At 64.7% G+C, this 114196-nt stretch carries 106 protein-coding genes and 3 tRNA genes (2 of these 109 only partly in view); 43 read left to right on the forward strand and 66 right to left on the reverse strand.

Annotated features, from left to right (window positions below; translation table 11 throughout):
* Window positions 1-577: the final stretch of a pyridoxal phosphate-dependent aminotransferase gene (locus ABCW42_RS15750; RefSeq protein ID WP_423182070.1), read on the forward strand. Its footprint begins 653 nt before the window's first position; only the last 577 of its 1230 coding nucleotides appear in the window; its start codon lies off the left edge, out of view; its stop codon occupies window positions 575-577.
* Between the two features lie 148 nt (window positions 578-725).
* On the opposite strand, the gene ABCW42_RS15755 is transcribed toward ABCW42_RS15750, so the two are convergent.
* Both ABCW42_RS15755 and ABCW42_RS15760 read right to left on the reverse strand, forming a co-directional pair.
* On the reverse strand, window positions 726-1391 hold the full coding sequence (locus ABCW42_RS15755) for a LuxR C-terminal-related transcriptional regulator (RefSeq protein WP_423182071.1): 666 nt from the start codon (window positions 1389-1391) through the stop codon (window positions 726-728).
* Window positions 1388-2842 (reverse strand): PspC domain-containing protein, encoded by a 1455-nt coding sequence (locus ABCW42_RS15760; RefSeq protein ID WP_423182072.1) that lies wholly within the window; start codon window positions 2840-2842, stop codon window positions 1388-1390. The genes ABCW42_RS15755 and ABCW42_RS15760 overlap by 4 nt, the downstream gene beginning before the upstream one ends.
* 125 nt (window positions 2843-2967) lie before the next feature.
* Between ABCW42_RS15760 and ABCW42_RS15765 the strand changes: the two genes are divergently transcribed.
* The 5 genes from ABCW42_RS15765 to ABCW42_RS15785 all read left to right on the forward strand — a co-directional run bounded on the left by ABCW42_RS15765 (window position 2968) and on the right by ABCW42_RS15785 (window position 7210).
* On the forward strand, window positions 2968-4485 hold the full coding sequence (locus ABCW42_RS15765; protein ID WP_423182073.1) for a PspC domain-containing protein: 1518 nt from the start codon (window positions 2968-2970) through the stop codon (window positions 4483-4485).
* A gap of 1 nt (window position 4486) precedes the next feature.
* Window positions 4487-4783: a hypothetical protein gene (locus tag ABCW42_RS15770; RefSeq protein ID WP_423182074.1), complete on the forward strand. Its 297-nt coding sequence runs from the start codon at window positions 4487-4489 to the stop codon at window positions 4781-4783.
* 48 nt (window positions 4784-4831) lie between these two features.
* Window positions 4832-5086, forward strand: coding sequence for a PspC domain-containing protein (locus ABCW42_RS15775; RefSeq protein ID WP_423182075.1), 255 nt, complete (start codon window positions 4832-4834; stop codon window positions 5084-5086).
* A 249-nt stretch (window positions 5087-5335) separates the two neighbouring features.
* Entirely contained in the window at window positions 5336-6361 is a 1026-nt protein-coding gene (locus tag ABCW42_RS15780; RefSeq protein ID WP_133202399.1) for a 6-phosphofructokinase, read from the forward strand.
* Window positions 6362-6478: 117 nt separating this feature from the next.
* Complete coding sequence (locus tag ABCW42_RS15785) at window positions 6479-7210, forward strand: GNAT family N-acetyltransferase (RefSeq protein ID WP_423182076.1); 732 nt, start codon at window positions 6479-6481, stop codon at window positions 7208-7210.
* A gap of 64 nt (window positions 7211-7274) precedes the next feature.
* On the opposite strand, the gene ABCW42_RS15790 is transcribed toward ABCW42_RS15785, so the two are convergent.
* The 7 genes from ABCW42_RS15790 to ABCW42_RS15820 form a co-directional block, all read right to left on the reverse strand.
* Window positions 7275-8831, reverse strand: coding sequence for a DHA2 family efflux MFS transporter permease subunit (locus ABCW42_RS15790; protein ID WP_423182077.1), 1557 nt, complete (start codon window positions 8829-8831; stop codon window positions 7275-7277).
* A 48-nt stretch (window positions 8832-8879) separates the two neighbouring features.
* Window positions 8880-9440, reverse strand: coding sequence for a PadR family transcriptional regulator (locus ABCW42_RS15795; RefSeq protein ID WP_423182078.1), 561 nt, complete (start codon window positions 9438-9440; stop codon window positions 8880-8882).
* A gap of 144 nt (window positions 9441-9584) precedes the next feature.
* A complete protein-coding gene (locus ABCW42_RS15800) occupies window positions 9585-9998 on the reverse strand; it encodes an ankyrin repeat domain-containing protein (protein ID WP_423182079.1) in 414 nt (137 codons plus the stop codon).
* Window positions 9995-11080, reverse strand: a complete 1086-nt coding sequence (locus tag ABCW42_RS15805) for a YgfZ/GcvT domain-containing protein (protein ID WP_423182080.1) — start codon at window positions 11078-11080, stop codon at window positions 9995-9997. The genes ABCW42_RS15800 and ABCW42_RS15805 overlap by 4 nt, the downstream gene beginning before the upstream one ends.
* A 22-nt stretch (window positions 11081-11102) precedes the next feature.
* The gene (locus ABCW42_RS15810) at window positions 11103-11825 is read right to left on the reverse strand and encodes a flavodoxin family protein (RefSeq protein ID WP_423182081.1); all 723 of its coding nucleotides are present in this window, start codon (window positions 11823-11825) and stop codon (window positions 11103-11105) included.
* A 55-nt stretch (window positions 11826-11880) separates the two neighbouring features.
* Window positions 11881-12480: an FABP family protein gene (locus ABCW42_RS15815; RefSeq protein ID WP_423182082.1), complete on the reverse strand. Its 600-nt coding sequence runs from the start codon at window positions 12478-12480 to the stop codon at window positions 11881-11883.
* Window positions 12481-12664: 184 nt separating this feature from the next.
* Window positions 12665-13399 (reverse strand): permease, encoded by a 735-nt coding sequence (locus ABCW42_RS15820; protein WP_423184917.1) that lies wholly within the window; start codon window positions 13397-13399, stop codon window positions 12665-12667.
* A gap of 267 nt (window positions 13400-13666) precedes the next feature.
* Between ABCW42_RS15820 and ABCW42_RS15825 the strand changes: the two genes are divergently transcribed.
* The 8 genes from ABCW42_RS15825 (at window position 13667) to asd (ending at window position 21810) form a co-directional block, all read left to right on the forward strand.
* Window positions 13667-14365 (forward strand): winged helix-turn-helix transcriptional regulator, encoded by a 699-nt coding sequence (locus ABCW42_RS15825; protein ID WP_423182083.1) that lies wholly within the window; start codon window positions 13667-13669, stop codon window positions 14363-14365.
* A 254-nt stretch (window positions 14366-14619) separates the two neighbouring features.
* Window positions 14620-15591, forward strand: coding sequence for a mycothiol synthase (mshD, locus tag ABCW42_RS15830; RefSeq protein ID WP_423182084.1), 972 nt, complete (start codon window positions 14620-14622; stop codon window positions 15589-15591).
* Window positions 15592-15693: 102 nt separating this feature from the next.
* Complete coding sequence (locus ABCW42_RS15835; RefSeq protein ID WP_423182085.1) at window positions 15694-17943, forward strand: RNA degradosome polyphosphate kinase; 2250 nt, start codon at window positions 15694-15696, stop codon at window positions 17941-17943.
* 12 nt (window positions 17944-17955) lie between these two features.
* Window positions 17956-18924 carry an NUDIX hydrolase gene (locus ABCW42_RS15840; RefSeq protein ID WP_423182086.1) on the forward strand — a complete coding sequence of 323 codons (969 nt, stop codon included), beginning with the start codon at window positions 17956-17958 and terminating at the stop codon, window positions 18922-18924.
* 36 nt (window positions 18925-18960) lie between these two features.
* Window positions 18961-19764 carry a thymidylate synthase gene (locus ABCW42_RS15845; RefSeq protein WP_423182087.1) on the forward strand — a complete coding sequence of 268 codons (804 nt, stop codon included), beginning with the start codon at window positions 18961-18963 and terminating at the stop codon, window positions 19762-19764.
* Entirely contained in the window at window positions 19761-20345 is a 585-nt protein-coding gene (locus ABCW42_RS15850; protein ID WP_423182088.1) for a dihydrofolate reductase, read from the forward strand. Before ABCW42_RS15845 ends, ABCW42_RS15850 begins: the two co-directional genes overlap by 4 nt.
* A gap of 2 nt (window positions 20346-20347) precedes the next feature.
* Window positions 20348-20569, forward strand: coding sequence for an NF038396 family protein (locus ABCW42_RS15855; RefSeq protein ID WP_423184918.1), 222 nt, complete (start codon window positions 20348-20350; stop codon window positions 20567-20569).
* A gap of 86 nt (window positions 20570-20655) precedes the next feature.
* Window positions 20656-21810: an aspartate-semialdehyde dehydrogenase gene (gene asd / locus ABCW42_RS15860; RefSeq protein ID WP_423182089.1), complete on the forward strand. Its 1155-nt coding sequence runs from the start codon at window positions 20656-20658 to the stop codon at window positions 21808-21810.
* 100 nt (window positions 21811-21910) lie between these two features.
* On the opposite strand, the gene ABCW42_RS15865 is transcribed toward asd, so the two are convergent.
* Window positions 21911-23029 carry a winged helix DNA-binding domain-containing protein gene (locus ABCW42_RS15865; protein WP_423182090.1) on the reverse strand — a complete coding sequence of 373 codons (1119 nt, stop codon included), beginning with the start codon at window positions 23027-23029 and terminating at the stop codon, window positions 21911-21913.
* 110 nt (window positions 23030-23139) lie between these two features.
* Between ABCW42_RS15865 and ABCW42_RS15870 the strand changes: the two genes are divergently transcribed.
* Complete coding sequence (locus ABCW42_RS15870) at window positions 23140-23610, forward strand: hypothetical protein (RefSeq protein ID WP_423182091.1); 471 nt, start codon at window positions 23140-23142, stop codon at window positions 23608-23610.
* 33 nt (window positions 23611-23643) lie between these two features.
* Here ABCW42_RS15870 and ABCW42_RS15875 read toward each other — a convergent pair whose 3' ends face one another.
* The 7 genes from ABCW42_RS15875 to ABCW42_RS15905 all read right to left on the reverse strand — a co-directional run bounded on the left by ABCW42_RS15875 (window position 23644) and on the right by ABCW42_RS15905 (window position 29635).
* Window positions 23644-24711: a UDP-N-acetylmuramate dehydrogenase gene (locus ABCW42_RS15875; protein WP_423182092.1), complete on the reverse strand. Its 1068-nt coding sequence runs from the start codon at window positions 24709-24711 to the stop codon at window positions 23644-23646.
* 101 nt (window positions 24712-24812) lie between these two features.
* On the reverse strand, window positions 24813-25250 hold the full coding sequence (locus ABCW42_RS15880) for a MaoC family dehydratase (RefSeq protein ID WP_423182093.1): 438 nt from the start codon (window positions 25248-25250) through the stop codon (window positions 24813-24815).
* Window positions 25251-25252: 2 nt separating this feature from the next.
* Window positions 25253-25702 carry an FAS1-like dehydratase domain-containing protein gene (locus ABCW42_RS15885; RefSeq protein ID WP_423182094.1) on the reverse strand — a complete coding sequence of 150 codons (450 nt, stop codon included), beginning with the start codon at window positions 25700-25702 and terminating at the stop codon, window positions 25253-25255.
* An 89-nt stretch (window positions 25703-25791) separates the two neighbouring features.
* Window positions 25792-27300, reverse strand: coding sequence for an FAD-dependent monooxygenase (locus ABCW42_RS15890; RefSeq protein ID WP_423182095.1), 1509 nt, complete (start codon window positions 27298-27300; stop codon window positions 25792-25794).
* 11 nt (window positions 27301-27311) lie between these two features.
* The gene (locus ABCW42_RS15895) at window positions 27312-27536 is read right to left on the reverse strand and encodes a DUF3188 domain-containing protein (RefSeq protein ID WP_423182096.1); all 225 of its coding nucleotides are present in this window, start codon (window positions 27534-27536) and stop codon (window positions 27312-27314) included.
* 88 nt (window positions 27537-27624) lie between these two features.
* Window positions 27625-28488, reverse strand: coding sequence for an HpcH/HpaI aldolase/citrate lyase family protein (locus tag ABCW42_RS15900; protein WP_423182097.1), 864 nt, complete (start codon window positions 28486-28488; stop codon window positions 27625-27627).
* A 109-nt stretch (window positions 28489-28597) separates the two neighbouring features.
* Entirely contained in the window at window positions 28598-29635 is a 1038-nt protein-coding gene (locus ABCW42_RS15905; RefSeq protein WP_423182098.1) for a LacI family DNA-binding transcriptional regulator, read from the reverse strand.
* A 169-nt stretch (window positions 29636-29804) separates the two neighbouring features.
* On the opposite strand from ABCW42_RS15905, the gene ABCW42_RS15910 reads away from it, so the two are divergent.
* The 6 genes from ABCW42_RS15910 (at window position 29805) to ABCW42_RS15935 (ending at window position 36139) form a co-directional block, all read left to right on the forward strand.
* Window positions 29805-30986 carry a Gfo/Idh/MocA family protein gene (locus tag ABCW42_RS15910; RefSeq protein ID WP_423182099.1) on the forward strand — a complete coding sequence of 394 codons (1182 nt, stop codon included), beginning with the start codon at window positions 29805-29807 and terminating at the stop codon, window positions 30984-30986.
* Window positions 30987-30988: 2 nt separating this feature from the next.
* Window positions 30989-31984 carry a Gfo/Idh/MocA family oxidoreductase gene (locus tag ABCW42_RS15915; RefSeq protein WP_423182100.1) on the forward strand — a complete coding sequence of 332 codons (996 nt, stop codon included), beginning with the start codon at window positions 30989-30991 and terminating at the stop codon, window positions 31982-31984.
* 287 nt (window positions 31985-32271) lie between these two features.
* On the forward strand, window positions 32272-33345 hold the full coding sequence (locus ABCW42_RS15920) for an ABC transporter substrate-binding protein (RefSeq protein WP_423182101.1): 1074 nt from the start codon (window positions 32272-32274) through the stop codon (window positions 33343-33345).
* Window positions 33345-34268, forward strand: coding sequence for an ABC transporter ATP-binding protein (locus tag ABCW42_RS15925; RefSeq protein WP_423182102.1), 924 nt, complete (start codon window positions 33345-33347; stop codon window positions 34266-34268). Before ABCW42_RS15920 ends, ABCW42_RS15925 begins: the two co-directional genes overlap by 1 nt.
* Complete coding sequence (locus tag ABCW42_RS15930; RefSeq protein ID WP_423182103.1) at window positions 34268-35179, forward strand: ABC transporter permease; 912 nt, start codon at window positions 34268-34270, stop codon at window positions 35177-35179. Before ABCW42_RS15925 ends, ABCW42_RS15930 begins: the two co-directional genes overlap by 1 nt.
* Window positions 35180-35218: 39 nt before the next feature.
* Window positions 35219-36139 carry a TauD/TfdA dioxygenase family protein gene (locus ABCW42_RS15935; RefSeq protein ID WP_423182104.1) on the forward strand — a complete coding sequence of 307 codons (921 nt, stop codon included), beginning with the start codon at window positions 35219-35221 and terminating at the stop codon, window positions 36137-36139.
* Between the two features lie 93 nt (window positions 36140-36232).
* On the opposite strand, the gene ABCW42_RS15940 is transcribed toward ABCW42_RS15935, so the two are convergent.
* Window positions 36233-37180, reverse strand: coding sequence for an aldo/keto reductase (locus ABCW42_RS15940; protein WP_423182105.1), 948 nt, complete (start codon window positions 37178-37180; stop codon window positions 36233-36235).
* Window positions 37181-37219: 39 nt separating this feature from the next.
* A complete protein-coding gene (locus tag ABCW42_RS15945; protein ID WP_423182106.1) occupies window positions 37220-38923 on the reverse strand; it encodes a glycoside hydrolase family 13 protein in 1704 nt (567 codons plus the stop codon).
* Between the two features lie 125 nt (window positions 38924-39048).
* Between ABCW42_RS15945 and ABCW42_RS15950 the strand changes: the two genes are divergently transcribed.
* Window positions 39049-40254: an ROK family transcriptional regulator gene (locus ABCW42_RS15950; RefSeq protein ID WP_423182107.1), complete on the forward strand. Its 1206-nt coding sequence runs from the start codon at window positions 39049-39051 to the stop codon at window positions 40252-40254.
* 45 nt (window positions 40255-40299) lie between these two features.
* Here ABCW42_RS15950 and ABCW42_RS15955 read toward each other — a convergent pair whose 3' ends face one another.
* Window positions 40300-41871 (reverse strand): Na+/H+ antiporter, encoded by a 1572-nt coding sequence (locus tag ABCW42_RS15955; protein ID WP_423182108.1) that lies wholly within the window; start codon window positions 41869-41871, stop codon window positions 40300-40302.
* Between the two features lie 128 nt (window positions 41872-41999).
* The gene (locus ABCW42_RS15960) at window positions 42000-42656 is read right to left on the reverse strand and encodes an NAD(P)-binding oxidoreductase (RefSeq protein ID WP_423182109.1); all 657 of its coding nucleotides are present in this window, start codon (window positions 42654-42656) and stop codon (window positions 42000-42002) included.
* A 531-nt stretch (window positions 42657-43187) separates the two neighbouring features.
* Between ABCW42_RS15960 and ABCW42_RS15965 the strand changes: the two genes are divergently transcribed.
* Window positions 43188-44153, forward strand: a complete 966-nt coding sequence (locus tag ABCW42_RS15965) for a LysM peptidoglycan-binding domain-containing protein (protein WP_423182110.1) — start codon at window positions 43188-43190, stop codon at window positions 44151-44153.
* A gap of 117 nt (window positions 44154-44270) precedes the next feature.
* On the opposite strand, the gene ABCW42_RS15970 is transcribed toward ABCW42_RS15965, so the two are convergent.
* The 6 genes from ABCW42_RS15970 to ABCW42_RS15995 form a co-directional block, all read right to left on the reverse strand.
* Window positions 44271-44347 (reverse strand) — tRNA-Met (locus ABCW42_RS15970).
* A gap of 60 nt (window positions 44348-44407) precedes the next feature.
* Window positions 44408-44479, reverse strand: a tRNA-Thr gene (locus tag ABCW42_RS15975).
* 209 nt (window positions 44480-44688) lie between these two features.
* On the reverse strand, window positions 44689-46812 hold the full coding sequence (locus ABCW42_RS15980) for a DEAD/DEAH box helicase (protein WP_423182111.1): 2124 nt from the start codon (window positions 46810-46812) through the stop codon (window positions 44689-44691).
* 428 nt (window positions 46813-47240) lie between these two features.
* Entirely contained in the window at window positions 47241-47903 is a 663-nt protein-coding gene (locus tag ABCW42_RS15985; RefSeq protein WP_423182112.1) for an MOSC domain-containing protein, read from the reverse strand.
* Between the two features lie 21 nt (window positions 47904-47924).
* Window positions 47925-48599, reverse strand: coding sequence for a response regulator (locus ABCW42_RS15990; RefSeq protein ID WP_133202434.1), 675 nt, complete (start codon window positions 48597-48599; stop codon window positions 47925-47927).
* Window positions 48596-50077, reverse strand: a complete 1482-nt coding sequence (locus ABCW42_RS15995; RefSeq protein WP_423182113.1) for a sensor histidine kinase — start codon at window positions 50075-50077, stop codon at window positions 48596-48598. Before ABCW42_RS15995 ends, ABCW42_RS15990 begins: the two co-directional genes overlap by 4 nt.
* A gap of 138 nt (window positions 50078-50215) precedes the next feature.
* On the opposite strand from ABCW42_RS15995, the gene ABCW42_RS16000 reads away from it, so the two are divergent.
* Window positions 50216-51403: an acyl-CoA dehydrogenase family protein gene (locus ABCW42_RS16000; protein WP_423182114.1), complete on the forward strand. Its 1188-nt coding sequence runs from the start codon at window positions 50216-50218 to the stop codon at window positions 51401-51403.
* 85 nt (window positions 51404-51488) lie between these two features.
* Here the strand turns inward: ABCW42_RS16000 and ABCW42_RS16005 are convergent, their stop codons facing one another.
* The 4 genes from ABCW42_RS16005 to ABCW42_RS16020 form a co-directional block, all read right to left on the reverse strand.
* Entirely contained in the window at window positions 51489-52844 is a 1356-nt protein-coding gene (locus tag ABCW42_RS16005; protein WP_423182115.1) for an MFS transporter, read from the reverse strand.
* Entirely contained in the window at window positions 52841-53371 is a 531-nt protein-coding gene (locus ABCW42_RS16010; protein WP_423182116.1) for a winged helix-turn-helix transcriptional regulator, read from the reverse strand. Before ABCW42_RS16010 ends, ABCW42_RS16005 begins: the two co-directional genes overlap by 4 nt.
* A 77-nt stretch (window positions 53372-53448) precedes the next feature.
* Window positions 53449-54612: a cystathionine gamma-synthase gene (locus ABCW42_RS16015; RefSeq protein ID WP_423182117.1), complete on the reverse strand. Its 1164-nt coding sequence runs from the start codon at window positions 54610-54612 to the stop codon at window positions 53449-53451.
* A gap of 48 nt (window positions 54613-54660) precedes the next feature.
* On the reverse strand, window positions 54661-56046 hold the full coding sequence (locus tag ABCW42_RS16020; protein ID WP_423182118.1) for a cystathionine beta-synthase: 1386 nt from the start codon (window positions 56044-56046) through the stop codon (window positions 54661-54663).
* A 149-nt stretch (window positions 56047-56195) separates the two neighbouring features.
* On the opposite strand from ABCW42_RS16020, the gene ABCW42_RS16025 reads away from it, so the two are divergent.
* Complete coding sequence (locus ABCW42_RS16025) at window positions 56196-56627, forward strand: VOC family protein (RefSeq protein ID WP_423182119.1); 432 nt, start codon at window positions 56196-56198, stop codon at window positions 56625-56627.
* A gap of 92 nt (window positions 56628-56719) precedes the next feature.
* Here ABCW42_RS16025 and ABCW42_RS16030 read toward each other — a convergent pair whose 3' ends face one another.
* A complete protein-coding gene (locus tag ABCW42_RS16030) occupies window positions 56720-57127 on the reverse strand; it encodes a VOC family protein (RefSeq protein ID WP_423182120.1) in 408 nt (135 codons plus the stop codon).
* A 139-nt stretch (window positions 57128-57266) separates the two neighbouring features.
* Here ABCW42_RS16030 and ABCW42_RS16035 point away from each other — a divergent pair, with 139 nt between their 5' ends.
* Window positions 57267-58247 carry a DNA-3-methyladenine glycosylase family protein gene (locus ABCW42_RS16035; protein WP_423182121.1) on the forward strand — a complete coding sequence of 327 codons (981 nt, stop codon included), beginning with the start codon at window positions 57267-57269 and terminating at the stop codon, window positions 58245-58247.
* A 72-nt stretch (window positions 58248-58319) separates the two neighbouring features.
* Here the strand turns inward: ABCW42_RS16035 and ABCW42_RS16040 are convergent, their stop codons facing one another.
* From ABCW42_RS16040 to ABCW42_RS16050, 3 genes are all read right to left on the reverse strand, one after another.
* Window positions 58320-59519, reverse strand: coding sequence for an IS30 family transposase (locus ABCW42_RS16040; protein WP_423181917.1), 1200 nt, complete (start codon window positions 59517-59519; stop codon window positions 58320-58322).
* Window positions 59479-60108 carry a transposase gene (locus tag ABCW42_RS16045; protein WP_423182122.1) on the reverse strand — a complete coding sequence of 210 codons (630 nt, stop codon included), beginning with the start codon at window positions 60106-60108 and terminating at the stop codon, window positions 59479-59481. The genes ABCW42_RS16040 and ABCW42_RS16045 overlap by 41 nt, the downstream gene beginning before the upstream one ends.
* Before the next feature lie 70 nt (window positions 60109-60178).
* Entirely contained in the window at window positions 60179-61852 is a 1674-nt protein-coding gene (locus ABCW42_RS16050; protein WP_423182123.1) for an AMP-binding protein, read from the reverse strand.
* 102 nt (window positions 61853-61954) lie between these two features.
* Here ABCW42_RS16050 and ABCW42_RS16055 point away from each other — a divergent pair, with 102 nt between their 5' ends.
* Window positions 61955-62233: a putative quinol monooxygenase gene (locus ABCW42_RS16055; protein ID WP_423182124.1), complete on the forward strand. Its 279-nt coding sequence runs from the start codon at window positions 61955-61957 to the stop codon at window positions 62231-62233.
* A gap of 71 nt (window positions 62234-62304) precedes the next feature.
* On the opposite strand, the gene ABCW42_RS16060 is transcribed toward ABCW42_RS16055, so the two are convergent.
* Window positions 62305-62676, reverse strand: a complete 372-nt coding sequence (locus ABCW42_RS16060) for a thioredoxin family protein (protein WP_133202446.1) — start codon at window positions 62674-62676, stop codon at window positions 62305-62307.
* Window positions 62677-62775: 99 nt separating this feature from the next.
* The gene (locus ABCW42_RS16065; protein WP_423182125.1) at window positions 62776-63321 is read right to left on the reverse strand and encodes an acyl-CoA thioesterase; all 546 of its coding nucleotides are present in this window, start codon (window positions 63319-63321) and stop codon (window positions 62776-62778) included.
* Window positions 63322-63461: 140 nt separating this feature from the next.
* Here ABCW42_RS16065 and ABCW42_RS16070 point away from each other — a divergent pair, with 140 nt between their 5' ends.
* A complete protein-coding gene (locus ABCW42_RS16070) occupies window positions 63462-63674 on the forward strand; it encodes a hypothetical protein (protein WP_423182126.1) in 213 nt (70 codons plus the stop codon).
* Window positions 63675-63857: 183 nt separating this feature from the next.
* On the opposite strand, the gene ABCW42_RS16075 is transcribed toward ABCW42_RS16070, so the two are convergent.
* Window positions 63858-63939: transfer RNA gene (locus tag ABCW42_RS16075), tRNA-Tyr, on the reverse strand.
* A gap of 130 nt (window positions 63940-64069) precedes the next feature.
* Window positions 64070-64336, reverse strand: a complete 267-nt coding sequence (locus ABCW42_RS16080) for a hypothetical protein (protein WP_423182127.1) — start codon at window positions 64334-64336, stop codon at window positions 64070-64072.
* A gap of 185 nt (window positions 64337-64521) precedes the next feature.
* Between ABCW42_RS16080 and ABCW42_RS16085 the strand changes: the two genes are divergently transcribed.
* The 4 genes from ABCW42_RS16085 to efeB all read left to right on the forward strand — a co-directional run bounded on the left by ABCW42_RS16085 (window position 64522) and on the right by efeB (window position 68981).
* Complete coding sequence (locus ABCW42_RS16085; RefSeq protein ID WP_133202449.1) at window positions 64522-65013, forward strand: YajQ family cyclic di-GMP-binding protein; 492 nt, start codon at window positions 64522-64524, stop codon at window positions 65011-65013.
* Between the two features lie 332 nt (window positions 65014-65345).
* The gene (efeU, locus tag ABCW42_RS16090; RefSeq protein ID WP_423182128.1) at window positions 65346-66227 is read left to right on the forward strand and encodes an iron uptake transporter permease EfeU; all 882 of its coding nucleotides are present in this window, start codon (window positions 65346-65348) and stop codon (window positions 66225-66227) included.
* 40 nt (window positions 66228-66267) lie between these two features.
* Complete coding sequence (gene efeO / locus ABCW42_RS16095) at window positions 66268-67476, forward strand: iron uptake system protein EfeO (protein WP_423182129.1); 1209 nt, start codon at window positions 66268-66270, stop codon at window positions 67474-67476.
* A 254-nt stretch (window positions 67477-67730) separates the two neighbouring features.
* Window positions 67731-68981, forward strand: a complete 1251-nt coding sequence (efeB, locus tag ABCW42_RS16100; protein WP_423184919.1) for an iron uptake transporter deferrochelatase/peroxidase subunit — start codon at window positions 67731-67733, stop codon at window positions 68979-68981.
* A gap of 130 nt (window positions 68982-69111) precedes the next feature.
* On the opposite strand, the gene htpX is transcribed toward efeB, so the two are convergent.
* Window positions 69112-69981: a zinc metalloprotease HtpX gene (htpX, locus tag ABCW42_RS16105; protein ID WP_423182130.1), complete on the reverse strand. Its 870-nt coding sequence runs from the start codon at window positions 69979-69981 to the stop codon at window positions 69112-69114.
* A gap of 110 nt (window positions 69982-70091) precedes the next feature.
* Window positions 70092-71363 (reverse strand): MFS transporter, encoded by a 1272-nt coding sequence (locus tag ABCW42_RS16110; protein ID WP_423182131.1) that lies wholly within the window; start codon window positions 71361-71363, stop codon window positions 70092-70094.
* A gap of 228 nt (window positions 71364-71591) precedes the next feature.
* Between ABCW42_RS16110 and ABCW42_RS16115 the strand changes: the two genes are divergently transcribed.
* From ABCW42_RS16115 to ABCW42_RS16125, 3 genes are all read left to right on the forward strand, one after another.
* On the forward strand, window positions 71592-72083 hold the full coding sequence (locus ABCW42_RS16115) for a Fur family transcriptional regulator (RefSeq protein WP_423182132.1): 492 nt from the start codon (window positions 71592-71594) through the stop codon (window positions 72081-72083).
* A complete protein-coding gene (locus ABCW42_RS16120) occupies window positions 72080-73561 on the forward strand; it encodes a catalase (RefSeq protein WP_423182133.1) in 1482 nt (493 codons plus the stop codon). Before ABCW42_RS16115 ends, ABCW42_RS16120 begins: the two co-directional genes overlap by 4 nt.
* Before the next feature lie 468 nt (window positions 73562-74029).
* Window positions 74030-74665, forward strand: coding sequence for a DUF2461 domain-containing protein (locus ABCW42_RS16125; protein WP_423182134.1), 636 nt, complete (start codon window positions 74030-74032; stop codon window positions 74663-74665).
* Window positions 74666-74811: 146 nt separating this feature from the next.
* On the opposite strand, the gene ABCW42_RS16130 is transcribed toward ABCW42_RS16125, so the two are convergent.
* The 8 genes from ABCW42_RS16130 to ABCW42_RS16165 all read right to left on the reverse strand — a co-directional run bounded on the left by ABCW42_RS16130 (window position 74812) and on the right by ABCW42_RS16165 (window position 84819).
* Window positions 74812-76344, reverse strand: coding sequence for an amino acid permease (locus ABCW42_RS16130; protein WP_423184920.1), 1533 nt, complete (start codon window positions 76342-76344; stop codon window positions 74812-74814).
* Between the two features lie 117 nt (window positions 76345-76461).
* Entirely contained in the window at window positions 76462-76878 is a 417-nt protein-coding gene (locus tag ABCW42_RS16135) for a DUF779 domain-containing protein (protein WP_423182135.1), read from the reverse strand.
* Window positions 76878-77888 carry an alcohol dehydrogenase AdhP gene (gene adhP, locus ABCW42_RS16140; protein WP_423184921.1) on the reverse strand — a complete coding sequence of 337 codons (1011 nt, stop codon included), beginning with the start codon at window positions 77886-77888 and terminating at the stop codon, window positions 76878-76880. The genes ABCW42_RS16135 and adhP overlap by 1 nt, the downstream gene beginning before the upstream one ends.
* A gap of 111 nt (window positions 77889-77999) precedes the next feature.
* Window positions 78000-79523 carry an aldehyde dehydrogenase family protein gene (locus ABCW42_RS16145; protein WP_423182136.1) on the reverse strand — a complete coding sequence of 508 codons (1524 nt, stop codon included), beginning with the start codon at window positions 79521-79523 and terminating at the stop codon, window positions 78000-78002.
* Between the two features lie 126 nt (window positions 79524-79649).
* Window positions 79650-80273, reverse strand: coding sequence for a hypothetical protein (locus ABCW42_RS16150; RefSeq protein ID WP_423182137.1), 624 nt, complete (start codon window positions 80271-80273; stop codon window positions 79650-79652).
* Window positions 80274-80358: 85 nt separating this feature from the next.
* A complete protein-coding gene (locus ABCW42_RS16155) occupies window positions 80359-81720 on the reverse strand; it encodes a GAF domain-containing protein (RefSeq protein ID WP_423182138.1) in 1362 nt (453 codons plus the stop codon).
* Between the two features lie 114 nt (window positions 81721-81834).
* A complete protein-coding gene (locus tag ABCW42_RS16160) occupies window positions 81835-83292 on the reverse strand; it encodes an amidase (RefSeq protein WP_423182139.1) in 1458 nt (485 codons plus the stop codon).
* A 93-nt stretch (window positions 83293-83385) separates the two neighbouring features.
* A complete protein-coding gene (locus ABCW42_RS16165; RefSeq protein WP_423182140.1) occupies window positions 83386-84819 on the reverse strand; it encodes an FAD-dependent oxidoreductase in 1434 nt (477 codons plus the stop codon).
* 197 nt (window positions 84820-85016) lie between these two features.
* Between ABCW42_RS16165 and rarD the strand changes: the two genes are divergently transcribed.
* Window positions 85017-86027: an EamA family transporter RarD gene (rarD, locus tag ABCW42_RS16170; protein ID WP_423182141.1), complete on the forward strand. Its 1011-nt coding sequence runs from the start codon at window positions 85017-85019 to the stop codon at window positions 86025-86027.
* 237 nt (window positions 86028-86264) lie between these two features.
* Here the strand turns inward: rarD and gabT are convergent, their stop codons facing one another.
* Both gabT and ABCW42_RS16180 read right to left on the reverse strand, forming a co-directional pair.
* A complete protein-coding gene (gene gabT, locus ABCW42_RS16175; RefSeq protein ID WP_423182142.1) occupies window positions 86265-87620 on the reverse strand; it encodes a 4-aminobutyrate--2-oxoglutarate transaminase in 1356 nt (451 codons plus the stop codon).
* Window positions 87621-87676: 56 nt separating this feature from the next.
* A complete protein-coding gene (locus ABCW42_RS16180; RefSeq protein ID WP_423182143.1) occupies window positions 87677-89107 on the reverse strand; it encodes an aminobutyraldehyde dehydrogenase in 1431 nt (476 codons plus the stop codon).
* Between the two features lie 144 nt (window positions 89108-89251).
* On the opposite strand from ABCW42_RS16180, the gene ABCW42_RS16185 reads away from it, so the two are divergent.
* The 3 genes from ABCW42_RS16185 to ABCW42_RS16195 all read left to right on the forward strand — a co-directional run bounded on the left by ABCW42_RS16185 (window position 89252) and on the right by ABCW42_RS16195 (window position 92729).
* Window positions 89252-90694, forward strand: a complete 1443-nt coding sequence (locus ABCW42_RS16185; RefSeq protein ID WP_423182144.1) for a PucR family transcriptional regulator — start codon at window positions 89252-89254, stop codon at window positions 90692-90694.
* Window positions 90695-90789: 95 nt separating this feature from the next.
* Entirely contained in the window at window positions 90790-92052 is a 1263-nt protein-coding gene (locus ABCW42_RS16190) for an MFS transporter (RefSeq protein WP_423184922.1), read from the forward strand.
* Window positions 92049-92729, forward strand: coding sequence for a FadR/GntR family transcriptional regulator (locus ABCW42_RS16195; RefSeq protein ID WP_423182145.1), 681 nt, complete (start codon window positions 92049-92051; stop codon window positions 92727-92729). Before ABCW42_RS16190 ends, ABCW42_RS16195 begins: the two co-directional genes overlap by 4 nt.
* 133 nt (window positions 92730-92862) lie before the next feature.
* On the opposite strand, the gene ABCW42_RS16200 is transcribed toward ABCW42_RS16195, so the two are convergent.
* The 12 genes from ABCW42_RS16200 to ABCW42_RS16255 all read right to left on the reverse strand — a co-directional run bounded on the left by ABCW42_RS16200 (window position 92863) and on the right by ABCW42_RS16255 (window position 107221).
* Window positions 92863-94239, reverse strand: coding sequence for an MBL fold metallo-hydrolase (locus ABCW42_RS16200; RefSeq protein WP_423182146.1), 1377 nt, complete (start codon window positions 94237-94239; stop codon window positions 92863-92865).
* A 108-nt stretch (window positions 94240-94347) separates the two neighbouring features.
* Window positions 94348-95814: an FAD-dependent oxidoreductase gene (locus ABCW42_RS16205; protein WP_423182147.1), complete on the reverse strand. Its 1467-nt coding sequence runs from the start codon at window positions 95812-95814 to the stop codon at window positions 94348-94350.
* Between the two features lie 23 nt (window positions 95815-95837).
* Window positions 95838-97094: a uroporphyrinogen-III C-methyltransferase gene (gene cobA / locus ABCW42_RS16210; RefSeq protein ID WP_423182148.1), complete on the reverse strand. Its 1257-nt coding sequence runs from the start codon at window positions 97092-97094 to the stop codon at window positions 95838-95840.
* A gap of 79 nt (window positions 97095-97173) precedes the next feature.
* Window positions 97174-98211: an LLM class flavin-dependent oxidoreductase gene (locus ABCW42_RS16215; RefSeq protein ID WP_423182149.1), complete on the reverse strand. Its 1038-nt coding sequence runs from the start codon at window positions 98209-98211 to the stop codon at window positions 97174-97176.
* A gap of 109 nt (window positions 98212-98320) precedes the next feature.
* A complete protein-coding gene (locus ABCW42_RS16220) occupies window positions 98321-99271 on the reverse strand; it encodes an ABC transporter permease (RefSeq protein WP_423182150.1) in 951 nt (316 codons plus the stop codon).
* The gene (locus ABCW42_RS16225; RefSeq protein ID WP_423182151.1) at window positions 99261-99998 is read right to left on the reverse strand and encodes an ABC transporter ATP-binding protein; all 738 of its coding nucleotides are present in this window, start codon (window positions 99996-99998) and stop codon (window positions 99261-99263) included. Before ABCW42_RS16225 ends, ABCW42_RS16220 begins: the two co-directional genes overlap by 11 nt.
* Window positions 99999-100045: 47 nt before the next feature.
* The gene (locus ABCW42_RS16230) at window positions 100046-101209 is read right to left on the reverse strand and encodes an ABC transporter substrate-binding protein (RefSeq protein ID WP_423182152.1); all 1164 of its coding nucleotides are present in this window, start codon (window positions 101207-101209) and stop codon (window positions 100046-100048) included.
* 280 nt (window positions 101210-101489) lie between these two features.
* Window positions 101490-102899: a sulfate adenylyltransferase subunit 1 gene (locus tag ABCW42_RS16235; RefSeq protein WP_423182153.1), complete on the reverse strand. Its 1410-nt coding sequence runs from the start codon at window positions 102897-102899 to the stop codon at window positions 101490-101492.
* Window positions 102899-103885 carry a sulfate adenylyltransferase subunit CysD gene (cysD, locus tag ABCW42_RS16240; protein ID WP_423182154.1) on the reverse strand — a complete coding sequence of 329 codons (987 nt, stop codon included), beginning with the start codon at window positions 103883-103885 and terminating at the stop codon, window positions 102899-102901. The genes ABCW42_RS16235 and cysD overlap by 1 nt, the downstream gene beginning before the upstream one ends.
* Entirely contained in the window at window positions 103882-104604 is a 723-nt protein-coding gene (locus ABCW42_RS16245; RefSeq protein WP_423182155.1) for a phosphoadenylyl-sulfate reductase, read from the reverse strand. The genes cysD and ABCW42_RS16245 overlap by 4 nt, the downstream gene beginning before the upstream one ends.
* On the reverse strand, window positions 104601-106346 hold the full coding sequence (locus ABCW42_RS16250) for a nitrite/sulfite reductase (RefSeq protein ID WP_423182156.1): 1746 nt from the start codon (window positions 106344-106346) through the stop codon (window positions 104601-104603). The genes ABCW42_RS16245 and ABCW42_RS16250 overlap by 4 nt, the downstream gene beginning before the upstream one ends.
* 146 nt (window positions 106347-106492) lie before the next feature.
* Window positions 106493-107221, reverse strand: coding sequence for a sirohydrochlorin chelatase (locus ABCW42_RS16255; RefSeq protein WP_423182157.1), 729 nt, complete (start codon window positions 107219-107221; stop codon window positions 106493-106495).
* A gap of 63 nt (window positions 107222-107284) precedes the next feature.
* Between ABCW42_RS16255 and ABCW42_RS16260 the strand changes: the two genes are divergently transcribed.
* On the forward strand, window positions 107285-107956 hold the full coding sequence (locus ABCW42_RS16260) for a trimeric intracellular cation channel family protein (RefSeq protein ID WP_423182158.1): 672 nt from the start codon (window positions 107285-107287) through the stop codon (window positions 107954-107956).
* A gap of 13 nt (window positions 107957-107969) precedes the next feature.
* On the forward strand, window positions 107970-108392 hold the full coding sequence (locus ABCW42_RS16265; protein WP_423182159.1) for a hypothetical protein: 423 nt from the start codon (window positions 107970-107972) through the stop codon (window positions 108390-108392).
* A gap of 510 nt (window positions 108393-108902) precedes the next feature.
* Here the strand turns inward: ABCW42_RS16265 and ABCW42_RS16270 are convergent.
* From ABCW42_RS16270 to ABCW42_RS16280, 3 genes are read right to left on the reverse strand one after another with little or no spacing between them, the layout of a single operon-like run.
* Entirely contained in the window at window positions 108903-110006 is a 1104-nt protein-coding gene (locus ABCW42_RS16270) for a polyprenyl synthetase family protein (protein WP_423182160.1), read from the reverse strand.
* A 9-nt stretch (window positions 110007-110015) separates the two neighbouring features.
* Window positions 110016-111359, reverse strand: coding sequence for a geranylgeranyl reductase family protein (locus ABCW42_RS16275; protein ID WP_423182161.1), 1344 nt, complete (start codon window positions 111357-111359; stop codon window positions 110016-110018).
* A 23-nt stretch (window positions 111360-111382) separates the two neighbouring features.
* Complete coding sequence (locus ABCW42_RS16280; RefSeq protein ID WP_423182162.1) at window positions 111383-112159, reverse strand: demethylmenaquinone methyltransferase; 777 nt, start codon at window positions 112157-112159, stop codon at window positions 111383-111385.
* An 82-nt stretch (window positions 112160-112241) separates the two neighbouring features.
* On the opposite strand from ABCW42_RS16280, the gene ABCW42_RS16285 reads away from it, so the two are divergent.
* Window positions 112242-113579, forward strand: coding sequence for an isochorismate synthase (locus ABCW42_RS16285; RefSeq protein ID WP_423182163.1), 1338 nt, complete (start codon window positions 112242-112244; stop codon window positions 113577-113579).
* 202 nt (window positions 113580-113781) lie between these two features.
* Window positions 113782-114196 carry the 5' end (the start) of an ABC transporter substrate-binding protein gene (locus ABCW42_RS16290; protein ID WP_423182164.1) on the forward strand. 539 nt of this gene lie beyond the right edge of the window, so only the first 415 of its 954 coding nucleotides appear in the window; its start codon is at window positions 113782-113784; its stop codon lies off the right edge, out of view.

The following is a 114196-nucleotide window of genomic DNA, read 5'->3' on the forward strand; positions in this document are numbered from 1 at the left end:
CGATGGCGTGCCCTTCACCTCGATCGCCACTGCCGCTCCGGAACTCGGCGACAAGGTGGTCATCCTGAACGGCGTGGCAAAGACCTACGCCATGACCGGATGGCGCGTCGGCTGGATGATCGGCCCGGCAGACGTCATCAAGGCTGCGACCAACCTCCAGTCCCACGCGACGTCAAACGTCTCCAACATCATGCAGATCGGTGCCCTTGCCGCCGTCTCCGGTCCGCTGACCGCCGTCGATGAGATGAAGGTAGCCTTCGACCGCCGCCGCAAGGCGATCGTCGCCGGGCTGAACGCCATCGAAGGCGTGGAATGCCCGACGCCGACCGGCGCCTTCTACGTGTACGCCGACGTCCGTGGGCTGCTGGGCAAGGAATTCCCGACCGCGAACGGTCCGATCCGTCCGTCTACCTCGGCAGAACTTGCCTCGCTGATCCTGGACGAGGTTGAAGTGGCCATCGTTCCCGGCGAAGCATTCGGCCCCTCGGGCTACGTGCGGCTGTCCTACGCTTTGGGCGACGAAGACCTCGCCGAAGGCGTCCGACGCCTCCAGGATTTCCTGGGCCAGGCCAAGTAGGCTCCCGGATCCAAAACGCCCGCGCACTGTCGATGGACGGTGCGCGGGCGTTTTGCCTTAAGGCACCAAAAGGTGAGCGAGCGTCTTGCCTTAAGGCACCAAAAGGTGAGCGGGCGTCGGGGAATTGAGATATATATCTGAGCGGGGGCTAGAGGAGGCGGCGTTCGGCGGCCCATTTCGTCAACTCGTGCCGGCTGGAAAGCTGCAGCTTACGGAGCACGGCGGAGACGTGGGTTTCAACGGTCTTGATGGAAATGAACAGTTCCTTGGCCACTTCCTTGTAGCTGTAGCCGCGGGCGATGAGGCGCATGACCTCGAGTTCCCTGGCGGAGAGGCGGTCCAGCTCGTCGTCGGCAATTTCCGCCGGTGCCGTTCCGAAGGCATCGAGCACAAATCCGGCTAAGCGGGGTGAGAAAACGGCGTCTCCGTCGGCGACGCGGACGACGGCGTCGGAGATCTCGGGGCCGGAAATCGTCTTGGTGACGTACCCGCGCGCACCCGCCCTAATGACGGCCACGACGTCTTCGGCGGCGTCGGACACGCTCAACGCAAGGAAGCGCGTGCTTGCCAACAACGGAGCCGAGGCGTTGATTACTTCGCGCCCGCCACCGCCCAGGCCGCCCGGCAAGTGCACGTCGAGGAGCACTACTTCCGGCCTGACGTCGGAAATGACGGCGATCGCTTGTTCCACCGTTCCGGCCTCGCCTGCGACGTCGATCCGGGAATCGAGGTCCGCCTTAAGTCCGGAACGGAAAATGGCGTGATCGTCGACGATCACAACGCGGACCGTTCGGGGTTCTTGCCCTGTGCTCATGCCTTGCCTTCTTCGTTTCGGTTTTCGGCTTTGTCGCCGTTCTCGGCGGGCAGCCGCAGCCGGACTTCGGTGCCATCGGAACTGCTGCTGATGGTTGCCGAGCCGCCGTGCCGCTTCATCCTGCCGATGATTGATTCCTTCACTCCAAGCCGGTCGTCCGGAACCGCTGCCATATCGAAGCCGGGGCCGCGGTCCCGCACGAAGACCTCGCTGCCGGCATCGGAACTCTCAAGGTAGACGGATACGGCTCCCCCGCCGTGCCTCGAGGCGTTGTGCATCGCTTCGCGAGCCGCCTGGACGAGGGCTTCGTGCCGGTCCGTCATCACCGCGTCACCGACGCTCACCACGTCGACCGCGTGCCCATGGGCGTCCTCCACTTCGGCCGCCGCCGCCGCGATTCGCTCGGCGAGCAGCCCGGAATCCTTTGCGTCATCGCGATACAGCCAAGTGCGAAGTTCCCGCTCCTGGGCCCGGGCAAGCCGCACCACATCCTGCTCGGAGCCGGCCCGTCGCTGAATGAGGGCGAGGGTCTGCAAGACGGAATCGTGCAAGTGGGCGGCGATCTCGGCACGTTCTGTCTCCCGGACCCGTGCCGAGCGCTCCGTTTCGAGGTCCTTCCAGAACTTGAGGCCCCAAGGCAGTAACACCAGCGCCACACCGCCAAGCACGGCGACCGACGCCAAAAGGGCGAGCCACATCTGTTCCCATGAACCGGATCCGGACACCATCACCAGCACTCCGGCGACCACGAGCGCGAGGCCGGCAGCCAGGCGGACCCACCCGCCGGCCTGGTCAGCCTTAGTCTTGTCCACGAGCCCGGCCCGGCGTGTCTCGTCAAGCTGCATCCACGCGATCGCCGCTCCCCCGAGGATTGCGGCCGCCGGGATCAGCGTACCCAGCGGAACATTGACGCCGAGCTGCCGGGCGATGAGGATGGCTGCCACAACGAGCAGAGCAGCGCCAAGCAGGATCTCCTTGCCGTACGGGATGCGCCGGAGGCTGAACCACGAAGGGATGACGGGGACCTGCTGGGCCGGCGCCAAAGGCGGCGCACCGGCGTCGGGAGCCACCGGGTGGGAAGCCACCGGGTGGGGAAAGGCCGCCGCGTACGGCGGGACGGCATTCGTTGTTCCGGCGGGGGTCGTCGCCCCCGAAACCGACGCGCCCGGAACCGATGCGCCCGGAACCGATGCGCCCAGGCTCACCGCGGGAGCAATGGGCGACGCCGGCCGGCGGGCGTTGCGGCGGGCGCTTTCGTCCGCGGTAGGCACCATCACCCACAACCATGCATAGAACGCCAACCCTGCGCCGCCAGCGAACGACGCGAGAACCATGCCGAGCCGGACATACTTCACCGGCACGCCCAAGTGTTCGGCCAGTCCGCTGCATACGCCCGCGATCATGCGGTCGCTGCTGCGGACCAGCGGCGGGCGTTGCGGAACTGTTGTCATGAATCCATCCAAACACGGATCAGGGGCTGCGGCGCCGGCAAGGGCGGCATCTCAGGGGGCCACTCAGGGAACGTTCAGGGTATCCCCCAATAGAGCCGATCCTCCGCGGACGGCAAGATCGAAGCATGAACTCGCACAGCATGAATCCAGAGGACCCGGAACGGCCTGCGGACCTTCCGCAGCAACCACATCCTGAAGATTCCAGCAACCAGGCCGACGCCGGCTCGACGGAAGAACCCGCGCAGCCCGGCACCGGCGCAGGAAGCCACACCGGCACAGGCGCACCAAGCTACGCAGCTCCCACCACATCGCAGAACTTCTTCGACTGGATCAGGAGCCAAGGCATCAGGCGCGGGCCGGACCGCTGGGTCGGCGGCGTTGCCAGCGGCATCGCACACCGGTTCGGCATCGATCCCCTCATTGTCCGCGGCATCTTCATTGTCCTGGCTCTCTTTGCCGGCATCGGGATCCTGCTCTACGGCCTTGCCTGGGCGTTCCTGCCCGAACCCGACGGCCGGATCCACGCCCAGGAAGCCTGGGCGGGCCGCTGGTCCGCAGGTATGACCGGCGCGCTGATCAGCACCATCATCGGACTGCCAGGCCTAGGCCACGGCTTCTGGGGATGGGGTTGGAACGGCCTTCCCGGGCTCTTCTGGACGCTGTTCTGGGTGGGTGGCGCCGCTTACCTGATCTACTTCCTCGTCCAGCGCAATAAGACCGGCCGTCGAGGCCGGAACGGAAGGCAAGCCATGGGAACACCGGATTATGCAACGGCCGCAGGTGCCGCCGGCACTGCAACGGGCACTACTCCAAGCAGCCCGTACGACGGCGCGGCGCAAAGTTTCGGTGCGGTACCGCCGTCGGGCACTGGCTACTCAAGCGCCTACAGCGCGAACCCCTATGGGTCGGGAGCCTATGGGACTGACGGCCCCTCGACGCCTTCGGGTCCCTTCAACCCGACGGGCTTCCACCCGGCAGGTGGCCAGCCCGCCCAGCCCCCACGACCGATGCGGCAGGGCCCCGGGGCGGCGATCGTCGCCGTCTCGCTAGGTGCGGCTTTGCTGGCCGGCGGCACGGTCAAGCTGCTCGACGCCGGCAATACCGTCCACCTCGGAGGCGCCACTGACGCTGTGGCCTGGGCTGTCGGCGCCGGAGTCCTCGGCCTTGGCATCCTGGTTGCCGGGCTTCGCGGCCGGACCTCGGGCCTTCTCGGTTTCCTGGCCGTCGTGGCCTTGGTGATCGGGGCAGTGTTCAACGTCGCTTCCAACGCAGGGCAGCACTTCCAGTTGCGGAATGCCCAATGGAGCCCCGTCAGCATCGACGACGCCAGCAAGGGATACAACATCACGGCGGGTGACGGGACTGTTGACCTGACGAAGCTGAACCTGTCCGCGCCGCTGGCCTCCGACGTCGTGGTTCCGATGGACGTGACCGCCAGCAACATCAAGCTCGTCATCCCGGCGAACGTGCCTGTGGAGCTGCAGGCCGACATGACTTTCGCGAACCTCAAGCAGGACGGCGGAGCCATCACCCAAAGCAGCGGCGGGACGCGCAACAGCTTCAACACGGACAAGCCCGGAGCGAAGCTGGTCATCAAACTCGACGGCACCTTCAGCAACGTCACTGTCCAGGAAGGAAACTGACATGAGCACGCACGAATCCACCTCGTCGTTCGACGCAGGACATGTGTCGTCGTTCGAGACAGGGCATGTACCGGCGGCATCGCGGGTGCGGGTAGGGACTGTGGTCTGGGGGCTGATCATCGTAGCCCTCGCGATCCTGAACATCATTTCCAACCTGGGGCTGGTGATCCTTGACGGAAACTACGTCCTGATCGGACTCATGATCGGAGCCGGCGCCGCGCTTGTCATCGGGGGCTTGATCTCCGCGCGTTCCCGGAAGTCCGGGGCGGGCTCGTCGTCCGGTGATTCAGCCCACTGACATCGCACCGCACGTGACAAAGCATCCACAACAGGGAAGGCTCTAGCCATGAACAAGTTCTTCAGCATCGTACGGAGCATAGGCCTGACGCGCGGTCCGCAGCGTTGGCTTGGAGGCGTCTGCGGAGGCATTGCCGCCAAATTCAACATTGACGTGGCGTACGTCCGGATCGGCTACCTCATCTTCTGCCTCTTGCCGGGACCAGCCATTGGGATTTACGTGGTTGCCTGGCTGCTGCTACCCAACCAGAACGGCACCATCGCCTTGGAATCGTTCCTGAACCAGCGTTCGCAGGGCACATAGCGCTCGACCAAACGACATCATCCAGCAGGCCGTGAAGGCCCACCGGCGCCCCACTTACTTGGTGGGGCGCCGGTTTTTTGCCGCGCGCAGGGCGGGGTCCGGGACCCGGTGATATTTCAATTGCGTTTCCGGACTCTCATCGCCGGAGGCAGTCATGGTTTGTGTCCTACCCCACATTGCCGCCTACAATCGTTGTGAGCTCAGCGTGGCGCTCCGCACGTATACCTCCTAGCCAGGATTTGAGCCCTCATGAAAATTGGAATCCTTACCAGCGGTGGCGACTGCCCCGGACTGAACGCCGTCATCCGCGGTGCCGTACTCAAAGGCATCGCGATCCACGGCCAGGAATTCGTCGGTTTCCGCGACGGATGGCGCGGAGTAGTGCAGGGCGACGTCATTCCCATCCCCCGGACCATGGTCCGCGGCATCGCCAAGCAGGGCGGCACCATCCTGGGTACCTCCCGCACCAACCCGTTCGAAAACGGCGGCGGCCCGGACGTCATCAAGGCCCACATGGAACGGCTCGGCATCGACGCCATTATCGCGATCGGCGGCGAAGGGACCCTCGCCGCGGCGAAGCGGCTCACCGACGCCGGACTGAAGATCGTCGGCGTGCCCAAGACCGTGGACAACGACCTCGACGCCACCGACTACACCTTCGGGTTCGACACCGCAGTACAGATCGCCACCGAGGCCATCGACCGGCTCCGCACCACGGGCGAATCGCACCACCGCTGCATGATCGCCGAAGTCATGGGCCGCCACGTCGGCTGGATCGCCCTGCACGCCGGCATGGCCTCCGGCGCCCACGCGATCCTCATCCCGGAACAAAAGGTCAGCATCGAACAAATCTCCAAATGGGTCCAGGAAGCCCACGACCGCGGCCGCGCACCCCTCGTGGTCGTAGCCGAAGGCTTCGTGCCGGACCACATGGAGGCGCCTCATTCCGAACGCGGCCTGGACACCTTCGGCCGCCCGCGCCTCGGCGGCATCGCCGACCAGTTGGCTCCGGAGATCGAGGCCCGCACCGGCATCGAAACCCGTGCCACGATCCTGGGACACATCCAACGCGGCGGCGTCCCCTCGGCCTTCGACCGGGTCCTCGCCACCCGCCTCGGCATGGCCGCCATCGATTCCGTGGTCGAAGGCCGGTGGGGAACCATGGTGGCCCTCAAAGGAACCGACATCGAGCACGTCGAATTCGACGCCGCCCTCGGCAAGCTCAAGACCGTCCCCCAGCACCGCTACGACGAAGCCGCCGTCCTGTTCGGCTAAGGCGGCGCCGCTCGCCTGGGCCGGCTTTACTGCCGTTTCAAACGCACCCCAAGGAGCAAGCAAGCACGCGATGTGCCTGCTTGCTCCTTCTTTTGCCGCACTGAATAGACTCGATGCATGGAACTTGAAGCGGGATCAGCCGAAATTGTGCTGTTGGCCTGGGCCCGTCATCTTGGATTCGACGACGAGGCCTTCAGTTTCGTCAGCGGATCGCTCGCCGCGCGCACCGGAGAGCGGCTGGTACGGGAGGACGACGAAGCCGAGTCCATCACGTTCGTCCGGCTCTTCGGCCGCTCCGCATTGGTGGCGCCGGCGTGGGCGGTGGCGGCCGCCGTCGACCTCCCGGACGATGAGCTGAGTGAACACTCAGCGCTCCTGAGGCTCAGCCGGGACCACGGCGGCCACGGCCTCGGGACGTCCGCGCTGCTCTTTGCCGACGACCTGCCGCTCTTCCAGCCCGGAGGAGAAGTCACGGTTTCCCACGGTCATCCCGAAGCGCTGGAACTCGAAGGCAAGTGCCCTCCGGACGATGTCAACGAAGTCCACCTCACACGGATGGACCACCATTTCACCGTGATGGACGGCAACGATTCGGAAAGCCAGCCGGTGGCATGCGCGGCGTACGCCGAATGGGAAGGGATCCTCGCGGACATGGGCGTCCTGGTGCCGCCGGAACTCCGCCGACAAGGATTGGGAACACTGGCCGCCTCGATTGCGGCCCACGAAGCGCTGGCCTCCGGGCTCACCCTTCAATGGCGGACGGCGTTGGACAACCGTGGATCGCTCGCGCTCGCCCGCCGCCTCGGATTCGTCGACGGCGGCATCCAGACTTCCGTCCTGCTCCGCTAAAGCGTGCAGGACGCAAAAGGCCGGCAGGCACCCCTTTAGGGTGGCTGCCGGCACTTCGCGCAAATCAGCGGTTCCGCTGGCCGCCGTCGCGCGATACGGCCTCGGGCTGGCCATCACCCGTACGCGCCTCTTCCTTGGAAGGCGCGGCACCCCAGCCCTGAACCACCTTCGGCTTGGCGTAGAACAGCGCCACGGCCGCACCCACCAGGATCGCGAAGGCGGGCAGCAAGACCGACTGGCTCATCGCCGTCGAGAAGCCCTCGTGCAGGAACGGAGGCAAGGCACCGGTGAAGCCGCTCTCGCCGGCCGGAGACGCACCGGGAGGCGCCGCGGGCAGCTCCACCGCGAGCCGGGCCTGGATCAGCGCGGCAATCGCGGCCGATCCCAGTACGGCACCGATCTGGCGCGTCGTATTGAAGACGCCGGAACCCGCGCCCGCTTGGCGCGGCGGGAGGTTGCGCGTGGTGGCGTTGGAGACCGGACCCCAGATGAAGCCGTTCGCCACGCCCTGGAGGGCGCTAGGCAACAAGAACATCCAGATGGCAGTATCCGGCTTCAGGAGGGACCCCGTCCAGAACAGCGCGCCGGACAAGCAGACAAGCCCGAAGGCGGCAAACCAGCGCGGATTGATCCGGTCGATCAAGCGTCCGACGACGGGTGCCAAGCCGCCGGAAATCACGGCCATCGGAATCATGAGCAATGCCGACTGCGTGGGCGTCAGGCCCCGGACTACTTGGTAGTAGAAAATGGTGGGCAAGGGGAAAGCGGTGATTGTGAAGCCTACCGACATGATGGTGGCGTTGCCCAGCGAGAAGTTGCGGTCCTTGAACAAACCCAAAGGCAGCAAGGGCTCGCCGCCCCGGCGTTCCAGCACCCATTGCCACACGACAAATACCGCAAGGACAACGAGGCCCGCGATGATCAAGCCCCACACGGAGATGGGTCCGGCCACGGTTCCCCACTTGTAGCTTTGCCCCTCTTGGATGCCGAACACCAGCAGGAACATCCCGGCGGCCGACAACAGCACGCCCAGGACGTCGAACTTGTGGCTGTGCGTGGTCAGCTTCGGCACGAGCCGGGTCACCAGGATGAATCCGACGATGCCGATCGGTACGTTGATGAAGAAGATCCACTGCCAGCCGAAGCCGTCAACCAGGACACCGCCAAGGATCGGTCCCACCAGGATCGCCATGCCCGCGGTGGCTCCCCAGAGGCCCATGGCAGCGCCACGACGGTCCGGCGGGAAGATACGAGTGATGACGGCCATTGTCTGCGGCGTCATCATGGCTGCGCCGATGCCCTGGATCACACGGGCGGTGATCAACGTGCCGATGTCGCCCGAGAGCCCGCACCACAATGACGCGAGCGTGAAGACAACCAGGCCGATCAGGTAAAGGTTTTTCGGTCCGAAACGGTCGCCAAGCCGCCCGGTGATCAGCAGCGGCACTGCATAGGCGAGGAGGTAGGCGCTCGTCACCCAAATGACGGCGTTGATGTCAGTGTGCAGGCCCTCCATGATCCGCGGGTTGGCCACGGAGACGATGGTGGTGTCGATCAGGATCATGAAGAACCCGACCACGAGGGACCATAGTGCGGGCCACGGTTTAGTGACGTTTTCCATGGGATTCCTTTGACTGTTTTCTTGCGGGATGGGGAGCCGGATGGCTGGTTACCATGGGAGCTGCCCGCTGCGGAGCTCGTCCTGGAAGCCGCGGATCCAATCAATTTCGGTCCGCAGCATGGATTGCTGGTACTTGACGTCGAGCCAGAACCTGCGTTCAATGCCCCGCTCGACGACCGACTCCTCACCGCGGTGCAGGAAGTCGAGTTGCTGCTCGAGGCTCGCCACGCGCTGGTCGAGGAGTTCAACCACGACGCCGGATGGCAGGTTGTGTGCCTCGGCGATCGCGTGCGGGAAGCTGGGGTATTCGTTCACGGGTTCGGCGAGCATGCTCCGGAGGCGCTCGGTCAAGGCCTCCCGGCCAGTCCCCGTGATCCGGTAGGTAGTGCGCTCGGGCCGGTTGCCTGCCCTGTCGATTCCCGCGGCTTCCACCAAGCCAGCCTCTTCAAGCCTTCCCACTGCGTGGTACAGCGTTCCCGGCCGGACTTTGACCAATCGGTCTTCCTGCCGTGCCATCAGGAGCTGGTACATCTCGTAAGGATGCATTGGCGCTTCGACGAGGAGGGCGAGCGCGGCGACACCGAGTGGGGTCAACGAAACTTTCGCCATCACTCCTCCATCCGAATTATTCCATCTCAACTATTCCACATGGAATAATCGGCGACAAGTTTGCCCGGTTCCGACGATTCCCTGCACATTCGACGCTTACGAACACCTAGCGCGCCGGGAACCGTCGAAACGGAGCCCGGAAGCCTACCCGAGCAATTCGAGAATGTCCGTGCGGGCAAACATCCGGGCGGCCTCGCGCGCTGTGGGGCTGCCGGCGTCGGGATCCGCCCCGGCGTCGATCAGGACGCGGGCCACCTCGCTGTAGCCCTTGAAGACGGCTCCGGCCAACGGCGTCTGGCCCCGATCGTTGGCCGCGTTCGTATCGGCACCGTGGTGGAGCAGCAGCTGAACGGTTTCCGCGTGGCCGTGATAAGCGGCCAGCATGAGGAGCGAATCCCCGGCGGCATTGGTCATTCGGGCAGGCGCGCCGGCATTGAGGTAGCTGCGAAGCAGTTCGGAATTACCTTCCCGGGCGGCGTCGAACAGGGTGTGCGCCAGGGCAATGGCTTCGTCATCCTCGCTCATGGTCTCGGCATCGGCGCCGTTGGTCTCGCTCATCGGTGGGGTCCCTTCAGGAATCCGGTCTGGCGCCCCACGACCTGTCCGGCGTCGGGCGCAACGATTACTTCCTGGGCAGCGGGGTAAGGTTCATCGCCATCCAGGACGGTCAGCACTTCACCGGGGTCGACAGACCGCTTGATGAGCGCCAATCCTACCGGCCCCATTTCGAAGTGCTGGGCCACAGATGTCAGGGTACCCACCTTGCGTTCCCCGGCAAATACGGAGCTTCCGGCCGCAGGAAGCGTGTGCTGCGATCCGTCCAGTTGGAGGAAGACGAGCCGGCGGGGCGGGTGTCCTAAGTTGTGGACGCGGGCGATGGTTTCCTGGCCTTTGTAGCAGCCTTTGGCGAGATGCACCGAGGTCCGCAGGAGATCGAGCTCGTGCGGGATGGTCTTCTCGTCCGTTTCCGCCCCGAAGCGCGGCCGCCACGCCGCAATGCGGAGCGCGTCGGCGGCCATCGATCCTGCAAGGGCCATCCCCTCTACGGCGGACTCAAGCTCGGCGGCCGGAATGAGGTACTCGAACCACGGCCGCTCCAGGCCCGGGTGCGAGTCTTCGCTGACCAGGCTGTAGGAGTATCCCCCGGCCCCGATATGCGGCCAGGGGTCCTCCCACACGAGGCGCCCGGACCACGCGTCAACCGCCTTGGTGGAGCCGACGACCGCCCAATCCGCCGAGACATCCGCCACTTCGACCCGCAGCATGAACTTCATCTTGGTAAGCCACTCGGCCAGCGGCGCCGCCTCGGCCGCCTCCACGAGCAACCACGTCGTCTCGCCGTCGTCCACAACACGGGCGTCGAATTCGATGCGCCCTTGGATGGTGAGGAGCAACAGTTCACTCGAGGTGCCCGGCTGGAGGTTGGTGACCTGCTGTGAAGACAGTGTGTTGAGCCAACTGAGGCGGTCCGGTCCGGCAACCGTCACCACACCCCGGTAGGAAAGGTCGACGACGGCGGTACCAGCGGCGAGTGCGCGCTGCTCACGGAGGGGCTCCCCGTAGTGGGCCGCGACGCCGGAATCCTCGCCGCCGCCTTCGACGGCTCCAGGGCGCGACAATAGTGGGCTCTTGTAAGTCATATGTAGTAGAAGTCCTTGGGGCTCAGCGGTATTCCGGGTTTTCGAAATCGAAGCGGGTACCGGCTTTCCATTCATCCGGGAGGTTGCCGTAAGCGGGAATGCCTCCGGCGTCCTTGAGCATCCGGGCGAAGTGCAGCAGGTTCCAGGTCATGAAGGTGGCATTCCGGTTGGTGAAGTCGCTCTCCGGGCCGCCGGATCCTTCATCGAGGTAGCTCGGGCCGGGGCCGACCGGTCCGATCCAGCCCGCATCGGCCTGGGGCGGGATGGTGAAGCCCACATGCTGCAAGCTGTACAGGACGTTCATGGCGCAATGCTTGATTCCGTCTTCGTTACCGGTGATCAGGCAGCCGCCGACCTTCGGGTAGAAAGCCCACTGGCCCTTGCTGTTGAGTTGCCCGGAGTGGGCGTAGAGCCGCTCAATGAGTTTCTTGGTCTGGGAAGAATTGTCACCCAGCCAGATGGGCCCGGCCACCACCACGATGTCGGCTTCCTGGACCGCCGGATACAGTTCCGGCCACTCGTCCGAGGCCCAGCCATGTTCGCGCATGTCCGGATACACCCCGGCCGCAATATCGTGGTCCACGGTCCGGATGAGGCGCGTGCTGACGCCTTGTTTTTCCATGATCCGCCGGCTGATGGCGATGACGCCGTCCGTATTGCTCACTTGCGGGGACGGCTTGAGCGTGCCGTTGAAGAAAACGGCTTTGAGGTCGTCGTAGCTGGCAGGTTTTGCTGCTTCGTTCACTTGCTGCTCCTCGGTTCGAGCTGCGGAACCGGGCGATCAGCGAGGTTGCGTACCCCTACGAGACCCTGTTCAGAAAAGCCGAAGCATGGGCCTCGAGCGACTTACCCGGTGTGGACACATCCCAGCGCCACAATAGATTGCCGTCTACGAGGCCGAAGATGCGTGTGGCGGCAGTGTATTCCTTGGAGTGGCCACCGCGCATCACCATGTCGGTGCTCATCTGGATTTGCGGGCCCTTGATCTGCCCGTAATACAGCTCGCTGATCCCACCGGGATGCGCGATGGACACCGAGATATCGAATCCGCCTTCCGCATTGCGGAGGGCTTCGACGTCGTCGGCGGTCTTCATCACGGGGACGATCTCTGCCGGCGTGAGGCCGGGACCGCCGTCGGCGTCGAGCATTTTGCGCTCCAAGGCCCAAAAGCCGGTTTCCACCGTCAAGGGCCGCAGCTTGGTGCCGTGCTCGTCGCTGAGCCAGCTTTCCGCGCGGTACTCCAGGTATGGCAGGCCGTGGTGGGTAAAGGAGACGTGCTGGATGAAATGCTCCGAGTCTTCCTCGCCGGTCCCAAGCCGTCCCCGGCCTTCCCACTCACCAATGAGCCAGGAAAGCGGTACCAGTTCGGGGGTCAGGTCGGTGGGAATTTCGATGGGCACGGCATTTACCTCAGTGGAACAAGGGGCGGGACGGGAACGAAGAGTGCCTCGGCGCTACTTCTGGCCCCGGAAGAGACGGTAGACAACAAAGCCGGCGAACCACGCCATCGAGAGGCCGGCGATGGTCAGGAGGACAAGGAAGAAGATTTCATATGCAAGAACGGACATGATGCCATCCTAACCGTTAGTAGATGAGTAGTTTGTCGATGAAGTAGGACAAGGCGCCCACCGCCCACACGGGAGCGACGCCCATGCCCAGGACCGCGGCGAAATTCAGCCGGCCGAGCCGCAGCGTGACCATCCGCCGGAAACTGACCAGGACGGAACCGACCACCACGCCGAAGACGATGGCCGGCACGATGGAAATGTCGGAAAAGACAAGTCCCGCGAGTGGCGCCACCAATCCTGCCGCGACGATGCCCAAGGGCGCCACCACCCGGTCCGGCCAGCGGAGCAGTCCCGCGAGCAAGGCGACAGCGGCACTGAGGCCCGCCACCAGCACCATTTCCTTGATGCCGTTGAACCGCGCCCCGGCAATCCAGCCCGCGCCGAGGCAGCTCAAGAGCACGCCGGCGCAGCTTCCAAGGGTCGACTCGAGCCTTTGGGCCTGGCCCGTACCCCGGATCAACTGGACCACGAAGACAGCCACGACCCCTGCGCCGATGAAGGCCGGAGTCGCGTCAAGGAATCCGGGCGGCGGGACGAAGGCGGAAGCGACGGCGGAGCCCGCCCCGCTCAAGCCGATGACCGTGGCGAGCGTCTTCTTCGCGGGGACGGCCAGGAAGTGGGGCCATCCCACCCCGACGGCGGCAGCGGCGAGGACCCCGATGGCCACCATTACTGCAGGCGGACCGTAGGTACCGGCCACGATGACCGCGAGCGCCACGAGGCCGACGACCCCGATGCTCCAAGACTTCACAGTGTCCCTGACTTTTCGTTCCAACATCAACATGCCTTTGGCCTCTTGCCAATCCTGCCCTATGTGGCTCAAATATGTCGCAAAAGGGAACCGAAGGTGTCACTAATCCCTGACGTGGAAAGGGCTGTTAGGTATACTCGGTTGTCAACAGCGCTTCTAAAAGCACGGTTTCCGTTACAACGGGACCACGCCGGATACGAGGAGCTACCGGCCGGTGGAAACCCGGTTCAGACGCCCGATGATGCGCCGACCGCCCTTGGAGGAAATATGTCGCACATCCTGCTCCTGACGAACAGCACCGGCTCGTCGGTAGACATCCTGCCTGCGCTTGAACTCTTGAACCATCGCGTTCACATCCTTCCGGCGGAGCCCACGGCTTTGCTGGAAACGGATCCCACCGACGTCGTCTTCCTCGATGCGCGCAAGGACCTGGTGGGCGCGCGTTCGCTCACCCAGCTCCTGAAAGCCACGGGCCTGAGCGCCCCGATCATCCTGATCCTGACCGAAGGCGGCATGGCCGCCGTTTCCTCGGCATGGTCGGTGGATGACATCGTCCTCGATTCCGCGGGACCGGCTGAAGTGGAAGCCCGCATCCGGCTGGCCATGGCCCGCGCCGTCCCCGGCGAAGAGGAGCCGCAGAGCGAAATCCGGGCGGCCGGCGTCGTGATCGACGAGACAAGCTATACGGCGCGGGTCAACGGGCAGGCACTGAACCTGACCTTCAAGGAGTTCGAGCTCCTGAAGTACCTCGCCCAGCATCCGGGGAGGGTCTTCACCCGCCAACAGCTCCTGACCGAAGTGTGGGGGTACGACTACTACGGCGGCACCCGCACGGTGGACGTACACGTCCGGAGGCTTCGCGCCAAGCTTGGCCCTGACCACGAAAACCTCATCAGCACGGTCCGCAACGTGGGTTACCGGCTGACGCTCGTCCGGCTGCCGGAGGATGAACTCTCGGAGGCGTAACGCGCCGCGAAACCGACAATCACAAAGCAGGCCCGGACTCATGAAGTCCGGGCCTGCTTTCATGTTTTATTGCCGGCAGCTTCCTGCCGGGCAAAGTGGAGGACATACGGGTCGAACGTATCGAGGCCACCCCACTGGTGGATCCCCCTCGCATCCCGCTTTGCAAGCCGGACGAGTTATAGACCTTACACGGCCCGGGCGTCGCCCGCAAAATCCATCCCGCCAAACCGGCGCCGGACGTATAGCCTTGCAGCATGAGCCCTGCACACCCGGAGAACTGGCCCGTCCTCATTGTCAAAGGCGCCCCGGACGGCGAACTGCTGAGGGACATCAAAACCCTCGCGGCCGCTGCGGAAGAGTCGGACGGCAACCCGCCGCTGTCCGAACAAACCCTCGTCATGTTGCGCGGGGCTGACGCCGGCGACCACTCGCTGACGTCTCTTGCGCTCTACGCGCCGGACGAGCAGTCCGATCCGGTGAGCGGACAGGACCTGGCCGGGATCGCCGTCGTCGTTGAAGCTGAAGACGGAACCGGGGTGGTGGAAATGGCGGTCCACCCGACATACCGGAACCAGGGCGTCTCCGGGAGGCTGCTGAACTCGCTTCGTGACGAGCGCGGCTTCGAGGGGCTCACCGCGTGGTCGCACGGCAACCATGAGGCCGCTGCCGATCTCGCCGACCGTTACGGCTACGGTCCGGTGCGCGAGTTGTGGAAGATGCGCCTCATGTCCTCAACCGCGGAACTGCCCGACGTCGGGCTGCCGGACGGAGTCTCCCTGCGCGCCTTCGTGCCGGGACAGGACGAGGCCGCCTGGCTCGCGGCGAACAAGGCCGCCTTCTCGCACCACCCGGAGCAAGGTTCGCTCACGCGCGCGGACCTGGACGCGCGGATGGACGAGGATTGGTTCGATCCCGCGGGTTTCCTGCTGGCTGTGAACCGTGAGGGTGAGTTGCTCGGCTTCCATTGGACGAAGGTGCATCCGAGGCAAGGTCCGCATCCGGCCATCGGCGAGGTCTACGTGGTCGGCGTGACTCCCGCAGCCCAGGGCATGGGGCTCGGCAAGGCACTCACTGTCGCGGGAATCAGGTACTTGCAAGGCCATGACCTGCATTCGGTGATGCTGTACGTGGACGCCGACAACACGGCCGCGGTTGCCCTCTACCAGAAGCTGGGATTCGTACGCTGGGACGTGGACGTCATGTACGGGCCGTTAACCCAAATGTAACCGCAGGCATCGGCGAACCTGAAAGCTTGCGACATCTGGGTTTCCGGCACGTGGAATCCTTGTAGGGTTGAAGAACACCTGCTCTGAACGAAGGAGAGCCCGATGAATCCGGACCCGGTCGGAACCGCCAAAACCGAGGTCAAGGGCGCAACCTTGCCTCCCCGCTTCGGGTCATCCGAAGTCCCGGCTGCGCGGGCTACGCAGGACCGCATCGACATTCCGGAATTTGCGCCGTCTTTGGTCCCGGAAGGCGATATCAGTCCGGACCGTTTCCTGGACCGCGAACTGAGCTGGCTCGCCTTCAACGCACGCGTCCTTGAGCTCGCCGAGGATCCGGACCTCTTCCTGCTGGAACGGGTCAACTTCCTGTCGATTTTCGCCTCGAACCTGGATGAGTTCTTCATGGTGCGCGTCGCGGGCTTGAAGCGCCGCATCGCCACCGGGCTCGCGGTGCCCTCCCCCGCCGGCCTGAGCCCGGTCGAAGTCCTGGAACAGATCGGTGAGGCCGCCCAGAAGCTGCAGGAGCGCCACGCCCGCGTTTTCGCCGAGCAGATCCGCCCGGCCCTGGCTTACGAGCACATCCACCTGATGCGTTGGGACGAGCTCGACGACGAAGCGCAGCACCGCTTGAGCATCATGTTCGGCGAGAAGGTCTTCCCGATCCTCACCCCGCTCGCGGTTGATCCGGCCCACCCGTTCCCCTACATTTCCGGCCTTTCCCTGAACTTGGCCGTCATCGTCCGGAACCCTGTGAGCGACAAGGAACTGTTCGCCCGCGTCAAGGTTCCGGACCAGCTGCCCCGGCTCATCTCCATCGACGGACCGCGCGCCGGTGCCGTCCCTGGCCGCGTGGCCCGTTTCATCGCCCTTGAAGAGGTCATCGCCGTCCACTTGGACAAGCTGTTCCCGGGCATGGAAGTCATGGAGCACCACACCTTCCGGGTTACCCGCAACGAAGACGTCGAGGTTGAAGAGGACGACGCCGAGAACCTCCTGCAGGCGCTCGAGAAGGAACTGCTGCGCCGGCGTTTCGGCCCGCCCGTCCGCCTCGAGGTCACCACGGACATCAACCCGAACATCCGGGCCCTCCTGGTCCGGGAACTCGGCGTCGAGGAGTCCGAGGTCTATTCGGTTCCGGCCCCTCTGGACCTCCGTGGGTTGTCGGTCATCGGTGGGATCGACCGTGCGGACCTGCATTACCCTAAGCACGTTCCGCACACCTCCCGGTACTTGAACGAATCCGAGACCTCCAAGGCGGCCAACGTCTTCGCGGCCATGCGTCGCCGGGACATCCTGCTGCACCACCCGTACGACTCCTTCTCGACGTCGGTCCAGGCCTTCCTGGAGCAAGCGGCCTCCGACCCCAAGGTCCAGGCGATCAAGCAGACCCTGTACCGCACGTCCGGCGATTCCCCGATCGTGGACGCCCTGATCGACGCCGCCGAGGCCGGCAAGCAAGTCCTGGCGCTTGTGGAAATCAAGGCCCGCTTCGATGAGCAGGCCAACATTTCCTGGGCCCGCAAGCTCGAGCAGGCCGGCGTCCACGTGGTCTACGGCATCGTGGGACTCAAGACCCACTGCAAGCTTTCCCTTGTGGTCCGCCAGGAAGTCGATGGCCTCCGCCGCTATTGCCACATCGGTACGGGCAACTACCACCCTCGCACGGCTCGGTACTACGAGGACCTTGGGCTGCTGACCTCGAACGAGCAAGTGGGCGAGGACCTGTCCAAGCTCTTCAACCAGCTTTCCGGCTACGCGCCCAAGTCCACGTTCAAGCGGCTCCTCGTTGCCCCGCGTTCAGTGCGCTCCGGGCTCATCGAGAGGATTGAAACCGAGATCCGCAATGCCCGGGCCGGTATCCCGGCCAGGGTCCAGATCAAGGTCAATTCCATGGTGGACGAGGCCATCATCGATGCCCTCTACCGGGCTTCCCAGGCGGGCGTGAAGGTCGATGTGATTGTCCGCGGCATCTGCTCCCTCCGCCCCGGGGTGCCGGGACTGAGCGAGAACATCACTGTCCGCTCCATCCTCGGCCGTTTCCTCGAGCACTCGCGCGTCTTCGCGTTTGCCAACGGCAGCGAACCCGTGGTCTACATCGGTTCCGCGGACATGATGCACCGAAACCTCGACCGCAGGGTGGAAGCCTTGGTCCAGCTCGCAAGCCGCGAAGACACCGCGGAGGTCCTGGAGCTGTTGGACCGCTACCTGGACCCCGCTACGGCGAGCTGGCACTTGGACAACGAGGGCAATTGGACCCGTTTCCACCTGGACGGCGACGGCGAACCACTGCTGGACATCCAGTCCTGGCTGCTTGCATCCAGGTCCCGCCAACGCGCAGTTGCCCGGCGGTAGGCAGCGACGAAGTTGAACAGCGATACGCCTGTTGCCGACCAAACGGACCATCCGGGGGAACCAATCGCCGTCACGGCGGCCGGCGCCCTTCCTTGGCGCGTCACGAGGGGCTCCCTTGAGGTCCTGCTGATCCATCGGCCCAAATACGACGATTGGTCCTGGCCCAAGGGCAAGCTCGATGTGGGAGAGACGATTCCGGAGTGCGCCTCCCGGGAGATCAGGGAGGAGATCGGCCTCGAGGCGCCCTTGGGGATCCCTTTGCCCCCAACCCATTACCATGTGGCGGCGGGTTTGAAAGTAGTCCATTACTGGGCCATGCGGGTCAACGGTTCCACCATCAAGCCCGACGGCGATGAAGTGGACGCCTACTTGTGGGCCGCGCCGGACAAGGCAGCGCGGTTCCTGAGCAACCCCACGGACCTCGCACCCCTCCAAGCGCTGGAAAAGGCGCATCTGAACGGGGAGCTGGAAACCTGGCCCTTGATCCTCGTTCGGCACGCCAAAGCCAAGCCCCGGTCCTCGTGGACGAAGGCGGAAGGCAGCCGTCCGTTGGCAGTGACCGGACTGCGCCAGGCCGTCGCGGTGGAGCGGCTCCTCGGAGTGTGGCGTCCTGGCCGTGTCATCAGCAGCCCATGGACCCGCTGCGTATCGACCATCGCCCCCTATGCGAGGTCCTTCGGCGCCAAGGTCAAACTCGTGGACGCCCTCACCGAGCACAGCCACCAGCGCAGCCCCAAGAAGGCCGCCGCCGTCGTCGAGGGCTTGTTCGATAAGCAGCGCCCAGCAGTCGTGTGCACCCACAGGCCCGTCCTTCCCACGATGTTGAAGGCACTCGCCGAGCACATGGGACCGGAACTCGCGGGCGCATTGCCCACGCAGGATCCGTACTTGGCCCCGGGCGAGATGATCGTGTGCCACGTGGCCCAGGCCAACAGCCAACGCGTGGTGGCCGTGGAGCAAATCAAAGCTTTCGACGACTGAAGCGCGCTCCCGCAACAGCTCAAGTAAGCTTGTTGCGTGAGCATCCCAACCCCCTATGAAGACCTCCTGCGCGACGTCATGGACGGCGGAACGCACAAGTCGGACCGCACTGGCACGGGCACGAGAAGCGTCTTCGGCCGCCAGATCCGCTTCGATCTTGGCCAGGGATTCCCGCTGGTCACCACCAAGCGGGTTCATTTCAAGTCGATCGCGCTGGAGCTCTTGTGGTTCCTCCGGGGCGAGTCGAACGTGAAGTGGCTCCAGGAGCAGGGCGTCACCATTTGGGACGAATGGGCAGATACCGACGGCGAACTCGGCCCGGTCTACGGCGTCCAGTGGCGTAGCTGGCCGACTCCCGACGGCGGCCACATCGACCAGATTTCCGAGCTCATGAAGGGGCTTGCGGCCAACCCGGACTCCCGGCGCCACATCGTCTCGGCCTGGAACGTGTCCGGGATCAAGGACATGGCACTGCCGCCGTGCCACGCGTTCTTCCAGTTCTACGTGGCGGACGGCAAGCTGTCCTGCCAGTTGTACCAGCGCTCGGCGGACATGTTCCTCGGCGTCCCCTTCAACATCGCCTCCTACGCGCTCCTGACGTGCATGGTGGCCCAACAACTCGGGCTCGAACCCGGGGACTTTGTCTGGACCGGCGGCGACGTCCATGTGTATGACAACCACGTGGAGCAGGTCACGGAGCAGCTCTCCCGCGAGCCGTACGAGTATCCGCAGCTTCGCTTCACCCGCAAGCCGGACTCGATCTTCGACTACACCTTCGAGGACTTCGAAGTGGTCGGCTACCGGCACCACCCCTCGATCAAGGCACCCGTGGCAGTATGAGCACCCAGGAAAACTTCCCCCAGGGCCCTCCCTCCGAAGGATCCACTGAACCCGCGGCCGGCATCGGCTTGGTGTGGGCGCAAACGGCCCGTGGAGTGATCGGCAAGGACGGCACCATGCCGTGGCACGTCCCCGAAGACTTGAAGCACTTCAGCTCCCTGACAAAGGGCCACCCCGTCATCATGGGCCGCAAGACGTGGGAGTCGTTCCCGGAAAAGTTCCGCCCATTGCCCGGCCGGACCAACATCGTGGTGACCCGGCAGGAGAACTGGGCGGACTCGCCCGAGGCAAGTGGCGCCGTCGTGGTTTCTTCCCTTGATGCCGCCCTTTTGGAGTCCCAATTCGCGCCCGGCAACGGAAACGTCTGGATCATCGGCGGCGGCGAGATCTACCGGCAGTCGATGGACATCGCAGATGTCGCCGTGGTTACGGTGATCGATTCGGATACCGACGGCGACACTTTCGCCCCGGACTTCGGCGCGGCCTGGAGCCTGGAGGCGACCCAACCCGCCGAGGGCTGGCTGACGTCCAGCAACGGCACCAACTACCGGATCGCCACGTGGCGCCGGACGGAAGACTGATGATGCTGAAGAAACCCGAGACGCTGTTCGTGCTGGGCTACATGCTGCTGCCGCTTTTCGCTTTGTTGTCCGCGATCATCGGCCTGACCATGATCCTCGGCGGCAACAAGATCCTGGGGCTCATCGTGCTGGTGGTGGTCACCCAGGTCTTCACGTTCGGGGCGTTTTACGCCTTGCGGGCCCGCAAAGCGGCGATGCTGGAAGAGCCCGACGCCGGAAAGTAGTACCGCTGCTCCGCTACGCGGGTGCCGCCCCGGGTTGGTGACGTAACCGACAGCGGTCCGGCGTCCCGAAAGTTTAGACTGTTCAAATGACTACAGCAGCTAATCCGTCCGTCGGACTGGTCGGTTGGCGTGGCATGGTCGGTTCCGTCCTGATGCACCGCATGCAGGAAGAGGGAGACTTCGCCACCATCAACCCGGTATTTTTCTCCACCTCGAACGCGGGAGGTGCCGCGCCCACCCTCGCTGGTACAGCAGAGGGCAGCACAGGCAAGCTCGAGAATGCGTTCGATATTGAGACGCTTGCCAAGCTGCCGATTATTGTCACCGCCCAAGGCGGCGACTACACCAAGCAGGTGCACGGAGAACTCCGCGGCCGAGGCTGGGACGGCCTGTGGATCGACGCCGCGTCCACCCTGCGCATGAACGACGATTCCATCATCGTCCTGGATCCCATCAACCGCGATGTCATCGACGAAGGCCTGTCCTCCGGAGTAAAGGACTACATCGGCGGCAACTGCACGGTCTCGTGCATGCTGATGGGTCTCGGCGGCCTCTTCAAGAACAACCTGGTGGAGTGGGGCACTTCCATGACCTACCAGGCCGCGTCCGGCGGCGGCGCCCGCCACATGCGGGAGCTGCTCAACCAGTTCGGGACCCTCAACCGCGAGGTCAGCAGCGAACTGGAAGATCCCGCTTCAGCCATCCTGGAAATCGACCGCAAGGTCCTGGCAACCCAGCGCACCGGCGTGGACGCCACCCAGTTCGGCGTACCCCTCGCAGGATCCCTGATCCCCTGGATCGACGCCGACCTCGGCAACGGCCAGTCCAAGGAAGAATGGAAGGCCGGGGTGGAAACCAACAAGATCCTCGGCACCGGCAAGGGCACCGAAGGCAAGGACCACATCGCCATGGACGGCCTCTGCGTCCGCATCGGCGCCATGCGTTCCCACTCCCAGGCCCTGACGCTCAAGCTGCGCGAAGACTTGTCCGTGGCAGATATCGAGAAGCTCCTGGACACGGACAACGAATGGGCCAAGGTGGTTCCCAACACCAAGGAAGCGTCCATGGCGGACCTCACCCCCGTCGCCGCATCCGGAACCTTGGACATCCCGGTCGGCCGCATCCGCAAGCTTGAAATGGGTCCTGAGTACATCAGCGCCTTCACGGTGGGCGACCAGCTCCTCTGGGGTGCGGCCGAGCCGCTGCGCCGCATGCTGAAGATCGCCACCGGCACGCTCTAGCCGGTATCGCACCTACATCGGCCCGCTGCCTCCAACGAGGCGGCGGGCCGATGGCGTTTAAGGCTTGCGGCCCGGCTGGCGGTTTCATTGACCGTTCCCGTCACCGTTCCATGAACCGCCGGTACTTCGCTGCCTGGATTTCGAAGGAACGCCGCGCTGCCGGGCTTAATCCGTCCGCCACGAAAGGCTCAGCTTCAACGGCGGCGCTGCGGCCGTTTCCGGTCCGCGCCCAGGTACCGACTATTTCCCCGCCGGACACGATCATCCGTTTGAAAACGCCGTTGCCACCCGGGACCACCTTCTCGAAATGTACGGGCGGCAGGACGAGGCTCCGGTCCGTGTACCCGAGCAGGAATTCATCGAATCCCGGCAAGGCGAGCACGGTGCGCGCGCCGGGAACGCCGTCGTCGAGCAGCGCGGCCGTTTCGTGCGTGAGCCAATAGGACACGTCGCCGACGGCGAGCTCGACAAGTTCGGACCGGATCGCCTCGTGCGCGGCCTTGACCTCGGCCTTGGGGATCCGGGTCCACCAGGCGAAGTCGGAAAGCGTAGCCGGACCGTGGCTGCGCAGGTACGTGAGCAGGAACTCGGCGATCCCCTCCTCGCGGTCCACCGCCCGGGATCCCGGAATCCACTCATCGAAGGCCACGAACAGCTGCTGCCCAAGCGCCTTGCCGCCCATACCCGCGGGCGGTCCCTGCACCAACCACGCGTTCTGGCAAAGAATCCACAGCAAGTGGATGCCGCGCTGGGCAGCGGTTGGCTGGCCCGCGGATTCGAAAATCTTGAAAAGTTCCTCACGAGTGGCACCGGGGCTGCCGGAGACGCGTTCCAAGGCGAGGTCCCGGCACACCCCGATGTCGGCTTCCGTGATGCCGAGTTCCCGGTGGCGCGTCGCGGCCGAGCGCATGATGCGATCGGTGGTGATCGCGAGGATCCAGCGGAGGTTCCGGGGCGGAACAAGGTGCAATGTTCCACGCATGGGCCAGGAGCGAACTACCGTGCCGTTTTCCAGTGACTCGAGGACGTTCGAAAGCCCTGAACGCGGAACCCGCTGCCCCACAGCCCAAAATGCCGAGGCGAGGTCCTGCGCCTGCATGGCGCCCATCCCGGACACGCAGTCTTCCACGCTTGAGAATCCGCCGAGCAGCCGTTGGCTCGCGAGACGGAGCCTGCCGACGACCTTCGGGGTGACATGGACCTTCGCCAAAGCTGCCATGCGCTCATCATAGGCTGGCTGGCGGACAGCTTCAGTCCTCGATTCAGGTACCTGAGCAACTCCCATGGCACTCCCAGCGGCCTTCCAGCGGGCCCTTTTAGGCTGAGGGCATGCTGTTCGGTGAGTTGGGTCCGTTACTCCGGCCGCTCAGCCGTCGGCTAGCGGCCGCCGGCTGGTGCGCTGCCGCCGTCGGGCTTGTCTGCGGCTTGGCCATAGCCGTTGGTGCGGGAGTGCGGTTGTCGCCCTCCATGGAAACCGTGCAGCAAATCGGTCTCATCGCAACTGGTGCCGCGGCTGTCTTCCTCGGTCTGGCAGCCGCGTGCCAGCCTTCAGGCGATCGGGAAGTCGACAACCCGGAATCGGGTTTCCAAGCCAGCGCGGCCGACCAGGTGCGCAGCTTCCTGCTCGCCGCCGTCGTGATGCTCCTCGGCGTGGTCGGCTTCGCGACCGCCGGTTGGATGTCCCCCGGCGGACCCTCCCCGCAGAGCGTCGCGTTCAGCCAGATCTTCCTCCTGGGGGCGTCCAGTTGCGGGCTGACTTTCCTGCTCCTCAACAAAGTCCTGCACATCGGAAAACGCTGAGCGGTTCCTGAGGGGCGCTTTTTGTCGCGCGACTTACAGCGCCACGCCGATCAGCAGCGGCTCGGGGTGCAGTTCGATGCCAAAGCGCTCGACGACGCCGCGGCGCACCTCGCGTGCGATCGCCACCATGTCCGAAGCCGAGGCCCCGCCCCTGTTGGTGATAGCCAAGGTGTGCTTGGTGGACAGCGACGCCCGGCCGCCCGAAACGCTCGCGGGATCCAGGCCGAAGCCTTTCCCAAAACCGGCCTGGTCGATCAACCACGCCGCCGAAAGCTTCACCAGGCCATCGGCGCCGGCCGGATAACGCGGGGCGGAGCCGGGAAGCGATTCCGAAGCCGAAGCCGGAACGATCGGATTGGTGAAGAAGGAACCGGTGGAATAGGTATCGCGGTCCGCGGGATCCAGCACCATTCCCTTTGAGGCGCGCAGGCGGAGCACCTCGCGGCGCACGTCGTTTGAATAGGCACGTTTGCCGGCTTCGACTCCCAGGACCTTCGCAAGCTCCGCATAGCGGATGGGGGCGCTCATCCGTCCGAGGGGCAGTTGGAATTCAACCGTCAACACAACGTAGCGGGGTGAACCGTCCACCGTGGTCTGCTTGAGGATTGAGTCCCGGTAGCCGAACTTGAGCTCGGAGTTCGTGAACGTCTGGACCGCGTTCCGCTCGCGGTCCCATGTGCGCACGGCTGCGATGGTCTGTGAAACATCGGCGCCGTACGCCCCCACATTCTGTACCGGGGTGGCACCTGTGGCGCCCGGGATGCCGGAAAGGGCCTCCAGCCCGGACCAGGCGTGCAGTACGGAATGCTCCACGAGCGAGTCCCAGTTGTGCCCGGCCTGGACCACCACGGAGACGCCGCCGCAGCTGTCCTCGGAATTCACTTCGAACCCCTCGGAAGCGATCTTGAGCACCGTGCCCGAGTACCCGTCGTCGGAAACCAGGAGGTTGGATCCCCCGCCGACGATGAGCAGGCGCTCCCCTGCCGCGTCTGCCGAACGGACGGCGTCGATGATTTCCGCTTCGCTGCGCGCCTCCACGAAAGCGCCGGCAGGGCCGCCGACTGCGGAGGTGGTCAGGTCGGAAAGCATCGTTTGGATCACCCAACCAGCCTAGCGGGGATCCACCGCCCCCACCGACCGCATCACGGGCCACCGCGCCAAATCCGTCGCGGTGGCGCCAGATGCCGGTTCTTTCAGCGCGCTCAAGCGAGCTTCACAACGGCCTGGGACTTCATCAGGACTTTCTGGCCGCCGAACGTGACCGTCAGGTCAATGCGCGCGGTGCGGGCATCGCCGTCGAGCGCGCCCACCACTCCGGCCACTTCAATCACGGCGCCCGGCTCGCTCGTTCCGGTGGTGTCGGTGACCAGCACCGGTTTGGTGAACCGCGTCTGGTAGTCGACGACGGCGGCAGGGTCGCCGGCCCAGTCGCTCACCAACTGCACAGCGGAACCCATCGTGAACATGCCGTGGGCGATGACTCCCGGGAGCTCCACCGACGCGGCGAAGGATTCGTTCCAGTGGATCGGGTTGAAGTCGCCGGAGGCACCTGCGTACTTGACGAGGTCCTGGCGGGTGACGTCGATGCTCCTGCTGCCGATATCCTGGCCGACCGCGAGTTCTTCAAATTTCAAAGCCATGGTTACTGCCCCTCTCCGCGGACCAGGATGGACGAGATGGTAGTGGCGACCGGACCGCCGTCGGCGTCGGTGATTTCCGAACGCGTGGTGATCATCGCCCCGCCGCCCATCGCGCGGACGCCGTCGACGTGCAGTTCTGCCCGCAGTTGGTCGCCCGCGACGATCGCGCGGTGATGGGTGAAGCGCTGGTCGGCGTGGACCACGCGGCTGAAATCGATTCCGGAGTCGGGGTCTTCGATCAGCCGGGCATCGGCACGCTGGGCGACGATGATGGCGAAGGTCGGCGGAGCGACGAGGTCGCTGTGGCCGAGGGCCTGGGCGGCCTCGACGTCGAAATGGGCAGGGTGCGTGGCCTTCACGGCCCGGGCGAATTCCCGGATCTTCTCGCGGCCGACGTCATACACCTCTGCGGCAGGGTAGCTGCGGCCCTGCAAATCCGGGTTAATTGTCATGCTTCAACCCTATCGGGCCGGGACAGGCCGGTTGCCGCGTTACGGCCCGGTTGGCCCACGCCGCGGGCGGACTCACCCTGCGGGCGGGCTTACCGCGCGGGCGGACCGAACCAAGTGGCCAGTGCCTCGGCGAGGCCCTCGCTGGTGCCGTTCCCGACCCAGGCGACGTATCCGTCCGGCCGGATCAACACTGCATCCGGGGCGCCTACGTCCCCAATCACCGGGAGCTCCCATGCTCCAGCGAACTCGGCGTCGACAAGCTCCACGCGATCCGCCCACGCGGCGGCGTCACCGCCGTCGAGCTTGAACCGGGGCTCGCCCAGGTTGAGCAGCACGGGCCGGGCCCGGTGCAGGAGGGTGAAAACCCGGACGGGCCCTTCGGCAGTGGTGACCTCAAGATCCGGCATGCGCCGGCCGAGCAAGGGATGCCCCTCCTCCGGGCCGTAGTGGACATCGAGTCCGGACATCATGGCGGCGAACTTCTTGCGTGGCTCTTCCATGCCGAGGAGCTCCGCGATGACGTCGCCCACGGCTTTGATGCGGTCGTCGGGGCGGCGGAGCGCTACTTGCGCCATGGTGTTTCGCAGGACGCGGGCAGCAATGGGATGGCGCTCGGCATGGTAGCTGTCCAAAAGGGCATCATCCGAGCTGCCCTTCACCACCTGGGCGAGCTTCCATCCCAGGTTCATGGCGTCCTGTACACCGATGTTGAGGCCCTGCCCGCCGTCGGGAGCATGGACGTGCGCCGCATCGCCGGCGAGAAGGACGCGGCCGTTCCTGTACGTCTCAGCTTGCCGGGTGGTGTCCGTGAACCTCGAGATATAAGTGGGATTGTGGGCGCCGTAGTCGGTCCCGCAGGCCGCTATGAGTGCGTTGCTGAGGTCGCCCAGGGTGGGTTCGTTCGTGTGGTGGGCATGTTCCTCGGTGACCATGACGCCCACGGGTCCGCCGTCGGCGTATTCCACTTCGCCGTCGCGGATCCGGTACTCGGACTTGCCGAAGGAATAGATGCCAAAGGGCCCGCGGTGGACGCCGAACTCCGGATCCTCCGTCATTTCGACGTCGGCGATCAGGCTGCTGGTGGTTGGATCCCAGCCGGGAAACCCGATTCCCGCCGCTTTGCGCACCAGGCTCCGACCGCCGTCGCACCCCACAAGGTATTGCGCACGCACGGACTGCCCAGTGGAAAGTTCGACGTCGACTCCGGACTTGTCCTGGCTGAAGCCGAGCACTTCCACCCCGTAATGGACCTTGACTCCCAACTCACGGGTCCATTCGGCCAGGATGCGCTCAATGTGTTTCTGCCACAACCCGAGCCCGTAGTTGTGCCGGGTGGGAAATTCGCTGATGTCCAGCTTGACGCCGGCGAAGCCGGCCACTTGGGCGGTTTGTCCCTCGGCAAGGAAGCGATCGGCAATTCCGCGCTGGTCGAAGGCTTCGATGGTGCGCGAATGCAGGCCACCGGCCCGTGAACCGGCAAGATCCTGGTTGGGACGCCGCTCGACAACGAAGGCATCAACACCTGCCAGGGCCAGTTCGCCCGCGAGCGTGAGGCCAACGGGACCGGCCCCGGCAATCACCACCGCATGTCCGGCCACCGCCACCTCCGCTACTTTTTCAGGCCCTTGCGGATTTGTTGCCCGCGAACCACCATGCCCACCACGTGGAGTACCAGCCCAAGCCCGATGACCGCGAGCGACGCGTCAGCGAGCCCCTGGTTGTGCGAGGTGTTACCGATGATCGTCAGGATAATCCCGACGGCGATAAGCCCCATCGCGCTGAAAACCAGCGTCTTGTAGGTGGTGGAAGCGGTGGCCCAGAATTCGTTCAGCACCAGCCAAGTTTAGGCCACAAGCCTGGTTTGGGCGGACACTCGTGCACATCGGGCAGGAGCGTCCGCCGAAAACCGGCTGCGAAAGGAACTACAGCGAGGGCTGCACGCCGAAGGCGACGGCGAGCTTCATGATCTTCTCCGCGCGGCCAAGGCGCGGGAGGTCCGAACCATCTCGGATGACGCGGCCGTTCGCTTCGAAGTCGCTCATGAAGTCGGTTGCCCAGGCGACGTCCGACGGCGTGGGGCTGATGACCTCGTTGATGACCGTAGTCTGGTCGATGGCCAGGCAGAGCTTGCCGGTCATGCCCATGGTCACGGTGATGCCGGTCTGTTCACGCAGGATCGGGTGGTTGGTGCCGACGGTCGGGCCGTCGATGGGGCCCGGCAAGTTGCCGACGCGGCTCGCGACGACGAGCTTGGCCCGCGGGTAGGCCATGGCTTCGGGAGTTGCGGCCATGCCGGTGTCGCGGCGGAAGTCACCGGAACCGAAAGCGAGGCGGAAGGCGCCTTGGGCACGGGCGATGTGGTTGGCTTCCTCGATGCCGAGCGCGGATTCCACAAGGGCGATCACGGGGATCTTGCCGTCCATGCGGTGGAAGGACTCCGTCACCTGGTCTGCGGACTCGGTCTTGGCCAGCATGACGCCGAGCAGGCCGGGGGTGCCGCGGAGACCGGCAAGGTCATCGGCCCAGAACGGGCTCGTGGCGTCGTTGATGCGGACCCATGCCTGGCCGCCGCCGGACAACCAGTTGATGACGTTCTCCCGGGCGGTGTCCTTCTGGGAGGGGTCGACGGCGTCCTCGATGTCGAGGATGATGGCGTCCGCGCGCGAGATGGCTGACTGGTCGAAAAGCTCCGTCTTCATAGCGTTCACGAGGAGCCAGGAACGGGCGATATCGGCAGGAATGTTACGGGTGGACCGAATGGACTCGGCGGCGGTGCTAGACGTCATGTATATACCGTATCCGCCCGGCCGCCGGGAACGCGAAGAATCGGGCACAGGTGTGAGTTTCACGACGAACAAATCAAATGTGACAGGAACCCACGGTCCCTGCGATTGGTCACTTACCGGCCGGCGGGGCCGCGGTGGATCCCCGCACTTCGAGGGTGGCCGGGACGAGGTGGATCCGCTGGAGCTGCACCGGCGCCTCAAGCCGCTCCGCAAGGAACCGCCCGGCTTGGACGCCGATAGCGAAGTTGCCATTGTCCACGGAGGTGAGCGAGAGGTGGCGGATCCGGGAAAGGTATGTGTTGTCGTAACCCACCACGGAGAGATCCGAAGGCACGTGGAGGCCTTGGTCCGCGGCCGCTGAAAGTGCACCGATCGCGGCGATGTCGTTGAACGCGAAGATTCCGGTGGGCCTCTTCCTCCGGACCAGGAGCCGGCGTGAGGCCGCGTAGCCGCTTTCTTCGCTCATGCCGCCGGTCTCGGCGAATTCTTCCGGATCGAGTCCGGCATCGATCATGGCCTCGCGGAAACCGGCGAGGCGCAACTGGCCGATTTCTCCCGGTCCGCTCAAGTGGGCGATGTGGGTGTGTCCGAGGTCGATGAGGTGTTGTGTCGCCGCGCGGGCACCCGCGGCATCGTCGTTCACCACGATGTCCACATTGGGAAGTTTCGGATCGCGTGTACCCGCGAGGACCACCGGGATCACTTCGGCGGCCGCTTGGATTGCTTCGAATTCGGGCGTCGTGCCGACGACGACCAGCCCGTCGATGCCTTGTTGGACCATTGCCTCCACCGAACGCCGCCCGACTCGCTGGTCGGTGTAACTATCTGCGAGGACCGGTGACAAGCCCGAGGCGTGCAGCGTGGCGGTGAGGGCTTCCAGGACGTCCACGAACCAAGGGTTGCGGAGGTCATTGAGCAGGACGCCGATGGTATCGCTCTTGGTTCTCGACAACCCGCGGGCGTGGGCGTTTGGCTTGTACCCGAGCTCGGCGATGGCTTCGAGCACCACCATCCGGCGGGCGTCGCTTACGTGCGGAGCGTCGCGGAGCACGAGGGACACCAGCGATTTGGACACCCCGGCGCGCTCGGCGACGTCACGGATGGTCGGCTGCCGCGGCGATCGCGCGCCGGCGTCGGGCTCGGGCATTTCGTCTCCTTAGGTCGAATCCAAGTGTAGGGCTTGCGCTCCCCGAATCGCCGGCGCAATATAGAACGGTCTAAATTTGTCCAAATTACCTCGCGTGCCACGCCTTGCCGCAAGTAACAGCGGTAAAGCCATGGCCGGGGAGCACAGCCGCACACAACAAAGGAGCACCGTGATCGAGCTAGAAGGACCGCGCCTTCGCGCCGGAATGGTAGGAGGTGGACAGGGCGCGGACATCGGGAAAACCCACCGCTTCGGCATGCGCCTGGATGCCCGGTACTCCCTGGAAGCAGGAGTATTCGGCCGCGACGCCGAACAGTCGGCACGGATAGCAGGGAGCCTCGGGATTGCTCCCGGGCGGAGCTACGCCGGCTACGCGGAGATGGCGGAGGCCGAGGCCAACCGCCCGGACGGAATCGACGTCGTAGTGGTTGCCACGCCGAACGACAGCCACTTCCCCATTGCAAAGGCCTTCCTTGAAAACGGCATCGCTGTGGTGTGCGAGAAGCCCCTCACGGGTGACTCGGCGAGCGCCGCCGAACTCGTGCGGATCGCGGCCGAACACAACACGATCCTCGCCGTCCCGCATTGCTACTCCGCCTACCCGATGGTTCGCGAGGCCGCCCGCATGGTCCGCGACGGGGCGCTGGGGCGCATCACCTTCGTGGACGTCGAGCACGCCTCAGGCTGGGCCGCCACGCCCTTGGAACTCACCGGGCACAAGCAGGCCTCCTGGCGCACGAATCCGGACATCGCCGGTTTCCCCAGCGTTGTGGCCGACCTCGGCACGCACGCCTACCACCTGGCCCGCTACATCACGGGCCTGGAGGCGGAGGAGCTCGCCGGCCAGCTCCACACGTTCGTTCCTGGCCGCCAGGTCTTCGACAACGCGACAGTGTCTTTGCGGTTCGACGGCGGCGTGCCCGGCCGGATCTGGGCCAGCATGGCAGCCACAGGGCATAACCACGGCCTGCGCATCCGGATCTTCGGCGATGCCGGGAGCCTCGAATGGCAACACGAGGACCCGCACCACTTGTCAGTGCAGGATCTCGACGGCGCCACCATCATCCTCACACACGGCCTCAGCACGCTCTCCGACGACGCCACACGGCTCACCCGGGTGGGACTTGGCCACCCCGAAGGTTTCCTCGAAGCTTTCGCGAATTTCTACCTCGACCTCGCGGACGAACTCGCAGCGCGCCGTGACGGCAAAGCCAGCACCATCCGGGAATTGTCCTTCCCCACCGGCATCGATGGGCTCCTTGGCGTGCAGTTCGTCGAAGCCGTTGCCGCATCACACGCCAACAACGGAGCCTGGACCGTCCCGTCCGGCGCCATCAGCCAGGAGGTCTGACCATGCAACGCTTCGCCCTGATCGGCGCCGGATTCATCGGAACCGTGCACGCCGCCAACCTCGCCGCGAATCCGGACGTGGACTTCGCGCTCGTGTACGACGTCGACCCGCAGCGGGCGGCGACGGTCGCCGGATCGTTCGGTGCCGCCGTCGCGCACAGCTTGGATGAGGTGTTCGACGCCGGGACGGTGGACGCCGTGTTCGTGGCCTCCTCGACGGACACCCACGCGGAACATGTGCGGCGGGCGGCGGATGCGGGGATCGCGGTGTTGTGCGAGAAGCCGATCGACCTCGATCTTGCCCACGCGAACGAAACCGCCGAATACGCCGCACAGCGCTCGACGCGGGCCATGGTGGATTTCAACCGCCGCTTCGACCGGGACTACGCCGAACTGAAACGGATCGTGGATTCGGGCGAAATCGGCAGCGTGGAACTCATCCAGCTTTCGAGCCGCGGACCGGCGATGCCTCCCTTGGAGTACATTGCCGTTTCGGGCGGACAGATGCGCGACCAGGCGGTGCACTTCTTCGACCTTGCGCGTTGGATTGCCGGCATGGATCCGGTGGAGGTCTTTGCCACGGGATCCACGATGGCCGAGCCGCGGCTGGCCGACTACGGCGACGTCGACACGTCCGTGGTCAGCCTTCGCTTGCCCGGCGGCGCGCTGGTCCAGATCGACTGCACCCGCCGCACGGGCTACGGCTACGACGAGCGCATCGAGGTCCTTGGTTCCAAGGGCATGGCGGAAGCGCGGCGGCACCGCAACGGCAATGTGTCGCGGTACGGTGCCGGCACCGTGACCGACGACGGCCTCCACCCCGGCTGGTTCGAGCGGGTCAAACCCACGTATGCGGCAGCACTGGCCGCTTTCGTGGACGCGCTCGAGAAAGGCACCCCGATCACGCCTTCGCTGGAAGACGGACTCAAGGCGCAGGCCATCGCCGAAGCGGCCACGCGGTCCTTGGCCAGCGGACGGTCGGAACCGATCGGGTATTAACCCAGCCGTGCTGCCAAACCGCAAGGGGCGCGTGAGAAAAGGAGTCCAAAACCAGCGTTAAAGGCCCGCTCGGTTCACGAAACTCAATAGGAAGACACCGGGGGACATTGTGTCCCCCGGTGTCTTTGAATTTCCCGGAATTGCGCCCGGTTTCCCCCGGTTTCCCGCCGTTTCCGAGCGTTACCGCCGGGCTTTCCATCCCTTCCGGAGATGCGATTACATCGTTCCCACCGGCTTTCCAGCCGGGTTCGGACCAACGAAATCCATTCCCCAGAAAGTAGCTCCCCATGAAACTGCAACTGCCCCTGCTAAGCGTCGCGGCCGCCGTCGTACTTGCGCTGACGGTGACCGGTTGCGGCGGCTCGGCCCAGGCAGGAGACCAGCCCGGCAGCACGGCGAACGGCCAGCCGGAAGTCAAGGTACTCCGCTACCAGGGCTCGGCCAACAACGTGGGCCTCGCCGAGCTCGCCCAAGACCTCGGCTACCTGGGCGACATCAAGCTTGACTGGGTGGGCAACACCATCAGCGGCCCCCAGGACATCCAGTCGGCAGCCACCAACCAGACCGACTTCGGCGGAGCGTTCGCCGGAGCCGTGGTGAAGCTGGAGGAAGCCGGCGCTCCCGTCACCGCCGTCGTGAATTACTACGGCGAGGACCAGAAGACCTTCAACGGCTTCTACGTCAAGGCCGACAGCCCCATCAAGGCACCGCGTGACCTCATCGGCAAGAAGATCGCAGTCAATACCCTCGGCGCCCACTCCGAAGCGGTCATCAACACCTACCTGACGAAGAACGGCCTCAGCCAGGACGAGATCAAGCAGGTCCAACTGGTGGTTGTTCCGCCCAACGACACCGAAGAAGCGCTGCGCCGCGGCCAAGTGGACGTCGCGTCCCTCGGAGGGGTCCTGCAGGACCACGCGATCGCCGCGGGCGGCCTCCGTTCGCTCTTCAACGACTATGAGCTGTTCGGCACCTTCGCCGGCGGGCAGATCGTGCTCCGCAACGACTTCATCGCCAAGAATCCGACCACCGCCAGGATTTTCACCACGGCTGTGGCGAAGGCGATCAAATGGGAAACCGAAACGCCCCGTGACGAAGTGATCGCCCGGTTCAAGAAGATCATCGACGCCCGCGGACGCAACGAAAGCACCGCAAACCTGCAGTACTGGAAGAGCCCGGGCGTGCCGGACAACGGCGTGATCAAGGACGAGGACTTCAGCCGCTGGGCGACCTGGCTCAAGACCGCAGGAATCGTCAAGGGCGATCTCACGCCGTCGAAGTACTACACGAACAAGTTCAACGACTTCGCGAACGGCGCTTCCAGCAACTCCACCCCCAGCACCGCGAGCAAGGGATCGTGATGACCGCCAAAATCAGCCTCCAAAACGTCAGCAAGAAATTCACCGTCCGCGCCGGAAAGGGACCCAAAGGCCTCAAAGGCGGCGCGAAAGAAGCAACCATCCTGACCGCGCTCGACGCACTGAGCCTGGATGTGCGCGACGGCGAGTTCCTCACCCTGGTGGGGCCAAGCGGTTCCGGCAAGACCACCTTGCTGGACCTCCTGGCCGGTCTGTCCACGCCCACCTCCGGCGAGGTATTGGTGGACGGCCGGCCGGTGACGGGACCCGGGAAGGACCGCGCCGTGGTTTTCCAGCAGTACGCGCTGTTCCCGTGGCGCACTGCCTCCGCCAACGTCTCGATCGGACTCGAAGGCAAAGGCCCGGATGGCCGCAAGCTTACTCGCCGCGAGCGCGCCGCCAAGGCCAGCGAATACCTCGCGTTGGTGGGTCTGGCCGGCTTCGAGGACCGCTTCCCGCACGAGCTCTCGGGCGGCATGAAGCAGCGCGTGGCCATCGCGCGGAGCCTCGCTTACGAGCCCGACGTGTTGCTCATGGATGAGCCTTTCGCCGCTTTGGACGCGCAGACCCGCGAACAGCTCCAGGACGAACTCCTGCGCATTTGGCGGGCGACCGGCAAGACGATCGTGTTCATCACCCACGGGATCGACGAGGCCGTGTACCTGGGACAGCGGGTCGCCGTCCTGAGTGCCCGCCCGGGCCGGCTCAAGGAAATCGTGGACGTGGACATTCCAGACCGCGACGGCGACGAGGACGTCCGCTCGCATCCCGCCTTCGTCGAGCAACGCCACAAGGTCTGGACATTGCTCCACGACGAGGTCCGCGTGGCCCAGGACGCCGGCCACCGAAAGATCCTGCCCGACGGAACCGCTCCCGACGAAGCACCGAGAAGCAACCCGTCAAACCTTGAAAGGAGTGCAGCCTGATGAGCACCACACTCACCCGCCAACCCGCCGCGGCCACCGCGCAGGGCCAGCCTCCCGCCGTCGGGAGCCACAGTCTGTCCAAGGCGGCAAGCAAGCGTACGACGGCGGCCGCCACCTTCCTGCGTGCCGTCGCCTCCCGCCTCGGTTCGGGCGCTTGGAAGGCAGCCGGGATCCTGGCGTTCCTGGCCCTGTGGGAGCTCGGTCCGACGTACCTCGCGGACTCGTCCACGAGGGTCTTCCTGCCGCCGCTGCACGACGTCCTCGGCGCGTGGGGCAAGCTCTATGAATCCGGAACCATCCAAGGACACTTGGCAGCGAGCCTCACGCGCTCCGTAACCGGATTCGGTGCAGCCCTCGTTGCAGGCATTTCCCTCGGCTTGCTGATTGCCTGGTACCCGCGGCTTAACGCCGTCCTCAATCCGCTGCTGGAACTGTTCCGCAACACCGCCGCGCTCGCCCTGCTCCCGGTCTTCACGCTGCTCCTGGGCATCGGCGAAGAATCCAAGATCAGCATTGTGGCTTACGCAGCGTTCTTCCCCGTCCTGCTCAACACGATCGCCGGAGTGAAGACGGTGGATCCCTTGCTCATCCGGGCCGCGAAGTCGCTTGGACTGAACAGCTTCCGGCTCTTCCAGAAGGTCATCCTGCCCTCGGCCGTTCCCACGATCTTCACGGGCATCCGCATGGCGGGGACCGCGTCCATCCTTGTGCTCATTGCCGCGGAAATGGTGGGCGCCAAGGCCGGTCTCGGCTATTTGATCGTGAACGCCCAGAGCAGCTTCCTCATCCCGGACATGTACGCGGGAATCCTCACGGTGTCCTTGCTGGGCCTTGCCGTGAACTTCCTGCTCGTCGCCTTGGAACGGCACTTCTCCCGGTGGCGGACCGCCGTCGGGGCCGCTTCCGCCTGATACCCGCACCACCAAAACCCACAAAGTAAGGAAGAAACCATGTCAATCGCTACCGAAACCAAACTCGAATTCGCCAAGCTAGGTTCCCGCATCGGCGCCGAAATCCGGGGCCTCGACCTCAGCGGCGACCTCTCCGCCGAAACCGTCGCGCAGATCAGGGCGGCCCTCAACGAGCACAAAGCTTTGGTATTCCGTGAGGCCAACATCCTGAGCGACGAGGCGCAAGTGAAGTTCGCCAGCCACTTTGGACCGCTCACCACCGCGCATCCCACCGTGGCATCCGTGGAAGGCGAAGCGAACGTCCTTCCGGTGGACAGCGAAAACGGCTCGGCCAACAATTGGCACACCGATGTCACGTTCGTGGTGAACCCGCCCCAGGCGTCCACCCTGCGCAGCATCGACCTCCCCGCGTATGGCGGCGAAACCTTGATCGCGAGCTCGGCCGGGGCGTACCAGGACCTGCCGGACGAACTGCGCAACTTCGCGGACACCCTGTGGGCCATCCACACCAACGATTACGACTACTCAGTACCGAAGAACCTTGAGCACGAAAACGCGGAGGAGCGGCGCAAGGAGTTCACCCGCCTCAAGTTCGAAACCGCGCACCCCGTGGTGCGGGTCCATCCCCTGACCGGCGAGCGTGGATTGTTTATTGGGGGATTCGCGCAGCGCCTCCGGATCGTGGGCCTGTCCAACACTGAGTCGAAGGACATCATCCGCTTGCTTCAGGCCTACGTGACCCGGCCCGAGAACGTTGTGCGGGTGAACTGGGAGCCAAACCAGCTGGTCCTCTTCGACAACCGGATCACCCAGCACTACGCTCCGGACAACTACGACGGCCAGCAGCGCAAGCTCAACCGCGTGACCATCGCCGGCGACATTCCCGTGGGCGTGGACGGCAAGCCGAGCCAGTCCATCCAGGGTGACTCGTCCGCGTATTCGGTTGTCGCACCCCTGTAGCAGACTGTGTGTTGTTGTTGCAGCCATAAGAGCCGGAAAAGCCCGGGCTGACCCGCGTAGTGCGGGGCGGCCCGGGCTTTTTGGCGTTCCGTTCTAGGGGAGCCTGCTCCCCCGCGCCACCACCCACAGGGCATACCACTCGGTGCGGGTCATCGCTTTGGCCACGGCAGCCGCGTCCCCGCACGCCGCGATCCTGGCCGGGTTGGAGCTGCCCACCACCGGGGAAATCCCGGCCGGATGCTTCATGAGCCAGCCCAGCAAGACAGCTTCGGGCGTGGTTCCCTTTTCGCGGGCGAGCTCTGCCAGCAGCCCGGCGGTGGCCGCGTCGGCAGCAGTGGCGCCCTCCGCCGTCGAGCCCGTATACCGGCCCTGCGCGAGCGAACCATAGGCCTGCAGCTCAATCCCGCGGCTCACGCAATGTTCCACGGTGCCGTGCGGGAAACTGTAGCCAAGGGCGTCGTCGTGGTTCACGAGCACTGTGCTCTCGAGCCAAGCGCGCCGGTGCAGGCTCATCTCCAGTTGATTGGCGACAATCGGCACCTCCAGGCGCTCCTGCAGGAAGGCGATCTGGGCGCCGGACATGTTGGAGACACCCAGTTGCCGCACCTTGCCTTCCGCGATGAGCTGCCCGACGGCGGCCGCCACCTCCGCGGGCTCCATGAGCGGATCCGGCCGGTGAAGCAGGAGGACGTCCACGTAGTCCGTACGGAGCCGTTCGAGGCTTCCGTTGACCCGCTCCAGGATGGCGTCCTTGCTGAGGTCGTAGTAGCCGTCCCTTCCGGCTTCGGCGAGGCGGATGCCGCATTTTGTCTGCAGTTGGATCTTTTCGCGCAGGCCCGGTGTCCGGGACAGGACCTCGCCGAACACGGCCTCCGACTTTCCGCCGCGGTAGATGTCTGCGTGGTCGAACAAGGTGATCCCAATGCCCATGGCGGCTTCGATCGCTGCCGCAGCCTGGTCTATCTCTTCGTTGCCGTACTCCGGGCTGTCCCAAGGGCCGCCCAAGCCCATGCAGCCGTAAATCAGCCTCTTTGCAGTCATTTCCAACTCTTTCACAACGCACAGCGTTGCATTACCGGACTAGACGATCCAGGCCGTGGTGTTCCCCGGGAGCTTGCCGCCGTCGAGCGGTGCGCTGCTCACGACGACGGTACCGGCCGGAAGTTCCACGGGCTCGCTGCCGAAGTTGGTCACCGACTGCCAGCCGTTGGGCCGTGCGAAATGCAGGACCGAGTCGTTGTTGGACGGGATCCATGCAAGTTCCTCGGACGCCTGCAATTCACTACGCAGCCTCAAGGCCTTGCGGTACAGCTCCAGCGTGGAACCCGGAACGTTCTCCTCCGCCTCAACGGAGTACCCGGCGAACCATTCCGGCTGCGGCAAATGAGCATGTCCCTCGCCGAAGCCGAAGGAGGAGCCTTCGCTCGTCCAGGGAAGCGGCACGCGGCAGCCGTCACGTCCGATGTCCACACCCGGGTTACGGAAGAACGCCGGATCCTGGCGCTCGCTGTCCACAATGTCGCCGACTTCCTGCAACCCAAGCTCTTCGCCCTGGTACAGGTAGGCCGAGCCCGGGAGGGCGAACATCAGCAACGAAGCGGCGCGGGCGCGGCGCAAGCCGAGTTCGGCGTCGACGTCGGAGGCCAAGCCGCCGTCGAGCAGCCACGCCTTGCCGTCCTGGCCGTGACCATCCACGCCGACGCCCTGCGGCAGCCCGTAGCGGGTGGCGTGGCGGACGACGTCGTGATTGGAGAAGACCCACGTGGACGAAGCGCCGGAAGCCGCAGCCTCCGCCAGGTTCTTCGTGATGATGGTGCGGAACTGCCCGGCGTCGAAATCGGCCTTGAGGAGGTCGAAGTTGAACGCCTGGCCGAGGCCTTCCGGGCTCGCGTAGCGGGCGCGCCGGTCCGCGTGCACCCACGCTTCGGCGACGGCGGTGCGCGGCGGGTTGTACTCGTTGAAGACCTTGCGCCACTCGGCGTAGACCTCGTGCACTTCGTCGCGGTCCCAGAACGGGTGCGCGCCCAGGGAGTTCTCGCCTTCCTTGGGCAGCTCGGCCTTCGAGGGCAGGACCTCCGGCAAGTGCTTCGTCAGCGCGTGGGCGACGTCGATGCGGAAGCCGTCAACGCCGCGGTCGGACCAGAAACGGAGGGTCTTCAGGAAGTCCTCGCGGACCTCGGGGTTGTCCCAGTTGAAGTCGGGCTGCTCCTTGGTGAAGATGTGCATGTACCACTGCCCGGGCGTGCCGTCCGGTTCGGTGATGCGTTCCCAGGCCGGGCCGCCGAACACGGAGTCCCAGTCAGCGGGCGGCAGTTCGCCATTCTTGCCCAGGCCGTCGCGGAAGATGTAACGCTCACGGGCAGCCGAGCCCTTCGGGGAAGCCAGTGCTTCCTTGAACCATTCGTGCTGGTTCGAGGAGTGGTTCGGAACGATGTCTGCGATGAGCTTGATACCCGCGGCGTGGAGCGCGGCAGCCATCTCGTCGAAGTCCGCAAGGGTGCCAAGCTTCGGGTCCACGTTGCGGTAGTCGTCGACGTCGTAGCCACCGTCGGCCAGGGCCGAGGGGTAGAACGGGCTCAGCCACACTGCGTCAATGCCGAGGGACTTGAGGTACGGGACCTTCGCCGTGATGCCTTTGATGTCGCCCAGGCCATCGCCGTTCGCATCGGAAAAACTGCGCGGGTAGATCTGGTATACGGCCGCTTGGCGCCACCAGTTCGGGTCGGCCATGCGCTCGGATCGCTGGGAGTCGAGGGAAGTTGCCTGAGTGGCGGTGGGGGACAAAGGATTTCCTATTCTGTGTCGTCTGTGACTGCTGTGTAGGCGCATCAGTGGTTCTCGAGTTTTATTTAGACTCTAAATTTACTGCTTGAAGTATTATGTGACGGAACCGGACAGGAGGTCAAGGGATGCCGGAAACCATCACCGCCACACCCCAAATGCTGCGGAGAGTCAACGCCGCCACCGTGCTCGAAACCATCCGCTCATCCAACGCGGTGACCGTCACGGAACTCATGGACGCCACCGGACTGACCAGGGCAACCACCATCGCCGTATGCGAAGACCTCATGGCCCGGGGCTGGATCCGCGAACTGGAAAACCAGCGCGACTTCGGCACCTACCAAAAAGGCCGGCCAGCGCGGCGGTTCGAACTCGACGAGAGCGTCGGCTGCGTCCTGGGCATCGACGTCGGCGTCCTCAAGACCACTGTCGTCGTCGCCGACCTCCGGGGGAAGACCACCGGGCGCGCCAGCAAACCCTTCCGGGCCAGGGCAATCCAGGCCCCGGAAAGAATCAGGGTCATCAGCGAAACCGCCCTCCTCGCCCTCGAGGCGGCCGGAGTGGCGCCGGACAAAGTCCTCGCCGTGAGCGTCGGCCTGGCCGCCCCGGTGGACCGGGCGGGAAACATCCTTGCCAGCCAGCCCTTCTGGCGCCTGTTCGACGTCGGACTGAAGACCGCGCTGCACGAGCTGCACGGTTGGGCCGTCCTGCTGGAGAACGACGCCAACCTCGCGGCACTGGGCGAATGCTGGAAAGGGGCCGGCAACGGCGTCCAGGATTTGGCTGTACTCCTCGCCGGCGAGCGCTTCGGTGCCGGCTTGGTCGAGGCCGGCAGGCTCCTCCACGGCAGCCACGGAGCCGCCGGGGAAATGGCCTACTTGGACATGGTGGAGGGCGTCGGCTCCCCCGAAGGCCTCGCCGCATTAGCCAGGCTCTGGGCAGAGGAAGCGCTCGCCGAGGGCGCGAAGACCGCGCTGCGCGCCGCCGTTCCGGCCGGCAACGAAGTCACCGCGCAACACGTCTTCAAGGCGGCCGCCGACGGGGATGCGGTGGCCCTCGACATCCTCGACCGGCTCTCGGACCGCCTGGCCCGGGTGGTTTCGACGCTCGCGATCATGCTCAACCCGGAGCTCGTGGTGATCGGCGGAGCCGTGGCGGAGTCGGCGTCGGTCCTCCTGGAACCAGCCACCCGGAAGCTGGCCACCTACACAGCAACTCCCCCGCGGCTGGCGGCATCACCCCTTGGCGATGCGATCGTCGGCATCGGGGCAGTCCGGCATGCTCTCGACTACGTGGAGAAGCACTCGCTGGACCTTCAATTGCGGCGGGGGTAGGCGGGGAGTTGCGTGGAGCGGTCCGCCGGGCCGGCTGCCAGGCGGCTAGTCCGGCATGGCCATGGTTCGGAGATCGAGTTGGCGGAGGACGCGGTCTGCCACCTCGGGATCCATGCCGGGTTCGCCCCGGGCGGTGACGACTTCCTGGCGGGCGGCATCAAGCGCAATGGTCTGCACCGCGATGGCCAATTCCCTGCCTCGCTTGCTGTTTTCCGCCCCCGAGCCGCCCTTCAACGTTCCATCCAGCAGTTCGGCATGGAGGTGGCTCATCTTTTCCTTGACCAGGGCCACTTTGTCCGCGGGAAGCTCCTTGATCAGTTCATGCTCCTTGAGGGCTGAAATGGCCGCGGTCTGGGCCCGCTTCGCGAGCAGCCGCGCCGCATACTTTTCGTGGGAGCCGTCTTCTGACGCCTTGAGGATGCGCATCAGCCACGGAAGGGTCAGTCCGGGCAGGACCAAGGTGGCCAGGAGCACAGCGCACGCGATCACCAGGATCTCGTGCCGGGCGGGGAACTCGCTTCCGTCGGCGATCGTGAGCGGAAGGGCGAGCGCCAGGGCCAAGGTAGCGAGTCCGCGCATGCCACACCACGTGAGGATCAGGACCTCCTTGGCGGACGTAGGCTGCAACAGGTTCTTCCGTTTCCGCGCACCGATCGCCAGCAACCCCAACCAGGCGAAGCGGACGACGAATACCAGCACGCACACCACCGCCGCGACGCCGACCATCCCGAAGATGGCCTCGCCTTCGGTTTCGATCACATGGTGGATTTCCAAACCCACCAGGCCAAATGCCAGGCCAGTCGCGAGCAGTTCCACAACGTCCCAGAAGGCGGTGCGGGTGACCCGCTCGGCAGCGTCCTGGGGCCGCGCGTGCCGCTGCGTTTCAAGGGCAGTGACGACGACGGCGATCACCCCCGAGGCGTGGAGCTCCTCGGCGAGGATATAGGCGGCGAAGGGAACCACCAACGTCACCGCGCTGCGCGCCACCATCGACGTGACCAGCATGGTGATGAGCCGCGTGAGCCAGCCCATCGCGATGCCCACGATGACCGCCAGGGCGGCACCTTCCACGAAAAGGGCTACGACGTCGGCACCCACTTTCGTGCTCGAAACGCTCGCCCCGACGGCAGCTTGGAAGATCACGATGGCGGCGGCGTCATTGAACAAGCCTTCGCTCTGCAGCACGGTGATCAGCCTGCGCGGCATGTGAACCCTGCCAGCCACTGATTCCACGGCGACGGGATCGGGTGGTGAAACCATGGCGCCAAGGGCTATGGCCGCCGGAATGCCGATGCTGGGAATCATGAGCCACGCAGCCCCGGCGACCACCGCCGTCGAGACCACCACGAGCGCCACTGCCATCAGCAGCAGCGTCCGCCAGCGGACCCGGAAAACCGCCCAGGAGCTCTTCTGTGCGGTCGCGAAAAGCAGGGGCGGAAGGAAAATGGGCAGGATCAATTCCGGCGCCAGCTCAAAGTCGGGGAAGCCCGGAATGAACGTCATCGCGACGCCCAGGAGGAGCATCAACACCGGATACGGAAGCCGAAGGCGATCCCCCAGGCCAACGGCCAGCACCGTCGCGAGCAGCAGTCCAACAATCAGTGCCAATTGGTCCATATTCGTGGTTTCCCCAAACTTTGTAGCGGCAGCACCCCGCAAAAAATCCGAAGGGGCGACCGTACCAACTTATCCCGGCAACGCGCCCTTTTCTTTGGCTGTGACTTCATTGTCTAGGACTTCATTGGCTAGGACGCGGTCACGGCCTCGATAACTGGTACCGTGCCGTCGCGGAATTCGATGGTGCGGCGGACCGTTTCCGGGAGTTCCAGCACGGCGGCGGCTACCAAGGCCACGTTGGCGCGGGATGTTTGCCGCCCGTTTGCAGGATCGGCCGGGTCCACCTCGATGAGCCCTGAACCGGGATCGCTGGTCAGCGCGCCCGGCCCAAGGATTGTCCAGTCGAGCTGCGTTGATCGAAGATATTCGTCTGCCGCGGCCTTCGCCTCGGCGTAGGCGAAGAAGCTGTCCTCCTTCGGCACGCCATGGCCGGCACCGGCGCCCAGGTAGGACACCATCACGTATCGGGAAATGCCCTGCTGCGCTGCGGCATCCATCGAGCGGATGGCGGTGTCCCGGTCCACGGCGTACGTGCGCTCCGGATTACCCCCGCCGGCTCCCGCCGACCACACCACCGCGTCGTGGCCCTTGAGCGCTTCGGCGATGTCCGCCGTCGTCGTCTTCTCAACGTCGAGAACAACTGCCGCCGCCCCGGCCTCGGAAACGTCCGCGGCGTGACCGGGATTGCGGATGAAAGACGTGACGGCGTGGCCCTCGTTACTGAGGATACGGGCGAGCAGGAGCGCCACTTTGCCATGGCCACCAATGATTGCGATTCGACTCATGGACCCATTCTGTCGCAGCGGTCAAGCCTTGCCCCGTGGACCTTGGTTAATTGGTTCCCAAAACCGGGCGTCCGCAATCTTTAAAAAGGGGGCTTTGGGAAATACTAATTTCTCCAAAATTATAAGCTTGCTTCCTAATTACTTTGTCGCGGACCGCTCGGAAGTTCCCGCCGTCGTGCGGAAAGTGAGGCCTTGCTCTCGCCGGAAGGCCAGTCAGCAGAACTGAGCAAGTAGCCAGCACTTAGTTAGCGCGAAAAGCAAGTGGCACCCACTCGTGTGAACGCAATTGCCACATTTCTACACTCGAATTACCTGCAGCAGGAAAAGAAATAGCTCTTTCATAAATTCCGCCACCGGAGGTCCAAAGTCCTTTCGTTGGATTTATCCGTCGCAACGGGATCGGAGGGCTTTTTCTGTGCTGCGCAAATAAGCAAAAGGGTCTCAACAAGCGCCATCCCCTGCGCCTGCGCAACACTTCCGGACCAGCTACCCGGCCGGACCGCAGACACCAGGAAATTACGGGGATTCGAGATGTACCAGCAGGAGTTCATACACCGGAGGATCGGGGGACACAGCGCCCTGGCCCTGATATCCAGCGAAATAAACACGCTGGCAAGATACAAAGCCGCCATAGTCACGTGGACACTCGTCGCTTTGGTTGCTGTCGCGGCGGTCTTGACGCAGAACTATGCGCAAACATTGGCGCCGGCGGGCACAAGCAACGCCCTCGCGCCTGGCCTTGATTCAAGGGCCGCCAGCCAAAACGCTGCTGGCGCCGCGGCCCCAACAGCAGCAACGCCGTCGCCGGTTGCGAGCCCGGCACCCGGTCCTAGGTCGGCGCCCGCTCCGAGCTCCGCGCCTGTCGCAGCTCCGGCAGCTCCAGCAGCTCCAGTGGTCCCGGCGCCGGCCCCGGCGCCGCCGGCGGAGTCCGCGGCTGATTCCAACACCTACACGGTGGTCAGCGGAGACACCGTCGGCTCGATCGCGGCGAGGTTCGGCGTGGACGTCAACGCGATGCTTGCGGCGAACGGCCTCAGCGCGTACTCGGTGATCGTGCCGGGCCAGGTCCTGAAGCTGACTGGACCTGCGGTACCCGTAGCTTCCCCGGCGCCGGCACCCGACCCTGCGCCCGTGCCGGCCGTAGCACCCGCAGCTGCACCGGCTCCCACAGTGCGAACCATTTATGTGGCGGGTTCAGGCGGACAAGCAGCCGTGGACAGTTGCATCGGCCCCATCCACTTCACGCCTACCGACGCATACTCGCTGTTCATCACGGAACATGACTTCTGCGGCGGCTGGGCACGCTTCTCCGGCATCGGCGTCGGGGAGACCGTGAACATCGTCGGCTATGGAACATACACCGTCACGGCACGCGGCCAAGTACCCCAGGGCGGGACCACCAACAACGTCGCGGCCGTGTTCGGAGGATTCCCCCGGGCCATCCTGCAGACCTGCATCCCCGGCACCAACCAGATGCTGGTCATCGGGCTGAACTGACTTACGGCGACTCCAAGCCTGCCCCTGCGGCCATTCCTGGCCAGGAACAGGCGCCGCCGTCGGAATCTTCCCAAAAACAAAGCAGGCCGGAAGCTGAATGCTTCCGGCCTGCTGACTTGGTAGCGGTGGGGAGGCTCGATCTCCCGACCTCACGATTATGAGTCGTGCGCTCTAACCAACTGAGCTACACCGCCACGAATGAGAAAAACCTGTGTCAAGCCGGTCAAACCGCCTTGACACAGGCCCTCATTCCGAGCCCCCCACCGGAATCGATCCGGTGACCTCGTTCTTACCAAGAACGCGCTCTACCACTGAGCTAGGGGGGCAACGAGTAAATACTCTACCCGACGTTTTGGCAGGCCACAAATCGGCGCAAAGCCGAGGAAAATCAGGGCCGACACAATTTGCATCCGTCACCGGAACTTGATCCAAAAGGTGGGAAAACGGCTCACAGAAGCCCATCCAGCATCCCTTAAACGACCAAGGGCCGGCTCGAAAGCCGGCCCTTGGCCACAAGCTCAGGAACTAGTCCTGATTACCACTTGCCCTTGCGATTAAAGTCACGGTCTCCGCCGCCACGGGGCTTGCGGGCACCGTCGCCGTGTCCGCCGAAACGCGAACCGCTCGACTGGCCGCGATCGCGGTCACCATAGCTGCCTGCCGTGCGCTCGGCGCGATCGCTGTAGGAACGGCCGCCGCGGTCTGCGGAGGAACGTTCGCCTTCAGACTTGCGGAATTCCTTCTTGAAACCGCCGTTGCCCTTGAAGTTCCCGCCGCGACCGCCACCGGAGTAGCCGCCACGCTCGCCACCGGAGTAGCCGCCACGCTCGCTGTTGGGGCGACGGCCCTTGTCCAGCTCGAGGTGGATCAGCTCGCCGCCGATGCGGGTCCGGGACAGCGCACGCAATTGCTCCGGGCTTAAGTCGGCCGGAAGCTCCACCAGGGAGTGGTCCGAGCGGATGTCGATGCCACCGATCTGCGACGACGAGATGCCGCCTTCGTTGGCGATGGCACCCACGATGGAACCCGGCATGACGCGCTGACGGCGTCCGACGGCGATCCGGTAGGTGGCGTTGCCCTCGGTCAGCGGACGGTTCGGCCCGCGGGAACCAAAGCCATCCTTCGAGCGCTCACGCTTCTGGAATTCCGGTGCCGCCGGCAGGTCCTTGACGAGCAGGGGCTGGCCGCCCTGAGCCATGACCGCGAGCGCTGCTGCGATCTCGGCCGCGGGAACCCCATTCTCTTCCTCATACGAGGCGATCAGGTCCCGGAACAGCGAGACGTCCTCGGATTCCAGCGTCTCGGTGATCCGTTCGGCGAACTTGCCGAGGCGCAACGAGTTGACGGTCTCGGCGGTCGGCAGGTGCATTTGCTCCACGGACTGGCGGGTTGCCTTCTCGATGGCCCGCAGCAGGTACTTCTCGCGCGGCGTCATGAAGAGGATCGCGTCGCCGCTACGGCCTGCACGGCCCGTGCGGCCGATGCGGTGAACGTACGACTCGGTGTCGTGCGGAATGTCGTAGTTGACCACGTGGCTGATGCGCTCGACGTCGAGGCCGCGGGCCGCGACGTCGGTGGCCACGAGGATGTCGATGCGTCCCTCGCGCAAAGCGTCGACAGTGCGTTCGCGCTGCTGCTGCGGGATGTCGCCGTTGATCGCGGCAGCCTGGAAGCCCCGCGCCTTCAACTTGTCGGCGAGGTCCTCGGTAGCCATCTTGGTGCGCACGAAGGCGATCACGCCGTCGAACTCTTCAACCTCGAGGATGCGGGTCATCGCGTCGAGCTTGTGCGGTCCCATGACCTGCACGTAGCGCTGGCGGATGTTCGAGCCCGTGGAGGTCTTGGACTTCACGGAGATTTCGGCGGGATCGTTCAGGTACTGCTTGGACATGCGGCGGATCTGGCCGGGCATGGTGGCAGAGAACAGCGCAACCTGGCGTGTCTCCGGGGTCTCCTGGAAAATCTGCTCGACGTCGTCCGCGAAGCCCATGCGCAGCATTTCGTCGGCTTCGTCCAGCACGAGGTACTGGAGTTCGGAGAGGTCCAGGGATCCCTTGGAGATGTGGTCGATCACACGGCCGGGGGTACCAACCACAACCTGGGCACCGCGGCGCAGGCCGGCAAGCTGCGGGCCGTACGCGGATCCACCGTAGACGGGGAGGACGGTGAAGTCTTCCATGTGCTTGGCGTACGAGGTGAAGGCCTCGGCGACCTGCAGTGCCAGTTCGCGCGTCGGAGCCAGGACGAGGGCCTGGGTCTTGCGGGACGGGCCGTTGATGTCGTGCAGTTCGGCCAGGCGGGACAGGGCCGGGACAGCGAACGCTGCGGTCTTGCCGGTACCCGTCTGGGCGAGTCCGACGACGTCGCGCCCTTCCAGGAGCAGCGGAATGGTGGCTGCCTGGATGGGTGAGGGCTTCTCGTAGCCGACGTCCTGCAGGGCCGCCAGGACACGGGGATCCAGGCCAAGGTCGGTAAAGCGGACGCCTTCTTCTTCCGTCGCGTTGCCGGATTCAGCGGCGCCCGAGCCAGCAGCGGCGGCGTCAGCGGCGCTGGAATCAGCGGCCGGCGCGGATTCCACGCTCGCGGAGGTCTCTTCGGCGGTGGGCACGGAAGTGTCCGCGGATTCGGCGTCGAAAGGATCGTTCAGGGTTTCGGGCATAGGGAAGGTTTCCTCATCCATAGGGGGCCAGTCGGCGCGACCCGGTTGGGCTTGGCCGCAGTACACGTTGCGGGCAAAAGAACCGGGCGGCCCTTGTGCTCGCAAAGAAGTCCGGCGCTGTCGCAATCCCATGGCAGGACTTCCCGCTGCATCTCTTGGCTGCTATCTCAGCAGTCTGTACAGCGTTTTCTTCGCCCGGCTCTCCCTATGAAAATGCCCGCACGCAATTGCGGGCCCCAACACTGACCAGTCCTGCCTCAAGAATTGGGCAGGAAAAAGGGATTTCCGGAGTGGGGGATATTTCAATTGTAGGGCACAGATTAGTCGCCGAGTGACGGAACTGTCGACGACGGCGGTGAGCTTGCGCACATGCGCACCGCGGCTGCCGCTTGGGGTGCCCTCCGGCAGGCTGGTTCCAGGCAGTCGCCTCAGGCCTGGACGCCGTTGCGCCGCAAGAGTTTTTCGAAGCTGTCGTGGTAATCGGACTGCAACAGGATTTCACCGTCCGCCTCTGCGTCGAGGAGCAGCTGCATGTCCCCGAGGTTCGGATTGCTGAACCACTGCCCCACCGTGATGCCGTGTTTCGGGACGAACAACTTGTGGATGTAATCCCCCGCCGAAACACTCCCCGTCCTGACAACCCGCAAGTAGGCGCCGACCCTTCCGGCTTCGGTGAATCGCTTGACCCAACCGGGCTCGTTCATCCGGCGCTGGAACGTTGCGCAGGGCACGCGCGGGGATGTGACTTCGACTTCCACATCCATGCCGATCTTCCAGCGTTCCCCGATGACCGCGCCGGTTGTCTCGATCCCGGTCACGCGGAGGTTCTCGCCGAAAATACCAGGGGGCATGTCCCTTTGGAGTTCGTTCGCCCAGTAGTCGGCGTCGGCCTGGGAGTACGCATACAGCGCCTGGTCTTCGCCGCCGTGATGGATGCGGCTGGCCTGGATGTCTCCGTGGAGCCCCAGCTTATGGACTTTCACGGGTCCCTCAACCGGGCGCTTGTCGATCGCCGTCACTCCCACCGACCCTTCGGGATCGGGCAGGAGCTCGTGTACCCGGCAAACAGCAAGCAACGATGCGGTATCCATGCGTACAGTCTACGTACGCCGCTACGGATCGAAGCGATACCCCATGCCAGCCTCGGTGTGCAGGTGGCGGGGCCTGGCCGGGTCGCGTTCAAGCTTGCGCCGGAGCTGCGCGATGTAAACCCGCAGGTACTGGGTTTCCTTGGCGTAGGCCTGCCCCCACACCTGGGTAAGGATCTGTTGCTGGCTGACAAGGCGGCCGGCATTTCGCACCAGCAATTCGAGGATGTTCCATTCGGTGGGCGTCAGCCGCACTTCGGATCCATCCTTCGTGATCTTCTTGCCCGCGAGGTCCACGAGGAAGTCGGCCGTCTGGACCGTGGGCACTTCGTGCCGGGGCGTCGCCCGCCTCGAGGCGGCCCGGAGCCTGGCCAGGAGTTCGTCCAGGCCAAAAGGCTTGGTCACGTAGTCGTCGGCACCGGCGTCGAGGGCTTCCACTTTGTCTTCCGAGCCGTGCCGGGCCGACAACACGATGATGGGCATGGTGCTCCAGCCCCGGATGCCCCTGATGACGTCAACGCCGTCCATGTCCGGCAATCCCAGATCCAACACCACGATGTCCACCGGCTGTTGTGCCGCGGCCTTCAGCGCATCCGTGCCGTTGCCCACGCTGATGGCCCGGTAGCCGTGCGCGTGGAGGTTGATCTGCATGGCACGCGCGATCTGTGCCTCGTCTTCCACGATCAGTACAAGGTTCATGGCCGTTCTCCTGTCCACAGCGGGAGCGTGACCACCATGGTCAGCCCGCCTCCCGGCGTCACCTCGGCCATGAGCGTGCCGCCCATGGCTTCCGTGAATCCCTTGGCTACCGCAAGTCCCAATCCGATTCCGCTGCGTCCCTCGGGGCTCGACGCGGCGTCGTCCAGCCGTTGGAATGGACGAAACAGGTCCAGCACTTCGGCGGGCGCCACGCCACGGCCGTGGTCCGTCACCCGCAGTTCGCTTGCCGGCCGGCCGTCGACGGCGATGCCCGCACCGGTGCGGGCCGTGAGCACAATATCGGATTCGGGCGCGTATTTCGCCGCGTTCTCCACGAGGTTCGCCACCACGCGTTCCAGCATCCCGGCGTCGGCCTCTACGAACGGAAGATTGGCCTCAAGCTCATTCCGCACGCGCCCCGCCGGCACCCCGCGCAACGCTTCCGTGAGGATCTGGTGCCAGCCCAGCCCGCGGAGCAAGGGGTTGACGGCGTCGGCGGTCAGGCGGGACATGTCCAACAGGTTGTCCACCAAATGGTCCAGGCGGTCGGCATAGTCTTCGATCGTGGCGAGGAGTTCGCGTTCGTCGTCGGGATCGAAGGTGACGTCTTCCTGCCGCAGGCTGCTGACCGCGAGCTTGATGCCGGCCAAGGGCGTGCGGAGGTCATGGGACACGGCACGCAGGATGGATGTCCGCATCTTGTTGCCTTCGGCCAGCCGCAGGTTGTCTTGCCTGCTTTTGACCAGTTGCTGGCGCTCGCGCACCGCCACGACGTACGCGCCGAACGCGGCCAGCATGCGGTGGTGCTGTTCGGAGAGCGGTCCGCCGCGGAGGAGGAGCGTGTAGTTGGGATCGACGACGGCGGCGTGGTCGGCGGCGGCATGGGTCACCGGCGGTTGCTGGCCGGAGCTCGCGAGGACGGTCCAGCCCGCGCTACTCTCCTGCGGACCGCCGGTTAGCAGCAGCGTCACCGCTTCCATGCCGAGGTTGATCCGCACCTTGTCCAGGAAGGATTCAAGACTGCCGTCCGAACGCAGGATGCGTAGGGCAAGTTCGCTCAACGCTTCCGCCTCGGCGCCCGAGTGTGCTGCTTCCTGGGCGCGGCGCGTTGCCAAGCCCACCGCCAGTCCCACGCTGCACGCCACGGCCAGGAAGATCACCAGGGTAAAGAACGTGGCGGGATCGTCGATGGTCAGGGAGCCCACGGGGTCGGCCCAGAAATAGTTCAAGAGAAAACTGCCCAGGACCGCCGCCACCACGGCCGGCCACAATCCCCCGACGGCGGCCACGGCTGTGGCAACCGCCAGTTGGAAGAGCATGATCATGGCGAAGTTGCGGTAGTTCAGCACCGACACCAAGACCTCGATGGCCACCGGAAGCAGCAACGCCAGGACCAGTCCAAGCAGGATCCGGCGTCGCCGGATTCCCCTGGCTGCCGGGCGCGGCAGCCCGGTTCCGTTCACCTCTGCCGCGGCCATGGCTCAATTCTGGCACGCGCTTCACATGCGCTGCATACGTACGTGACGTGTGCAGCATTGGCCGGCCGGCACCGGCGTACCTTGGCTCCTGCGTGCGCGCACCCTACCAAGGAACATGTCCAGTCGTAGGATGCTGGCATGAGCCATTCAAAGACGAATACCTCTGACGTCCTCGACCTCGATTCCCTCTTGAACACCGACGAACTTGAGCTTCGCCAAAGGGTCCGGGATTTTGCGGACCAACGCATCCGGCCGAACATTGCCCGTTGGTACGAGGACGCCGTCTTTCCGCGGGAGCTCCCGGCCGAACTTGGCGAGCTCGGCGTGCTTGGGATGCACCTCGAGGGGTACGGCTGCCCGGGCCGGACCGCCGTCGAATATGGCCTCGCCGCCATGGAACTCGAGGCCGCCGATTCCGGTATCAGGACCTTCGTCTCTGTCCAGGGTTCGCTGGCAATGACGGCGATCCACCGCTGGGGCAGCGAAGACCAGAAACTCGAATGGCTCCCGCGGATGGCGGCGGGCGAAGTGGTCGGCAGCTTCGCCTTGACGGAGCCGACGGCGGGTTCGGACCCGTCGTCGATGGCCAGTTTCGCGCGGCCCGACGGCGAAGGCAGCGACGCCGGCTGGGTCCTGAACGGATCCAAGCGCTGGATCGGCCTGGCTTCGATCGCGGACGTCATGGTGGTCTGGGCGAACACCGAAGACGGCATCCGCGGATTCCTTGTCCCGGCAGGCACGCCCGGTGTCACCGTGACCCCCATTGGATCGAAGCTCTCCATGCGCGCTTCGATCCAATGCGATGTGGCGTTCGACGGCGTGCGGCTGGGCCCCGAAGCGCTCCTCCCGGGTGCCGCCGGGCTCCGCGGGCCATTCACGTGCCTTAACGAGGCCCGCTACGGGATCGCGTGGGGCGCCATGGGAGCAGCCAGGGACTGCTACGAATCCGCGCTCGAATATGCCGGAAGCCGCATGCAATTCGGAAAGCCCTTGGCCAGCTACCAGTTGACCCAGGAAAAACTCGTGAACATGCATCTGGAGATCCAGAAGGGGACCCTGTTGGCGTTGCACCTGGGCCGCCTCAAGGACGCCGGGAGGCTACGTCCCGAACAGATTTCCGCCGGCAAGCTGAACAACGTGCGCGAGGCCATCGCCATCGCCCGCGAGGCCCGCACCATCCTGGGAGGCAACGGCATCACCTTGGAATATCCGCCCTTGCGGCATGCGAACAACCTCGAGTCGGTGCGAACCTACGAAGGCACCGACGAGGTGCACCTCCTGGTCCTGGGCAACCATCTCACGGGAATCCCTGCCTTCCGGGGCTGACCCCCGATACCCGAACGCCGAGATGGCACTTCGCGGCAGTCGACCGGCCTCGACACTGCCGTGAAGTGCCATCTCGCGGAGCGTGTCAGGCGCCAACCGCGATCGGTTCCTTCTTTCCCGCGTCCTTGCGGATCGTGGCGCTGATGATCGCCGCCATCGTGCACATCGCTGCGGCGCCGATCCACGCATAGGTGTAGTGGCCCGTCGCGTCGCGGATGTAGCCCGCCAAGAGTGCGGCCGCGGCGGCTCCGAGTTGGTGGGCGGCAAAGACCCAGCCAAACACTACCGAGCCGTCGGCGCCGAACACTTTGCGGCAGATGGCAGCGGTCGGCGGCACGGTGGCTACCCAGTCGAGACCGTAGATCACCACGAAGATCACCATGCTCGGTTCCACGGTGGAGCTCAGCAACACAGGCAGGACAAGGAGGCCGATGCCGCGGAATTGGTAGTACACGGCCAGGAGGACCTTAGGGTTGAAGCGGTCTGTCAGCCAGCCTGACGCGATGGTGCCCACAATGTCGAAAATCCCGACGACGGCCAGCAGCCCCGCCGCCGTGGTTTCCGGCATTCCATGGTCGTGCGCGGAAGGAATGAAATGGGTGCCGATCAGCCCATTGGTCGTGGCACCGCAAATGGCGAAGCCCGCGGCGAGCGCCCAGAAGGTGCGCACCTTGCTGGCCCGCTTGAGCGCCTGCAATGCCCGAACGGCGGCGTTGGGAGCCTTCTTGGTTCCCTCCATCTCCCCCGCATTGGCGACCTCCGCAGCGGAAGCGGCCTCCGCCGTCGTGCTTTCCTCGGCACCATAGGGCAGGACCCCGACGTCGGAGGGTGAGTTCTTGAGCCAGCGCAAGACCAGCGGGACTACTGCAAGCGCGCCGGCGGCGATCAGCAGCGAGGCACCGCGCCAGCCGGGGTTTTGGGCAAGTACGGCGATGAAGGGCAGGAAAACCAATTGCCCGGCGGCACTGCCCGCAGTCAGGATGCCGATCACCAGGCCACGGCTTTTCGCGAACCAGGTGTTGGCGATGGTGGCGGCGAAGACCAAGGCCATCGATCCTGTGCCGAGGCCGATCAGCAAGCCCCACGTCAGCAGGATCTGCCACGACTGGTTCACGAACACGGTCAGCGCCGACCCCAAACCGATCAGGCACAGTGCCGTGGCGGTGACCGCGCGAATGCCGAAACGTTCCATGAGGGCGGCCGCGAACGGGGCGGTGAGGCCGAACAGGACGAGGTTGATGCTGACAGCGAGGGAAAGGACTGTGGTGGACCAGCCGAACTCCTGCTGCAGGGGAACCATGAGTACGCCGGGTGCCGCCCGGAAGCCGGCGGCGCCCACAAGGGCGAGGAAAGCGACTGCGGCAACTGCCCACGCGGGGTGCAGACGCCGTTTCCGCCGGGGTTTGCCGGTGTCGAGTTCGGTGAGGTCGGGTGCGGTCATGACTGGGACTCCGATTCGTTCGGCTGGTCGGCCCCCGGGATCGGGGCTGTGGCGAGTGCCAGGGGGTGTTCCGAACGCGTGAAACTGTGCCAGCTCGTGTTGGCGGCCGTCAGCCGGGAGCCGCAGTGGGAGCAGGTATCGGCCGAGGCCGTCGGCAGTCCGCAGGCATTGTGGATCACGCGCATGTGGGCATCGCCGGCCGGAGCATCGAGGTGCTTCTCCGACCACAGGATGATGGCGTTCAGTACGGGGAGCGCGTCTTCGCCCTTGGGCGTCAGGACGTATTCCTGGCGGGTCCTCGGGCCGTCGAGGTAAGGGCGTTGGGCAAGGATGCCGGCTTCCACCAGCCAGGCAAGGCGCTTGCTGAGGACGTTGTCCGCCACGCCCAAGCGGGCCTTGATGGCGTCAAAGCGGCCGTTGCCGAAGAAGACCTCCCGCAACACGAGGTTTCCCCAAGGATCGCCGAGGATATCGAGGCCGCGGGCAAGGCTGCAGGTGCGCTCGGACCAGTCGGATCGTAAAGGCATGGACTGAGGTTAGCTGGCTTTTCTTAAGAAAGCTAGGTTTCAGCCCGATTCTTCGCCGCTAGCGCACGCAGGGACCGTCAGCCCGAAATGTTCGAAATGGCCTGCGCGAGGTCGGCAATGAGGTCCTCGACGTCCTCGATGCCACAGGAAAGCCGGATCAAGTTGACCGGTACGGCCAGCTCCGTTCCTTTGACGGATGCGTGGGTCATCTCCGAGGGGTAGTTCATCAGCGACTCGATGCCGCCCAAGGACTCGGCCAAGGTGAACACCGTGGTGGACTCGGCAACTTTGCGGGCGGCCGCCTCGCCACCCTTGAACTGCACCGAAATCATGCCACCGAACTTCTTCATCTGCTTGGCCGCAAGCTCGTGGCCGGGGTGGGACGGCAAACCCGGGTACAGCACGGCTTCTACCTCGGGGCGCCCTTGCAGCCATTCCGCCACTGCCTGCGCGTTCTCACTGTGCCGGTCCATGCGAACGCCGAGCGTCTTGAGCCCGCGGGTCGTCAGGAAAGCGTCCATGGGTCCGGACACAGCGCCGACGGCGAACTGCACGAAGCCGATCTTCTCCGCGAGTTCGGCATCCTTGACGACGATCGCGCCGCCCACGACGTCGGAATGGCCGCCGATGTACTTGGTGGTCGAGTGGACCACGACGTCGGCACCCAAGGCGAGCGGGGTCTGCAAGTAGGGAGACGCGAAGGTGTTGTCGACGACGAGGAGGGCACCGGCGTCGTGCGCTATTTTGGCGAGTGCCTCGATGTCGGTGATCTTCATCATCGGGTTCGACGGCGTTTCCACCCAGACGATGCGGGTCTTGTTAGCCTCGACGGCGGCGGAAACCGCCTCAAGGTTGGACATGTCCACTGGTGTGTTGCCGATGCCCCACTCACCCAGCACGCGGTTGATGAGGCGGTAGGTGCCGCCGTACGCGTCGTTGCCCAGGACGATGTGGTCCCCGGAGCGGGCGACGGCACGAATGAGCGAGTCCTCCGCGGCAAGTCCCGAGCTGAAGCTGAAAGCGTGCGTGCCGCCCTCCAGTGCCGCCAACTGCTCTTGCAGCGCATCGCGGGTCGGGTTGCCGCCACGGCCGTATTCGTAGCCATCGCGCAAGCCGCCTATGCCGTCCTGGGCATATGTCGAACTGAAGTGGAGCGGAGGAACCACGGCTCCGGTCCGCGGTTCGAAGGCCTGGCCGGCGTGGACAGCACGGGTGTTGAATCCTGCATTGTTGGTGGACATGTGAACTCCTAGGTGCTCAGTTGTTCAGGTGCTCGGTGGTTCAGGTGCTCAGTTGCTCAGGTAGGCCAGAAGGTCGTGGCGGGTCAGGATTCCCACGGGAGCCCCGACGAACGTCACCATCACGGTGTCGACGTCGGACAGCATCTCGCGCGCGGCGGAAATGGTTTCCAAGGATCCGATCACCGGCATCCGCTCCCCCATGTGCTCGGAAATCTTGTCGGTCAACTTCGCGTCGCCGCGGAACAGCTTGCTCGTCAGGGTGCGCTCATCGACGGCGCCCAGGACTTCGCCCATGACCACCGGCGGTTCCTGCGAGAGGACCGGAATGTGCGAGACGCCGAACTCGTTCATGATGTTGATGACGTCGCGGACGGTCTCGTTCGGGTGGATGTGGACGAGGTCCGGCATCTCGCCCGTCTTGGACTTCAGCACTTCCCCCACCGAGGCTTCCTCTCCGCCGGACAGGAACCCGTAGGACCGCATCCACTTGTCGTTGAAGATCTTGGCCAGGTAGCCGCGGCCGGAGTCCGGCAAAATCACGACGACGACGGCTTCCTCGCCCAGGTCCTTGGCCGCTTCCAGGGCTGCCACCACGGCCATGCCGGAGGAACCGCCCACCAAGAGGCCTTCCTCGCGGGCCAGGCGGCGGGTCATCTCGAAGGAGTCCGCGTCGCTCACGGCGATGACGTTGTCCGGCACAGTCTTGTCGTAGTTGGCCGGCCACATGTCCTCGCCGACGCCTTCCACGAAATACGGACGCCCCGTGCCGCCCGAGTAGACCGAACCGGCGGGGTCCGCGCCGATCACCTTGACCCGGCCGCCGTCGGACTCGGGACGGTTCGCCGAGACCTCCTTGAGGTAGCGTCCCGTGCCGGTGATGGTCCCGCCCGTGCCTGCGCCGATGACCACGTGGGTGACTTTTCCGTCAGTGTCATTCCAGATCTCGGGGCCCGTGGTTTCGTAGTGGCTGCCCGGAGCGGCTGGGTTGGAGAACTGGTCCGGCTTGTACGCGCCGGGAATCTCGGACACGAGCCGGTCCGAGACGCTGTAGTAGCTTTGCGGGCTGTCCGGGGCCACGGACGTGGGAGTAACCACCACCTCGGCGCCGTAGGCCTGGAGCACGGCCCGCTTGTCCTCGCCCACCTTGTCCGGGACAACAAAGATGCACTTGTAGCCCTTTTGCTGGGCGACCAAGGCCAGCCCGACGCCCGTGTTCCCCGAGGTCGGTTCAACGATAGTCCCGCCCGGCTTGAGCTTTCCGTCCCGCTCCGCCTGTTCGATCATCTTGACGGCGATGCGGTCCTTGATCGAACCGCCGGGATTGACGTATTCGAGCTTCACCAAGACGGTGGCCTTGATATCGCCGGTTACGTGATTGAGCTTGATGAGCGGTGTGTGGCCAATGAGGTCCAGGACGGACTGGGCGTACTTCATAGGTACCAAGTTACCGCTTGGTCGGGAATGCTCCAGTGTGGCAGGCCTTGAGGGGCGGCCTCTTTCGAAAGGCCTGCCGGGACCCTAGCCAAAGGGGTGCCACGCAAGGCAAGCTGGCCGGGACACCACCCGACGAAAGGACATGCACCGTGGATTGGACGCTCGAAGTAGTTGTGCTCCCTGTAAGTGACATTGACCGGGCCATCGAGTTTTACAGGGACAAGGTGGGATTCAACCTTGACCACAACACCAGCAACGAGCACATGCACGTGGCGCAACTGACTCCACCGGGTTCCGGATGCTCGATCGTCGTCGGCAACCTCCCCGCGCAGAATGAAATGGCGCCCGGATCCCTGCGGGGACTCCAGCTCGTCGTCGCGGATGCGCGCGCCGCCCGCGAAGAATTGCTCAGCCGCGGCGTCGAGGCTAGCGATATCACCGCCTTCGACGAGCGCGACGGCGGCACTTTCTTCGGCTTCAGCGATCCCGACGGGAACACATGGGCCGTGCAGGAACTCAAGGTGCGGGCCGAGAAGCCGCTGATCCCCGTGGAGGCCCGCGGACGATTTGGCGCTGAGTAGGCTCGTCCCGGCGCTTGTTTGCGAGACCCTGGCAACAAGCGCCGGGATCGGGAACAAGCGCCGGAGCGCCGCCAAAAAACCGAAAGTCCGGCTCACTCAGCCGCCGCGGCGCTCCCGGCCGAAGAGTCGGTCTGCCAGAGGCCCAGGATGTTGCCTTCCGTGTCCTTGAAATAGGCGTAGTACCCCATGCCCGGAACGGCGTCCTTGCCTTTGACCACTGAACCGCCCGCAGTCTCGATCTGGCCCAGCGATTTCTCGATGTCCTCGACGTCCACCGTGATGATTGGTGCCTTCAGGTCTTCTGATCGCGGGAACAAGGCGCCGTTAATGGCACCCGGCGCGCTCGGCATGCCGGTTTGTGGGTCGGACGGTGTGGTGATGGCAATCGTGTAGTCCATCCCCTGCATTGGATTGAGCATCCAGCCGAAGGCACCCTGGTAGAAAGTGTTGGCCCGGTCCTTGTTGTCCGCGGGGATTTCAAAATGCACTACGCCAGCCATTATTCTCTCCTGCGATTGTCTTGGAAGGCGCGGACGCCCCGCGCCACACGTGGAGTCTAGTCCGGGGGCTTTGGCTGCGTAAGGGGCGCCGACGGCGTCGGTTTCGGAAGATGTCGGAGGTGCGTGCGACGATGAATGAATGACCATCGCCGATGCCCCGCCCGCTGCAGCCGCGGCGGCAGACGCGTCTTTGCGTTGGTACCCCGGAGGTTCCTTCGACCTTCACCAGACCCTCGGAATCCTCATGCGCGGCAATGGAGATCCCTCCTTCGCCGCACGGCAGGACGGCCTGTGGATGGCCTTCAATACCCCGGACGGTCCGGCTACCCTGCGCCTCACTAGCGCCGGGATCGGTAGCGAAACCTTCGTCGATGCCCAAGCCTGGGGACCGGGCGCCGGCTCGGCCATCGCATCCGTTCCAGCGTTGTTAGGTGGCCGCGACGATTGGTCCGGCTTCGACGAGCCGCACTTCCACGCGACGCTTCCGCGCATGGTCAGGGAAGCCCGACGCCGGAACCTCGCTGTGCGCCTACCTTCCACCGGGCGCGTGGTTGATTCGCTGGTGCCGACGATCCTTGAGCAAAAAGTCACCACCATCGAGGCCCGCCGTGGTTACCGTTACTTGATGTACCGCTACGGAACCGCAGCTCCCAGCGCCGGCCGCCTCTCGCCGTCGGGCCTTCTCGTCGCTCCGACCCCGGACCGGTGGCTCGCGGTTCCTTCGTGGGAATGGCACAAGGCCGGCGTAGGACCCCAGCGTTCGGCCACCGTCATGCGGGCGCTGCGGTCCGCCGTCGCACTCGAACGGCTCGCCAGGCTGGGCGCGGCGGAGGCCGGCACCAAGATGCAAACCATTCCGGGCATCGGAGTGTGGACCGCCGCCGAAGTGGTCCAGCGAACGCACGGGTGCCCCGATTCGATAGCTGTGGGCGACTACCACCTGGCTTCCTACGTGGGCTATGCGCTCACGGGCAGCAAGACCGACGACGCCGGAATGATCAAGCTCCTCGAACCCTGGCGCGGCCACCGGCAACGGGTAGTCCGGATGCTAGGCCTCAGCGGATTCCGCAAGCCCATGTTCGGCCCGCGCATGACCATCCAAGACCACCGGGGCCACTGAACCCTGCATCGCGGGGTCACTTACGGCCCGTGTTGCTGCCGCAAAGTCAACTGGTCGTTGCAACAATGGGGTTTAGGCTGCGGTGGCGATGAGTTGGCGCATGCGTTGCTTTGGGGTCTCGAGGTTCAGTGTTGGGCGGGGCCGGTTGTTGAGTTTCTCGGCGATGGTCTCGAGGTCGTCGGCGGTGAAAACCGAGAGGTCTGTGCCTTTCTCGAACCAGTGGCGCAGCAGCCGGTTGGTGTTCTCGTTGGTTCCGCGCTGCCAGGGTGAGTGCGGGTCGCAGAAGTACACCCCCGCGTCCAATGCCATCTGGATGCGGGGGTACTGGACCATTTCGGAGCCGCGGTCCCAGGTCACGGTTTTGATCAGCTGATCCGGGAGCCGGCGCATCTGGGCGATCATCGCATCGGCGACTTCCTGGGCGGTGTGCCGGCCGGGCAGGTGCAGCAGGATCGTGTACCGGGTGCTGCGTTCGACCAGGGTGCCAACGGCGCTGCGGCCGTCCTTGCCCACGATGAGGTCGCCTTCCCAGTGCCCGGGCACGGCACGGTCAGCGGCCTCGGCGGGGCGTTCGGAGATCTTCGGAGCATCCTTGTAGTGCTGGCCTGCGTTTCCGCGGGGTCGCTCACCGCGGGGCGTTCGTTTGCTCCGGCTGGTGCTCAGGCACCGGTAAAGATCCTTGCGCAGCTCGCCCCGGCCCTGGACGTAGAGGCTCTGATAGATCGTTTCGTGGCTGATCTGCATGCTCTCATCGTGACCGAAGGTCTCCCTCAGAACCAAGGAGACCAGCTTCGGGGACCAGCCATCATCCATCGCGTCCTCGACGTACTTGACCAGCTCCGGGTTCTGAAGCCGGAACGCCTTGGGGCGCCGGGCGCGCTGATGGGTGAGTATCTGCGCCACATCGGCCTGATACGACCCGTCAGCTCCCCGGTTCCGACGGATTTCCCGCCACACCACCGACCGGTCCCGGCCGATTTCCCGGGCGATCGCCGCGACCCTGGCGCCCCCGCGGACCCGGATCATGATCACCGCCCGGTCCACCAGATTGAGCCGGTTCGACCCGGCCCGGACAGCCGGCACCGGGCCCGCCTCAACACCGCCGTCAACACCCCTACGCATCCGCATGCCGCCAGTCTTGCCCAACCACCGCTGCGTATTACTGCGCCACACCCCAATCCGGGCAGAGGCTTCCTTGACCGACACCCCCTGCCGCAGAAGAGAAAAGAACTCATCCTTCAGCGCATCGGGCGCCCGATAACCACTCGGCATGGCAACCTCCAAAACTCAGAATGTTGCAACGACCGTATGATTCTGCGATGCTCTCATCGTGACCGAAGGTCTCCCTCAGAACCAAGGAGACCAGCTTCGGGGACCAGCCATCATCCATCGCGTCCTCGACGTACTTGACCAGCTCCGGGTTCTGAAGCCGGAACGCCTTGGGGCGCCGGGCGCGCTGATGGGTGAGTATCTGCGCCACATCGGCCTGATACGACCCGTCAGCTCCCCGGTTCCGACGGATTTCCCGCCACACCACCGACCGGTCCCGGCCGATTTCCCGGGCGATCGCCGCGACCCTGGCGCCCCCGCGGACCCGGATCATGATCACCGCCCGGTCCACCAGATTGAGCCGGTTCGACCCGGCCCGGACAGCCGGCACCGGGCCCGCCTCAACACCGCCGTCAACACCCCTACGCATCCGCATGCCGCCAGTCTTGCCCAACCACCGCTGCGTATTACTGCGCCACACCCCAATCCGGGCAGAGGCTTCCTTGACCGACACCCCCTGCCGCAGAAGAGAAAAGAACTCATCCTTCAGCGCATCGGGCGCCCGATAACCACTCGGCATGGCAACCTCCAAAACTCAGAATGTTGCAACGACCGTATGATTCTGCGTGCCCGAAATGGGCCGTAAGTGACCCCGCGTTGGGCTAGAGGCCGAGGCGCGCCACGGCCTCTTCCCGCATGTCGATCTTCCGCACTTTGCCGGACACGGTCATGGGGAAGGAATCCCGGATATCGACGTAGCGCGGAATCTTGTAGTGGGCCAGCTTGCCCCGGCAGAACTCCTGTAGTGCCGCGAGGTCCAGCTCCGCCCCTGGTTTGAGGATGATGCACGCCATCAATTCCTCGCCGTACTTGGGATCCGGAACACCGATGACCTGCACGTCCTGGACCGCGGGGTGCCGGTACAGGAATTCCTCGATTTCACGCGGATAGATGTTCTCGCCGCCGCGGATGATCATGTCCTTCATACGGCCTTCGATCACTATGAAGCCCTCGGAGTCCATTCGCGCGAGGTCGCCGGTATGCATCCAGTCTTCGTCGTCGATGGCCTCCGCCGTTTTTTCGGGCTGGCTCCAATACCCGGCCATCACCGCGTAGCCGCGCGTGCACAACTCCCCGATCACTCCGCGTTCCACAGTTTCGCCCGTCAGCGGATCCACCACCTTGGACTCGAGCCGCGGCATCGTGCGCCCCACCGTAGTTGTCCGCTGTTCAAGGGTGTCTGAGGCAAGGGTCATCGTGGACACGGGAGAGGTCTCCGTCATGCCATAGCAAATGGCGACGTCGCGCATGTTCATCTCGGCGATGACCCGTTCCATGACCTCGATGGGGCACAGCGAACCTGCCATCACACCGGTTCGCAGCGTCGAGAGGTCATAGGAAGAAAAATCAGGGAGGGCCAGTTCGGCGATGAACATCGTGGGCACCCCGTAAAGGGACGTCCCGCCGAAATCCTGGACAGCTTCGAGGGCCGAGGCGGGCGTGAATCCGCGGCCTGGGATGATCGTGGCCGCGCCGAAACTCAGTGCGTTCAGGTTCCCGATGACCATGCCGAAGCAGTGATAGAACGGCACCGGGAGGACCACGCGGTCCCGTTCCGTGTAGCCCAGCAGCTGTCCGATCTGGTTGCCATTGTTGAGGATGTTGTGGTGCGTCAGCGTCGCACCCTTCGGGAAGCCCGTGGTGCCGGAGGTGTACTGCAGATTGATGGGGTCGTACGGGTCCAGTTCCGCCATGCGCGCCTTCAGCGCCGAAGGCCCGACGTCGTCCGCTCGCTTGAGCAGCTCAGCGAACGTCAGCTCGGCGTCGCTTTGCGGCTCACCGGCGTCGAGCATGTCCAGTCCTCCGTCCGGGAGGAAAACCAACTCCCTCAACTCGGGACAATCGGCCAAGGCTTCCCTGGCCATCGCCACGTAATCGCTGTTCTTGTCCGACGGCGCTGCGACGAGCATGCGCATGCCGTTCTGCCGGACCACGAATTCGAGCTCATGGCTGCGGTATGCCGGGTTGACATTGACCAGGATCGCGCCGGCCTTCGCCGTGGCGTACTGCAGGATGGTCCATTCGGCGCAGTTTGGGCTCCAGATCCCCACCCTGTCACCTTTGGCGACGCCCAAGGCGAGTAAGGCCCGGGCCAGGCGATCGACGTCGTCGTTCAGTTTTTCGTAGCTCCAGCGGCGGGCTTCCCCGCCCGGCACCGGGGCTGCTTCGATCAGCGCGTCCCTCAGCGGGAAGCGCGCGGCGACGCGTTCGAAGTTGGCGCCAATGGTCTCTTCAAGCAGCGGAACGTCGGCGTCCCCGGCTGTGTAGGAAAGCATGAACGCACGTTACCGCCTGAGCATGTCCAAGAGAAGGCCTTTGCTAGGAAGTCCTACAAAATATTTTCAGGGGCCCTAGGCCAAGCCGGTAAGGTGACATCCATGAGTGCACCCATCGACCTGCAGGCCACGTTCATCCCCAACGACGGCGAGTTCTTCCGCGTCAAGCTCGCCCTTGAAATCGCGATCGACGAAGTGGTGAACGAGCCCGGCTGCATCCGCTACGAGCTCACGGAAACGAACGAGGACAAGCTGGTCCTCACCGAGCAGTGGGAGTCCGAAGAGCTCCTGGACAAGCACTCCAATGGCATCGCCGTCCAGGATCTCAACGAGTCCCTCAGCGCACTCCTGGCCGAGCCGGTCAAGGTGGAGCGCATCTAGACACCCTTAAACAGAATCGCCTGCCCCGCCAAACGGGGACAGGCGATTCTTTCGTTTATGGGACGTCCGCGCTAGGAGTTTTCCGCGCGCTGCTTCGCGACGTGCGCGTGGACTTCAGCCATGTCCAGGCCCTTGACGGCTTCGATGACCTGTTCCAATTGCGGGCCGTTCAGCGCGCCGGGCTGCGAGAAGACCAGGACCTTTTCGCGGAAGGCCATCAGCGTCGGGATGGACGAAATCCCGGCCTCAGCCGCAAGCTGCTGCTCGGCTTCGGTGTCCACCTTGGCGAAGAAGACATCCTCATGTTTCTCGGATGCCGCCTGGTACGTCGGTGCGAATTGCCTACACGGGCCGCACCACGCCGCCCAGAAATCCACCAGGACAATGTCATTGCCTTCGATGGTCGATGCGAACTGTTCGCCGGTGATGTCAACTGTAGCCATGTTTCCACCGTACGCGAGGATGCCCGCTAAGTCGCCCTTGTTCGCTACCCGGCTAATCGGGAATAAAGCACGACGACGGCGGTTCGGCCGGCGCGGCTGTCAGCGCCAGAGGTGCGGGGCCGGCTTGCGCGAGCCCGGAAGCGCGTTGTTTTCACGCCATTCATGGATCCACTCCGGGAGTTCAAGGCCTTCCGGGGGTGCGCCGAATTCCGCCACGATGGTTTCCTGGTTTACGGGACGGCCGTTGGCCACAAGCCTCGTTGCAATATGTGCGCGGGCGTAGATTTCGCCGTCCACCACCATGCGTTGTTCAAAATAAATGGCTTTGGAGTCAAGCCCGATAATCCTCGACTCAATGGTGTAGCGCTGCCACAGGCGCAATGACTTCCGGAAAGCGATGGTCTCCCCGGCGGCTACTGGCGTCCATCCCCGGCGACGCATCTTTTGCCAAATCCCGGCCCGCACCATGAGGTCGAACCGGCCCAGGTCCATGAGCGAAAAATACATTCCATTGTTGACGTGCATGGCAATGTCGATATCCGTGGGCAGGACCCGCATTGGCAGGGTTGACGTGTCCCAAACGCTGAGCCGGTCTCGCTTGGAGGAGGTGAACAGGAGCAACAGGGTACGCAGCAGCAGGTGCATTCAAGTAATGTTACTCGTGGGTAACAAAAGGGGAAAGCTTTTGTTTTGTGTGTCACTTCATGGCATGTCGTTTACCGCTGGTTCACATGCCGCAGGCAGAATGTCTGGAAATAAAAAGTGAGAAGCACCAAGGAGATCCCGTGAGCACCACCCAGACCGCCACCCGGCATGCAGAAGTATGGCCGGAACTTCCGCTGCATCAGGAATTGGTCCTGGAGGATTCCCGCGGCAACAGGATCGTGGGGACCCTGGACGGCATGACCAACGACCGCAGCACTTTGTGGATCCAATTGAAAGGCGGACTCGGCCGGCAATTGGTGCACCATCTGGACGGCTACTGGCTGGCCAACTAATCCGACCAACTTTTCGACGCGGAAATTCGCCGGCGACGCCGAAAATGCCTGACGCCGCTGGAATTCCAGGTGCGCCAGTCCAATTCACCGTCGCCAGACGGAATCAGCGTCGCAGGTCCGAATCCGCGTCGCAGGTACACAAAAAGATCCCCGGAACCATGTGGTTCCGGGGATCTCATTTTGTGGCAGATGAGGGATTCGAACCCCCGTAGGCAGTGCCAGCTGATTTACAGTCAGCCCCCTTTGGCCGCTCGGGTAATCTGCCGAACTTCAAAAGAAGATCACTCACACCAACAGTTTCGTTTCCGATCCCGTAAGCGCGAGCAAGACAACCTTACAGAACTTCTGCCGAAGAATCGAATCGAGGCCCGGATGCCCGGAAACACGCGGTTTTCTCAGGCATCACCGAGGATCCGGCCGGCGAGTTTGGCTTCGAAACTGGCCGCCTGCTCAGCGGTGATCTGGTTGAGTTGCACGGCCCGCTGGAGGTCGGCATGGACACCATCCATCCGGGAGGCAGCATCCGGCACGGGGCTCAGGACCACGGAAGCGGCGACGGCGGCTGCTGCGACAGCACTTGCCGCGGTAGCGGCGGCGGCTCCAATCGACCCGGCGGCGGCAGCGGCTGACTTGGTGACGTAACGGACGGCATGGTGGCTCATAGTGCTCCCTTTCAGGATGGGCTCTTCCAACACCTACAACTCTTATGGTGCAGTCTCAGTTCCGACCTAGCGCATCCTGTGAGCTGACTGTGAACCCAAAGCCCATCCCGGGCGCTTCCGTACTAGGCTGGATGGCAGACAAACGCGCCCCCGCCCGGGCCGCAAATCACCATCAAAGGAGAGTCATGGCAGGCGAATCCACATTCGACGTCGTCAGCAAGGTCGACAAGCAGGAAGTTGCCAACGCGCTCAACCAGTCCCAGAAAGAGATCGCCCAGAGGTACGACTTCAAGGGCGTCGGCGCGGAGATCGACTTCAGCGGCGAGAAGATCCTCATGAAGGCCAACTCCGAGGACCGCGTCCTCGCAGTGCTGGACGTATTCCAGTCCAAGCTCATCAAGCGCGGCATCTCCCTGAAGTCCCTCGACCAGGGCGAGCCGTACCCCTCCGGCAAGGAATTCCGACTGGAGTGCTCCATCAAGGAGGGCATCGCCCAGGACATCGCGAAGAAGATCAACAAGATCATCCGCGACGAAGCCCCGAAGTCCGTCAAGTCCCAGATCCAGGGCGACGAGCTCCGCGTCACTTCGAAGTCCCGCGACGACCTCCAGGAAACCATGAACATCCTGAAGAAGTTCGAAGAGGCGGACCTCCAGTTCGTGAACTTCCGCAGCTGACTTTCAGTTTCGGCCTCGGCTGCTTCCAAGAAGTACGACGACGGCGCGTTGCCCCGTAAACGGGCGGCGCGCCGTCGTCGTTCTGCTTCGGCGGTCCGCAGGCCAGCCGCGCAGTGTCACGCGGCGCAACCTTTGGGACCGCGGACGGGAGGAAACCCTTGAATCCTGGGGCCGAGCCGAGCCGATCAGGTCCAAAAACCTGCCCGGCGTGACAACCACCCACGCGTAACCTCAAAATAATTACGACACGTTTCTTTTGCGGAATCCCCTCCAGCGGGTACTGTTTTTTCTTAGGCGAGCCTAAGTGTGGCTCCCCTAACGAAAGATGCCACATGATCGCCAACTTCCTGATCGGCCTCCGCGAGGGCCTCGAAGCGAGCCTCGTCGTCGTCCTCCTCATGGCTTACCTGGTCAAGACCGGGCGCCGTTCCCTGCTCCCGCGCCTGTGGGCCGGAGTCGGACTCGCCGTCGCGGTGTCCGTCGCATTCGGCGCGCTCCTTACCTTCGGTCCGAAAGGGCTGACCTTCGAGGCACAGGAAGCGATCGGCGGCGGGCTGTCCATTGCGGCCGTCGCGCTGGTCACGTGGATGGTTTTCTGGATGGCACGGACCGCACGCAGCCTAGGCGGCGAGCTCAAGGCCAATGTCGACAAGATGGCCGACGGAACCGTGTGGGGCCTCGTCCTGGTCGCCGCACTCGCGGTGGGCCGGGAGGGGCTTGAGACGGCGCTCTTCCTCTGGGCGGCCGCGCAGGCTACCGGGTCGTCTACACAACCGCTCCTCGGCGCGCTGCTTGGCCTGGCTGTTGCCGCCGGACTCGGGTACCTCCTCCACCGGGGAGTGCTCAAGGTCAATCTCTCGCGCTTCTTCACCTGGACCGGGGTGGGGCTCATCGTCATCGCAGCCGGTGTTCTCGCCTATGGCCTCCACGACCTCCAGGAAGCCAGGATCCTCCCCGGCCTCGACAACCTCGCGTTCAACGTCTCTGCCGCCATCCCGCCGTCGTCCTGGTACGGAACGCTGCTGAAGGGCACGATCAACCTGTCTCCGGAAACCACCTGGCTGCAGGCCTGCGCCTGGCTCCTGTACGCAGTTCCTGTCCTGGTCTTCTATATCCGGGCCAACAGGTCCGGACCATCCAAGCCCCGCGCCAACACCACGGCCGGCCAAGGCACGGACGCGACGCCTGACTCCCGCGCCGCCACGGCCGCCTAGACGACATTCCCGCACCCCACAAAAACTAAGGACATCCCCCGTGCCTGGCCCCACCCTGCCCAAAATCAGCTTTCCGAAGAAGTCCGCCGCCCGGAAATCCCTCGCCGTGATCGCAGCCGCGGCAGCCGTTCCCCTGGTCCTCAGCGGCTGCACGGACAACGCCAAACCTTCCGGTTCCGGTGCGTCTGCTGGACCGATCCAGGTCACCAGCACCACTACCGAGTGCAAAATTTCCACCACGAACGCCGCGAGCGGCAACCTGAGCTTCGCCGTCAAGAACGACGGCACGGAGGTCACGGAGTTCTATCTGCTTGCCGAAGACGGGCTGCGGATCGTGGGCGAAGTGGAGAACATCGGGCCTGGGCTGACCCGGAACCTTGTGGTCACGGCACCGCCGGGCAAGTACACCACGGCTTGCAAGCCTGGCATGCAGGGCGACGGCATCCGCTCCACCTTCGAGGTCACAGATTCCGGCACCAAGTCCACGGTGGACGCCGACTTCCAGAAACTTGTGGACACCGGAGTCCAGCAATACACGGCCTACGTCAAGGACCAGACAGAGCAGCTCGTCACGGGAACCAAGGCATTTGCCGACGCCTACGCAGCCGGGGACAGCGCAAAGGCGCGCGATCTCTACGCTTCGACCCGCATGCACTGGGAGCGGATCGAACCGGTCGCCGAGTCGTTTGGCGACCTCGACCCCAAGCTCGACGCGCGCGAGGCCGACCTCGAACCCGGCCAGACGTGGACCGGTTGGCACCGCGCTGAAAAGGACCTGTTCCCGCCCACGGGCTACACGGCCCTCACCGCGGCGGAGCGCCAGGCCCTCGCAGCACAGCTCGTCGCGGACACCGAGGAACTCGGCAAGCGCACGCGTACTGTGGAGCTTTCGGCGGACAAACTCGGCAACGGCGCCAAGGAACTGCTCGACGAGGTGGCCCGCGGCAAGGTGACCGGCGAAGAGGAAACCTGGTCGCACACCGATCTCTGGGACTTCCAGGCCAACGTCGACGGCGCCCGGATCGCCTTCGAAAACCTCAAGCCCGCCCTGACGCGGAAGGACGCCGCACTGGCCACGAGCCTCGACGAAAAATTCGCCGCACTGCAGGCGGAGCTCAAGAAACATGCCAAGGGCGATGGCTTCGCCTTCTACAACGAGCTCAAGCCCGCCGATGTCCAGCAACTCGCGGCCCTCGTCGACGCCCTCGGGGAACCCCTCTCGAAGCTCACCTCGGCCGTGGTCCTGTGACCGGCTGCCCGTTCAACCACGAGCCTGAGGCGCCCGACGGCGGGAGCGGACCTTCCGCCGTCGGGTCCGCTGGCGCTGCGGTTGCGTCGTCCGGCGCGGCCGTTGGGTCGTCTGGCGCTGCGGTTGGGTCCCCTGGCGCGGCGGCCGGGTCGTCTGGCGCTGCGGTTGGGTCCGCCAGCGCGGCGGCCGGGTCAGCCAGCGCGGGAGCCGGGTCGGCGTCGGAACCGACGAAGCGCGGGTTCTCCCGTCGCGGGCTGTTGTCGCTTGCAGGCATCGGCGGTGCAGGCGCCGTTGCCGGGCTTGCCGCGGGCTACCTGGGCCATGATGCCGTCGCCGCAGCAGCTGCCCCGGCAGCCGCTCCGGGTTCCGTGGTTCCCTTCTACGGCGAACGCCAAGCGGGCATTGTCACTCCGGCGCAGGACCGCCTCCACATGGCCGCCTTCGACGTCACTGTGGAAGATCGCGCCGCCGTGATCAAGCTGCTCAAAGACTGGACCGCGGCGGCCGAAGCCATGACTGCAGGCCGGACAACAGGCGTCACCGGCGCCGTCGACGGTCCTTACGATGCTCCGCCTGAAGATACCGGCGAGGCGCTCGACCTCGGCGCGGGGAACCTCACGCTGACGTTCGGCTTCGGCCCGAGCTTCTTCGAGAAGGACGGGAAGGCCCGTTTTGGCCTTCAAGGCCGCCGCCCCGACGCCCTGATCGACTTGCCGCACTTCCCCGGGGACGCACTCCAACCGGAACGGACGGGCGGGGACCTCGTGGTCCAGGCGTGCGCCGACGATCCCCAAGTGGCCGTCCACGCAATCCGCAACCTCGCCCGGATCGGCTTCGGCAACGTACGCGTCCGCTGGTCCCAACTCGGCTTCGGCCGGACCTCCTCCACCTCCAGGGCACAGGCAACTCCGCGGAACCTCTTCGGTTTCAAGGACGGCACCGCCAACCTCAAGTCGGAGGACACCTCGCTCCTGGACGACCACGTGTGGGCTACGGCCGGAACCCGCCCGGGTGAAGCCTGGATGGCCGGAGGCAGCTACCTCGTCTCGCGCCGGATCCGGATGCTCATTGAGATCTGGGACCGGACGTCGCTGCGGGAACAGGAGGGCCTGATCGGCCGGACCAAGGGTGCCGGGGCGCCATTGTCCGGAGGAGAGGAATTCTCCGCGCCGGACTTCGGAATCAAGGGACGCGACGGTGGGCCGCTGATTCCCTTCGACTCCCACGTCCGCCTGGCCCACGCGGACCAGAACAACGGCGTGAAAATGCTCCGACGCGGCTACAACTACACGGACGGCTCGGACGGACTAGGCCACTTGGACGCCGGCCTTTTCTTCATCGCATTCGTGAAGGATCCGAGGACGCACTACGTACCCATGCAGATGGCCATGGCGAAGAGCGACAGGCTGGCGCTCGAATACCTGAAACACACGGGTTCGGGCCTGTTTGCGGTGCCACCGGGTTTCAAGCCCGGCGGATTCGTCGGCGACGGCCTCTTCACCTGAGGGCCGCCGTCGTCGAGAGCCGCGACCGCCGCGCGAGGGCCGCCGTCGTCGAGAGCCGCGACCGCGTCGCGAGGGCCGCCGTCGTCGAGAGCGCGCGGCGGCCGGGTGCGCGCACCGCTAGGAAGAACCCCTAGGAAAGAGGCCGTCCAGCCATCCGCTCGAGGCGCTCGATGCGGTCCCGCATGGGCGGGTGGGTAGCGAACAGCTTGGTCACCGCACCGCCACGGAACGGGTTGGCGATCATGAGGTGCGAGGTGTTCACGAGGCGCTGATCCTGCGGCAACGGCACCTGCTTGACGCCCGCTTCGATCCTCCGCAGGGCTGAGGCGAGTGCCAACGGATCGCCAGTGAGTTCGGCACCGTCGTGGTCGGCGTCGTACTCCCTGGTCCGGGAAATGGCGAGCTGGATCAGGGAAGCGGCAAACGGGGCGAGAAGGGCCATGGCGAGCATCGCGATCGGATTGGCGTTCCGCCGGTCCCCGCCGCCGAAGAACAGGAACATCTGGCCCACCGAGGTGATGACGCCCGCCACCGCGGCAGCGACGGACGAGGTCAGGATGTCGCGGTTGTAGACGTGCATGAGTTCATGCCCAAGTACGCCCCGGAGCTCGCGGGCGTCGAGCAACTGGAGGATGCCCTCCGTGCAGCACACGGCGGCGTTCTTCGGATTCCGGCCGGTGGCGAATGCATTGGGCGTCATGGTGGGCGAAACGTAGATGCGCGGCATGGGCTGGTTCGCCCGCGTCGAAAGCTCGCGCACGATGTAATACAGTTGCGGAGCTTGCTCTTCCGAAACCGGGAAGGCGGACATTGAGCGCAGGGCGATCTTGTCACTGTTCCAATATCCATATGCCGTGGTGGCAACACCGATGAGCGCCATGATCCACAGGGGCGACGCACTGCGGGTACCCGCACCGATCACGGCACCAAGTCCAAGCAGCACCGCCCAAAGCACACCGAACAGCGCTGCGGTTTTCAGGCCATTGTGATGATTATGCACTTCACTACTTTCTTGGAGTTATCTCGCGGTGATGCTTCAATTAACGCCGATTGGTGCTCCTGCGTTCCAGCATATGTTTGCTTGGTGTCCGGCGGGCGCGGCGCCCGCCGCTAGGGCACCGGATGCTGGGCGTCGTACTGCAGGAATCCGCGCTGCCAGCGGGCCACGAGGTACGCCAGGACCGCGCACAACACACCGCCCAGCAACAATACCCAACCCTCGCTGAGCGCTTTCGTCACGCCACCAGCGAGCATGTCCCCCACCCTCGGGCCACCCGCGACCACCACGATGAACACTCCTTGCAGGCGTCCGCGCATATGGTCGGGCGTAGCCGACTGCAGGATGGTTGTCCGGAAGACGGCACTCACGGAATCGGAGATGCCGGCGATCCCGCAGCACAGCGCCGCCAGGATAATCCAAGGGGTGGCGCCACTGCGTCCCGAGTCGCCGGCCAGCACTACAACGCACCCGAAAGCCGCGATGGACAAGCCCCAACCGGCGACAGACCAGACCACCGCGCTCCCCTGCCGGCGCACCCGTCCGAGTGGTCCCGAAAAGAGTCCGGCAAGGAAGGCTCCGACCGCCACCGAGGCGAGCAGGATGCCCACCGTCGTGTCGCCGCCACCGAGCATGGTGGCCGCGATCGCGGGCATGAGCGCGCGCGGCTGGGCGCAAATCATGGCGATGAGGTCAATGATGAAGGTCATGCGGAGGTTGGCCCGGGTGCCCAGGAAGCGGAAGCCTTCGACGACGGAGCGCAGGCCGGGTGCCGACGCGCCGTGGGCGGGTGGCATGGGCGGAAGCCTGAACAGGCTCCAGAGCGCGAATGCGAAGCTGATGGCGTCGATGGTGTAGGTCCAGCCAAAGCCGCTCGACGCAACGAGGACGCCGGCCAGGAGGGGTCCCGACGTCATCGAGATGCCCATGTTGAGCATGCTCAGCGCGTTCGCTGCGGGCAGCAGTTCCTTGCGGACCAACAAGGGAATGATGGCGCTCCGCGCCGGACCGTTGATGCCTTGGGTGCCGCTCTGGACCGCGACGAGGGCGAACAGAACCCACACGTTGTTCAGTTCGAACCACGCCTGGAGGGCGAGGGCCCCTGAACAGGCCCACAAGAGCAAGGACGACGCAATGGCGACCTTCCGCCGGTCGTAGGCGTCGGACACCGCTCCGCCGAACAGGCCCGCGACCACCAGGGGAACCAAGGCAAAGATACTGAGCAGGCCTACGTAGAGGCTTTGCTGCGTGATGCTGTAAACCTCGAGGCTGACCGCAACGAGGGTCAACTGCGATCCGACCATCGACACGGAAGACCCTAGCCATAAGCGCCGGAATGCCGGGCTCTCGCGCAAGGGTGTGATGTCAGCCAGGAGTTTCGCCACCGTCCAACCCTACCGAGCAACCAAGCGGCGCGATGACCGCGCAACTGTAGCGTCCGACGTCGGGATCCCCGGCAGGTGGGCGAGCCAGCCGACGTCGGGATCCCCGGCAGGTGGGCGAGCCAGCCGACGTCGGGATCCCCGGCAGGGAGGCACGGCCGGTCCGCGACCCGCACCCAACTTAGCCTCGCCTTATTGTGAAGAACTCATAATAAGTGCTTCAATGGGGGTATGGCAGATCACACGGTGGACCAGGAAGCGTGGGCTTCCGCCCTGCATTCCCACGGACGCCGCGTTACCAAACAGCGTCTCGCAGTCCTTGCTGCCGTTCAGGACCACCCGCATTCCCCTGCCGAGGCCATTCTGGCCGCCGCGCGCAAGGACCTCCCCGAGCTGACAGCGCAGTCTGTTTACGTGGTGCTGAGCGACCTCACGGACTTACAGATGCTGCGGCGCTTCGAGCCACCCCATTCGCCGGCGTTGTACGAAACGCGGGTGGGAGACAACCACCATCACGCCGTCTGCATCAGTTGCGGCAGGGTGGAGGACGTCGATTGCGCCGTCGGCCATGCACCATGCCTCACTCCGCATTGGGATGAACATTCCAAGCCAATGACCATCCAGATCGCGGATGTGCTTTACCAAGGCATCTGCCAGGAGTGCCAGGCAAAACAGAAACTTCCTACGCAAACGTACGCAACCCACGAAATAGGAGAACGATGACCGCGAAGATTTCGACTACCCAGTCGGGCGCACCCGTCATTTCGGACGCGCATTCCAAGTCCGTTGGCGCTGATGGTGCCATCATCCTGACCGACCACTACCTGGTGGAAAAGCTCGCGCAGTTCAACCGCGAGCGGGTCCCGGAGCGTGTGGTCCACGCCAAGGGCGGCGGCGCCTTCGGTACGTTCAAGACCACCTCGGACGTCTCCAAGTACACCAAGGCTGCCTTCCTGCAGCAGGGTGTCGAGACGGACATGCTCATCCGCTTCTCCTCGGTCGCCGGCGAGAACGGTTCCCCGGACACCTGGCGCGACCCCCGCGGTTTCGCCGTCAAGTTCTACACTTCCGAGGGCAACTACGACCTCGTTGGCAACAACACTCCGGTGTTCTTCATCCGCGACGGTATCAAGTTCCCGGACTTCATCCACTCCCAGAAGCGCCTCCCGGGCACCCACCTGCGCAACGCCGACATGCAGTGGGACTTCTGGACCCTCTCCCCCGAGTCCGCCCACCAGGTCACCTGGCTCATGGGCGACCGCGGCCTGCCCGCGTCCTGGCGTGAAATGCAGGGCTACGGCTCGCACACCTACCAGTGGATCAACGCCGAAGGCGAACGCTTCTGGGTCAAGTACCACTTCAAGTCCAACCAGGGCGTCAAGTCCATCTCCGGTGACCGCGCCGAAGAACTGGCCGGTTCGGACGCCGACTTCTACATCCGCGACCTCTACGAGAACATCGACGCCGGCAACTTCCCGTCCTGGGAACTGCACGTGCAGGTCATGCCTTACGAGGACGCCAAGACCTACCGCTTCAACCCGTTCGACCTCACCAAGGTGTGGCCGCACTCGGACTACCCGCTGATCCACGTCGGCACCATGGAGCTGAACAAGAACCCAGAGAACTACTTCGCGCAGATCGAGCAGGCCACCTTCGCGCCGTCGAACTTCGTCCCGGGTATCGCCGCTTCGCCGGACAAGATGCTGCAGGCCCGCATCTTCTCCTACGCCGACGCACACCGTTACCGCGTGGGCACCAACCATGCCCAGATCCCGGTGAACCAGCCCAAGAGCGAGGTCAACAACTACAGCCAGGACGGCGCTGGACGCTTCCTGTTCAACGCCCCGTCGGTTCCGGTCTACGCACCGAACTCCGTCGGTGGCCCGGCTGCCGTTGAGCAGAACCCGGCCGGCGGCTGGGAGAACGACGGCGAGCTCACGCACGCCGCCCACTCCCTGCACGCCGAGGACGGCGACTTCGTCCAGGCCGGCAACCTGTACCGCGACGTCTACAACGACGGCGAGAAGGCCCGCCTGCTCGAGACCATCACCGGTGCCGTTGGCGGCGTCAAGAGCGCCGACATCAAGGAACGCGCCATCCAGTACTGGACCAACGTCGATGCCGAACTCGGCGCCAAACTGCGCGCCAACCTCGGCGCAGGCGAAGGCGACTCGAGCGCAGAAGCAGCCAACAAGCTCTAGCATCGCCGGGCTTCGGCTCCCGCTTGCCTGAACGCGTTGCACGCAAAGCAGCCCCGCTGTGGATTTCTCCGCAGCGGGGCCGCTTTGGTTTAGGGGACGGGTTGGTTTGGGCCCGGTTTGCGGGAGCTGCTGGGACGGCGCGTCCGGCTTGACCGGCGCGTGCAGCGCGTCCGGCGCGTCCGGCGCTTGTGGGTGCTGGCGCGTCCGGCGCTTGTGGGTGCTGGCGCGTCCAGCGCGTCCGGCGCGTCCGGCGCGTCCGGCGCGTCCGGCGCGTCCGGCGCGTCCGGCGCTTGTGGGTGCTGGCGCGTCCGGCGCTTGTGGGTGCTGGCGCGTCCAGCGCGTCCGGCGCGTCCGGCGCGTCCGGCGCGTCCGGCGCGTCCGGCGCTTGGGTGTGCCATCCCCGAAGGTTTTCCACATAGTCAATGTGGGCTCTGGTCATGGTTGCGTGGCCATTCATAGGATCCTTCCATGAGCACATTTACCGGAATCCCCGCTGCAGCCATCGCGTTCTATGCCGAACTTGAAGACAACAACAACCGCGAGTGGTGGCTGGCACATAAGGATGTCTACGACTCATCGGTCAAGGAGCCCCTATCCCTGCTTCTTGCGGAGCTTGAGGACCAATTCGGTCCCGCCAAGATCTTCCGCCCAAATCGGGACATCCGGTTCTCGGCCGACAAGTCGCCTTACAAGACTGCCCAAGGAGCATTCGCGGCCACCAAGGAAGGCACCGGCTTCTATGTCCAACTGAGCGCAGAAGGCCTGCTTATCGGTGGCGGTTGCCACTCGCATTCGCCCGCTCAAATCAACCGGTTCCGTGCCGCTGTCGATGCCCCGGTCAGCGGAGAAGCGCTGCAACATATTGTCGAAGCAGTCGCAGCCGCCGGCTTCGCCATCGAAGGGGAGAAACTGAAGACGGTGCCACGTGGATTCGACAAAGACCATCCCCGGGCAGAATTGCTCAAGCACAAGTCCCTGTCCGCAGGAATCGAACTGGGCGAACCCGATTGGTTATCCACCTCGGACGCGAGGAAGGAAATCGCCGCCCGGTGGGAGCAGTTGCGGCCACTGGTCGAATGGATGAGCGAACACGCGGCCCCCTGACCCTTTGACGCCACCCCACCTGACGTCATCCTGTCTCGGAGCAACAAGAGCGCGGGAAGTGGGTGCGACCAAGCAGGAGAACCCCTCAGACCGTGCGGCCAAGGGGTTCTCTGCTGGAGGAGCCGGACACCATTGGTGCCGCTGGGTTAGACCGTCGTCAGGTCCTGGTTGTCTGCGTCGGGTGTAGCAACGGCTGACTTCGCTTCGGCGAACTTCTCGTTCAGGCGGGAGTGCCTCTGCCCATACGCAAAGTAGATTGCAAGTCCGATTGCCAGCCAGATGGCGAAGAAGATCCAGGTCTCCACGGCCAAGTTAGTCATCAGGTAGAGGCACAAGATGGCAGACACCACCGGGAGAACTTTGCCGAACGGTACCCGGAATGCTGGTTTCAGGTCGGGGCGCCGCTTTCGTAGGACCAGGATGCCCAAGCTCACCATGACGAATGCTGAAAGGGTGCCGATGTTGATCATTTCCTCAAGGAGGTCCACGTTGGTCAGGCCGGCCACGATTGCCACAGCCGCGCCGCAAATGATCTGGAGCCGCACCGGCGTCGAACGCTTGTCGCTGGTCTTGGACAGGGCACGAGGCAGGAGTCCGTCGCGGCTCATGGCGAGGACCACACGGGCCAAGCCCATGAGCAGCACCATGATGACCGTGGTCAAACCGATCAGCGAGCCGAAGGCGATGACCTTGGCCGCGTCCGTATTGCCTACGGCTTCGAAGGCCGTGGTCAGTGTGGGGTTCTTGGCCTGAGCCAACTGCGTGTAGGACACCATGCCGGTCAGAGCGAGGGAAACCAGGATGTACAAGGCCGTTACAAGGGCCAAGCCACCGAAGATACCCCGCGGCAGGGTCTTCTGCGGCGTCTTGACCTCTTCCGCGGAAGTGGCAACGACGTCGAAGCCGATGAAGGCGAAGAACACCAGGGCTGCGCCGGCGAAAATGCCGAGCGTCCCGTACTGCGCCGGAATCGCGCCTGTCAGGAAGCCGAAGAGCGACTGCTTCATGACGTCAGCGCCACCACTACCCCCAGTGGGCTGCGACGACGGGATAAACGGCGTGTAGTTGGAGAACTTCACGTACGTGAAGCCGACGATGATCACGAACAGCACCACGGCGATCTTGATCAGCGTGAAGATGTTGCCCACCCGGGCTGAAAGCTTTGTACCGAGCACAAGGAGCACTGTGAAGATTGCGACAATCAGGAATGCACCCCAATAGAGATCGACGCCACCGATGTTCACCGCGGGAGGCATGTCCACCCCCATGAGAGCGAACACCTTGCTGAGGTAGATTCCCCAGTACTTCGCGATGACGGCGGCAGCCGTAAAGAGTTCAAGGATGAGGTTCCAACCGATGATCCAGGCGAGCACCTCACCCATCGTGGCGTAGGTGAAGACATAGGCAGACCCGGCTACCGGGATTGCAGTGGCGAATTCGGCGTAACACATGATGGCCAATGCGCAGGTTATGGCAGCGACCGCGAAGGAGATCGTCACCGCGGGTCCGGCAAAATTTGCGGCGGCCTTCGCACCAACGGAGAAAATGCCGGCGCCCACAGCAACGGCGACTCCCATGATCATCAGGTCCCATGTGCTGAGGGAACGCTTGAGCTTGCGTCCGGGTTCATCGGCGTCCGCAATGGACTGCTCGATCGACTTGGTCCGGAAGAGGTTCATAAAAGAGTCCACAATCTTGATGGGGGTAGAAACAGACTCATCAAGAGTAGTGTCCATCCATTGGACGATCACATTTGTCCCACATCGCGAGACAGGCAGAAGGGCTACCAGGCCGTTCTATGGCTTGGGGACGTTCCAATCCATCAGGGTGGAACGGATGAGGAAACGCTTGCCCTCCGGCGATTCAACGGAAAAGCCGCTCCCCCTGCCGGGCACCACATCGACGGTCAAATGGGTATGGGACCAATAGTCGAACTGTTCCCTCGACATCCAGAATTCCAGGGGCTGAGGACAATCTTCAGCGCCGATGTCGAAGCGACCGAGGAGGACGTCGGAGTCACCCGTCAGGAACTCGCCCGCCGGGTAGCACATCGGCGAGGAACCGTCGCAACAACCACCCGATTGATGGAACATCAGCGGCCCGTGTTGGTCCCATAGTTTCTTCAGAAGTTCAACGGCAGCGGCGGTGAGCGCCACCCGGGAAAAATCTTCCCCGGACAGCGTCACAGCGGCGTCCAGCCTGGGTGCGTCCATCAGAACCTGAGAACCACGCGACCGTCGATTTTGGCGTGCTTCATTTCGTCGAAGACGGCGTTGACCTCAGACAGCTCCCTGGTGGAAACCGTCGGATGGATCTTGCCCTGCGCGTAGAAGTCGAGGGCTTCTTCCAGGTCTTGGCGCGTCCCCACAATCGAGCCTCTGACAGTCAGACCCTTGAGCACGATGTCGAAAATCGGAGCCGGGAAATCCCCCGGAGGCAATCCGTTGAAGACGATCGTCCCGCCGCGCCGCGCCATGCCGATGGCCTGCCCGAAGGCAGACGGGTGAACGGCCGTCACCAAAACGCCATGCGAGCCGCCTGTCTCCCGCTGGATCGCCTCGGCCGGGTCTTCATGCAATGCATTCACGGTGACCTCGGCGCCATGCTGCCGGGCAAGGGCCAACTTGTCATCCGCTATATCGACGGCGGCGACGCGGAATCCCATGGCGACGGCGTACTGCACTGCGATGTGCCCCAATCCGCCGATGCCGGAAATCGTCACCCATTGGCCCGGCTTGGCTTCAGTCATTTTCAAGCCCTTGTAAACGGTGACGCCTGCGCACAACACCGGCGCGACTTCCACCGGGTCCGAACCTGCCGGGATGCGGGCGGCAAAGCGGGTGTCCACCAGCATGTACTCGCAGAAGGAACCGTCCACGCTGTAGCCACCGTTCTTCTGGGCTTCGCATAACGTCTCCCATCCCGTTCGGCAATATTGGCAATCCCCGCAGGCAGACCAAAGCCATGCATTCCCGACCCAGTCTCCAACGGCCAAATCCGTAACACCCTCGCCGAGTTCCACCACCTCACCGACTCCTTCATGGCCTGGAACGAATGGCGGTGTCGGTTTGACCGGCCAGTCTCCCTCGGCCGCGTGCAGGTCGGTGTGGCAGACCCCTGAGGTGATCAGCCGGACGAGCGCTTCGCCGGGACCCGGCGTCGGGCGTTCCACTTCCAAGACTTCAAGGTCGGTTCCGAATTGCGTCACAACTGCTGCGTTCATCGTCGTCATTGGCGATTCTCCTAAGTAGTTTTGTTGTCTTTCGGCCTCGAGTTTGTGTACAGATAACGCCGCTAAAAGGCCGTCAAAAGGGCGTTATCTGTACACAAACTCCTAGAAGAAGCCGAGTTTGTTTTCGTTGTAGCTGACCAGGAGGTTCTTGGTCTGCTGGTAGTGGTCCAGCATCATGGCGTGGTTCTCACGTCCGATGCCCGAGGACTTGTAGCCGCCGAACGCGGCACCCGCCGGATAGGCATGGTAGTTGTTCACCCAGACCCGGCCCGCCTGGATTTCCCGGCCGGCCCGGTAAGCAACATTGCCATTGCGCGACCAGACTCCGGCGCCGAGACCGTAGAGGGTGTCGTTGGCAATGCCGATGGCGTCGTTGTAGTCGCTGAACTTCGTCACCGATACCACCGGGCCGAAGATCTCCTCCTGGAAGATGCGCATCCGGTTATGGCCCTCGAAAATGGTCGGCTGGACGTAGTAACCGCCCGCCAGCTCACCCGGGAGTTCCGCGCGGGCGCCCCCGGCAAGGACCTTGGCACCTTCCTGCTTTCCGATATCGATGTAGGAGAGGATCTTCTCAAGCTGGTCGTTGGAAGCCTGGGCGCCGATCTGGGTGTCCGTGTCCAGCGGATTGCCCTGGATTATCGTGCCCACTCGTGCCACAGCGTCCGCCATGAAGGAGCCGTAGATCCCTTCCTGGACCAGGGCCCGCGACGGGCACGTGCAGACTTCGCCCTGGTTGAAGGCGAAGAGGGTGAATCCTTCTTGCGCCTTGTCATAGAACGCGTCGTTCTGCGCAGCGACGTCGTCGAAAAAGATGTTGGGGCTCTTGCCGCCGAGTTCCAGCGTGACCGGGATGAGGTTTTGGCTCGCGTACTGGCTGATCAACCGGCCGGTGGTGGTTTCTCCTGTGAATGCGATCTTGCGGATCCGCGGGCTGGACGCCAGCGGCTTTCCGGCCTCGACACCGAAGCCGTTGACAACGTTGACCACACCCGCCGGGAGCAGGTCGGCGATCAATTCCATCAGGACCAGGATGGAGGCCGGCGTCTGTTCCGCCGGTTTGAGTACGACGGCGTTGCCCGCGGCAAGCGCCGGCGCGAGCTTCCAGACGGCCATGAGGATCGGGAAGTTCCACGGAATGATCTGGCCGACGACGCCCAGCGGCTCGTGGAAATGGTAGGCCGTGGTGTCGTCGTCAAGTTGGGACAAATGACCTTCCTGCGCCCGGATGGCCGAAGCGAAGTAACGGAAGTGGTCCGCGGCCAACGGGATGTCCGCGTTCAGGGTCTCACGGACGGGCTTGCCGTTGTCCCACGTTTCGGCAACTGCCAGCAACTCGACGTTCTCGTCAATGCGGTCGGCGATCCTGTTCAGGATCGCTGCGCGCTCGGTTGCGGAGGTCTTGCCCCAGGATGGAGCTACTTTGTGTGCGGCGTCCAGCGCCAGCTCGATGTCCTCGGCCGTGCCGCGCGCAACCTCACAGAAGGCTTTTCCGGTGACGGGAGTGATGTTCTCGAAGTACTGCCCCTTGACCGGAGCAACCCATTCTCCGCCGATCCAGTTCTCGTAGCGGTCCTTGAAGCTGACCTTTGAACCCTCTGCCCCTGGCTGTGCGTAAACAGTCATTGCTAGCTCCTTTGCTGCGCATCATGGTGGCTATCGCCATTGCGTAGAGCGTAGGAGCGTTAAGGTTGCAAGCAGGTTGCAACGGTGTGGGGCAGCTCACAAAAGGAGCGCCTAAGGGCCCGCGAGCTAAAGGCCCGCCGGGAAGGCGTACGAACTCGGAATGGTCGAGGGCGCCGTGCCGAAGGAGAGCACTACCTCGTCGTGCGCTTTGAGGACGATGTCGCCCACCGCGCCGTCTTGCTTGGCACCGTTGACGTAGGCAGTCCAGCCGCCCGTTCCGCCATGCGGTGCACCGGTGGAATCATTACCGTCCAGGACACCCCATTCCTTGAGGACCTGTCCCACGGTGTATTTCAGCCCCGCGGTGGGGGCCTCGATGTGGATGACGCCGGAAGTGTCATGCGTGTGCAGCGCGGAGATGCCGTTCGGTTGCCCGTCGGTCCCGAAGGTGAAGCCGATCCCGCCCGGAACCGAAACAGGCTTGCCGTTGACGAGGACGTCAAGGTGGGCGTGATAATGCTCCGCGGTGCCTTCGGCTGTGAGGATTTGCAGGCCCGCCGCTTTGATTCTTTGGTCCGCCCCTGCCGGGTTGATGTCCCAGCTCGCGCCGCTTGCGGATGCGGCCGCCGTCGGTTCCGCCGTCGAAGCTGTGGAGGCCGTGGAGGCTGATTGGGTCGGCGCCCCGCAGGCACTGGCTCCCACAAGGATTCCGGACAGGGTCAGGGCAACGGCGAGGCGTTTGTTCAGCACGGATGAAGCTTCTTTCGTTGGGCTCGCGTCCTACGATACGGCCCGAACCCACGTATTACCTGATAGCCCGCCAGCCTCCGTAACGTCAGGCGGACAGTTCGTTCTCCAGGCGTTCAAGCTCTGCGACGATGGCGGCCCGCCTGGGTGAGCGCGGCGGCAGGAGCCTGAGGGCGGCAAGCCGGACGTCGACGTCGTCCCTCGCTTCAGGAAGCGCAGCGTATTTGAGGAGCGCGTCGGCGCTGCCGTCCGTGAGGACCGCTTCACGCAGGAGGGCCGAGACCTTCTGGCGCAGCTCCACGATTCCAGGCGCTTCCGAATGCGGGAGGACTGCACCTTTGTAGACGCCGAGGGCAATCCGGTGCGCTCCCCGTTGAAGGCAGGAAAGGACCTGGGCGGCGTCCAGGCCGAGGTCGATCGGCAGCCGGTACGGCCGGGACTCCGGGACGGCTGCGGGATCAAGCTCGTGGAGTACTTTGCGCAGGCGCACCATTTCGGCGCGGAGTGTGACCGTGGAACCGTCGCCCGGGTACAACGCCATCGCGAGTTCTTCGGCGCTGAGTCCGTCCGGGTGGGTCCCGAGAAGAGCCAGGATCTCGCTGTGCCTGGCCGAAAGCGGAATGCTGCGCCCGCCGATGCTCAGGAGGGCTTGGTCCCTGCCGAGCAATTGGAGGCTGTTCCGGTACAGCCCGGTCCCCTCCCGGGAGCCGACGACGGCGGCCGAGTTCCGGCGTCGGGCAGGTTGGGCACGCCGGTTGGCCGCGAGCTGGAGCCGCTCGACGCGCAATTGGGCTTGCGCCGCGGCGACAGTCGCCTCGACGAGGGATAGCGTGTGGGGCGCGACGGCGGCTTCCGTGCCTGTGATGTCGACGACGCCGAGGAGCGCGCCGGAGTCGGGATCGTGGAAGGGCACGGCAGTGCAGCTCCACGGATGGACCGAGCGTTTGTAGTGTTCGGCGCCCGATATCTGGATGCCGCGCCCCAGGGCGAGCGCGGTTCCCGGCGCGCTTGTCCCCACTGCCGCTTCGGACCAATCGGCGCCCGCCACGAACATCATGCCTTCGGCGCGGTGCCGGAACACCGGATTTCCGTCGACCCACAGCAACCGGCCGAGTTCATCGCCGACCGCCACCAGCAGTCCGCTCTCATGGCTGGGCTGGATGAGGAGTTTTTGGATCACGGGCATGATGGTGGCGAGCGGATGTTGCCGGCGGTAATCCTCGAGCTCGTCGACTTCCAATGCCAGCGGCGCCTCCGGCAGGTCCGGATTGGCCATGAACTGTGCTGAGCGCTGCCACGATTCCTTGATGAGGTTGCGTAGGCCGGAGAGCTCCGTGGCGCCCGAAATGCCGTTGCGCCAGGAATCGAGCTGTTCGTGGCCTGCGTAGGCGTGGCGTTGCAGCAGCTTGGCGTCATCCACCGAAGCTGGCGGGTGGATTGGATTCGTCATCGAACTCCCATGACCGGTCGCGGCACAGTATGGGCCAGTCTAGTTCCGTTCCTGGAGTTTGTGTACAGATCACGTCCCTAAAAGGCCGTTTTAAGGGCGTGACGTGTACACAAACTAGGACGACGACGGCGACAGCGCCCGGGCGAGCGCCGCGGGCTTGCGATTCGCCCAAGGTGCGGCCCTCTCCAGTTGGCCGGCTAGCCGGAAGAGCGTGGCTTCGTCGCCGAACCGGCCAAGGAAGGACATGCCCACCGGCAGTCCGTCCGAGTCGACTCCAAGAGGCACGGACATGGCCGGATTGCCCGAAAAATTGGCGTACTCACCGTCGAACATGAGGAACCGCCCGGCTTCCTTCTCGCCGCGCAACGGTTCCGCTTCCGTCCCACCGAGCGTTCCCAGGGGCAACGGCGGCCAACCGACCGTGGGCGTCAGCCACACATCGAAGTCCTCGAAGAAACCCGCGAGGCGGCGCGAAAAGCGTTGAAGTTCCTCCATGCCAAGCAGATACTCGCCGGCAGTGACCGGCCGGCACCGCTCGAAGTTGGCTGCGGTGAACGGTTCGATCTCGCCCGGTTCCGGCCGTCGTCCCGTTCGCTGCGTCCAGTACGCTTCGATCCAGGAGACAGCGCCACCGTAGACATTCTTGACGGCCCGGTGCCCAGCCCGTCCCAGCGGCTCGGGGTGAGCCTCCTTGACGCTATGGCCAAGTCCACTGAGCATGTCCACCGTTTCCTCGAACACGCGGACATAATCCGGATGGACATGCTGACCGGAATTCGGCGTCGCGGTGGCGGCAATCCGGAGTTTCCCCGGTGGTTCGGTCACTTCGTGCAGGAAAGGCCGCTCGACGGGAGGTGCCCAATAAGGGTCTCCTTGCGAAGGTCCCGCAGTGGCGTCGAGCAAGGCCGCCGAGTCCCGGACACTCCTGGTAAGTGCGTGTTCCACCGCGAGTCCGCCGGCGACGTCGCCGTACTCGGGTCCCATCGGCACGCGACCGCGGGTGGGTTTGAAACCGAAAACCCCGCACCAGGCGGCCGGATAGCGGAGGGAACCGCCAAGGTCGTTCCCGTGCGCCATCGGGACCATCCCAGATGCCACGGCCGCCGCGGATCCACCACTCGAACCGCTCGTTGACAAGGCCAGGTTCCAAGGGTTGCGGGTGGGGCCGTGCAACGCCGGTTCGCAGTGGGCACTCAGCCCGAATTCCGCGGTGTTGGTCTTCCCGAGGATCACGAGCCCGGCTTGGCGGTAGCGCCTGGCAAGCTCCTGGTCGTGGGCGGAAACGTTGTCCCTCAGCCAGCGCGACCCCTCAGTGAATGGCACTCCCGCAATTTCCAGGGCAAGGTCCTTGACGAGGAATGGGACTCCGGGAAATTGGGCGTTTGCCTGCTCTCCCGGATCCGTTCCTGGAGTTGTTGCCGGATCCATGTGCGCCACGATGCAGTTCAAAAGGGGATCGATGGTCTGGATACGGTCACGGGCTGCGTCGAGCAATTCCCCTGCCGAAACCGCGCCGCTCCGCACCAGCTCGGCTTGCCCGATCGCGTCCGTCCAGCGGAGCACCTCGTCCATGGCTCATTTTAGGCCCGCCCCTCCGGAGTTTGTGTACACTTTTAGCCCTTTAAACGGCGATTTAAGGGGGTAGATCTGTACACAAACTCGGGGTCAGGCGCGGGAGATGCCAATCATGTCCTCGCGCGGGACTACTTTGACACGTTCGCGTACGACGGCGGCTTCCGGGTTTTCGGCGGACCACGCCGCTCCGAGGGCTACTTCGTGCGCATCGAGCTTGTTCCATCCCTCCCAAGTGGTGTACTCGACACCGCGTTCCTCAAGGAGGTCGATGATGGCCTGCGGGTCCGGGTTTTCAGCCGGAGGAAGGGTGAGCCGGTCCTCCAACAAGCACCCGATGGTTTCGAGGGCGTCGCCCTTCGTGTGGCCGATCAGGCCGACCGGCCCACGCTTGATCCAACCCGTCGCATAAATACCCGGCACCGGCTTGCCGTCGGCACCCAACACGCGTCCGCCGTCGTTCGGGATAACGCCACGGCGGGCATCGTACTCAAGCTCATCCAGCGGCGAACCATGGTAGCCGATGGCCCGGTACACGGCCTGGACAGGGTAGTCCACGAACTCGCCAGTGCCTTTGACGTTGCCCGTGCCGTCCAACTGCATGCGTTCGAATTTGATGCCCGAAACTTTTCCGTTGCCGTCTTCCGAGGTGATTTCCACCGGGCTGTGCAGGAAGTGCAGGTGCAGGCGGCGCGAGGACGGCTGTTCGGCCTCGGCATGTTCTTCCACGAGCCAGTTGGTCAGCGTGTTGACCATGGTCTTGACCTGGTTGTTGGTGCGGATGGCGTCGTCGGAAGCTTCGTCGAACTCGAAATCCTCCGGGTACAGCACAATATCCACGTCGTTGGAGTGGGAAAGCTCGCGCAACTCCAGCGGAGTGAACTTGATCTGGGCCGGTCCGCGGCGGCCGAAGACATGCACATCGGTCACCGGGGAGCTCTTCAAGCCCTGGTAGACGTTGTCCGGGATTTCAGTGACCAGGAGGTCGTCCGCGTGCTTGGACAGCATGCGCGCGACGTCGAGGGCCACGTTGCCGTTGCCGATGACGGCGATTTCCTTGGCATCCAAGGGCCACTCGCGGGGCACGTCGGGGTGTCCGTCATACCAGGAAACAAAGTCGGCCCCGCCGAACGAACCTTCGAAGTCGATCCCGGGAATGTTGAGGTCGGCATCCTTGATCGCGCCAGTGGAGAAAATCACGGCATCGTAGAAGGAACGGAAATCATGCAGGGTGAGGTCGCGGCCGTACGTGACGTTTCCGAGGAATCGGATGTCGCCGCGGTCAAGGACCTTGTGCAGGGTATTGACGATGCCTTTGATGCGCGGATGGTCCGGAGCCACGCCGTAGCGGATCAAACCGTAAGGCGCCGGGTACGCCTCGAAGAGGTCGATGCTGACCTCGACGTCGCCGTCCTTGACCTCGTTGGATTTTGTCAGGATGTCCGCGGCGTAGACGCCGGCCGGTCCGGCGCCGACAATAGCGACGCGCAATGGACGTTTGGTGGTGGTTTCGGCCGAGTTGGACACCGTGGACCCTTCTGAGACGGGAAAAACGCCCCGCGTACTGGGGCGCGCAGTTTCCAATTCTAGTTCTCCGCCGTGCGTGGCGTGTTGGTCCGTGACAGTGCGTGGCGGAACGGGCTTGGAGGCAGCGAGCAATCTCACACCGACTTTCCGGCCGTCCGGTCAGGAATACACTCGCGAAATGTGATGTTCTTGACATTGTGTCTACGCCTGAGCAAACCGCGTCCGCCCAGTCCGCAACCGTTCCAAACGCACGAACCGCAGCCGCCAAGGCCGGGGTCAAGACCGTGAAGAATGAAACGACGGCGGGCATCGCCTTCGGCATCGGAGCGTACGGGCTGTGGGGGCTTCTTCCGCTGTACTTCGTTGTGCTGCAGCCCGCCGGTGCCGTGGAGATTGTGGCCAACCGGGTGGTGTGGTCGCTCATTTTCTGCACGCTGCTCATCACGATCACCCGGAGCTGGCCCCTCCTGGGAGCCGCCCTCAAGGACCGTGCAGTGCTTGGTCCGCTCGCCGCGGCGGCCGGGCTCATCGCCATCAACTGGCTGACTTACACTTTCGGCGTCACCACAGGACAAGCGGTCGAAGCCTCTCTCGGCTATTTCATCAACCCGCTCGTGTCAGTGCTCCTTGGCGTGTTCGTCCTGAAGGAAACGCTGCGCCCCCTCCAGTGGGCCGCCGTCGTCATCGGTTTCATCGCCGTCGGAGTCCTGACGCTTTCCTACGGAAAGCTCCCGTGGATCGCCTTGGTCCTGGCCTTCAGTTTCGGCCTTTACGGATTTGTGAAGAAGCGCGTCGGCCCCAAGGTGAACGCCATCACGAGCCTCACTGTGGAAACAGTGGTCCTCGCGCCGGTAGCGGGGGCAACCATGGTGTTCCTCGCGGTCACCGGCGCGGCGACCCTGGGGAACAGCGGCCCGGGACACTTCTGGCTCCTGGCCGCATCGGGCATCATTACCGCGGTGCCGCTCCTCTTCTTCGGCGCATCGGCACGCCGCTTGCCCATGACGACGATCGGCCTGCTGCAGTACTTCGCGCCGATCCTGCAATTCATCGTGGCCCTCACCGTCTTCCACGAGACCATGACCACGGATCGCTGGGTAGGCTTCGGCGTCGTGTGGCTGGCCCTGGTGCTCCTCACACTGGACATGCTCCGCGCAGCCCGCAAGAACTCGGTGATCAAGAAGCGGGCCCGCATCGGCGTAGCCTGACGCAGGCGTCGGAGCGGCCAGCTCCACGGGACATGCTCATTCTTCAAAGCAGCCAATGCGCATGTCCCCTCGTTGCCGCCAGCGCTTCGCGGGGACATGCTCATTCTTCAAAGCGGCCACTGGGCATGTCCCCTCGTTGCCACGGGACATGCTCCGCGTTAAAAGCCAAGGATGGACATAGAGGCACTATGTCCATCCTTGGAGCCCGGAGATGGGCATGTCCACGGGAGGGTGGGGTCAGGCGTTGGCCTTGATCGCCGTCGCCAGCACCTCGAGTCCGTCGAGCAGGAGTTCGTCGCTGATCACGAGCGGGGGCAGCAAGCGGATGACGTTGCCGTAGGTGCCGCAAGTCAGGATGATGACGCCTTCCTTGAGGCAAGCAGCGGCAACGGCCTTGGTCAGCTCGGGGTTCGGCTCCTTGGAACCGGCCTGGACGAGCTCGATCGCCAGCATGGCGCCGCGTCCACGGACGTCGCCGATCACCGAAACTTCAGCCGCGAGTTCACGCAAACGGGCCACGGCGATGTCTTCGATGTGGCGGGCGCGGCCGTTGAGGTCGTGCTCCTCCATGGTTCCAATGGCGGCGAGGGCAGCCGCGCAAGCAACCGGGTTGCCGCCGTAGGTGCCGCCGAGTCCGCCCGGGTGGACGGCGTCGAGCAGGTCAGCACGGCCGGTAATGGCAGACAACGGAAGTCCACCGGCAATGCCCTTGGCCATGGTGATGATGTCCGGGACAACGCCTTCGTGGTTCACAGCGAACCATTCACCGGTACGGCAGAAACCGGACTGGACTTCGTCGGCGATGAAGACGATGCCCTTTTCCTTCGCCCATGCGGAGAGCGCCGGCAGGAAGCCGTCGGCCGGGACAATGAAGCCGCCTTCGCCTTGGATCGGTTCGATGATGATCGCGGCAACCTGGTCGCCGCCGATCTGCTTCTCGATCATGGTGATGGCACGCTTCGCGGCTTCGGCACCCGTGATGTCCGGGTTTTCTTCGCGGAACGGGTAGCTCATCGGCATGCGGTAGACCTCGGGCGCGAACGGGCCGAAGTTGGTCTTGTACGGCATGGCTTTGGCGGTCAGCGCCATGGTCAGGTTGGTGCGGCCGTGGTAGGCGTGGTCGAAAGCGACGACGGCGTCGCGCCCGGTTGCGAGGCGTGCCACCTTGACGGCGTTCTCGACGGCTTCCGCGCCCGAGTTGAAGAGGACGGTGCGCTTCTCGTGCTCGCCCGGGGTGAGACGGTTGAGCTGTTCGGCGACAGCCACGTAGCCCTCGTACGGGGTGACCATGAAACAGGTGTGGGTGAAGTGGGCTGCAGCTTCCTGGACAGCGCCGACGACGGCGGGGTCCGAGGCTCCGACGCTCGTCACCGCGATGCCGGAACCGAGGTCGATGAAGGAGTTGCCGTCGACGTCGCGGATGATTCCGCCGTCGGCGTCTTCGACGTACACCGGGACGCCGGAGGAAACGCCAGCAGCGACGACGGCGGCGCGGCGTTCGTTCAGGGCCTGCGACTTGGGGCCGGGGAAAGCGCCGTTGATGTTGCGCTTCTGCTCCAGCCGGTAGGAGATTTCAGGTGCTGTTGCGGTCATGGTGTTTCTTTCTTTCTTGCTCAAAGTGTGCGATGCGCCTTGGGCGCCGCTGGGGCTCAGGCGTCGAGTGCGGACATCACGTGCTTGATGCGCGTGTAGTCTTCGACGCCGTACATGGAGAGGTCTTTGCCGTATCCGGACTGCTTGAATCCGCCGTGCGGCATCTCTGCGGTGAGCAGGATGTGCGTGTTGATCCAGACCGCACCGAAATCGAGGTCGCGGCTCATGCGCATCGCGGTTCCGTGGTCGGTGGTCCAGACGCTGGATGCCAGGGCGTAGTCGACGTCGTTGGCAAGTTCGAGCGCTTCGGCCTCCGTGGTGAACTTCTGGACCGTGATGACAGGTCCGAAGGTTTCCTTCTGCACGACGTCGTCGGTCTGCTTAGCGCCCGTGATGATGGTGGGTTCGAAGAAGAAGCCCTTCTCGCCCGCGCGGTGGCCGCCGGTCTCGATCTTGCAGTTGGCCGGCAGGTGCTCCACAACGGACGTCACGGCGTTGAAGTGGTTCACGTTGTTGAGCGGGCCGAAGTAGTTCTCTTCGTCGTTCTGCGAACCGGTGTGGAGCGTCTTGGTGTGTTCCACCAGCGCGGCAACCATGTCGTCGTGGATCTCGTCCTCGATCAGGACGCGCGTGATGGCGGTGCAGTCCTGGCCGGCGTTGAAGAAGGCGAATTCGGCGATGGCCGCGGCGCTCTTCTTGATGTCGGCGTCCTTGAAGACAATGGCCGGAGCCTTGCCGCCAAGTTCCAGATGGGCGCGCTTGAGGCCCTTGGCCGCACCGCCGGCGACGGCGATGCCCGCACGGACGGATCCGGTGATGGAGACCAGGCCCGGGACCTTGTGCTCGATCATCAATGCGCCGGTGGCACCGGTACCGAGGACCACATTGAGCACACCGGCGGGGAAGATCTCCCTTGCCAGCCGCGCAAGGACCAGCGTGGACTCCGGAGTGGTGTCCGACGGCTTGAGGACGACGGTGTTGCCGGCGGCGAGGGCGGGGCCGATCTTCCAGATGGCCATGAGGAACGGGTAGTTCCACGGAGCAACCTGGGCTACCACGCCGATCGGTTCACGGCGGACATACGAAGTGTGGCCTTCGAAGTATTCGCCTGCCGATTTGCCTTCCATGATGCGCGCGGCACCGGCGAAGAAGCGGAGCTGGTCTGCGCCCGCGGCAACTTCCTCGGAGGCGATGAGCGCGCGGACCTGGCCCGTGTTGCGGTGCTGGGCATCAACGAGTTCGTCGCTGTTGGCCTCGATCGCGTCGGCGAGCTTGAGGAGCATGAGCTGGCGCTGGCCTGGGGTGACGTGCTTCCACGTGGTGAAGGCTTCCTTGGCAGCCTGCATGGCGGCATCGACGTCGGCCTCCGTGGAGACAGGCGACTTTGCGACGATCTCGCCATTCGTGGGGTTCACGATATCGAGGAGTTCAGTGCCTGCCGGCGTCACGAATTCGCCGTTGATGAAGTTCTGCAAGGTTTGGACCACGGTGTACAACCTCTTTCATTGTCTAGGCATTGGTTGCAGCTGATCCGAGCCTATGCCAGCACCTCGCGGCGTGGAATAGTCAAATGCACACCCTCGCGGCATTGGCTTAGTGCGAGTGACCAGCGCCGGGATATCCTTGATCCCATGGCAATGTCTCTCGCCGCGCTCGTCGCCGTCCCTGCCCTTCGGCTCCGGAAAGCCGGCCTCGCGGAAACCACGTGGCAGGACGACATCCGATGGGTAGCCGTGACCGAGCAGGAGGATCCGCAGCGCTTCCTCAACGGTGGCGAACTGATCCTCACTACAGGGCTCAGGCTCAACGGCGCCGCGGAACAGCGCCGGTTTGTCCGGCAGGTCCAGCGGGCAGGGGCCGTCGGCATCGGCTTCGGCACCGGCCTCACGCACGACGCCGTCCCACCGGCCCTCATCGCGGAAGCGAACCGCTGGGGCCTGCCCCTCGTCGAGGTCCCCTACGAGACTCCCTTCATCGCCATCGGCAAACTCGTGGCGGATTCCCAATCCGCGGATCACTACTCCAAGCTCGAACGGCTCATCGCAGGCCACCAGGTCCTCGCACGGGCACTCCTGACCGGCGGGGGCCTGGGCGAATTGCTCAAGCAGCTGGGGAGCATGCTTCGCACGGACATCGCCCTCACGCAGTTCAGCGCCCAGCTATACAACAGCGTCGCGGGCAGCCCGGCCCCGACAGCCGGGGACTGGTCATCCTTCCCCATTCCCACCGGCCGCCGCGACGCCTGCACCCTGTGGATCAAGCAACCCTTCGGCGATACCGGCATTGTGGGCTACGCCCAGAACCTGATCAGCGTCGAACTCAACAACATGGTCAAACAGCGCCAGAGCCAGCGCGCCTTGGCAGGCCAGGTCCTCGACGACGTCATCCACGGAACGCTCGACACCGTCGAGGCCGCCCGCCGCCTCGCCGGCGTCGGAATCAACAGCACCCGCAAGAACGTCGTCCTCCTGGTGGTCTCGGCCGCCCACCACAAGCAACTGGGCAGCACCTCCCTGCCGCAATCGCTCGACGCGGGGGTGACCGCCGTCGTCGGGAAGGACCTGGTAACGGTGGTGCCCGACGACGGCAGTTCGGCGAGCGCGCTCGCGAAGGACCTCAGTGATCACCTTTTGGAAGCCGGAATCCATGCGGTGATCGGAATCGGCGGCGCGTACACGAAGCCAAACGGCGTGCGCTGGAGCTACTTTGAAGCGCGCGACGCCGTGGCGCACGGCTTGCCGGTCAACGAGCCCGAGCGCCTCAGCCTGACTTCCCTGCTGCTCGCGAGCGAGGACGTGCCGCTCGCGGACATGGCCAGCGAGGCCCTTACGCCGCTGCGCAAGTTCGATGCCGCCCACGGTTCGGAACTCGTCGCAACCCTGGAGAGCTACCTCAACCACAATGGTTCCGTCGCAGCCGTCGCGGACGCCCTCACGTTGCACCGCAATACCGTGCGCTATCGCTTGGCGCAGATTACGGACCTCACCGGCTACGACCCCGCCCAGACAGCCGACCGCGTGCAGTTGTGGCTTGCCCTGGCCGTGCAACGGCTCGGTTCGCGCAACCCGCGCTAAGACGCCCACGGAGAGATTGGACACAGAAGTTCCGCTCGTAAACATCAAACGTCTAACCTTTAGACATGGCTTCAACTCATCCGACACCCCATGCAATGGACGCGAACCGCAACCCGGCTGCCAAGGCGCGGGTAACCGAGGCGCACACCGCCGCGCCCGCAGCGCCGAAGTCCCGCGTGGTCGCCGTCGTCGGAATTGTCGCCGTCATCCTCATCGGACTGAACCTCCGCGCCGGGATCACCAGCGCGGCCGCCCTGTTCCACGAACTGCAGGCGGCCCTCGGTTACGGAGCGCTCGTCGCCTCAATCCTTCCCTCGATTCCGCTCCTCTGCTTCGCCGTTGCGGGACTCGCGACCTCATGGCTGACCCGGCGGATCGGTGTCGAGAAGTCGATCTTCGTGGCACTCGCCTTGCTCGCGGCAGGACTCCTCGTCCGTAGCGTTCCGGCAACCGGCGCCCTGCTCGGCGGAACTGTCCTCGCGATGTCCGGCCTGGCCGTGTGCAACGTCGCCATGCCGTCCTACATCCGCGAACACTACGCCGCCAAGACCTCCATGATGACCGGCCTGTACACCTTCACGATGTCCGGCGGCGCCACCTTCGCGGCCGCGGTCAGTGTTCCGCTCGCGCAGCAGCTTGGCTCGCCGTCCATGGGCCTGGCCGCGTGGGGCGTTCTCGGGGTCGCCGCATTGCTCGGCTTCCTGCCAATAGTCCTCCACAGCCACCGCACCGCCCGGAAGGCCAGCCAGGAACACGTCTCCATGTGGCCGCTCCTGCGCACGCGGCTCGGATTCCTGATCACGGCCATCTTCACGCTCCAGGCCGTCCTGGCGTACGCCGTCATGAGCTGGTTCGCGTATATCCTCACGAACCAGGGACTCAGCGCTTCCGAGAGCGGGCTTCAATTCGGGCTCATGCAGCTCATGTCCGTGGCCGCAGGCATGATCCTGCTCGCGATCGGATCGCGGCCCGGAATGATGCGCCCCGCGCTCTACCTCGGAAGCGGAACAACCCTTCTGGGGGTTCCCGCCATGCTGTTCCTCCCGACGTCGTTCGCGGCGGTTCCCGCCGTACTGTTCGGCTTCGGTCTGGGCATCTTCCCCCTGGTCCTGGTGATCATCAGCCGCAGCGGGCGTACGACGGCGGAAACCACCGCCATGTCCACCGTTTCCCAATCCGTGGGCTACTTGATTTCGGCCCTGGGGCCGTTTGGCATGGGCCTCATCCATAGCGCCACCGGCGGCTGGACCGTACCCTTGGCGCTGCTCGCGGTCGTCGCCCTTGCCCTGATGGCTACGAGCCACCAGCTGACCAGCAAGCGCACTCAGCTCAAGGCCGGACCGAGGCCTGTGGCATGAGCCTCGTTCCTTCACACCGTCCGGCATTGGCCGAGGAAGTCACCAACCAGCTCCGCGGCATGATCCAGTCCGGCGAATGGCCGCTGCAGGAGAAGATTCCCGCGGAGCCGTTGCTCATGGCATCCCTAGGGGTCTCGAGGGGCACCCTTCGCGAAGCCATCAAGGCCCTGGCACACAGTGGCATGCTGGAAGTCCGCCGCGGCGACGGCACATACGTCCGGGCAACCAGCGAAATTTCCGGCGCTGCCCAGCGGATGTGCATGGAACACACCCAGGAACACGTTGTGGAGGTCCGAGTGGGCCTCGATACCCAGGCAGCGCGGTTGGCCACCAAAAACGCCACGGATGACGACATCGCCGTCCTGCGCGAGCTCCTCAAGGTCAGGCGCGACGCCTGGTTCGCCGGCGACTACCCCGCGTGGGCCCGGGCTGACTGGGACTTCCACGAAAGGGTGGCGTTGGCCTCGGGCAACCCCTTGCTGCATCAGTTGTACGTTTCGTTCGGCGGCGTCTTCCACGACGACCTCCTGCGGCAGCAGCGCAAAGCCGGCTTTAACGGCATCCCCCACGAAGGCCACGACGAGCTCGCCGACGCCATCGAGGCACGCGACGAAGCCGCCGCCGTCGCGAGCGTGTACCGCAACCTGGACTTCGCCGCGGAGTGGCTCACCCACTGATCCATGCTCGGCTCCGGTCCCCAAATCCCCATCCCCCGCTCACGTCATGTGCGCGAGCATCAGGAAAAACCCGACGACATGTGAGAGAGCGTTGGCAAAATGTGCGTCAGAGATGAGCGAGCGTCGGAGGGGGTTAGTCGGCTGCGGGGCGCGTGAGATCCACGCCGGCAGCGGCGGCCGCACGGAAAGGCGCATCGATGAGCACGACGTCGCGGCCGGCGCGGTGCAGCAGGCTCGCGGCAACGCCGGCCCGGTAGCCGGTGGCGCAGTGCACCCACGTCCGGGCCTCGGGCAATTCGTCCACCCGGAGCAGCACTTCATGAAGGGGAATGTTCACGGCGCCACGGACATGCGAAGCCGCGAATTCCTCGGTTCGGCGCACGTCGAGCACGGTTTCGTCGGAGGTCCGGTCCCGCGCCAGCCCTGTCCAGTCGCTCACCGGATAACGCACCAGGGGAACACCGTGCGCAAGGGACCCGGGATCAGTGCCCACCGCGGCGTCGAGGGATTCGATACCGATCCTCGCGAGGTCGCGGATCGCGCGCTCCACCTCGTCGAGCGCCCCCACGAGGGTAAGCGGCTGCTGCCACGGAAGTACCCAGCCCAAGTAGCTCGTGAAGCTGGACCCGGTGCCGTACTCGAAGCTGACACTGCCCAGCAGATGGTCGTCCGCGAATGCCACGCGGTTGCGGAGGTCCACCACCCATTCACCTGCTTCGAGCCTGTGCGTCAGCTCCGCTGGATCAAGGCTCTCAGGGACTTCGAACGACGCCGGGCCAGGGCCGGCCGAATTCAGCGGATTCATGTGCGCGTAATAGGCGGGGTACGCGGTGACGTTGGCCAACAGGCCCGCCACGAAATGGTCTTCGTCGGGATCGGTCAGCGCGTGGTTCGAGGCCAGTTGGTCCCCGATGGTCGAGGTCTGGGCTTTCGACGCCGGACCCACGGAGCAGAAGGAGCCGAAACCATGCGTAGGGTAGAGGATGGCCTCCGGCCCGGCCTCGTCCACGAGCCTGTGAACCGATTTGTATTGGTCGTGGGCCAGCCCCTTGGTGTCCCGGGCTGCGATCAGGTCCGTCCGGCCGACGGAACCATACAACAAGCTGCCGCCGGAAAACACGGCCGCAGCGCCGCCGTCGTACGCTTCATCCCGCACCACGTACGCAAGGTGGGTGTGCGTGTGGCCGGGAGTGGCCACGACTTTTACGGTGAGCCGCCCTACGCGGATGACCTCACCGGCCGAAACGGGCTCGCGATCGAAGCCCACGTTGTCCGCGCCGTTCAGCAAATAGGCGGCGTGGTGGTTGCGGGCAAGGACCAGCCCGCCTGTGACGTAGTCGTTGTGGATGTGGGTTTCGGCGACGTGGGTGATTGTCACACCGGCGTCGCGCGCGGCGGCTTCGATCCGATCAGTGTCGCGCTGGGGGTCGATCACGAGCCCCACTGTGCCGTCATGGACGAGGTAGCTGCGGTCCCCCAGTTGGGTCGTTTCGACGACAACAACTTCCATGACGCGAGTCTAACCCCGCTCAAGCAAAGCAAGGCGGGGTCACTTACGGTCCATTCCGGTGCTCCGGATGGGCCGTAAGTAACCCTCCCCACCCGCCCCCTTCGAGTCCTAGACCTGCGCTGCGACGCCGTCGCGCGAAATGTCCACCATGTCTTCGCGGGGCACTACCTTGATGCGTTCGCGCTGGACCTCGACGCCGTGCGAAGTACCGGCTTCAGAAGCTGCGGCACCCAAGGCAAGCTCGTGGGCGTCCAAGGCCAGCCAGCCTTCCCAGCTGGTGAACTTCACGCCGCGCGCGTCGAGGAGTTCGACGACGGCATCCGCCTCAGGCACGGAAGCGAACGGCAGGTTCCCGCGGTCTTCCAGCAGGTACGTGACCGTCTCCAGGGCGTCACCCTTGGTGTGCCCGATCAGGCCGATGGGGCCACGCTTGATCCAACCGGTGGCGTACAAACCCGGAACATGCTCGCCGGACGCATCAAGCACGCGGCCGCCGTCGTTGGTGATGACGCCCTTCTTGTGGTCGAACTCAACGTCCGGGAGGGCGGAACCGAAGTATCCGATAGCCCGGTACACAGCCTGCACCGGGTAGTCGACAAATTCGCCGGTACCGCGCGCATTGCCGGTGCCGTCCAGCTCGGTGCGCTCGAACTTGATGCCGGCCACCTGTCCCGGGGTTTCAGCGGAATCAACGATCTCCACCGGGCTGTGCAGGAAGTGCAGGTGCAGGCGGCGGGATGCCGTGAGTTCGGAAAGGTCTTCAGGCTGCTCAGCGATCCAGTTGGTGAGCGTACCGACCATGGTCTTGGTCTGGTTGTTCGTCTGGATCTGGCGGTCCGATTCTTCGTCGAACTCGAAGTCCTCGGCGTAGAGGATGATGTCCACGTCCTTGGAGTGCGAGAGTTCGCGGAGTTCCAGCGGGGTGAACTTCACCTGGGCAGGACCACGGCGGCCGAAAACGTGCACATCCGTGACAGGCGAAGCCTTGAGGCCTGCGTAGACGTTGTCCGGAATTTCAGTGACCAGGAGGTCGTCCGCGTGCTTGGACAGGACTCGCGCCACATCCAGCGCCACGTTGCCGTTTCCAAGCACCGCCACGGAGGTTGCCTCGAGCGGCCATTCGCGGGAAACGTCAGGGTGTCCGTCGTACCAGGAGACGAAGTCTGCGCCGCCGTAGGAACCCTCAAGCTCGATGCCGGGGATGTTCAGGTCGGCGTCCTTGATGGCACCCGTGGCGAAGATAATGGCGTCGTAGTGGGTGCGAAGGTCCTCGATGGACAGGTCGGTACCGTAGTCCACATTGCCGAAGAAGCGGATGTCGCCGCGGTCAAGGACCTTACGCAGGGCGTTGACGATGCCCTTGATGCGGGGGTGGTCCGGGGCGACGCCGTAGCGGATCAGGCCGTAGGGGGCCGGGTAGCGATCGAACAGGTCGATGCTGACGGTCAATTCGCCGCTCTTGACGGCCTCGCTCTTGGTGAGGATGTCTGCCGCGTAGACGCCGGCCGGGCCGGAGCCGATGACGGCGACGCGCAGCGGGCGTGCAGCGGTTCCTACGGTGGTGCTAGATGACACGGCTGTGTTCCTTTTCTTCTGCATCAGGAGGTTGTGATTCGGGGCTTGTTCGGGGTAATGGTGCTGTAGTTGGCAGTCTTGAAATGCTCCGGGGCGAACGGGCTCACGCGCACAACGTCACCGACCACAATCACCGCGGGATTTGCGACGCCGGCAGCTTCGGCCTGGTCTGCGATGGTCGCCAGAGTGCCGATCGTGACGCGCTGTTCGGGCATGTAACCGTTCTCCACGATACCCACCGGCGTGTCCAACGGCATTCCGGAACCCGCGAGCGCAGCGGCTGATTCACGGAGCTTGGCAACACCCATGAGGAGGACCACGGTATGGTCGGGGCGGGCGGGTACCTCGGAGAGTTCTTCGTGGCCGGTCACCACGCTGAAGCCTTTCGCCAGTCCCCGGTGCGTCACCGGGATGCCTGCAGCGGCGGGCACGGAAATGGCCGACGTGACGCCGGGAACCACTTCGACCTCGACGCCGTTCTGGCGGCAGAATTCCGCTTCTTCACCGCCGCGGCCCAAGACATAGGGGTCGCCGCCTTTGAGGCGGACCACTCGGTTGCCCGCGAGGGCCTCGTCGACGAGGATCCGGTTGATTTCCAACTGCGGAACGGGGTGGTGGCCCGGAGTCTTGCCGACCTCGATCACGCGGACGTCGGGCGCCAGTTCGTTCAGCAGGTCGCGCGGTCCAAGCCGGTCCGCCACGACGACGTCGGCCTGGCCAAGGAGGCGACGTCCGCGCACCGTGATGAGTCCGGTATCGCCCGGACCCCCGCCCACGAGGGCGACAGTTCCGGCCGAAGCCCGACGACGGCGGAGCGGCAGGTCTCCGGCGTCGAGCGCCGTAGCGACGGCGTCGCGCAAAGCCATGGCGCGGCGCGGGTCTCCCCCGGCGTTGATGGCGATCTTGACGTCGTCGACGACGGCGACCGCCGGAGTCCACGCGGCTGAAGTTTCGTGGTCCGAGGCATTGACGCACCAGATGCGCTGCGCCTCGGCGTCGGCGGCAACCTGGGTGTCAACAGCGGAAACGCCGGTGGCCGTCTGCACGAACCACACGCCGTCGACGTCGGAAGTACGGTACGTGCGCGGCTCCCACGCGAGGAGGCCCGAATCGGCGAGTTCGCGAAGCGCGTCCGACGCAACAGGAGCCACCACGGTTACCCGGGCGCCGGCGTCGAGCAGTCCCTTGGCGCGCCGCGCCGCCACGGGTCCGCCGCCCACCACCAGTACTGGACGGCCTAGAAGCCGCAGCGCCGTGGGGTAGATGTCCTGAATTGCCATGAAAAAACTGTAGGGCCGGTTCGTAACATGCTTCAAAGGTCCGGAAACACCAGTTCACGCTAGGTAACCCTGCGTCACATTACGCTCGCGTCGGTGCCTCCCAGCCGATCGCGGGTGCCACGTACTTGGCGATGTTCCCCAGGAGCTTGACGTTGTAGTCCACGCCGAGTTGGTTGGGCACCGTGATGAGGACCGTATCGGCAGCTTGGACCGCGGCGTCCTGCGCGAGTTCCTCCGCGAGGGAATCGGGTTCGCCGACGTAGCTCTTGCCGAAGCGGGACAACGCGCCGTCGAGCATGCCCACTTGGTCCCGGTTATCCACTTGGGCCCGCAGGCCGAAATAGTGTTCGTCTTCGGCGTCCACCACGGGAATGATGCTGCGGCTCACCGAAACGCGCGGCTCGAATCCGTGCCCGGCGGCCGACCAGGCCTCACGGAACATGGAGATCTGTTCGGCCTGGAGCTGGTCGAAGGGCACTCCTGTGTCCTCGGTCAGGAGCGTGGAGCTCATGAGGTTCATCCCCTGCTCCGCGGCCCAGACGGCGGTCTTCCGCGTACCGGCGCCCCACCAGATCCGCTGCGGCAACCCGGGCGACGTCGGCTGGATCGGCAGGAGGCCGCGTCCGCCGCCCACGTAGGAAGGGTCGGCTTCGGCCACGCCACGGCCGGCTATCGCGTGCCGGAAGACGGCGGTATGGCGACGTGCCATCGCTGCGTCATCTTCGCCGTCGGCCGGTTCGTACCCGAAGTATCGAGCGCCGCGCAACGCCGGCTCGGGTGAACCACGGCTCACGCCGAGCTGGAGCCTGCCTCGGCTGATGAGGTCGGTGGCCGCGGCTTCCTCGGCCATGTACAAGGGGTTTTCGTAGCGCATGTCGATCACGCCTGTGCCCATTTCGATCATGGTGGTCCGCGCGGCGATGGCAGCGAGGAGCGGGAACGGCGAGGACTGTTGGCGCGCGAAGTGGTGCACGCGGAAGAAGGCTCCGTTGATGCCGAGTTCCTCTGCCGCGACGGCCAGGTCGATCCCTTGGAGCAGGGCGTCTCCGGCCGAAGGAGTCAGGGAACCTTGGACCGGCCCCCAATGGCCGAAGGAGAGAAAACCGATTCGTTTCATGCCCGCGTCAACCACGGGCAAGCCCTTGGAATTCCCCCGAGTTTGTGTACAGCTCGCACCCGTTAAGAAGGCTCTTAAGGTGTGCGAGCTGTACACAAACTCCCGGGGGTTAGCGGGTGCTGCCTGCCAGAAGGCCGCGGCGCAGGAGCAAGCGGCGCTCGATCGGGGCGAACACCAGCAGTTCGATGAGGATGCCCACGAACAGGATGGCCAGGATCGCGGACATCACAGTGGACATGTCCGAAAGCGTGCGGCCCTGGTCCAGGAGCGAACCCAGCCCGAAGCCGATGGTGCCGCCCACGGCGATGATCTCCGCCGCCATGAGGGAGCGCCACGAGAACGCCCAACCTTGCTTGAGTCCGCCAAGGTAGCCGGGCAGGGCCGCCGGGAGGATGATCTGCAGGGCCATCTGGATCCGGGACGCGCCAAGGACCTTGCCGACGCTGCGGTACTGCGGCGGGATCTGGTCGACGCCGGAAATGAGCCCGTTGATGATGGAAGGGATGGCACCCATCAGGACCACGAAGTACACCGTGCCGTCCGAGAGGCCGAACCAAATGATCGCGGCCGGAACCCAGGCCACGGACGGCAGCACCTGGAGGCCCGAAATGAGCGGCCCGAAGGCACGGCGCAGCGGCTGGACTTGCGCGAGGATCAGTCCCAGCGGAGTAGCGACGGCGACGCTGATGAGGAAGCCGATCACGCCACGCTGCAAAGAGGTGAGGATGGCTTCCTGGGCCTTCCCTTCAGCCCACAAGGATCCGAACTGGCCCAGGACATCGAGCGGACCGGGAACCTGGTCCTGCCGCTTGAAGCCCAAGGCGACGTAGAGCTGCCATGCGAGGACCAGCACCAGCAGGGCGGCGACGGGGAGGATGACCCTGGTCCAGTCGATGCCCGCTTTGCGGTTGGCATCCGACTGCAGCTTGTCCAGGCCGGCCTCGAGGTCCCGGAGCTCGTCCGGATTCCCCTTCAGCGCCGGCGAGGTGATGTGACGGGACTCCGTGGCGTTTTCGGCACTCGCTTCTTCGAGGAGCCGGGTGTCTTGTTCAATTGGCATGGCGGCGGATCTCCTCGCGCAGGCGGCGGGTAATGGTTCCAGTCAGTTCCCCGGCGCGGCCGGCATCGGTACGGTGTTCCTCGGTGACGGCCCATTCGGCAACCACCCTCCCCGGACGCGAAGACAAGAGCAGGACCCGCTGGCCCAAGCGCACGGCTTCGCGCACGTTGTGGGTGACGAAAACGATGGTGCGCCCGGTTTCCTTCCAGATCCGCTCAAGCTCGTCATGCAGGAGGTCGCGGGTGATGGCATCGAGCGCGGCGAACGGTTCGTCCATGAGGAGGACTTGCCGGTCCTGGGCCAAGGCCCTCGCCAGGGCAATGCGCTGGCGCATGCCGCCCGAAAGCTCGTGCGGACGCTTGTCCCCGGCGCCGCCCAGGTGGACCAGTTCCAACAGTTCGCCGGCACGTGCCGCGCGGGAGGCCTTGGTGGTGCTGCCGGTCTTGTCGGCGAGCTTCAACGCGAGTTCGATGTTGCCCCGCGCAGTCAACCACGGGAAGAGCGCAGAGTCCTGGAACATGAAGGCGGCACCGTCACTGGGCACTTCAAGGGCGCCCGACGTCGGATGGTCGAGACCCGCGATGATGTTCAGCAGGGTGGACTTGCCGCAGCCGGACGCACCGAGAAGCGCGACGAACTCGCCTTGCTCGATGGTGGCGTTGACGTCGTCAAGCACCGGGGCGCCGTCGCCGAAGCGTTTACCCAGGTGATCCAGTACGACTGGCATGGTCCCGTCCTTCGTTTGTTGCTTCGTGGTGGAAATGGAAGTTGGTTCTAGTCTTGGCCGAGTCCGGCCGCCGAAATCTTTTGGCTTGTCACGGTGTTCAGGGCGCGGAGGTCGAAGATGCCGTTGATGTCGGCCTGTTTGGTGACCCCGGCATCCACCCCGTCCTGCAGGAGTTTCTTGTAGGTCCCGGCCAACGGGTCCACGGTGAAGGTGATGTTCGCCAGGGACCGGTCGATCACATCCGCCGGCAGGGCGGATCCCGCGGTGGCCTTCAACGCCGCGTTGATCGTGCTGGCCTTCTCCGCCGCCGGGGCACTGTTCAGCCAGTCCACCGCCGCCTTGTTCCCCCGCAGCAACGCCGCCACCGTCTCGGGGTGCTCCGCGGCGAACTTCTTGCTCACGATCAGGATCGTCGTCGGGAACCGGCCCTGATCCCAAAGACTCTTTTCGTCCACGAGCACCTTCGCCCCGGCCTGCAGCACCAACCGCGAGGCCCACGGCTCGGGCAACCACGCACCGTCGAGCTTGCCGTCCTGGAACAACTTCAACGTCTGCGCGTTCTCGGTCGGGTTGATCGCCACATCCCCGCCACCGGCCGCGCTGACCTTCAACCCCTGCTTGCCCAGCCAGGCACGCAACGCCACATCCTGCGTCCCGCCCAACTGCGGCGACGCCAGCGTCTTGCCCTTCAAATCCGCCGCCGAATTGATCCCCGGCTTCACCACCAACTGCGCCCCGCCCGACGCCGCACCGGCAATGACGCTGATCGAAGCGCCCTTGCTCTGCACGAACGAGTTGATCGCCGGGTTCGGGCCCAGGTACGCGGCATCGATCGCGCCGGCATTCAACGCCTCGATCGCCGCCGGACCGGCGTTGAAAATCTGCGTGGACAGCTTCGTGGCACCCAGTTCCTTCGCGATCAGGCCCTTGCTCACCCCGACCAGGGCCGGGGCGTGGGTGACATTGCCGAAATAGCCCAGCTTGAGTTCCGCCGCGGGCGAGGTCGACGCCGCCGCCACGGCCGGCTGGGCCTCATTGTTCTTCGCAACCACGGACGCCACGGCAGCACCGCCGCCCACCAGCACCACCAGACCGGCAGCAACACCAATCTGAAGCGCACGACGACGGGACGGCCTACCACCGTCACCAGCAACAATCCTGATGTTGCCGGGCGCCGGTCCGGGCTGTGTGGGTTCTGGGGTGTTGGCCATGTTGGGAGATCCTTGGATGCGTTGTGGGGTGCCTGGCGGTTTGTCCGGCCTAGCGACATCGCCCTTCATGGGCAGGCAAGGACCGTTCCGGATTGGTCATGGATAAACCTTAGGGATTGTCATAATTGCCGTTCAATGACGTGGAAACCCGGGGTCACGCAGGTTCACGCGGCGTCACAATCGAGCGGTCCACATTACGAAAAAACCGCAGCCTGTTTCCCATCCCGGCGCTTGAAAGCACGGTTTGGGAAACAAGCTGCGGTTTCACGAGGGAGTCGCGTCAGATGACGTAACGTTCATCCTCATGGTCGCCCGGGTGGTCCTTGACCAGGCCGGCGGCCAAGGTGTTGCCGTCCGCAGGATCGATCACCAGGAACGCACCCGTGCGGCGGTGGTGCAGGTAGTTCTCCAGCGGCAGCGGCGCGGCGAGGCGCAACTGCGCGTTGCCGATGTCGTTCAATTCGAGGCTGGACGCAGCCTGGACATCGAACGTCGCGAGGTCAAGCTTGCCAGTCACATTACGGACGAGTGCCTGGACGGTCCGGGTCCCGTGCTTCACGAGCACCTTGGATCCTTCCCGCAACGGCTTCGGGGAAAGCCAGCACAGGGCCGCATACAGATCGGCGGAGCTTTCACGCACCGTCCCGGCCGCGGCAATGGTGTCACCACGGGCGATATCAATGTCATCGGCCAAGCGCAGCGCCACCGACTGTGGCGCCGTGGCTTCAGCCAACTCGCTTCCGGCAAAGTCGATGCCGGTCACCGTGGTGTTGCGCGGTTCGGCGCCCGGACTCAGGACCGTGACCTTGTCACCGATCTTGACTGTGCCTTCCGTGACCTGGCCGGCATACGCACGGTAGTCGCGGTACGCTTCGACGTCGAGCCCTGCGGCGACGGCGTCGGGAGCCAGAGCGCCCTGCGGGCGGATGACCAGCTGGACCGGGAACCGGAAGCTCTCCAAGTGGCTTTCAAGCTCATCCGCCGCCGGCAGGGTTTCCAGGACCTCAAGGAGGGCCGGTCCGCTGTACCAAGGGGTGCGGTCGGAGCGGTCCACCACGTTGTCGCCGTCGAGGGCCGAGACCGGGATGACCACGAGGTCCGCGATCCCGTCGTTGCCCAAGCCGAGTTCCCGCGCGACCTTCTGCACGTCGGATTCGATCTCGCGGAAGACGGACTCGCTGAATTCCACGAGGTCGATCTTGTTCACGGCCACGATCACGTGCGCCACGCGGAGGAGCTGCAGTACCGAGAGGTGCCTGCGGGTCTGCTCCAGGACTCCCTTGCGGGCGTCAATGAGTACGACGACGGCGTCCGCAGTGGACGCGCCCGTCACCGTGTTCTTGGTGTACTGAACGTGGCCGGGGCAGTCCGCGAGGATGAAGCTGCGGCGATCCGTGGCGAAGTAGCGGTAGGCGACATCGATGGTAATGCCTTGCTCACGCTCGGCACGGAGCCCGTCGGTGAGGAGGGCGAGGTCGATTGCCTGTGAACCCGCGGCGCCGCCACCAAACCCACGGTCCGCGGAGGTGCGGGCCACGGCGTCGAGCTGGTCGGCGAGGATCGCCTTCGAGTCGTGCAGAAGCCGCCCAACCAGGGTGGACTTGCCGTCGTCGACGGATCCGGCCGTTGCGAAACGGAACAGCGTGGATTCGCGCAGGCCGGTTTCCAGGAGTGAAGTCTCAGTGCTCATTAGAAGTAACCGTCCTTCTTGCGGTCTTCCATGGCTGCCTCGGAGATGCGGTCATCTGCGCGGGTGGCGCCACGTTCGGTGAGTGTGGATGCGGCTACCTCAACAACGACGTCGGCAACCGTGCGGGCGTCGGAAACAACGGCACCGGTGCATGACATGTCGCCCACGGTGCGGTAACGCACCAGCTTCGTCACCACTTCCTCGTGCGGCAGCGGCATGGAAACCTCACCCACGGCACGCCACATTCCGTCGCGCTCGAAGACCTCGCGCTCGTGGGCGTAGTACAAGCCGGGGAGCTCGATGTTTTCGCGCTCGATGTAGCGCCAAACATCCAGTTCGGTCCAGTTGCTGATGGGGAACGCGCGGACGTGCTGGCCCACGGTGTGGCGGCCGTTGTACAGGTTCCACAGCTCGGGGCGCTGGTTGCGCGGGTCCCACTGGCCGAATTCGTCGCGCAAGCTCAGGATGCGCTCCTTGGCGCGCGCCTTGTCCTCGTCGCGGCGGCCGCCCCCGAAAACGGCGTCGAACTTGTTGCGCTGGATGGCGTCCAACAGCGGAACGGTCTGCAGCGGGTTGCGGGTGCCATCGGCACGCTCGGCGAGTTCGCCGCGGTCGATGAACTCCTGCACGGAACCGACCACGAGCTTCAAGCCGAGCCGTTCCACCGTGCGGTCGCGGAAATCGATGACCTCAGGGAAGTTGTGGCCGGTGTCGACGTGCAGCACCGGGAACGGGACCTTGCCCGGCCAGAACGCCTTGGTGGCCAGGTGCAGCATGACCACGGAGTCCTTGCCGCCGGAAAACAGCAACGCAGGCTTCTCGAACTCTGCGACCACTTCGCGGATGATGTGAATGGCCTCGGACTCGAGTGTGTCGAGCGACGAGAGGCGATCCGACCGCGGAGCCGGGGCGGCAGTCGGCGTCTCAGCAGTTTGGCCCTCCAGCACTGACAACTCCAGTTCCTCGTTGGTGGTTTGGATGCTCATACGTGTAGCCCGCATTCTGTCTTGTCGGTACCTGCCCAGCGGCCGGAGCGGGGGTCGGCTCCTGGGGCCACTTTCCTGGTGCAGGGCTGGCATCCGATGGACGGGTAGCCCTGGGCCAGGAGGGGATTGACGGGAAGGATGTTGTCTTCGGAATACTGGACCAGCTGGTCGAAGCTCCAGTCGGCCATGGGATTGACCTTGACCAGGCCGTTGGCTTCGTCCCAGGTGATCAGGGGGGTGTTGGTCCGGGTCGGCGCTTCGTCGCGGCGCACGCCGGTGAACCACACTTCGTAGCCGCCCAAGGTCCTGCGCAGCGGCTGGACTTTCCGGAGGGCGCAGCACTGGGCAGCGTCGCGGGCGAACAAGTCCTTGCCGAGGAGGCGGTCCTGCTGCTCAACGGTGTTTTCCGGAAGGACGTCCACCACATTCACGCGCAAGTTTGCGGCAACCTCATCGCGCGTGGCGTAGGTTTCCGGGAAGTGGTAGCCGGTCTCCAGGAACAGGACGTCGACGCCGGGAAGCTGGTCCGCGACGAGCGCCGGCAACACGGCGTCAGCCATGGAGCACGCGACGGCCACGGTGGGTAGCTCGAAGTTGCGGGCCACCCAGGCGATGACGTCGCGGGCAGGTGCGTTCCAGCCGAGCTCGGCGGCACCGGCCTCGGCCAGCGCTTTCAGCTGGTCGTGGGAGCGCAGGGTTGCAGGAGTCGGAGTGGTCATTGCAGGTCACCTTCCTCGGCAGCGTGTGCCCACTCGGCGAAGGACTGGCCCTCGGCACGGTTGGCAACGAACTTACGGACAACGCGTTCAACGTAGTCGGGCAAGTCTTCGACGTAGACCTTGAGGCCGCGGACGGTCCGTCCAAGGCCTGCTTCGTCGCGATCGGTGGAAGCGAGTCCGCCACCCAAGTGGACCTGGAAGCCCGGGCTCGGGTCGCCGTCGGGCGTTGGCAGCATCATGCCCTTAAGGCCGATGTCCGCGGTCTGGATGCGGGCGCAGGAGTTCGGGCAGCCGTTGATGTGGAGGGACAGTGCCTGGGGCAACTGGCCGCTGTCGGCGAGGTCGGCGAGGCGCTTCTCGAGCTCCGCGACAGCCGTAGCCGCGGTGACCTTCGTCTCCACGATTGCGAGCTTGCAGAACTCGATGCCGGTGCAGGCGATGGTGCCGCGGCGGAACACCGACGGCCGGGCGGAAAGCCCCAGTTCGTCGAGTTCGGCGACGAGCGGCTCCACGTGCTCCTTGGCGACGTCGAGGACAACAACCTTCTGGTGCGGCGTGGTGCGCAGGCGGAACGAGCCACGGGCCTCGAGGGTATCGGCGAGGGTGACCAGCTGGCTGCCCGTCAGGCGGCCGGCCAACGGGGTGGCACCGATGAAGAACTTTCCGTCCTTCTGTTCGTGGATTCCGACGTGGTCGCCCGGCGTGGCGGGCTTGGGGGCGGCGGGGCCGTCGGCCAGCTTGTAGCCGAGGTATTCGTCTTCGAGGACCTGGCGGAACTTCTCCGTGCCCCAATCCGCGAGAAGGAACTTCAGGCGGGCCTTGGTGCGCATGCGGCGGTAACCGTAGTCGCGGAAGATGCTGGTGACGCCGTGCCACACTTCCGCGCCCTGCTCCGGTTTCACGAAGGCGCCGAGGCGCTTGCCGAGCATCGGGTTCGTGGACAGCGCGCCGCCTACCCAGAGGTCATAGCCGGCGCCGAATTCAGGGTGGACCACGCCGACGAAGGCGCAGTCGTTGATCTCGTGGACGACGTCCTGCGAAGGGTGGCCGGTAATGGCCGTCTTGTACTTGCGCGGCAGGTTGGCGAGCTCGGGGTCGCCGATGAAGCGCTCCGCGATTTCGTTGATCAACGGAGTGGGGTCGATGATCTCGTCCTTGGCGATGCCGGCAACCGGGGAGCCGAGGATCACACGAGGAACGTCGCCGCAGGCCTCGGTGGTGGACAGTCCCACGGCTTCGAGGCGGCGCCAGATCTCCGGCACGTCCTCAACCTGGATCCAGTGCAACTGGATGTTCTGGCGGTCAGTGATGTCAGCCGAGCCGCGGGCGAAGTCCACGGAAATCTGGCCGATGACCCGCAGTTGCTCAGTGGTAAGTGCGCCGCCGTCGATCCGGACGCGCAGCATGAAGAACTTGTCCTCCAGCTCGTGCGGTTCGAGCGTGGCGGTCTTGCCGCCGTCGATCCCTTGCTTACGCTGCGTGTACAGGCCCCACCAGCGGAAACGGCCGTGCAGGTCGGTGCCGTCGATGGAGTCGAAGCCGTTCTTGGCGTAAATAGACTCGATACGCTCGCGGACGTTCAGTCCGTTGTCTTCCTGCTTCCACGTCTCATTGGCGTTGAGCGGCGTGGTGCCGTCAACTTTCCATTGGCCGTGGGGTTTGGCGGCAGGACGGGCGGCGCGTGCCGGGCGCTTGGGGGCAGCCTGGTCCGCGGAGGCGCCAGCTACAGCAGTATCAGTCATGCATTCGACTGTAGGGCTGGCTGGAGAGGCGTAACAAAGGGCTGGAAACGAAGAGTCACCTAGGGAAATATTTCGTCACGAACCGCCGATGGGCCTTGTGGGACGGGCCCTCCTATGCATGGTTGAGGGCAGGTGCGGAGCACCTTTCAGGGACGTGCGGCAACGGCGGCGTCGTAACGTTCCAAGGCGATCTCCGCCAGTGCCGGCGAGGGCAGCAGCGGTGCCGTAACGACGTCGGCCTCGGCCTTGAAAAGCTGGTCGTGGAAGTACCCCGTGGCCAGGAGATACGAGGCCACCACGACCCGTCCCGCTCCCCGGGCCTGTTCAGTCCCGGCGCGTTCGGCGTCGGCGAGTTCGGCACGCAAGGCCGCGACGCCGTCGGGCACGTTGGGTTCCGCGCTTGCACCGTAGGCGACCCGCACTTTGTTCGGAAGCAGTTCGGCGAGCAGGCGGGCTTGCTCCTCCGAATCGACGGAACCATCCGGCAGCGACGAGCCAGCGGCGGCGAGGAGGACGCCGTCGTCGTCACCCAATCCCGCCTCGCGCAACCGGGCCGCGAGCAGTTCCGCCAGCCGCGGATCCGGCCCCAGCGGCGGCGTCGCCACCACTTCGGGCCGGCCCTTGATCGCCTTGGGGATGTCCACCTTGACGTGGTAGCCGGTGCTGAGCAGCAAAGGAACGACGACGGCGGGCGTGCCTTCCGGGAGGCCGGCCACCACGCCGGACAACTCAGGTTCCTGGACGTCCACGTATGCCTCGACAACCGTCAAGCCCGGACGCAGGGCCTCGATGTCGGCCAAGACCTGGCGGATGGCGGCCTGGCCTTCGGCGTTCCGGGTTCCATGGGCGCACGCGATCAAGACGGGGCTGTTCATGCGTGCAAGCGTAACGTTGGGCACGCAGGATCGCCCGACTGTGAACGAAGAATGGAGTTGCATTTGTTCACTTTTGACCTCGCGCTGGTATGGCTCGACCTCGCCGGTGTGTTCTTCTTCGCCGTGTCCGGATCCTTGCTGGCCGCGAAGAAGCAGTTCGACATCCTCGGGTCCGCCCTCCTGGCTTCGCTCGTTGCGCTTGGCGGAGGAGTCATTCGCGACATCATCATCAATGCAGGGCCGCCCGCGGCGTTCACCAATCCTGTCTACTTGCTGCCGCCCCTGTTGGCAGCGGCACTGGTGTACTTCCTGTTTTCCAGCATCCAGCGTTTCACCTCCTTGTTGACCCTCTTCGACGCCGGCGGCTTGGCCCTGTTTTGCATCACGGGCACGCTCAAAGCGCTGGGTGCCGGGCTAAATCCCGTGGCGGCCGTCGTGTTGGGTGTCGCCACGGCCGTGGGCGGGGGCCTGCTCCGCGACATCACCGCCAACGAGATTCCGGCGCTCTTCAATGCGCGCGATTTGTACGCTTTGCCGGCCTTTGCCGGGGCCACCTTGACGGCGGTGCTGTGGAGCATCGGCGCCTTCAACGGGCTGACCGCGGTCCTCGTCGCCGTCCTGGTTTTCGCGTTCAGGGTGGTGGCGTGGCGCAGGGCTTGGCGGGTGCCTTTGGCGGTGCGCGGATGGCATCGTAACGGGGTGGCTTCGGGCGCGGAGCCACGCCTCCGCGATTAGCTAGGATGGGACCATGACTGACATGTTCCTCGAGAAATTCCGCGCGCTTGTACCGAAGTATCTCGAGGACGAATGGCAGGAAGAAGACGGCCTGACCACCGCCGAGCTGGACGAAGCATTGTCTGCCCACTCCTTCACGATTCCCATGGTGCTGCGCGAGTTCTACCTCGCGCTCGGTGGCTGCGAGGACCTCATGGAGGCCTACCACTACTTCTGGGATCCCGAGGAACTCGAAGTGGACGACGAAGGCTTCCTCATGTTCCTTGAGGATGAGGACGAGCAATTCACCTGGGGATTCCGCATTGGCGACCTCGGCATTCCGGATCCCATCGTGTGGCGCCGCAACAATGTCCGCGGGCAGTGGAAGTCCGAAGAAGGGACATTCTCCGAGTTCGTGTTCGACATGTTCGACTGGGCGTTCAGCGAAGAAGACTAAGGGTTTGGTGGCTGGTGGCCTGGTTGCCTAGTTCCTGAGCCTGCTCGAATTCTGAAAGGCCGTGACACGCCCTCATTCAGGGCGTGTCACGGCCTTTACTGCGCCAAAGAGGTCCTGCGCCGCAACGCTGACAACACCTCTTCGACCAGCCCTTCCCGCCTCCAACGGCGCCGCCCTGCTTCGAACGGCGCCGCCGGGCCTCGAAAACTTATTGACCATCAAAGTTGCACCCGTGACAAAGTTGTCATAAGCTTTAACCGGATTCACTAAATGCCTCCGGTGAGTCTGATGCGAACGGAGATTATGGTCCCGGTTCGTTGGAGCGCGAGACTCGTAGCGTCCCAAGGAACCGGGGCCATTGCATTTAAGCCGGTTCCGGCAAGGGTTGGCAGGGCACCCGGCGCCTACCGCCCCGTAAACCAACGAAGCCGCCCGCATGGCACTGAGCCACCCGGACGGCTTCGGCACTCGGCCAATTAACTGCAGGCCAACTAACTACAGGCCAATGAACTAGCTGCTGCGGTCCACCACTGCGTGGGCGAAGTTGGTGAGGGATTCCTTGACCACGCCCTCGGGCAACGGCTTCAGGGCCTCGATGGCTTCAGCGGACCATTGCCGTGCAATCGCCCAGGATTCAGCGGTCACGGGGTGCTCACGAAGCCCCGCCACAGCAGACGCCAACGCTTCATCGGACGAGAGATCGCCGTCAACAAGCTTCAAGAGTTCGACGGCGGACTGGTCACCCTCGGCGGCAGCCTTGCGAAGGAGCAGGACCGGCAGGGTGGGTACGCCTTCACGGAGGTCGGTTCCCGGGGACTTGCCGGACTTGACCTTCACTCCGGTCACATCGATGACGTCGTCGGCCAATTGGAAGGCCACGCCCACCTTCTCGCCATATTCCACGAGGACGTCTTCGAACGCCTCGTCGGCGCCCGCGAAGATCGCCCCGAGCTGGCCGGAGGCGGCCACCAGGGAACCGGTCTTGTCGGCGATCACGGAGAGGTAGTGCGCCACTGTGTCTTCGCCCTCGCGCGGACCTACGGTTTCATGCAACTGGCCCAGGCACAAGCGCTCGAAGGTGCGCGCCTGGATTCCCAATGCGCGCGAACCAAGCTCGGAAACCAGAATCGAGGCCCGGGCGAAGATGAGGTCGCCCGTGAGGATCGCGACTGAGTTCCCCCACACCTCGTGCGCTGTCGGAGCCCCACGGCGGAACGGGGCGGAGTCCATCACGTCATCGTGGTAGAGCGTTGCGAGGTGCGTCAGCTCAACCACGACGGCGGCCTGGACCACTTCGGGACGCGAGGCGTCGCCGAGGTGGGCGCACAAGAGGGTCAGCAGTGGACGGATGCGCTTGCCGCCGGCTTCCACGAGGTGACGCGACGTTGCGTCAGCCAGCGGATCCGAGTTGGCAATAGCTTCGCGGAGCTTTTTCTCCACGCGGGCGAGGTTGGTGGTAATGGCTGGTCCCAGTTCCACATCCTTCGCGATGGCCGCAAAACCCGCGGGAAGCTGCAGGCCTGTGGCGATCGCGGTAGTGGTGGGAGCAGGTTCGACAGTTTCCGGCAGGCCGTGCCCGGCGTGCGTCCAACTGTGTTCGGCAGAGTGAGTCACGGGTTAACCCTAACTTTTCGCAGCGGAAAGCGGTGATTCGGTGCTGGCACGGGGCGAAGCGGAGCGGGGCGTGTTGTTGGACGTCGGGGGCACCAGCATCTCAAGTACCCGGATGACGCGATCCTCAAACCCCTTGGCCGACGCATCAGTGAGGTTTGCGAGCATCCGCACCACAAAGCGCATGAGCACCGGGATGGGCATGCCTGTCCGCAACGCGAGCTTCATGACGGCGGGCTTGCCGATCAGCGCGGCAAAGAGGCGTCCCAGCGTGAAATGCGATCCCCACTGGTCCCGCACATAGTCCGCGTACCGCGAAAGGTGCGCATCGGCGTCGTACGCTGTCCACCCCGCCGAGGCGGCGCGCGAGGACGCGTCGATGATGAACTCGGCCGCGAAACGGGCTGACTCCATGGCGTAGGAAATGCCTTCGCCGTTGAACGGCGACACCATGCCGCCCGCGTCGCCGAGCAAAAGGAGGCCGGGCGAGTAGTGCGGCGTGCGGTTGAACCCCATCGGAAGGGCCGCGCCGCGGATTTCGCCAACCTGGTTTTCCTGCGTGAATCCCCATTCGGACGGCATTCCGGCCGTCCAGTCGCGGAGGACCTGCTTGTAGTCGAGCTTGCCGAATTCCCTCGAGGAATTCAGGATCCCGAGGCCCACGTTGGACGTGCCGTCGCCAACGCCGAACACCCAACCGTAGCCGGGCAGCGGCTTTCCAGACTTGCCCGGGAGCTCAAGCCAGCCTTCCATCCAGTCGTCTTCGTGCCGGGGCGACGTGAAGTAGGTGCGGACAGCGACGCCGAGCGGCCGGTCGTCGCGCTTGTGCATGCCAAGGGAAACCGCTGTGCGCGCCGAGTTGCCGTCCGCGGCGAGGACGACGTCGGCGTGGAAGTCGCGCGTCTCCCCCGTCTTGCGTCCGGACTCGTCAAGGATCGCCGCCCGGGCGCCGATGACGCGCCCGTCTTCCGACTGAAGCGCTTCGGTGACGCTGTGGCGTTCAAGCACGACGGCGCCTGCGGCCTGGGCGTGCCGGGCCAGTTCCTCGTCAAAACCGAGCCGGGTCCGGATGAGGCCGTACGTGGGGAAATCGGAAACTTCCGGCCACGGCAGCTCGATGGTCCGGCCGCCGGCGATCAACCTGAGGCCCTTGTTGCGGCGCCAACCTTCGTCTTCGGGGTGGGGAAGGCCGAGTTTCTGGATTTCGCGCACAGCGCGCGGGGTCAGTCCGTCTCCGCAAACCTTCTCGCGCGGAAAGCTGGTCTTTTCCAGCACCGTCACCGAAAGACCGGCCTGGGCAAGGTAATACGCGGCGGTGGACCCGGCTGGTCCTGCGCCAACTATCAGTACGTTCACAGCATCCTTGGTGCCAGGTCCGGTCAGCGGGCCTGGTTGTCGGCTTGGCGGCGGGGCTTGATCTGGCGGCGAAGCTTGGCGACAGGAACGCTTTCGCGGTGTTCCGTGCCCGGCTTCTGCGCGCGGTGGACGGCGACGATTCCGCCGCTGAGATTGCGGTAGTTCACGTCGGTCCAGCCGGCGTCCTGCAGCCAGGCCGCGAGGTGGTCCTGGTCCGGCCATGCGCGGATGGACTCGGCAAGGTACACGTAGGCGTCCGGGTTGGAGGAAACCTTGGTGGCAATGGCCGGCAAGGCCCGCATGAGGTATTCGGTGTACATGGTGCGCCACAGCGGGACCACGGGCGAGGAGAATTCGGCGATGACCAAACGTCCGCCCGGCTTTGTGACGCGGAGCATTTCTTCGAGCGCCTTGTGGGGTTCGTTGACGTTGCGCAGCCCGAAGGAAATCGTGCAGGCGTCGAAGGAGTTATCCGCGAACGGCAGGTTGGTGGCATCGCCGGCAACGAAGTTGATGTCCGGGCGGCGGCGCTTGCCGACCTTGAGCATTCCCAGGGAAAAATCGCACGCCACGACGTCCACGCCGGCGTCGGCATAGGGCTCGCTTGAAGTGCCCGTGCCGGCGGCGAGGTCGAGGACCCGCTGGCCGACGCGAACATCCATCGCGTCGAAAACGACGCGGCGCCACCGCCGGGTCTGCCCCATGGACAGGACATCGTTGACGACGTCGTATTTGGGCGCGACATCATCAAACATGGTCGCAACTTCGTCCGGACGCTTTTCCAAGGATGCTCGGTTCACCTTGCAATTGTCTCAGACAAATAAGGAAGGGCATTTCGGGCGCTCCGTTCGAGCTGGCCCGCGGGAGTAATGTTGTTTCATCATGACGAGCACGCTCCGCACCTTGACAGTCCCCCTCGATGTTGATTCATCCTCCGGGGGGCTGCCGTCGTTTCTGGTGCGGGACGACGTCCTATGCTGGTCCCGCCGCGAGAACGGATTGGTGGGCTTCGGCGAGCTCGCGCGCTTCACCGCCACGGGGGCCGAACGTTTCCTTGAGGCGGACATGTGGTGGCGCCACCTCGTCATCGAGGCAGAGATCACGGATCACCTCGAGCTTCCCGGCACCGGTCCCGTGGCCTTTGGCTCTTTTGCCTTTTCCAAGACTTCCGCCTTTGAATCCCGGCTGATCCTGCCGGAGATTGTGGTCGGGATCCGGGATGGCCGCTCGTGGCTGACCCAGTTGACGTTCGACGACGGCGACCTCACCGAGGAGGGTGCCCTTGCAGCCCTCGCGGGCTGGCTTAGCCGCGCGGACCGTGAGCGGCCTGCGGCGGGAGGCTCCGACGTCGGGCGCTCTTTTGACGCTGATGGGAAGGCGACGCTCGAGAGCGGATCGTTGACTGAAGCGGCGTGGAAGCAAGCGGTGGCTGACGGCGTTGCTGAAATCCGGACGGGGAAGCTCGAAAAGCTCGTGCTCGCGCGCGACGTCGTTGCGACGATGCCCGACGGCGTGAATGCCGCCCACGTGCTTCGCGAACTGGCGGGCAGCTACCGCGAATGCTGGACTTACGGCGTGGACGGCCTGGTGGGCGCGACGCCGGAAATGCTCATCCAGGTGGAAGGCCGCACCGCGCAGGCGCGGGTCCTCGCCGGAACGCTGGACCGCCGCGACGCCGAAGGAATGGACGGCTCGCCCATGGAATACGCCGAGCGGGTGCTGGCTGGTTCCGAGAAGCAGCGCCATGAGCACGAGATCGCGATCCAATCGCTCACTACGCAGCTTGCGCCCTTCTCCGAGGCCATGAACGCCCATAGCGAACCGTTCATCCTGGAATTGCCGAATGTGTGGCACTTGGCGTCGGACGTCAAGGCCGAACTTGCCGACATCGAGGGACATGTCCCTACATGCCTGGCCCTGATCAATGCCCTGCACCCCACGGCAGCTGTCTGTGGCACGCCCACATCCGTGGCCGGCGCGCTCATCCGCGAGCTGGAACACATGGACCGCGGACCGTACGCGGGGCCGGTCGGTTGGCTCGACGCCGCCGGCAACGGCGAATGGGGCATCGCCTTGCGCGGCGCCATCATCGAAAACCCCACCACCGTCCGCCTTTATGCCGGCTGCGGAATCGTAGAGGGCTCGGTTCCCGAGGCTGAATTGGCCGAAACGTGGGCAAAATTCCGGCCGATGCTCGAATCGCTGGGCATCAACCGCTAGGGATCGCCCCCAGCCTCGCCTTCGCCCCTTTGAGGGCTTCTCTTTGTCTGGGAACCAAGACACCATAGGTAAAACCGGTCTTGATTTTTTACTTGGTAGGTTATCCAATAGGAAAACTTAGTTTCCTGTGACGCACATCTCACGGTCAGCGTTACACTATGAACCGATAAGATTCGCATCCACTGCAAAAAAAGGTAAGAAAATGCAGAAATCCCGTTCGCTACCGGTCAGTTCGACGCTAAAGGCCGCGACCATCATCGCAATCGGCGCACTGGCCCTCACCGCATGCACCAACGCCTCCGAGCAAGGCACGCAGGGTTCCTCCGCACCTTCGAGCAGCGCGAATGCAAGCTTTGACCCCACCACCATCCAGAAGGACGACACCCTCGCGGCCATGGTTCCCGCGGCCATCAAGTCCAAGGGCACCCTGACGGTCGGCTCGGACACCTCCTACGCTCCGGCCGAGTTCCTCGGACCGGACGGACAGACCCCGGTGGGTTACGACGTCGACCTCGCCAAGGCGATCGGTGCCACCTTGGGCCTCAAGGTCCAGGTGCAGACGGCCGAATTCACCGGAATCCTTCCGGCACTCGGCCCCAAGTACGATCTCGGCATCT

Origin of the sequence: Arthrobacter sp. NyZ413 (assembly GCF_049390645.1) — a bacterium.
Taxonomy (GTDB): Bacteria; Actinomycetota; Actinomycetes; order Actinomycetales; family Micrococcaceae; genus Arthrobacter.

What these genes read in the sequence shown, in the direction of transcription:
- ABCW42_RS16245 (WP_423182155.1), bottom strand. Translation starts at nt 104,604, where the DNA reads ATGACCACTCCGACTCCTGCAACCCTGCGCTCCCACGACCAGCTGAAA.
- ABCW42_RS16185 (WP_423182144.1), top strand. Translation starts at nt 89,252, where the DNA reads ATGGCAATGTCTCTCGCCGCGCTCGTCGCCGTCCCTGCCCTTCGGCTC.
- ABCW42_RS15930 (WP_423182103.1), top strand. Translation starts at nt 34,268, where the DNA reads ATGAGCACCACACTCACCCGCCAACCCGCCGCGGCCACCGCGCAGGGC.
- ABCW42_RS16250 (WP_423182156.1), bottom strand. Translation starts at nt 106,346, where the DNA reads ATGACTGATACTGCTGTAGCTGGCGCCTCCGCGGACCAGGCTGCCCCC.
- cobA (WP_423182148.1), bottom strand. Translation starts at nt 97,094, where the DNA reads ATGGCAATTCAGGACATCTACCCCACGGCGCTGCGGCTTCTAGGCCGT.
- ABCW42_RS16015 (WP_423182117.1), bottom strand. Translation starts at nt 54,612, where the DNA reads ATGTCCACCAACAATGCAGGATTCAACACCCGTGCTGTCCACGCCGGC.
- ABCW42_RS15940 (WP_423182105.1), bottom strand. Translation starts at nt 37,180, where the DNA reads ATGACTGCAAAGAGGCTGATTTACGGCTGCATGGGCTTGGGCGGCCCT.
- ABCW42_RS15990 (WP_133202434.1), bottom strand. Translation starts at nt 48,599, where the DNA reads ATGAACCTTGTACTGATCGTGGAAGACGAGGCACAGATCGCGCGTGCC.
- ABCW42_RS15765 (WP_423182073.1), top strand. Translation starts at nt 2,968, where the DNA reads ATGAACTCGCACAGCATGAATCCAGAGGACCCGGAACGGCCTGCGGAC.
- ABCW42_RS16285 (WP_423182163.1), top strand. Translation starts at nt 112,242, where the DNA reads ATGACGAGCACGCTCCGCACCTTGACAGTCCCCCTCGATGTTGATTCA.
- ABCW42_RS15755 (WP_423182071.1), bottom strand. Translation starts at nt 1,391, where the DNA reads ATGAGCACAGGGCAAGAACCCCGAACGGTCCGCGTTGTGATCGTCGAC.
- mshD (WP_423182084.1), top strand. Translation starts at nt 14,620, where the DNA reads ATGAGCCCTGCACACCCGGAGAACTGGCCCGTCCTCATTGTCAAAGGC.
- ABCW42_RS15885 (WP_423182094.1), bottom strand. Translation starts at nt 25,702, where the DNA reads ATGACAATTAACCCGGATTTGCAGGGCCGCAGCTACCCTGCCGCAGAG.
- ABCW42_RS15805 (WP_423182080.1), bottom strand. Translation starts at nt 11,080, where the DNA reads ATGACTTACAAGAGCCCACTATTGTCGCGCCCTGGAGCCGTCGAAGGC.
- ABCW42_RS16120 (WP_423182133.1), top strand. Translation starts at nt 72,080, where the DNA reads ATGACCGCGAAGATTTCGACTACCCAGTCGGGCGCACCCGTCATTTCG.
- ABCW42_RS16010 (WP_423182116.1), bottom strand. Translation starts at nt 53,371, where the DNA reads ATGCCTTTACGATCCGACTGGTCCGAGCGCACCTGCAGCCTTGCCCGC.
- ABCW42_RS15775 (WP_423182075.1), top strand. Translation starts at nt 4,832, where the DNA reads ATGAACAAGTTCTTCAGCATCGTACGGAGCATAGGCCTGACGCGCGGT.
- ABCW42_RS16130 (WP_423184920.1), bottom strand. Translation starts at nt 76,344, where the DNA reads ATGAACCTCTTCCGGACCAAGTCGATCGAGCAGTCCATTGCGGACGCC.
- ABCW42_RS15985 (WP_423182112.1), bottom strand. Translation starts at nt 47,903, where the DNA reads ATGGATACCGCATCGTTGCTTGCTGTTTGCCGGGTACACGAGCTCCTG.
- efeU (WP_423182128.1), top strand. Translation starts at nt 65,346, where the DNA reads ATGATCGCCAACTTCCTGATCGGCCTCCGCGAGGGCCTCGAAGCGAGC.
- ABCW42_RS15850 (WP_423182088.1), top strand. Translation starts at nt 19,761, where the DNA reads ATGAGCACCCAGGAAAACTTCCCCCAGGGCCCTCCCTCCGAAGGATCC.
- gabT (WP_423182142.1), bottom strand. Translation starts at nt 87,620, where the DNA reads ATGACCGCAACAGCACCTGAAATCTCCTACCGGCTGGAGCAGAAGCGC.
- ABCW42_RS16155 (WP_423182138.1), bottom strand. Translation starts at nt 81,720, where the DNA reads ATGACGAATCCAATCCACCCGCCAGCTTCGGTGGATGACGCCAAGCTG.
- ABCW42_RS15855 (WP_423184918.1), top strand. Translation starts at nt 20,348, where the DNA reads ATGCTGAAGAAACCCGAGACGCTGTTCGTGCTGGGCTACATGCTGCTG.
- ABCW42_RS15795 (WP_423182078.1), bottom strand. Translation starts at nt 9,440, where the DNA reads ATGGCGAAAGTTTCGTTGACCCCACTCGGTGTCGCCGCGCTCGCCCTC.
- ABCW42_RS16035 (WP_423182121.1), top strand. Translation starts at nt 57,267, where the DNA reads ATGACCATCGCCGATGCCCCGCCCGCTGCAGCCGCGGCGGCAGACGCG.
- ABCW42_RS15790 (WP_423182077.1), bottom strand. Translation starts at nt 8,831, where the DNA reads ATGGAAAACGTCACTAAACCGTGGCCCGCACTATGGTCCCTCGTGGTC.
- ABCW42_RS16060 (WP_133202446.1), bottom strand. Translation starts at nt 62,676, where the DNA reads ATGGCTACAGTTGACATCACCGGCGAACAGTTCGCATCGACCATCGAA.
- ABCW42_RS16230 (WP_423182152.1), bottom strand. Translation starts at nt 101,209, where the DNA reads ATGGCCAACACCCCAGAACCCACACAGCCCGGACCGGCGCCCGGCAAC.
- ABCW42_RS15900 (WP_423182097.1), bottom strand. Translation starts at nt 28,488, where the DNA reads ATGACGTCTAGCACCGCCGCCGAGTCCATTCGGTCCACCCGTAACATT.
- ABCW42_RS16040 (WP_423181917.1), bottom strand. Translation starts at nt 59,519, where the DNA reads ATGCCGAGTGGTTATCGGGCGCCCGATGCGCTGAAGGATGAGTTCTTT.
- ABCW42_RS15770 (WP_423182074.1), top strand. Translation starts at nt 4,487, where the DNA reads ATGAGCACGCACGAATCCACCTCGTCGTTCGACGCAGGACATGTGTCG.
- ABCW42_RS15950 (WP_423182107.1), top strand. Translation starts at nt 39,049, where the DNA reads ATGCCGGAAACCATCACCGCCACACCCCAAATGCTGCGGAGAGTCAAC.
- ABCW42_RS16000 (WP_423182114.1), top strand. Translation starts at nt 50,216, where the DNA reads ATGAGCCATTCAAAGACGAATACCTCTGACGTCCTCGACCTCGATTCC.
- ABCW42_RS15925 (WP_423182102.1), top strand. Translation starts at nt 33,345, where the DNA reads ATGACCGCCAAAATCAGCCTCCAAAACGTCAGCAAGAAATTCACCGTC.
- ABCW42_RS16005 (WP_423182115.1), bottom strand. Translation starts at nt 52,844, where the DNA reads ATGACCGCACCCGACCTCACCGAACTCGACACCGGCAAACCCCGGCGG.
- ABCW42_RS15995 (WP_423182113.1), bottom strand. Translation starts at nt 50,077, where the DNA reads ATGGCCGCGGCAGAGGTGAACGGAACCGGGCTGCCGCGCCCGGCAGCC.
- ABCW42_RS16050 (WP_423182123.1), bottom strand. Translation starts at nt 61,852, where the DNA reads ATGCTTTCCTACACAGCCGGGGACGCCGACGTTCCGCTGCTTGAAGAG.
- ABCW42_RS15870 (WP_423182091.1), top strand. Translation starts at nt 23,140, where the DNA reads ATGCTGTTCGGTGAGTTGGGTCCGTTACTCCGGCCGCTCAGCCGTCGG.
- ABCW42_RS15920 (WP_423182101.1), top strand. Translation starts at nt 32,272, where the DNA reads ATGAAACTGCAACTGCCCCTGCTAAGCGTCGCGGCCGCCGTCGTACTT.
- ABCW42_RS16115 (WP_423182132.1), top strand. Translation starts at nt 71,592, where the DNA reads ATGGCAGATCACACGGTGGACCAGGAAGCGTGGGCTTCCGCCCTGCAT.
- ABCW42_RS15980 (WP_423182111.1), bottom strand. Translation starts at nt 46,812, where the DNA reads ATGCCCGAAACCCTGAACGATCCTTTCGACGCCGAATCCGCGGACACT.
- ABCW42_RS15960 (WP_423182109.1), bottom strand. Translation starts at nt 42,656, where the DNA reads ATGAGTCGAATCGCAATCATTGGTGGCCATGGCAAAGTGGCGCTCCTG.
- ABCW42_RS15955 (WP_423182108.1), bottom strand. Translation starts at nt 41,871, where the DNA reads ATGGACCAATTGGCACTGATTGTTGGACTGCTGCTCGCGACGGTGCTG.
- ABCW42_RS16255 (WP_423182157.1), bottom strand. Translation starts at nt 107,221, where the DNA reads ATGAACAGCCCCGTCTTGATCGCGTGCGCCCATGGAACCCGGAACGCC.
- asd (WP_423182089.1), top strand. Translation starts at nt 20,656, where the DNA reads ATGACTACAGCAGCTAATCCGTCCGTCGGACTGGTCGGTTGGCGTGGC.
- ABCW42_RS15880 (WP_423182093.1), bottom strand. Translation starts at nt 25,250, where the DNA reads ATGGCTTTGAAATTTGAAGAACTCGCGGTCGGCCAGGATATCGGCAGC.
- ABCW42_RS15905 (WP_423182098.1), bottom strand. Translation starts at nt 29,635, where the DNA reads ATGCCCGAGCCCGACGCCGGCGCGCGATCGCCGCGGCAGCCGACCATC.
- ABCW42_RS16085 (WP_133202449.1), top strand. Translation starts at nt 64,522, where the DNA reads ATGGCAGGCGAATCCACATTCGACGTCGTCAGCAAGGTCGACAAGCAG.
- ABCW42_RS16190 (WP_423184922.1), top strand. Translation starts at nt 90,790, where the DNA reads ATGGACGCGAACCGCAACCCGGCTGCCAAGGCGCGGGTAACCGAGGCG.
- ABCW42_RS15965 (WP_423182110.1), top strand. Translation starts at nt 43,188, where the DNA reads ATGTACCAGCAGGAGTTCATACACCGGAGGATCGGGGGACACAGCGCC.
- cysD (WP_423182154.1), bottom strand. Translation starts at nt 103,885, where the DNA reads ATGAGCATCCAAACCACCAACGAGGAACTGGAGTTGTCAGTGCTGGAG.
- ABCW42_RS16220 (WP_423182150.1), bottom strand. Translation starts at nt 99,271, where the DNA reads ATGCCAATTGAACAAGACACCCGGCTCCTCGAAGAAGCGAGTGCCGAA.
- ABCW42_RS16265 (WP_423182159.1), top strand. Translation starts at nt 107,970, where the DNA reads ATGACTGACATGTTCCTCGAGAAATTCCGCGCGCTTGTACCGAAGTAT.
- ABCW42_RS15915 (WP_423182100.1), top strand. Translation starts at nt 30,989, where the DNA reads ATGCAACGCTTCGCCCTGATCGGCGCCGGATTCATCGGAACCGTGCAC.
- ABCW42_RS16030 (WP_423182120.1), bottom strand. Translation starts at nt 57,127, where the DNA reads ATGGCTGGCGTAGTGCATTTTGAAATCCCCGCGGACAACAAGGACCGG.
- ABCW42_RS15780 (WP_133202399.1), top strand. Translation starts at nt 5,336, where the DNA reads ATGAAAATTGGAATCCTTACCAGCGGTGGCGACTGCCCCGGACTGAAC.
- ABCW42_RS16200 (WP_423182146.1), bottom strand. Translation starts at nt 94,239, where the DNA reads ATGGAAGTTGTTGTCGTCGAAACGACCCAACTGGGGGACCGCAGCTAC.
- ABCW42_RS16135 (WP_423182135.1), bottom strand. Translation starts at nt 76,878, where the DNA reads ATGGACGCACCCAGGCTGGACGCCGCTGTGACGCTGTCCGGGGAAGAT.
- ABCW42_RS16055 (WP_423182124.1), top strand. Translation starts at nt 61,955, where the DNA reads ATGAGTGCACCCATCGACCTGCAGGCCACGTTCATCCCCAACGACGGC.
- adhP (WP_423184921.1), bottom strand. Translation starts at nt 77,888, where the DNA reads ATGAACGCAGCAGTTGTGACGCAATTCGGAACCGACCTTGAAGTCTTG.
- ABCW42_RS15865 (WP_423182090.1), bottom strand. Translation starts at nt 23,029, where the DNA reads ATGGCAGCTTTGGCGAAGGTCCATGTCACCCCGAAGGTCGTCGGCAGG.
- ABCW42_RS15760 (WP_423182072.1), bottom strand. Translation starts at nt 2,842, where the DNA reads ATGACAACAGTTCCGCAACGCCCGCCGCTGGTCCGCAGCAGCGACCGC.
- ABCW42_RS16235 (WP_423182153.1), bottom strand. Translation starts at nt 102,899, where the DNA reads ATGAGCACTGAGACTTCACTCCTGGAAACCGGCCTGCGCGAATCCACG.
- ABCW42_RS15835 (WP_423182085.1), top strand. Translation starts at nt 15,694, where the DNA reads ATGAATCCGGACCCGGTCGGAACCGCCAAAACCGAGGTCAAGGGCGCA.
- ABCW42_RS15825 (WP_423182083.1), top strand. Translation starts at nt 13,667, where the DNA reads ATGTCGCACATCCTGCTCCTGACGAACAGCACCGGCTCGTCGGTAGAC.
- ABCW42_RS16065 (WP_423182125.1), bottom strand. Translation starts at nt 63,321, where the DNA reads ATGCACCTGCTGCTGCGTACCCTGTTGCTCCTGTTCACCTCCTCCAAG.
- ABCW42_RS16145 (WP_423182136.1), bottom strand. Translation starts at nt 79,523, where the DNA reads ATGACTGTTTACGCACAGCCAGGGGCAGAGGGTTCAAAGGTCAGCTTC.
- ABCW42_RS16225 (WP_423182151.1), bottom strand. Translation starts at nt 99,998, where the DNA reads ATGCCAGTCGTACTGGATCACCTGGGTAAACGCTTCGGCGACGGCGCC.
- ABCW42_RS16160 (WP_423182139.1), bottom strand. Translation starts at nt 83,292, where the DNA reads ATGGACGAGGTGCTCCGCTGGACGGACGCGATCGGGCAAGCCGAGCTG.
- ABCW42_RS16215 (WP_423182149.1), bottom strand. Translation starts at nt 98,211, where the DNA reads ATGAAACGAATCGGTTTTCTCTCCTTCGGCCATTGGGGGCCGGTCCAA.
- ABCW42_RS15785 (WP_423182076.1), top strand. Translation starts at nt 6,479, where the DNA reads ATGGAACTTGAAGCGGGATCAGCCGAAATTGTGCTGTTGGCCTGGGCC.
- ABCW42_RS15800 (WP_423182079.1), bottom strand. Translation starts at nt 9,998, where the DNA reads ATGAGCGAGACCAACGGCGCCGATGCCGAGACCATGAGCGAGGATGAC.
- ABCW42_RS16020 (WP_423182118.1), bottom strand. Translation starts at nt 56,046, where the DNA reads ATGAAGTACGCCCAGTCCGTCCTGGACCTCATTGGCCACACACCGCTC.
- ABCW42_RS16125 (WP_423182134.1), top strand. Translation starts at nt 74,030, where the DNA reads ATGAGCACATTTACCGGAATCCCCGCTGCAGCCATCGCGTTCTATGCC.
- ABCW42_RS16080 (WP_423182127.1), bottom strand. Translation starts at nt 64,336, where the DNA reads ATGAGCCACCATGCCGTCCGTTACGTCACCAAGTCAGCCGCTGCCGCC.
- ABCW42_RS15935 (WP_423182104.1), top strand. Translation starts at nt 35,219, where the DNA reads ATGTCAATCGCTACCGAAACCAAACTCGAATTCGCCAAGCTAGGTTCC.
- ABCW42_RS16195 (WP_423182145.1), top strand. Translation starts at nt 92,049, where the DNA reads ATGAGCCTCGTTCCTTCACACCGTCCGGCATTGGCCGAGGAAGTCACC.